This is a genomic window from Hydrogenophaga sp., assembly GCF_050182545.1.
In the GTDB taxonomy this organism is placed as follows: domain Bacteria; phylum Pseudomonadota; class Gammaproteobacteria; order Burkholderiales; family Burkholderiaceae_C; genus Hydrogenophaga.
The window spans coordinates 1-112,528 of the sequence record NZ_JBFXCD010000007.1; the positions used below are offsets into that span (position 1 = coordinate 1).

Genomic DNA, 112,528 nt, shown 5'->3' on the forward strand with positions numbered 1-112,528 from the left:
GCAGCTGGCCGCGCGCTTCGAATCGTGGCGCGCCTTCACCGGCAACACCCAAAGTCCGTCCTTAGGATTCTGAACACCGATACCTCTACCGACTTTGCACGCTATTTCCGCCAACGTGACAACGCCCGCGCGAGCGGTGCACGACGACTGAGCGCCTGCCGTGCGCTACAGGGTGCCGGCCTGAGCGCGGGCACGGCGTGCCACCGGCCAGTCCCACGGCTTGACGATTGGGGCAATCTCGGCCGCCACGGCTTCCAGGTGAGAGAGCTCGGCTTCAGTCAACGCCGCATTCAACGTCAGACGCACCAGCGCGCGGTTCTTGCTGGTGGCCGGTGCGCAGAAGATCGCCCCGAACACGCCCCGGGTTTCCAGTTCGTCGCGCAGGCGCATGGTGTCCGGCTCGGTGCCGGCTTCGAGGGCAATGATCTGCTCGGTGCCTTGATGAATGGTGTAACCGAGCGCGGTCAGGCTGTCGCGCACGCGGCGCGTGATGACCTTGAGGCGCGCGCGCTCGGCATCGGCCTTCTGCAACACGTCCACCGTGGCCTTGAGGCCGGCCACCTCGTGCGGCAAAAGGCATGAACTGAAGATGTTCGGAAAGCTCGAGCTCAGGATGTAGTAGCGCATGCTGGCGGGCGCCGTGAAAAAACCGGCTCGCCCCGCGAGCGACTTGGCCAGGCTGGCGGAGATGAAATGCACGCGGTCTGTCAGGCCCAGCTCGGCGCAAAGGCCCGCACCGCCCGGCCCATGAGTTCCCAGCGAATGGGACTCATCCACCAGGATCATGCTGCCGTGTTTCTCGACCACCTCGAGAATCTCCTCCAGCGGGCAGACCGAGCCGGTGGTGCTGTAGACCGAGTCGACCACCACCACACCGGGACCATTCTTGGTCATCGTCTTGTCCAGGTGCGCCGCGTCGTTGTGGCGGAAGGCATGGGCCGGCGCCCGGGCTGCGTGTGCGCCCTCCCACAGCGAGGCGTGCGCCTGAGTGTCCAGATATACCGGCGTATGGGGATCGGCGATGGACTGCAACAGGCCCACGTTGGCCGAATAGCCCGACTGGCAGACGAAGGCGTCCTCCTTGCCAACCCAGTTGGCCAGCGCCATCTCCAGTGCGCGCGTGGGGTGCTGCTGCAAGAGGAACACGCCGGACTGCACGACGAACTCGCTGCCCTTGGTCAGGGCCTCGACCTGCGCGGCCACGATGTCGGGGTGACCGGTGACGCTGAGGTAGTCGTTGCCATCGAGACGCACAGCGTTGGGACCCGGGGACGACCCGTGAAGCACAAATTTGCCGCCCCAGGTGCCATTCCATCGCGGTTTGAAGTCCCGATCGATGCGCTGGACCAGCGTCGCCGCGAGCGGCGGGTTCTTGAAAACGACGTCTTGAGGCCGTTCCAGCGTTTCCATGGAGTTCTCCTGTGCGGATGGAAAACCCCATTGAAAAAAGAAATCTGTGAAAAATCACACGAACCCTGTCAGGGTTGACAGGGGTTGTGAGGCTTTCTACTCAAGTTTGCTGTCTTTTCGCCGACAGGCGGCGTTGCATCTGCGCAACTTGCGCTTGCGCGTCGCTGCGTCAGTTCTGGCGCCAGGGCAGTCCGCGGTACCGCCAGCCACCTTTGTGGCCCCGGTGGGCCTCGGCATCCGGGTCGCCCTCGAAGCCTTCCAGGATGTTGTAGGCCTCAAGCCCCAACTCGGTCGCGCGCCTGGCCGCGGCCACGGAGCGCACGCCACTTCGGCACAGCAGCACGAGCTTTTTGCCCGCCGCAGCCTCGCGCACCTGTTGGTCGAACGCGGGGTTGATCGCCATACCGGGCCACTGCTTCCATGCCGCAGCCGCCGCGCCGGGCACGAAACCCACCCACTCCCGCTCGGCGTCGGTGCGCACGTCGACCAGCACCGCCTCACCCGACTGCACCCACTGCCAGGCCAGCTCCGGCGACACGTCGCCCGCGTACCCGCCCTGGTGGGCGCCCGATGTCGGCACCGGCTGCATCCGCTGCGCGCCGCCCGCGTCGTGACGCAGGCCCGAACTCAGGTTGGCAGGCACGGCTTCGTCGATGCGCCGTGGCCGCGGCAGATCCAGCGCCGCCATCAAGGCCACGAACTCGGCCTCGGTCTTGCCGGCCACGCGGGCGTTGGCCGTTTTTTCGTGCCCGATGGTCGAATAGCTGCGACCCTGGTAGTCGTGGCCAGGCCAGACCGTGGTGCTGTCCGGCAAGGCAAACAGCACCTGGGTGATGCTGCGGTACAGCGCCTCGGCGCTGCCAGACTGGAAATCCGTGCGACCGCAGCCATTGATCAGCAGCGTATCGCCCGTGAACACGTGGTCGCGCCAGACGAAGCTCATGCTGCCTGCGGTGTGGCCTGGCGTGTGCAGTGCCTGAAGCGTTTCGCCGCCGAAGCGCAAGGTGTCGCCATGCCGCAGTTGCACGCCGGCGGTGCCGATGCCGCAGCCCATCGGCGCTGCGGTCTTCGCGCCAGCCAGCTCGGCCAGCCGGCCCGCGCTGGTGATGTGGTCGGCGTGTGCATGGGTCTCGATGGTCCAGACCAGCTTCAGGCCGTGCTCGCCAAGGGTCGCGAGATCGCGTTCAATCTGCTCGTCGACCGGGTCGATGATGAGCGCCTCGCGGCTGGCCTCGTCGAACAGGACGTAGGTGTAGGTGCTGGATGCGGGATCGAAGAGTTGCAGAGGTTTCATGAGAAGTTCTCGTGGGGCGACCGCCAATTGGCCCACATTGGTCTGATCCATGAGATGGCGGTGAATTTCATGATGCCATTCAAAATATTTCATCAGGTCGCGCAGGGCTTCGACTGCGAGGCGTCAAACCGGCCACGTGCATCGACGCGGTTCCCACTGTTGGTGAAAACCCTGTCTTGGTAAGCATGCTTACGGAAGGATGATGAATCTTTCCCAACATATTCTGGAGACAAACGATGACCGTGAAAAAAGCCGTCACATCCCGCCGCGGGATGCTCAAGGGCGCCGCCATCGCCACGGGGGCCATGGCTGTCCCCATGGTCGCCACCGCGCAGACCACCAGCCTGCGCTTCCAGTCGACATGGCCGTCCAAGGACATCTTCCACGAGTACGCCAACGACTTCGCGACCAAGGTCAACAACATGGCCGGCGGCAGGCTCAAGATCGAGGTGCTGCCCGCGGGCGCCGTGGTGCCGGCCTTCCAGTTGCTCGAAGCCGTTGCCAAGGGCACGCTCGATGGCGGTCACGGCGTGGTGGCGTACCACTACGGCAAGAACTCGGCCCTGGCGCTCTGGGGGTCCGGCCCCTCGTTCGGCATGGACCCGAACATGCTGCTGGCCTGGCACAACTACGGCGGCGGCAAGGAACTGCTGACCGAGATCTACAAGAGCCTGAACCTCGACGTGGTGTCCTACCTGTACGGACCCATGCCCACCCAGCCCTTTGGCTGGTTCAAGAAGCCGATCGCCAAGGTGGCGGACGTCAAGGGCACCAAGTTCCGCACCGTGGGCCTGGCGGTGGACATGTACACCGACATGGGCGCGGCCGTGAACCCGCTGCCCGGTGGCGAGATCGTGCCGGCCCTGGACCGTGGCCTCATCGATGGCGCCGAATTCAACAACGCCTCGTCGGACCGCCTGCTGGGCTTCCCCGATGTCGTGAAGAACTGCATGCTGCAGAGCTTCCACCAGTCGGGCGAGCAGTTCGAGATCCTGTTCAACAAGGGCAAGCTCGACGCGCTGCCGGCCGAGCTCAAGGCCATCATCGACTACGGCGTGCAGGCCGCCAGCGCCGACATGAGCTGGAAGGCCGTGCAGCGCAACTCGCAGGACTACATCGAGCTGAAGAAGCAGGGCGTGAAGTTCTACAAGACGCCCGACGCCGTGCTGCGCGCGCAACTGGCCTCCTGGGACAAGATCATGGAGAAGAAGGGCGGTGAGAACCCCTTGTTCAAGAAGGTGCTTGACTCGCAGAGGGCGTTCGCCCAGCGCGCGGGCCAGTGGCAGAACGACTACACCGTCGACTTCAAGATGGCCTACAACCACTACTTCGGCAAGGGCGCCAAGAAGAGCTGATTCACAGCTTGCCCGCAAAGGGCGCCTTCGGGCGCCCTTTTCTGTTTCCCGGAACCGCCAATGCAAAAACTCCTGCTCGCGATCGACCGCTTCTCGACCTGGTTCGGCAAGACCTGCGCCTGGTCGGTGGTGGCGCTGACGCTGCTGATCAGCTGGGAGGTTTTCTCCCGCTACGTGCTGAACAACCCGCATGCCTGGGTGTTGGACGCCCAGATCATGTTGTATGGCCTGCTGTTCATGACGGCCGGCGCCTACACCCTGGCGAAGAACGGCCATGTGCGCGGCGACGTGCTCTACGGCTTCTTTCGGCCACGCACGCAGGCCACGATCGACCTGCTGCTCTACATCGCGTTCTTCCTGCCCGGCATCGTCGCACTGACCTGGGCCGGCTGGACCTTTGCCAACGAGTCGCTGGCGATGCGCGAGCAGACCTTCAACGCCGACCCGATCCCGGTCTACCCGTTCAAGTTCGTGGTGCCCGTTGCGGGCGCATTCCTGCTGCTGCAGGGCATCGTGGAAATCATCCGCTGCGTCATCTGCCTGCAGACCGGCGAATGGCCCAGGCGTGAGGAGGACGTCGAGGAGGTCGACGTCGACAAACTCAAGGAAATGGTCCACGTGAAGGACGCCGACATCGAGGCACTGGACAGCCTGGGCAACAAGAAGGGCGGCCAGTGATGACGATCCGCAAGGAACTCTGGTTCGGCTTCACGCTGATGGGCCTGATCATCGCTGGCGTGCTGGCGATGGTGCTCAGCGTCGACACCATGGCCAACGGCCACTATGGCCTGCTCATGCTCTCGCTGGTGGTGGTGGCCATCATGCTGGGCTTTCCCACAGCGTTCACGCTCATGGGCATGGGGATGATCTTCACCTTCTTTGCCTACCACTCGGGCAATCAGACCGCGACCGGCGCGATCCAGCAGACGCTGGATCTGATGGTGCAGCGCGCGTTTTCGGTGATGGCCAGCGACGTGCTGATCGCGATTCCGTTGTTCGTGTTCATGGGCTACCTGGTCGAACGCGCCAACCTGATCGAGAAGCTGTTCCGCAGCCTGCATCTGGCGCTCTCGCGCGTGCCGGGTTCGCTGGCCGTGGCCACGCTGGTCACCTGCGCGGTGTTCGCCACCGCCACCGGCATCGTGGGCGCGGTGGTCACGCTCATGGGCTTGCTGGCGCTGCCACAGATGCTCAAGGGTGGCTACGACACGCGTCTGGCAGCCGGCTCCATCACCGCTGGCGGCTGCTTGGGCATCCTCATTCCGCCGTCGGTGCTGTTGATCGTCTACGGCGCCACCGCCGGTGTCTCGGTGGTCAAGCTCTACGCGGGCGCGTTCTTCCCCGGTCTCATGCTGGCGGGTCTGTACATCGTGTACGTCGTCGTTCTGGCCAAGCTCAAGCCGGCCTGGGCACCACCGCTGTCGGCCGAGCAGCGCAACGTGCCGTTGCCCGAGCCCCTGCTGAAAATGGGCGCCAGCGCGGGCAAATCGGCCCTGCTCGGCCTGCTGTCGGCGCTCAAGGGCCGCAACAACCAGGGCGTGTCCACGGGCTACCTGCTGCGCCAGCTCGGCATCGTGCTGTTGCCTGCGCTGCTGTTCGTGGGGGTGGCCGTGCTGAGCTACCCGAGCACCCCGAGCGCGGACACCGAGACCGGCGTCGACATCGAAGTGATGCGCCTGGGCGCCGAGCCATCGCAGCGCGAGGCACGCACGGGCCTGAGCGAGCCGCCCGTCGAGCAAGGTGCCGATGACGGCCTGGCCGAGCCCCCCGCCGAGGGCGAAGGCAGTGGTGACGGTGGCCTGGCCGAGCCGCCCGACGACGAGAGGGAAGGCAGCGCAGACGGCTTGGCCGAGCCCCCGGCCGAAGCCGAGGCAGGCGCCCTGGCCGAACCCGACGGGGCGGCAGCGCAGATGCCCTCGCCAGGCGCCGGCCTGAGCGAGCCCGCTGCGGCCGATGGCGTGGCCGAGCCACCCGGTGCGGACGCGCAAGACAGCGCCGCCGCGCAGCCGGGCAGCGGCTACTGGATCGGTGTGGCCGTGGGCGCGCTCGCTCTGGCGGTGTTCTACGCGCTGTTCAGCTACGCCCGGGTCGAAATCTTCAAGATGCTGCTCACCAGCTTCTTCCCGCTGATGGTGCTCATCCTGGCGGTGCTGGGTTCCATCGTCTTCGGTCTGGCCACTCCCACCGAGGCGGCGGCCGTGGGCGCCCTGGGCGGCTTCCTGCTGGCCGCGCTCTACCGCCAGCTCACCCTCACCGTGGTCAGGGAAAGTGTGTTCCTCACCGCCAAGACCAGCGCCATGGTGTGCTGGCTGTTCGTGGGGTCGGCCATCTTCTCGGCGGCGTTCGCGCTGCTGGGCGGGCAGGAGTTGGTGGAGACATGGGTGCTGAGCATGAACCTGTCGAAGACCGAGTTCCTGATCCTGTCGCAGGTCATCATCTTCATCCTGGGTTGGCCCCTGGAATGGACCGAGATCATCGTGATCTTCATGCCCATCTTCATCCCGCTGCTGGACAACTTCGGCGTCGACCCGCTGTTCTTCGGCCTGCTGGTGGCACTGAACCTGCAGACAGCCTTCCTCAGCCCACCGGTGGCCATGAGTGCGTTCTACCTCAAGGGCGTGGCGCCCAAGCATGTGACGCTGAACCAGATCTTCGCGGGCATGCTCCCGTTCATGGGCATCCAGATCATCGCCATCGTGCTGCTGTACTGGTTCCCCGAGATCGGCCTGTGGCTGCCCTCGGTGCTCTACAACTGAGCACCACGGGTCCGGCAAGGGGCGCTTCGGCGCCCCTTTTTCCTGGTTTGCCGCTATCATTGACGTTTACGTAAACGTCAATCTCACCCGACCCGATCAGGGTAGGCTTGCACCACCACCGGAGACGCCATGCCACGCACCAGCGACATCCGCCTGCCTTTCGACGCGCAGGTGCTGCGCGCGCCCAAAGACAGCCCCTGGCGCGCCTGGCAGATCGACCCCGAGACCGCGCAGCTCGCCCCGGTCTCGCTCAAGGCGCTCGATCCGGACGACAAACCCTTTTCGGGTGGCGACAAGTCGGCCGACAAGGCCACGGTCGACCGGCTCGCCGACGACATCGACCGGCTGCAGAACGTGTTCCACCCGGACGGCCGCTACAAGCTGCTGCTGGTGTTGCAGGGCACCGACACCTCGGGCAAGGACGGCACGGTGCGCGGGGTGTTCTCGCGCACCAGTCCGCTGGGCGTGCGCACCGTGGGCTGGAAGGCGCCCACCGAAACCGAGCGCGCGCGCGACTTCCTCTGGCGCATCCACCAGGCCATGCCGGGCAACGGCGAAATCGTGGTCTTCAACCGCAGCCACTACGAGGACGTGCTGGTGCCCGTGGTCAACCGCTGGATCGACAAGGACCAGACGCAGCAGCGCTACGCCCACATCAACGACTTCGAGCGCCTGCTCGCCGAGACCGGCACCGTGATCCTCAAGTTCATGCTGCACATCGGCTTCGACGAGCAGCGCCAGCGCCTGCAGGACCGCATCGACGACCCCGACAAGCACTGGAAGTTCAGCCTCGGCGATCTCGAGGTGCGCAAGCAATGGCCGCAGTACCAGAAGGCCTACGAGGACCTGCTCGCGGCCACCAGCACGCCCTGGGCCCCGTGGACCGTGGTGCCCGCGAACAGCAAGACCCACCGCAACCTGATGGTCGCCACCATCGTGCGCGACACATTGCGCGCGCTCGGGCTGCGCTTCCCGCCCGAAGACCCCGCGCTGACGAAACTGCGCGTCGAATGAATCCACCCGCCACAGAGAGAGACGAACCATGACCCAGCTGAGCGCCGACTACCTGGCCCTGGCCAACTACCGCCCCACGCACAAGGTGCGCTTCGTCACCGCCGCCAGCCTGTTCGACGGGCACGACGCGGCCATCAACATCATGCGACGCATCCTGCAGGGCATGGGCGCCGAGGTGATCCACCTGGGCCACAACCGCTCGGTGGACGAAGTCGTCACCGCCGCGCTGCAGGAAGACGCGCAGGGCATCGCGATCAGTTCCTACCAGGGTGGCCACGTGGAGTACTTCAAGTACATGGTGGACCTGCTCAAGAGCCGCGGCGGCGAGCACATCCAGGTCTTCGGTGGCGGTGGCGGCGTGATCGTGCCGGCCGAGATCCGCGAACTGCAGGACTACGGGGTGACGCGCATCTACAGCCCGGAAGACGGGCAGAAAATGGGCCTGGCCGGCATGATCGGCGAGATGGTCATGCGCTGCGACCGCGACCTGAGCCCCTACGCCCCCAAGGCGCTGGCGGCCATCGAGGGCCAGGGTGAAATGAACTGGCGCGCGCTGGCGCAGCTCATCACGGTCCTGGAGAACGCCAGTGCCGATACGGCCATCGTCAGCGCGCTGCGCGAACAGGCCAGCACGAAGAAGGTGCCCGTGCTCGGCATCACCGGCACCGGTGGCGCGGGCAAGTCCTCGCTCACCGACGAGCTCATCCGCCGACTGCGCCTGGATCAGGGCGACCGCCTGCGCGTGGCGGTGATCAGCATCGACCCGTCGCGGCGCAAGAGCGGTGGCGCACTGCTCGGTGACCGCATCCGCATGAACGCGATCAACCCGTGGCAGCAAGGCCAGCGCGTCTACATGCGCAGCCTGGCCACGCGCGACTTCGGCAGCGAGATCAGCGCCGCCCTGCCCGACGTGATCGCCGCCTGCAAGTGCGCCGGGTTCGATCTGATCGTGGTCGAGACCTCCGGCATCGGCCAGGGCGATGCCGCCATCGTGCCGCACGTGGACGTGCCGATGTACGTGATGACGCCCGAGTTCGGTGCGGCCAGCCAGCTCGAGAAGATCGACATGCTCGACTTCGCTGCCTTCGTCGCCATCAACAAGTTCGACCGCAAGGGCGCGCTCGATGCGCTGCGCGACGTCGCCAAGCAGGTGCAGCGCAACCAGGAGGCCTGGAGCACACCGCCCGATCAGATGCCGGTGTTCGGCACCATGGCCGCGCGCTTCAACGACGACGGCGTGACCGCGCTCTACCAGGCGCTCAAGACGAAGCTGGGCACGCTCGGCCTGCCGCTGCAGGAAGGCCTCCTGCCCATCGTGAAGGTGCGTCACAGCACCAACCAGACGCCGATCGTGCCCCCGGCGCGCACGCGCTACCTGGCCGAGATCAGCGACACCGTGCGCGGCTACAAGCAAAAGGCCATCGAGCAAGCGCGCCTGGCGCGCGAGATCCAGCAGCTCACGGCCAGCGCGGCCATGCTGCGCGTGGAAAAGCCCGAGCGGTCACGTGCCGCCGAAGCGGTGATCGACCTGGCCCAGGTGCGCGAACTCGATCAGGACCCGGGCGCGCGCAAGCTGCTCGCCCAATGGCCCGACATGCAGAAGGCCTACGCGGGCGACGAGTACGTGGTGAAGATCCGGGACAAGGAGATCCGCACCGCGCTCACCACGAAGAGCCTCTCGGGCACGGTGATTCGCAAGGTCGCGCTGCCGAAGTACGAAGACCACGGCGAGATCCTCAAGTGGCTGATGCTGGACAACGTGCCCGGCAGCTTCCCCTACACCGCCGGCACCTTCGCCTTCAAGCGCGAAGGCGAGGACCCCACGCGCATGTTCGCAGGCGAGGGCGATGCGTTCCGCACCAACCGCCGCTTCAAGCTGCTCTCCGAAGGCATGGCGGCCAAGCGCCTGTCCACCGCCTTCGACTCGGTCACGCTCTACGGCAACGACCCCGACCCGCGCCCCGACATCTACGGCAAGGTCGGCAACTCGGGCGTGTCCATCGCCACGCTGGACGACATGAAGGTGCTCTACGGCGGATTCGATCTCTGCCACCCGGCCACCTCCGTCTCCATGACCATCAATGGCCCGGCGCCCAGCATCCTGGCCATGTTCATGAACACCGCGATCGACCAGAACCTGGAAAAGTTCGAGAAGGAAAACGGCCGACAGCCCACCGACACCGAAGCCGCCAAGATCCGCGAATGGGTGCTGGCCAACGTGCGCGGCACGGTGCAGGCGGACATCCTGAAGGAAGACCAGGGCCAGAACACCTGCATCTTCAGCACCGAGTTCTCGCTCAAGGTGATGGGCGACATCGCCGAGTATTTCGTGCACCACGATGTGCGCAACTTCTACTCGGTGTCGATCTCGGGGTATCACATTGCCGAAGCCGGCGCGAACCCCATCAGCCAGCTCGCCTTCACGCTGTCCAACGGCTTCACGTTTGTGGAAGCGTACCTCGCGCGCGGCATGCACATCGACGATTTCGCGCCCAACCTGTCGTTCTTCTTCAGCAACGGCATGGACCCGGAATACACCGTTCTGGGCCGCGTGGCGCGGCGCATCTGGGCGGTGGCGATGCGCGACCGCTATGGCGCGAACGAACGCAGCCAGAAGCTGAAGTACCACGTGCAGACCAGCGGCCGCTCGCTGCACGCGCAGGAGATCCAGTTCAACGACATCCGCACCACGCTGCAGGCGCTGATTGCCATCTACGACAACTGCAACAGCCTGCACACCAATGCCTTCGACGAGGCCATCACCACGCCCACCGAAGACTCGGTGCGCCGCGCCATGGCGATCCAGCTCATCATCAACCGCGAGTGGGGTCTGGCGAAAAACGAAAATCCGAACCAGGGCGCCTTCATCATCGATGAGCTCACCGAACTGGTCGAGGAAGCCGTGCTGCAGGAGTTCGAGAAGATCGCCGAGCGCGGTGGCGTGCTCGGCGCGATGGAAACCGGCTACCAGCGCGGCAAGATCCAGGACGAGTCCATGCACTACGAGATGCTCAAGCACACGGGCGAATACCCGATCGTGGGCGTGAACACCTTCCGCAACCCGCACGGCGACCTCACGCCCGAGACGCTGGAACTCGCGCGCTCGACCGACGACGAAAAGCAAAGCCAGCTCAAGCGCCTGGCCGACTTCCACACCCGCCATGCCGGCGAGTCACCCGCCATGCTCGAGCGACTGCGTCAGGCGGTGATTCAGAATGGCAACGTGTTCGAGGTGCTGATGGACGCGGTGCGCGTGTGTTCGCTCGGGCAGATCACCAGCGCGTTGTTCGAGGTGGGCGGGCAATACCGCCGGAACATGTGATCAACGAGCCTTGAGGCCCGTTGATCACACAGGGTTCGCCAGTGGCAGGTTCAGCAGCAGGTTCTGCGGTTTGAGCTTGAGCAGGCCGTCTGCACCCATCGCCAGCCCCAGATAGACCGGCTTGCCGCGCACGTCGGCGCGCATGTGCAAGGGGTCATCAAACGTCAGGCGAAACAGGCTGATCAGACGCCGCTGGCGCTCGGGCTCCACCTCGTGACCGAGGTACAGATCGTTGAGCAAGGCGGAGGCCTGCGCGTCCAGCCCCAGATGCCAGCGCCATGAGGGATCTTCGACACGCGCCTCGGGTTGAATCCTCACCTCCACGCCGTGGAAGTGCAGCACCCATTTCTCCAGCACGGCGGCCAGCCCCTTCAGGCCAGAACGCGCGCGGTTCATCGTGAGCGTGAGGCCGTGGGGCAGCTCGTTCTGCACCTCATGCGTGAGGTCAAGCACAAAGTTGAACCGGCCTGCTCCGGCGCGGCTGAGCAGATAGCGTTCGGCGTTGTCGTCGCCGAGCACTTCGACCTGTGTCTCGCGCAGACTGGCACCTCCCTGCACCAGCAAGCGGCCCACCTCACCCAGGCCTCCCGTTTCGTTCAGCATGTCCAGCACCTCGCTGTCGCCGCTGAGCACACGGCCTTCCTGCACGCTCACACGCTGCCGGCGAAACAGCATCTCGGCCGCGCGCCAGCGCCACGCATCGGTCTCGCCATTCAGCACCTGGCAGACCACGGCCTGCACCATCAGGTCCAGAAACAGCGGCGGCACCTGGATCGCGCCAGACTTGAAAAAACCGGCGTAGGCCGCTTCCAGAGAGCCGGCGGCAATCACCGCGTCGCGGAACCCGAGGAACAGGCGAAGGTTGGCGCGCGCGTCCTCGTCCTCGAACGCATCAATATCGCCCGACGCCACCGTGCGCGTGGGCGCCTGAACCAGCGAGGCATGCAGGGCGCGTTCGGCATCGCAGGATTCGTCAACCAGCGCGAGCTCCGGGCGTGCCAGCCAGAGCCGCCAGTAGTCATCGGTGGGAACCAGCCAGCCGCGTTCGTTGCAGGTGAGTCGGTCGTGGCCGCAGGTCGACCAGATGGTGCTTGAGGTGTCGGGCATGAAAAACCCGCGACACGCAGGCAGCGCGTCGCGGGTGGACTGAAGCTGTGGGTGAACGGATTGTCGTTCAACCTGGCGCTGAAGGCGGGGTGCCGTGGCAACCCCGGTCCGCGCGCCGTCAGCGAATGAGGTAAGGACCCTTCCAATCCAGCGGAAGCAAGGAATAGCTCGAAGGTTGATGGGTATAGCCGATGCTCAGGCTCTGGCCATCAGTCCTGACGTTGCCACGGGTGGTGAGTCGGCGTCCTACGAGCACCACGTCGGCATTGGTCCGGGAACCCCGGGCAAAGCGGTTGTTCTCAACGATGACGTCTTCGATGCCTTCGTTGCTGTCCGGACCATCGTTCTGCGGACGGACCGCAACCGTCCAGGCGTTGTTGTCGGCCGGATCGCCCATGAGGTTGTTGGCAATGACAATCTGGCTGGATGCCCAGTTGGAGCCCGAGAGGGCGTAGTTGTCGTTGTACGCGCCAACCCCACCCGAATGCAGCTTGAGCGAATGACGAAGACCGTCCGAGGACATGCCTCTGAGCGCGTTGTGCGCTATCACCGTCTTGTGAGCCCGGTAGAGGCGCACCGTGTGTTGGCTGGCGCGGCCGAAGTCGTTGCCCAGCAAGGCCATGCGGGAGGCGACCGCCTGCAGGTTGGCCAGCGGCACTTCGTCGTTCTCGGTGCTGCCGATCACGCGGTTCTCCACGATGAAGATCTCGCGCGGGTTGTAGAACGCACTCACCGGCGCAGTCCTGTACGGATCGAGTGGCGCCCAGTAGTCGATGGCACTTCCAATGATGATGCCGTTATTGACGCTGCTGCCGGGATCGTCGAGGTCGTTGCGCAGAATGAGCAGCTTGGAAGCCGACGCCGTCTGTTCAATGCCATTGGCGATATCGAGATCCATCACGGTGATGTCGTCGGGGAAGTCCCCGCTCCCTCCGCGACCTGTGCCGATCTGCACAGACTGAATCCGTGGTTTCGCGCCCGTGCCGTAGGCACCGACCTGAACGCCATCGTCTTCATTGCGCACCGAGATCGCGGCAAAACTCTCGCCCCTGCGCAACAGGACACGCTTGCCATCCAGGCTGGAAGGCAGCGTCGTCTGCTGCGCAGCCCCCGACGGGCAACCCGCATAGTTGGCCGAGGTCGACACACACACCGTTCGGGTGCCCGAATAGAACGCTGCCGCGTCCTGAACCGTCACCGAAACCGTTGCCTCGTGAGATTGCCCATTGGGAGCCGCAACGCGGACACGAACGGAATAGGTGCCAGGCAGCTCGAACACGTGCGCCGCCAGCGGGCCACCGCTCTGGGTGTTCTTTGAGACGCCCGAGAGGCCCCACGTTTGTCCGCTGTTGTCGCCAAAGTTGAATTCGTACGACAGATCGTGGAACGCATAGGTACCACTCGTTCCCAATGACGACCCTGTGGCATCGAACATGACGGCCAGGGGAGCAACGCCACTCAACCGGGTTGCCTGCAGAGCGGCGGTAGGAGCCCCGCCGGGTGCCGGTGCCGGTGCCGGTGCCGGTGCCGGTGCCGGTGCGGGTGCGGGTGCGGGTGCAGGTGCAGGTGCGGGTGCAGGTGCAGGTGCGGGTGCAGGTGCAGGTGCGGGTGCGGGTGCAGGTGCAGGTGCAGGTGCAGGTGCAGGTGCAGGTGCAGGTGCAGGTGCAGGTGCAGGTGCAGGTGCAGGTGCAGGTGCAGGTGCAGGTGCAGGTGCGGGTGCGGGTGCGGGTGCGGGTGCGGGTGCGGGTGCCGGTGCTGCGGCTGTTGCGGTCTGTATCTGACACGACTTGATCGTATTCGGAACCGGATCCTGGCCGAAATAGCTATTGGTGCACCAACCGCTGCTGTCCACGGTCTTGAACAGCCAGCGATCACCTGCACCATAACGAACGCTCTTCGTTCCCGAAAAGTTGAACGTCTCGTACTCGTTGGCAACCTTGGACCAGCCGTCAGGTGCAGGTGCAGGTGCAGGTGCGGGTGCAGGTGCAGGTGCAGGTGCGGGGCTCGGTGCAGATGCAACCTGGGTCTGGCATGACTTGATGACATTGGGAGCCGGGTCGGTACCGAAGTAGCCATTGGTGCACAACCCTCTGCTGCTCACGGTTTTGTACAGCCAGCGGTCTCCTGCACCGTAGCGAACGTTTTTCGTTCCAGACAACCTGAAGAACTGGTGTTCGTCGGCCACCTTGGACCAAGTGGAAGTGGTCGTCTGGGCGTTCACCGGGCTGGCAGCAACGGAAATCAACACCGCGCAGGCTGCCAGCAGGCTGCCCTGGGGCGCGAAGGAGAACTTGCAAGAAGGAGTCTGGAAGTGATTCATGAAACAAGAAAGAAGAGCAGGTGGCAATGTCAAGACGCCGATGAAAGAGCACTGCTGTGCAGCGCAATCCATAGGGCCGGAGCTGTGCGTTGCGGCATCACAAAGAGCACCTTGCTGCACGCCATGTCGGGCAAGCAAAAAGGGGTTTCTGGGTGAAAGATCACACTCCACACTTAAGAGAAGTTTCGGCCACCGGGGATGGCGTGATTACTCTCACACGGATGGACGGATGTGCGCGAAGCGTGGAAGGAGTATTGCCCGCCAAACGACGCTTGGCTGCGTACAGACGGTGTGGATTGGTAACTAAATTCCAATCAGAAAAGCCACCCCGCGACGTCGTGCGGCGGCCGTCGAAGGCATCGGCAAGGCGTCTGGTAACACCCCATACCTTTTGACACGGCATCGACGCCTGCCGATCCGTCGCAGCCCATCTCGCTCACAATACCGTCATGCCAAAAGACATCAGTCTCATCGGCGCGCCGACCGACATCGGCGCAGGCGCCCGGGGAGCCTCCATGGGGCCTGAGGCCCTGCGGGTGGCGGGGCTGGCCGCCGTGCTGGAGGGCCATGGGCTGCGGGTGATTGACCGGGGCAATCTCACAGGCCCCGCCAACCCCTGGCAACCACCGACCGACGGCTACCGCCACCTGCCGGAAGTCGTGGCCTGGAACCTGGCCCTGCATGAAGCGGTGCACGCCGAACTCACGCAGGGTCGCATGCCCATCGTGCTCGGTGGCGACCACTGCCTGGGACTTGGATCCATCAGCGCCGTGGCGCGCCACTGCCGGGAGACGGGCCGAAAGCTGCGCGTGCTCTGGCTGGACGCCCACGCCGACTTCAACACCGCCGCGCTCACTCCCAGCGGCAACATCCACGGCATGCCGGTGGCGCTGCTGTGCGGTATGGGGCCACCGGAACTCACGGGTATTGGAGGCACCACGCCCGCCATCAACGCCAGCGTGGTGCGGCAGATCGGCATTCGCAGCGTGGATGCGGGCGAGAAACGCCTGGTGCACCAGGCGGGCCTGGAGGTGTTCGACATGCGCTACATCGACGAAATGGGCATGCGCCACACGATGGATCAGGCGCTGCAGGGTCTGGACGACAGCACCCACCTGCACGTGAGCTTCGACGTTGATTTCCTCGATCCCGAGATCGCGCCCGGCGTGGGCACCACCGTGCCCGGTGGCCCAACCTACCGCGAGGCGCAGCTGTGCATGGAGATGATCGCCGACACCGGCCGGCTCGCTTCACTCGATGTGATGGAACTCAACCCTGCGCTGGATGTTCGCAACCGCACCGCCATGCTGGCGGTGGACCTGATCGAAAGCCTGTTTGGCAAGTCGACGCTGATGCGCAAGAACTAAGGTTGTAATCTTGTTACCACCTTAGTGCGACTTTGTCGGCGCAGAGACAGTCAGCTCTTGCCCACGAGTTCCAGGTGCTCCACCACCGGTGGCTGGGCGAAGAACGGGCCGACGATGGCGCGCCACTGCGCGAAGGCGTCGGAGCCCCTGAAACCCACGGTGTGGTCCTCCAGCGTGTCCCAATAGATCATCAGCAGGTAGCGACCCGGGCTTTCGATGCTGCGGTTCACCTTGAAGCCCTTGAAGCCCTTCGACTTCGCGACCACGGTGGTCACGCCGCGAAGGATGGCCTCTTCAAAGGCTGAGCTCTTCGCGGGGTCGATGCGGATGTCCGCGTGTTCGAGAATCATGGTGCTGCTCCTGGTTCGGCTGGTCTGTGGCAATGCGATCCTCGCGCATCATATCGACCGCCTTCTCCGCCATCATGATCACCGGCGCGTTGGTGTTGCCACCCACCACGCTGGGCATGACCGAGGCGTCGACCACCCGCAGACCGGCCACACCGTGCACGCGCAGCCGCGCATCCACCACGTCCATGGGGCCCCGCCCCATCCTGCAGGTACCCACCGGGTGATAGATCGTGTCCGCATGGTTGCGGATGAACTGCTCGATCTGCGCATCGCTCTGCGCCTGTGCCGACACCGCCGATTCGGTGCCTCCGTGGCGCGCCAGCGCCGGCTGCTGCAGCAGTTGCCGCATGGCCTTGAAGCCGCGCACGAGACGCGCCGTGTCGTCGGCATCCTGCAGAAAGGCGGGGTCGATCAGCGGCGCCACCTGCGGGTCGGCGCTGGCCAGGCGCAGCGTGCCCCGGCTCTTCGGTCGCAACAGGCAGACGTGGCACGAATACCCGTGACCGAACACCGTCTTGCGCCCGTGATCCACCAGCTTGCCGACCACGAAGTGCAGCTGCAGATCCGGGATCGCCTCGCCGGGCGCACTCCGGATGAAACCGCCGGCCTCGGCGAAGTTGGTCGTGAGCATGCCGCTGCGCTGTCGTCGCCACTCGAAGATGCCGCGCACGGCGCGCACCATGCCGGTGAGCGAGATCCCGAACAAGTCCTTGATTTTCGGCGCGTTGACGACGATCACCACGTCCACGTGGTCGTGCAGGTTCTCGCCCACGCCGGGCAGGTCGCGCACCACGCGCACGCCAAGCTCGTTCAGGTGCCCCGCCGGCCCGATGCCCGAGAGCATGAGCAGTTGCGGTGAACCGAAGGCGCCCGCGCTCGACACCACCTCGCCGCCTTCCCTCAACCGCAGGATCTGCAGCGGGCCGCGCCCGGCATTCGACCGGTATTCCACGGCCACGGCGCGCACCACGCCACCTTCCTCGGTGTCGGTGACGATGCGGGTGGTCAGCGCATTCGTGATCACCTGCAAGTTGGGTCGGTCCAGGTGCGGCGTGAGGTAGGCCTTGGCGGCGCTGCAGCGCTCACCGTTGCGGTGCGTGACCTGGTAGGTCCCCACACCTTCCTGCTCGGGGCCATTGAAATCGCGGTTGAGCGCGTGGCCAGCCTGCACGCCGGCTTCGATGAAGGCCGGCAGGAACGGGTTCGGGCTGCGCAGGTCCATCACGTTGAGAGGTCCGCCCTGGCCATGCAGCGCGTCCGCGCCGCGCTCGTTGTGCTCGGCGCGCTTGAAGTAAGGCAGCACGTCGGCGAAGGACCAGCCGGGGTTGCCCTGCGCGGCCCAGTTGTCGTAGTCGCTGGCGTGGCCGCGCGCGTAGATCATGGCGTTGATGGAGCTGGACCCACCCAGCACCTTGCCGCGGGGCTGGTAACCGCGCCGACCGTTAAGACCGGGCTGCGGCACGGTGCCATAGCCCCAGCCATTGAGCTCGAACTTCGCCATCGCCGCCAGACCCGCCGGGCAATGAATGAGCACGCTGCTGTCCGGCGGACCGGCCTCGATCAGAGCCACCCGCAGGGCGGGGTCTTCGCTGAGGCGGGACGCCAGCACGCAGCCGGCAGATCCACCGCCCACGATGATGTAGTCGTACATGTCTGTCTCCGTGGCGCCGCGCGCCGGAAAGGGTGCGCGACAATCACCGGGCAAGGTAGCACGCCCCCCTCTGCCGGATTAGGCAGAACCGCCTAGGAAAGACACGCCGGCGACGCCGGGTTTACACCGATTTTTTGAACAGGAGCAGCGCTTTCATGAACAGCATCAACACCGTCGGCATCATCGGCTCGGGCACCATGGGCAATGGCATCGCGCAGGCCTGCGCCACCCGCGGCATCCGCGTGGTCATGGTCGACATCGCGCAGGCCGCGGTGGACAAGGGCCTGGCCACAGTGGCCGGCAGCCTCGACCGCCTGATCAAGAAGGAAAAGATCACCGCCGCCGACAAGGACAAGGCGCTCGCGCTCATCCAGGGATCGACCCACTACGACGACCTCAAGAGTGCACAGCTGGTGATCGAGGCCGCCACCGAAAACGAGGGCCTGAAGGTGAAGATCCTGCAGCAGCTCGACAGCCTGCTCGCGCCCGGGGTCATCGTGGCCACCAACACCAGCTCGATCAGCATCACCAAGCTGGCCGCGGCCACGCAGCGGCCGGACCGCTTCATCGGCATGCACTTCTTCAACCCGGTGCCCATGATGGCGCTGGTGGAAATCATCCGAGGCCTGCAGACCAGCGATGCCACGCACGACGCGGTGAAAGCCCTGGCGGTGGCGCTGGGCAAGTCGCCAATCACGGTGAAGAACGCGCCCGGCTTCGTGGTCAACCGCATCCTGGTGCCCATGATCAACGAGGCCTTCTTTGTGCTGGCCGAAGGCCTGGCCACGCCCGAGGACATCGACGCCGGCATGAAGCTCGGCACCAACCAGCCCATCGGCCCGCTGGCGCTGGCGGACATGATCGGGCTGGACGTGTGCCTGGCGGTGATGAACGTCTACATGGCCGAGTTCAACGACAGCAAGTACCGCCCCGCCCCGCTGCTCAAGGAAATGGTGGCTGCGGGTTATCTCGGCCGCAAGACCGGGCGCGGCGTCTACACCTACTGACCGTCCTGGGCGCGCGGCCACGTTCCCGTGCCATCAAGATGCGGCGACCGCTCGGCCACACCCCAGCGCAGCGGCAAGACCCCCTGCACCCGTCGCGCATGCGTCACCCGCATGCGCAACAGGCGCAACGCGCCGTCGAAGGACGCGAGTTCGTCACCGTCCCACAGCACCTGTGCCTGCGCCGCGAGGTACAACAGGTCACCGCGCTCGAAGTCCATGAACAGCAGACCCGCTGCGGGGTGCACAGCGATGTTGCCCAGGGTGTTGAAGAAGTGATTGCCCATGAAGTCGGGCACGGTCAGCACATCACCTTCCAGCTTCACGAAACCCGGTGCGCCGCCCCGGTGCGACACGTCCACTCCATGGCGCGCTTCGCCGCCCGATGCCGCCTCGGGATGGGCAGTAGCGATGTAGAAGGTGTCGGCCGCGCGGACCAGCCGGCGTGAGGCTTCGTCGAGCACAGGCCCTTCATAAGCCAGCTGCCCGGCAGGCGCCTGGGGCATCCACACCGGTTCGCGCGCCTGAATGTACTTCGGGCAGTTGCCAAAGCTCTGGCCGACCTCGACCACGAAGCCACCGTCTTCAAGCCTCGCCGTGCCGTTCATGCGGTTGCGCCGGCGCGTGTGCGGCTGGATGCCGAGCAGGCCCAGTGGCGCACCGTCGTGCAGCGTGGCATTGAGGGGGTCGTGCGGCAAGGGTCGGGCGCGCACGTGCAAGTGCGTCGGATCGGGCGATGACATGAAACCGGGCGCTCCTGCCAGCACACCTGCCCAGGGCTGGCCCCGCGCGTCCAGGCTGCCCACCACCACGAAGGGCAGGAGTCCGAAGAACGTGCGGTGCTGCTCGGGCATGTGGTCGCGCAGCACTCGCGGTCCGATCTGCGCCATCTGCGCCTGCATGCCGGCACGCGCCTGCATCGCCTGCTCGCCCTCATGGAAGGCCGCTGGCGCGTTCATGCCGCCAGGCCCACAGGGGAACGGACCATGGGCACAAAGCCCGACAAGGCCTCGACGCGCGGCAGCCACTGGCCGGGTGCGTACCGGGCTTCGAGATAGACCAGGATGGCGTTCGAATCGCTCAGCGTCAGCTCATCGTCGCGCAGCACCGGCACCTGGCCCAGTGGGTTCATGGCGGGAAATTCGGGCGACTTGTGCTGCCGCTGCGCCAGGTCGACTTCGATGCGCTCGAACGGCAGGCCGAGCAGCGAAAGAAGCAGTTCGACGCGGTGGCAATGGCCGGAAATGGCGCTGCGGTGCAGCTGAATGGAAGGCTTCATGGGTGGCTCCGGGGTGGGAAAGATGCAATCTTCTTTGCTGCCAACACATTCACAAATACCCTTGCTCGCACATCACTACTCCGGAAATCGGTCTAATGCCACATGGACAAGTTCCGCGCCATGACCACTTTCGTGCAGATCGCCGACGCCGGCAGCCTGACCGCCGCAGCCCATGCATCGGGTGCCTCGCTGCCGGCGGTGGTGCGCACGCTGGCCGCCTACGAGGCCGATCTCGGCGTGCGACTGTTCAACCGAACCACGCGCCGCATATCGCTGACCGAAGAAGGGCGACGCTACCTGGAGAGTTGCCGCCAGTTGCTGGCAGCCGTCAACGACGCCGAAGCCGATCTGAAAAACGACGCGGCCGAACCCACCGGGCTGCTCACGGTCACCGCCCCGGTGTTGTTCGGCCAGATGCATGTGGCGCCCATCGTCACCCGCTTCGTGCAGCGGCATACCCACATGCACTGCCGCGTGGTGCTGCTGGATCGGGTGGTGAACCTGCTGGAAGAAGGCATAGACCTGGGCATCCGCATCGGCGTGCTGGAGGATTCCAGCCTGGTTGCGCAGCGCGTGGGCGAGATTCGCCGCGTGGTGGTCGCCAGTCCGGCCTTCCTGCGCGAGCACGGGCAGCCGTCGCACCCCAACGATCTGCTCAAGGCCAACTGCGTGCGCCTCATGGGCCAGTCCCCCACATGGGGACCGTTCCGCGAGGGTGGAAAGACCTTCAGGCTGGCGGTCAACGGCAACCTCGAGTTCAATCACATTGCGCCCGCCGTGCAGGCCTGTGCGGCCCACGCCGGCTTCGGTCAGTTTCTTTCCTACCAGGTGGCGCCGCTGCTTCAGGCCGGCGCATTGCAGATCGTGCTGGACCACTTCGAGGACGCGCCACGGCCGATCCACGTGGTGTATCCGCATGCCCGCCTGCTGCCCGCGCGCACGCGCGCCTTTATCGATTTCATCCGACAGGAACTCAAAGGCTTCGAGCCCAGGACATCCCACCCATGAGCAACACTTCCCACGACTTCGACCTCTTCGTCATCGGCGGTGGCAGCGGCGGCGTGCGCGCCGCGCGCATGGCAGCCCAGCGCGGCGCACGCGTGGCGCTGGCCGAGGTGCTGGGCACCGACGGCCTGGGCGGCACCTGCGTCAACGTGGGTTGCATCCCGAAGAAGCTATACAGCTACGCGGCGCACTACGGCGATGCGTTCGAAGAGTCCCACGGCTTTGGGTGGGAAAGCACGCCCCCGGTTTTCAACTGGGCCACGCTCAAGAAGAACCGCGCGCAGGAAATCAGCCGCCTCAACGGCGTCTACAGCAACCTGTTGCGTGGCTCGGGCGTGAGTGTGTTTGATGCCTTCGCACGCGTCACCGGCCCGCACGGGATCGCGCTGGCCACGCTCAACGCCGACGGTTCGCCCGGCCACCAGGAGTTCACCGCAAAACACATCCTGATCGCCACCGGCGGCACGCCGCATGTGCCGCACTTCGTCGGGCGCGAGCACGTGATCTCCTCCAACGACATCTTCGACCTGGAACCCTTCCCAAAACACCTGGTGGTGGTGGGCGGTGGCTACATCGCCTGCGAGTTCGCGTCCATCTTCAACGGCCTCGGGTCGAAGGTGGTGCAGCTCTACCGCGGCCAGCAGGTGCTGCGGGGTTTCGACGACGAGGTTCGTCATTTCGTGGCCGGCGAGATGGTCAAGGCTGGTGTGGACCTGCGCCTGAACGCCGACGTGGTCGATGTCCGCAAGACGGCGGACGGCCTGCGCGTGGAATGCGAGGGCGGCGCCGTGCTCGCGGCCGATGCGGTGCTGTACGCCACCGGTCGCGTGCCCAACGTGAAGGACATGGGCCTGGAGGCCGTGGGCGTGGCCCAGGGTGCGCAGGGCGAAGTGATCGTCAACGAGCGCTACCAGAGCAACGTGCCAAGCATCTATGCCATTGGCGACGTCACGAACCGGGTGCAGCTCACGCCGGTGGCGCTGGGCGAGGCCATGGTGGTGGTGGACCAGCTCTTCGGACCGGCCGCCGGCAAGGCACCGCGCAGCATGGGCTACGAGTTCATCCCCACGGCCGTGTTCACCCATCCGAGCATTGGCACCGTGGGCTACAGCGAAGCCGACGCGCGCGAGAAGTTTGGCGACGTGACCATCTTCCGCAGCGAATTCAAGGCGCTGAAACACACGCTCTCCGGCAGCGGCGAGCGCACGCTGATGAAGCTGGTGGTGGAAACGGCCAGCGACCGCGTGGTCGGCCTGCACATGGTCGGTGCCGAGGCCGGCGAGATCGTGCAGGGCTTCGCCGTGGCCATGAAAGCCGGCGCCACCAAGGCCGTGTTCGACAGCACCATCGGCATCCACCCAACGGCGGCCGAGGAGTTCGTGACCATGCGCGAGCCCCTCAGGGCCTGAGGAACCACAGCAGGACCACGCCCAGCAGGGTGTGTGCCCACAGCCCGGGCGCGAACCAGGCCAGGTAACGCGCACCACCGGCCACGCCCGCGGTGACGCTCTTGCTCAGCGCATGCACCGCCAGCGCCAGCATCACCGCCAGGCCGGCCGGGGCGGTGGGCTGCGACGCGGTGAACACCGCCGCGAGGGCCGCGTGCAGGTCTGCCAGCGCGCCGAGCAAGGTGCCGGTGTACAGCCCGGCCGTGCCCAGCCACAGCTCCAGCCCGTGCACCAGCGCCTGAACGCCGGCCAGCAGCACAGCCACCACCGCCGCGCCCTTGAGGCTGAACATGCGTTCGTCATCGCCACCTGGCCTACCTTGCGCGCGCGGCCCGGACACCTCGCCGGAGGTTGCACCGGTCGCCGCGCCGTGCACCAGCCAGTAGCCCCAGGCTGCGGCGAGTGCAGCCGCCGCCAGCGCCGGCAACCAGAGCACCGCCAGCCAGGCGGGCTTCACGGCAGAAGCCACCAGCAACAGTTGCAGCTGGGTCGACACGCAAGACAACAGCGCGCCCCCGGCCATCATCCGCGCGCCCGACGGGCTTTCCCGCACGGACAGTCCCAGGCTCGCAATCGTGGCGGTGCTGGACACGAAACCCGATGCCAGCGAGGACAGCGCCACCGCATGGCGCGCGCGCAGCAGCCGGCGCCCCAGGTGGGCCAGCGACTGCACAGCGAGCAACAGCGCGAGCAGCTGCATCACGACGTGCAGATTGAGCACCGGACCCCACAACGGGCGATCAGGCACCAGGGGCAAGGCCACCAACACCAGCGCGGCCAGCACGATGCCATCGCGCACCTCGGCCGGTGTCAGCCAGTGGCGCACGAAACGGTGCATGCGCTCGCGCCCGGCCAGCACCACCGTCAGGCCCGCGGCCAGCGCGGCGGCCAGTGGCAACTGCCAGGCGCACAGCACGCCGATCAGGTAGGTCAGCAGCAGGGCGACTTCGGTGGTCACGCCCGGGTCATCGGAGCGGTCGCGCCAGTACGCCACCACCGTGAGGGCGGCGACAAAGGCCGCGCCAGCCACCACGACGCCCGTGATCTGCGTGAGCGCCGCGGCCGCGCCGGTGACGCACACCAGCGCGAAGCTGCGCAGGCCGGCCAGCGCGCGACCCGGGCCCTCACCCTTGCGGCGCTCGCGCTCCACGCCGATCAGCAAGCCGCAGCCCAGCGCGGCCGCCAACGTGGCGGCGGCACCGGTCAGGGCAGGCGTGGCGGCATCGGGCATGCGGTTTCCTCGTCGGTGCTTGCGGTGCGGACACACCACCACGCCACAATAGCACCATGCAAAAAACGCCCGCCTTCACCGCCCCGCTCTTCTTCACGGACGCCGCCCTGGCCCTGGCTCAGGTGCAGCGCATCTACCAGGACAACGTGGAATTCCTGCGCCAGGCCATGCGCGACTTCGTGGCCGGCGAGGACTTCACCCTGACCCACGTGCGCGCTTGCTACCCCTACGTGCGGCTGCACACGCACAGCGTGCTGCGCCAGGGCGCCAAGCCCGACAGCCCGCCCGTCAAGCGCCTGAGCTACGGTTTCGTGGCGGGCCCGGGTCGCTTCGAGACCACCCTCACCCGCCCTGACCTCTACGGCGACTACTACCTGGAGCAGTTCAACTTGCTGCTGGCCAACCACGGCGGCGAGCTTGAGGTCGGCACCAGCACACAACCCATCCCGATCCATTTCTCGTTCGCCGAGCACGACCATGTGGAAGGCAGCATGGACCTGATGCGCCGCGCGCTCATGCGCGATGTATTCGACCTGCCCGACCTCACCGCCATGGACGACGGCATCGCCAATGGCACGCACGAACCCCGGCCCGGCGAGGCGCACCCGCTCTCGCTGTTCACCGCGCCGCGGGTGGACTACTCGCTGCAGCGCCTGCGCCACTACACCGGCACCGCGCCCGAGTGGTTCCAGAACTTCGTGCTGTTCACCAACTACCAGTTCTACATCGACGAGTTCATCAAACTCGGCCACGCCGAGATGGCCGACCCCGACAGCGAGTACGTCGCCTTTGTCGAACCCGGCAACGTGGTCATGCGCCGCGCCGGTCTGGCCGCGGAGCCCGGCGACGAGCTCGGTCACGCGCCACCGCGCCTGCCCCAGATGCCGGCCTACCACCTGATGCGCGGGGACCGCAGTGGCATCACCATGGTCAACATCGGCGTCGGCCCGGCCAACGCCAAGACCATCACCGACCACATTGCCGTGCTGCGCCCGCACGCCTGGCTCATGCTCGGCCACTGCGCCGGCCTGCGCACCAGCCAGCAGCTGGGCGACTACGTGCTGGCCCACGCCTACGTGCGCGAGGACCACGTGCTCGACGAGGAGCTGCCACTGTGGGTGCCGATCCCCGCGCTGGCCGAGATCCAGCTAGCCCTCGAGGCCGCCGTGGCAGACGTGACCGGCGTGCCACCGGCCGAGCTCAAGCGCATCATGCGCACCGGCACCGTGGCCAGCACCGACAACCGCAACTGGGAGCTGCTGCCCGACAACCGGCCGCAGCGCCGGTTCTCGCAATCGCGAGCGGTCGCGCTGGACATGGAAAGCGCCACCATCGCCGCCAACGGTTTCCGCTTCCGCGTGCCCTACGGCACCCTGCTGTGCGTGAGCGACAAGCCCTTGCACGGCGAGATCAAGCTGCCCGGCATGGCCAACCACTTCTACCGCGAGCGCGTGGACCAGCACCTGCGCATCGGCATCCGCGCCATCCAGCTGCTGCGCGAAGGCGGCACCGACCAGCTGCACAGCCGCAAGCTGCGCAGCTTTGCCGAAGTGGCGTTCCAGTAAGCCATGGGCACACCATCCCCATGAACGATCTCGCCGCGTTTCTCAACCGCTTCCTGCATACCGAGCTGTGGCTGGCCACCGCGCTCGCCATCGTGCTGCTGACCCTGCTGGCCAGCCTGATCGTGCGCGTGCTGCTCAGGCACGCCACCCGCCTGGCACAGCGCTCGTCCACCCATTGGGACGAGGCCCTGGTGAACGCCGCGCGCCTGCCGGTGCAAGCCGTCATCTGGCTGGTGAGCCTGGGCTGGATGGCGCGCCTGCTGCAGCCCCACTGGACCGAGGACGCCGAGGTGCTCGTCGCTGTCCGGCAGGTGCACGACGTCGGCATCGTTCTCTGCGTGGCCTGGTTCCTCTGGAAGTTCGTGGTGCAGGTGACGCACACCGCCGAATCGCGCAGCCGCGCCAGGGGCGAGCCCTTTGACGCCACCACCTTCGACGCGCTGAGCAAGCTCGCCCGCCTGCTGGTGTTCGTGGTCACCGTGATCACCATCGCCCAGACGCTGGGTTTCAAGATCGGCGGGTTGCTGGCGCTGGGCGGCGTGGGCGGCCTGGCCGTGGGCCTGGCCGCGAAAGACCTGCTGGCGAATTTCTTCGGCGGACTCACCATCTACCTGGACCGGCCCTTCAGCGTCGGCGACTGGATTCGCTCGCCCGACAAGAGCATCGAGGGCACGGTGGAATACATCAGCTGGCGCCACACCCGCATCCGCGCCTTCAACAAGAACCCCATCTACGTGCCCAACGCGGTGTTCACCAGCATCGTGGTGGAAAACCCGTCGCGCATGAGCCACCGCCGCCTGAAGGAAACGCTGGGCCTGCGCTACGACGATTTCGACCAGGTCGACCGCGTGGTGGCGGACATCAAGGCCATGCTGCTCGCACACGAAGGCATCGACACCAACGAGACATTGATTGTCAACTTCAACGCGTTCGGCGCCAGCTCGCTCGACATCATGATCTACGGCTTCACCAAGACGCGCGCCTGGGTCGAATACCACGAGGTCAAACAGGACGTGCTGCTGAAGATCGGCCGCATCGTTGCCGCGCATGGCGCGGAAGTGGCCTTTCCCACGCAGACGCTGCATGTGGCATCGACCCCGGAAACCGCGCTGTCAGAGCCCGCGCGAGGCCAGGTCTGAGCCCAGGCGAGCACCCAGCCTCAATGGGGTGATGGGGCCGCCCGACCATCCGGATGGCTACGCCTGAACCCGCGCGGCCACCGCGCGCACCGCCGCCAGGAAGTCGGCATACACCTCGCCCTGCAGCGAACTCGGGCGCTGCACGATGGAGATGGGCGCCGAGAAGGACGACATGGGCGTGCGCAGCACCCGCACCAGGCCATGCCGCTGGGCCAGGCGCGCGGCGTCCAGCGGCACCAGCGCAAGGGTTTCGAGCTCATGGGCCAGCGCGAGGCTGCTGGTGAACGATGACGATTCCATCAAGGGCCTGGGCGGTGTTACGCCACCACGGATGAACTCGGTGTTGAGCAACTGGCGCGTCACCAGTTCCGGGGGTGGCAGCACCCAGCGCGCATCGGCCAGCTCCCGCCAACCGATCTGCCGCCGCCGACGCGCCAGCGGCTGGCTCGCGCCGGCGACGATGGCAAGCGCTTCGTCGTAAAGCCGTTCGACGCGCAGCGTGCGCATGGGCTCGCTGGCCAGCAGCTCTCCAGAAAAGCGACCGACCACGCAATCCACCTCGCCCGCATCGAGCGCGAGCAGCAGATCGTGGATGGAGCCCTCGCGGAACCGCACCACCATGCCGGGGCGGCGCTCCAGAAATCGGCCCATCGCGCGTGGCAACAGGGACAGCAACAAGACCGGCGTGGCGCCCACGCGCAGCATGCCGGCCTCGCCATTTTCAATGGCCTGCAACTCGTCGCGCAGGATGCCCCACTCGTTGAGCATCACCTCGGCGCGGTGCAGAAACGCGATGCCGCTCTGCGTGGGCCGCGTGCCGAGGCGGCCGCGCTCGAACAGACGCACACCGAGCGAGGCCTCCAGGTCCTGCAGCATTTTGGTCACAGCGGGCTGCGTGCGGTGCAGCATGCGCGCGGCTTCGTGCACGGTGCCGGACGCCGCCAACGCGCGGCACAACTGCAGGTGCGACAGGCGCACGCCGGTAACGGGCGAGGAAAAGGGTGTTTGCTTCATGGGGTCCTCAATTGATTCGATTATGGAATCGAATGATCAAAACAACTCACTATTTAAGAATGTTTATCTGAACCACACTGTGCCCATGAATGCCGTTGTCCAGACACCTGTCCTCGAAGATGCGCCCGCTGTCGTCACACGGCGAACGGGCGGCGTCGCCCTGCTGGAAATCCACCAACCGCCGGTGAACGCGATGAACCGTCGTGTGCGCCGGGCGCTGTTCGATGCGCTGCTCGCGGTCCGCGATGAGCCGAAAACGCAGGCCGTGGTGATCGCCAGCGAAGGTCGCATGTTCTCCGGCGGCGGTGATCTGCGTGAGGTCGGCCGACCCGATCCGCCCGGCAGCACCACGCTCAGCGAACTGGCCGAGCTGGTGGAAGCCTTTCCCAAGCCTGTTGTGGTGGCGTTGCAAGGCAAGGCCATTGGCGGCGGCGTGCTGCTCGGAATGGCTTGCCATGCGCGCATCGGTTCGCACGACGCCTTGCTCGCACTCCCCGAGGTGAATCTCGGCTTTGTGCCGGGTGCCGGTGGCACGCAGCGCCTGCCGCGCCTGGTGGGTGTGGAAGCAGCGTTGCGCATGGTGGTGCTTTCCCAGCCGATGGACGCAGCCAGCGCACAAGCCGCCGGCTTGCTCGACGCGGTCGTGCCCGAAGGCGGCAACCTGCGCGAGGCCGCGAGCACGCACGCCCTGGCCATCGTCGGGGGCCAGTTGTCCTGGCGGCGCACGGCCGAATCCCCGGTGCCGGACGGTGCTGCGCCTCCGGCGCTCATCGCGCGCTACCGCGCCCTCGCCACCGAACGCTGGGGCGACCGGGAGGCGGCGCAAGAAGCCATCACCCTCATAGCCAGCGCGGCCGAACAACCCTTTTCCGAGGGCGCGCAACACGAACGCTCGGCCTATCTGCGCCTGGCCTCTTCCACACAAACCCAGAGCCTCGTCGCCGCGTTCTTCGCGGCCCGCCATCCCGCCGCGCAGAAAGGCGCCACGCCATGACCGACCTGAGCGACGACCCAGGCTTGCAGGCCCTGGCGAAGCCGCGCTCGCTCGATGCGTTGTTGAACCCGCGTTCGGTGGCCATCCTGGGCGCCTCGTCGGACGCCACCAAGATCGGCGGACGGCCCGTGAAGTTCTTGCGCACGCACGGCTTCAACGGACCGATCTATCCCGTGAATGCACGCGCCACCGAGGTGCAGGGTCTGCGCGCCTACGCCGACCTTGACCAAATCCCCTCGCCCGTGGACCACGCCATCATCGCGCTTCCCGGCAGCGCGGTCCTGTCCGCCGTTCGGGCCTGCGCCGAGCGCGGTGTGCGCGCGGTGACGGTGTTCAGCTCAGGCTTTGCGGAGGTTGGCGAAGTGGGTCGCGCCGCACAGGCCGAACTGGGCATGATCGCCCGCGACAGCGGCATGCGCATCCTCGGGCCGAACTGCATGGGCTTCATGAACCTGCGCAGCGGCTTCCTCGGCACCTTCGCCTTCATGGTCGACCTCGGCCTGCCCCCGCTCGGGCGCGTGGCGCTGGTCAGCCAGAGCGGCGCGTTCGGAGGACAGGCGCTGGTGATGGCGCGCGAGCAAGGCCTGCCGCTGGGTGCCTGGGTCACCACCGGCAACGAGTGCGACGTCGAGCTGGCGGACTGCATCGCGCACTTCTCGCAGGACCCGGACATCGACGTAATCATGGGCTACATGGAAGGCTGCAAGTCGCCCGAGCGCCTGATCGAGGCGCTGGCGCTGGCGCAGATGGCGGGCAAGCCGGTGATCATGGTGAAGGCTGGCCGCTCCGACGTGGGGCGCGCGGCCGTGCAGTCGCACACCGGCGCGCTCGCGGGTGACGACCGCGTGTTCGACGCGCTGTTCCACGAATATGGCGTGCACCGCGCGCATTCGGTGGAAGACTTCTTCGACGTGGCCCGCGCCTGCGCCAGCGGCGTGATGCCGCGCGAGGGCCGCGTTGGCGTGTTCACCGTGTCGGGTGGCATCGGCGTGCTCACGGCGGACGCGGCCGAACAGAACGGACTGGACCTCACCCCGATGCCGGCGCTCGCGCAAGAGCGCCTGCGGGCGCTGCTGCCGCACGCCTCGGTGCGCAACCCGGTGGATGGCACGGCGCAGATCTGGGCCGACATGCAGGTCTTCGAAACCTTCTTGCGCACCATGCTGCAGGAAGGCAACTACGAGTGCGTATTGCTGTTCCTCACCGCGATGCCGCATGCGCCGCACCTGCAGGCGCCATTGGCCGACATCCTCACGCGCCTGCGGCAGGAGTTTCCGCAGGTGTTGCTGGTGCTGTCCATGCTCGCGCCGCCCGCGCTCTCGCAGCAGATGCAGGCGGCGGGCTACCTGCTGTTCGAGGACACCACGCGCGCCATGCGCGCCGTGGCCGCACTCAGATCGCTCGCCGCGGCCCGGCAACGCCACCGCTGCGCGGGCCCTCGCCTGGCGTCCAGCCTGCTGCCCGACCTCAGCGCCCAGACCCTGGCCGAGGCGCGCACCGAGCACGCGGTCAAGCAGGTGCTGACCGCTTGCGGCATCCCCGCGCCCATCGAAATGGTGGCGACCACCGAAGACGAAGCGATCAACGCTGCCCGGCGGACCGGCTACCCCGTCGTGCTCAAGGTGCTGTCGCCCGACATCGTGCACAAGACCGAAGTGGGGGGCGTGGCCCTGAACCTGCGCGACGACCGCGCCCTGGCCAGCGCCTGGCGCGAGATGATGGCGCGCGTGCGCCGTGAAGCCCCGAACGCACAGGTTGATGGCGCCTTGGTGGCGCCCATGGTCGGCCCGGGCCTGGAGTTCATCGTCGGCGTGCAGCGCGATCCGATCTTCGGGCCGGTCGTCGTGGCCGGCCTGGGAGGCGTCTTCGTCGAGCTGTTCAACGACGTGGCCTTGCGCATCGCACCGGTCTCGCGCGAACAGGCGCACGAGATGCTGCGCGAACTCCGCGCCCACGCGCTTCTGCGGGGTCATCGCGGCGCACCCGCGGCCGACATCGACGCATTGGCCGATGTGATCGTTCGGCTGTCACAACTGGCGGTGCGCCATGCGGACACGCTGGAGTCGATCGAGATCAACCCGCTGCGCGTGTTCGCCGCCGGCCAGGGTGTGCTTGCGCTCGACGCCGTGGTGCTGGCGCGCGGCGATGCGCCTTCACAGGACACCGCTGCATGAGCGGAAAGACCGTCACCTTCTTCTTCTCGGTGCTCTCGCCCTGGGTTTACTTTGGCGGGCCGCGCTTTCACGCGATCGCGCGTGCAACCGGCGCCACCGTAGCCTACCGCCCGATCGACCTGCTGCGCGTCTTCCGGGAAACCGGTGGCACACCGCTGGCCGCCATGTCGCCCGCGCGCCAGGCGTTTCGCGCGCGCGAACGTGAGCGCTGGTCGGCCTGGCTGGCCATGCCGGTGAATGCCAGGCCGGCCCATCACCCAGTGGACGAATCGCTCGCCGCGCAGTTGCTGATGGCGGCCGAAGATGCGCGCGGCAGCGAGGTCGTCTGGCCGCTGGCGCAGCGCATGCTGGCCGGCGTCTGGGTCCACGACCTCGACATCTCCAGAGAAGCGACGCTTGCGCAGATCGCGCGCGAACAAGGCCTGGATGCGGACAGGCTGCTGGCCGATGCCGCCACGCTGTCCATGCGCGCGCGCTTCGACGCGAACACCACCGAAGCCATGGCCGCGGGCGTGTTCGGCGTGCCCAGTTTCGTCGTCGATGGCGACCTGCACTTCGGGCAGGACCGCCTCGACTTTGTGGAACGCGCCTTGCGCGCCGACTGATGCCCTCTGTTGTTCAAGCGAAAGGAACCACGACCATGAAAAAGTTCTTGACCCGCCTCCTGCTGGCGCTGTGCGCCGTGGCCACCACCGGCCTTGCCGCCGCGCAGTCCTACCCCAACAAGCCCATCCGCTGGATATCGCCCTGGGCGCCCGCGGGCGGCAACGACGTGCTCTCTCGCGCCATCGGCGTCGAAATCTCCAAGACCCTGGGCCAGCCCGTGGTGGTGGACAACAAGCCCGGCGCGTCCGGCACCATCGGGACCGACATGGTGGCCAAGGCAGCACCCGACGGCCACACCATCACCCTGGGCAGCCCCGGCACACACGCCACCGCCTTGAGCATGGTGCCCGGCCTGCCCTACGACCCGGTGAAGTCGTTCACACCCATCGTGCTCGTTGGCACGGTGCCCAACGTGCTGGTCGTGCCCGCGTCGGTGCCGGCCAACTCGGTACAGGAATTGATCGCGCACCTCAAGGCCAAGCCCAACAGCTACAACTTTGCCTCGGTCGGCAATGGTTCCATGCAGCACCTCGCGGGCGAACTGTTCAAACGCATGGCCGGCGTGGAGATCACCCACGTGGCCTACAAGGGCAGCGCACCGGCCTTGCAGGACCTGGTCGGCGGTCGCGTGGAAATGGCGTTCGAAAGCATGCCGACGGTGTTGCCGCTGGTGCGCAGCGGCAAGCTCAAGGCACTGGCGGTGACGACGCCCAAGCGCTCGTCGCTGATGCCGGACGTGCCCACCGTCGCCGAGTCCGGCCTGGCGGGCTTCGACGTCACGGTCTGGTATGGCGTGTTCGGGCCGGCCGGCATGCCCGCGGACGTCACGACGAAACTCAACCAGGCGATCAATGCCGCGCTGCGCACCCCGGAACTCGGTCTACGCCTGCGCGACCTGGGCGCCGATGTGGCCGGCGGCACGGCGCAGGAGCTGGCGCGCTACCAGGCAGCGGAAAGCACGAAGTGGAACGGATTCATCAAGGAAGCAGGCATCGCGCCCTGACGCGCTCCCTTGCGCGCCCTGGGGCGCTGAGTTCAATTCAGCCCGACGCCATGCCGTTGGGCGCCATCCACTCCACCATGGAGTGCGGTGCACCGTGTCGCGCGGGTGTGACAGGGGCTGGTTGGGTTCTGATGCGAATGCAAAGGCGTCAGTTGCGGCCCGCGCGGACCAGTTCCAGGGTTTCATTGACCCGCGTGCTGCCACTCGCGCTGCCGCTGTTGCGAAATTCGGCATTGAAGCGAATCACCCGATTCAGGGCGGGTGCATACCAGACCGTGGCGCGGTAGGGAACGTTGATATGGAAGAGCCCGAAGACCCGGCCGTGCCAGCCCTGCAGGTCGATGCGCACCGCGCTGTATTCGACCTCGCCCACCCGAAGCAGTTGTTCGGGTGAGGCCGCAGCCGTCAGGTCGTAGCTGGCGGGCTGGTTCTGCCAACTGGCGGACACCTTGAGCTGACGCACGCCTTTCATCACTTGTCCCCCGGGCGCCCACCCACCGGAAGGCGTCACCATGTCGAGTTCGACCAGTGCGTGCGCCTGGGAACCCTTCGCCTTGCCGTCCATCCCCTCCACACGCGAACCGCCGTTGAAGACCACAGTGTCGGCCGTCACGCGATCCACGCGCAGATTCACGCTCTGCGTCAGCTGCGTGTAGTGGTCGGTGATCTCGTACTCGAACCAGTCGCCAGGCTGCCGCTGGGCGGTCAGTTCGGTGGGCCCTGAAGGTGCGGCGATGGCGGGGCTGGACACTCGGGGTGCATTGCGCTGCTCCAGCAGCCGGCGGGACCGCTCCGCCACTTCAGCAACGCGGTAGGCCGGCACGGCAAAGTTGATGTTCTGAGACTCGCGCCGGGTGAACGTCGTGATCCCGATCAGGCGGCCTTCCACGTCGAACAAGCCGCCACCACTGGAACCCGGCGAAATGGGCGTGGTCGTCTGCACAAACATCAGTTGCCCCGTGCCGTCGCGGCGCAGCCCCGACAACAGCCCGTCGCTCAGCGTCGTCTCCAGCCCCTGCGGCGTGCCGATGGCATACACCCGCGCACCCACGCGCAGCGTGTCCATGTCGGCCATTTCCACCGCGGGCGCATGGAAGTTGTCGACACGGATCTGACAGAGGTCGTTCTCGGGGTCGGGAAACTCCAGCTTGCCGCCGTAGCTCACGTTGTCCTTCGTCACCTGGAAGTGGCTCATCCTGGCCAGCACGTGGCAGTTGGTCACCAGGCGGCCAGGCCCGATCACCACCGCACTGCCCTGCGACGTGTGACGGCCCTGGGCATCGCTGGCCCGCACCGTCCACACGCTGGGCACCACCTTGGCGAACAGCGCGTCCGGCTCCAGCGACCAGGCGGACGCGCTGGCCAGCAGGCCGGCCATGGCGATCCAGCAACGCCCGCTCATCGCGCACCTCCTTGGGCCGTTGGAGGCAGCAAGGCTTCCAGGTCGTCCATCGTGACGCGACCGCGAGGCAACTCACGCGCCACAACAGGTGGCGAGGCCGGCTGGGCCACGAGCACCTCCGTCCCGGTATAGCGCAGCGAGGACAGGTCCGCCAAGGCCGTGCCTTCCGGCTTCAGGTTCAGCTGCACCCGCCCGACCAGCAGGCCAAAGCCGATGCTGGACTCCACATACAGCGTCTGGCCCGCTTCGATGTCGAACTCCAGCCGCGCCTCCACCTCGGTCTGCGAACTGGCCAGATGCCGGCCCGGCACTGTGTCGACGTAGAAAAATCCCCCGGGCTGCGACCGGCCCACCACCTGAAGGTCCAGGCGGATTTCAGGCTGCAGCGCGGCGCCCACGATGGAGCCGCTGCGGTAGAAGAAGACGCGGCATCCGTTCTCCTTCAGGGGCGGAAGGGAGCCGGACACCGACGCATAGTTCAAGCCGGTGGCCGCACAGCCGGAGAGGAACAGCACGCACACACCCGCCCACACCAGCACCCACCACCGGGCTGAACCCATTTCCGCCTCCAAGCCTTGTTTCCGTGATTGGCGCTCAATGTAACAAAACGCAAACCCGGGTTTCCACGCATGCGGTCCCTCAAGCGCCATTCGGGTTTAAGCTGCGCCGACGTCCCACCAGAAGCACGCCATGGCCTCCACCCGACGCAAGTTCATCCTCGGCACCCTGGCCGCCACCGGCGCATTGGTGATCGGCTGGGGGGTGCTGCCGCCGCGCCAGCGGCTCACCGCCTCGCAACCGCTGCCCGCCGGCGAGGGCGAGATCGCCTTCAACGGCTGGGTCCGGATCGCGCGCGACGGCACGGTCACGGTGATGCTGGCCAAGAGCGAGATGGGACAGGGCGTGGTCACGTCGCTGTGCATGCTGCTGGCCGAGGAGCTGGACGCCGACTGGTCGCGCGTGACCTGGCAGGCCTCGCCGATCGATGACATCTACAACAACATCGCCTCGGTGGTCGACGGCCTTCCGGTGCATCCGGACACCGACAGCGTGGTGCTCGACGCCGTGAAGTGGCTCACCGCCAAGACCATGCGCGAGGTCGGCGTGATGATGACCGGCGGCTCGTCCAGCGTGAAGGACCTGTGGCTGCCCATGCGCCAGGCGGGCGCTTCCGCGCGCGCGATGCTGGTGGCCGCAGCGGCCGCCCAGTGGGGCATTGCGCCGCAGGACTGCAGCGCCGAGCGCGGCGAGGTGATCGCGCCCGACGGCCGCCGCCTGGGCTATGGCGCGCTGGCCGCCGCTGCGGCGCAACAGGCATTGCCACGCAAGCCGGTGCTCAAGACACCGGAGCGATTTCGCCTGATCGGCCAGGCCACGCGTCGCATCGACACGCCCGGCAAGATCGATGGCAGCGCGCGCTTCGGCATCGACGCGCTGCCCGATGGGCTGCTGTACGCCAGCGTGAAGATGTGCCCCACGCTGAGCGGGAAGGCACTGCGCTTCGACGATGCCGCTGCGCGCGCGGTACCGGGTGTGAAGGCCGTGGTCGAAGTGGCGCCCCTGCGCGGTGGCACCGGTGGTGTGGCCGTGATCGCCGACCACCCCTGGCGCGCGCGCAAAGCCGCGCAGGCGATCGACGCGCAGTGGGACCACGGCGAACTCGCCAGCTTCAGCAGCAAGGAGGTGATGGAGCAGCTCGCGCGCACCGCGCGGGCCGAAGAGGGCTATGCGTTCTTCGAGCTCGGCGAGACCGACGCGGCGCTGGCCGGCGCCGCCCAGCGCATCGAGGCCGAGTACCGCGCGCCCTACCTCGCGCACATGGCGCTCGAACCGATCAACTGCACTGTTCTGTTCGAAGGCAACAAGGCCACGGTCTGGGTGTCGACGCAGGTCCCCGGGCTGGCGCGCGCGGCCGCCGCCGAGGCGCTGGGCCTGCCTGACGAGGCTGTCACGGTGCACGTGCTGCTGCTCGGTGGTGGATTCGGCCGGCGGCTGGAAGTGGACTTCATCGCGCAGGCCGCGGCCATCGCACGGGCCATGCCGGGCCAGCCGGTGCAGACGATCTGGAGCCGCGAGCAGGACACGCGGCACGACTTGTTTCGCCCGGCCTGCGCGGCGCGCTTCGAGGCGGGGCTCGACGCCCAGGGTGCCCTGGTGGCGTGGAAGAACATCAGCGCCGGCCAGGCCATCGTGCCGCAGGTGCTGCGGCGCACCTTCGGCCTGCCCGGTGGCGGCCCGGACAAGACCGCCAGCGAAGGCGCGTTCGACCAGGCCTACGAATGGCCGGCCGCGCGCATCGCGCACGTCAACGTCGACCTGCCGCTGCAGGTGGGCTTCTGGCGCTCGGTGGGGCACTCGCACCAGGCCTTCTTCAAGGAAGGCTTTCTCGACGAATGCGCGCATGCCGCCAAAAAGGACCCCCTGGCTTTTCGCGAGACCCTGCTGCGCAACCACCCCAAACAGCTCGCGGTGCTGCAAGCCGCTGCCCGGGCCGCAGGCTGGGGCGCGGCCTCAAAGCCCGCGCCCGATGGCGCGAAGACCGCGCGCGGCATCGCGCTGCACGATTCGTTTGGCTCAACGGTGGCGCAGGTGGCTGAGGTGTCCATCAGCGCCGACAAGGCCATCCGCGTGCACCGCGTCTGGTGCGCGATCGACTGCGGCCTGGCGGTCAACCCCGCCGGCGTGCGCCAGCAGCTGGAAGGGGCGGTGATTTTCGGCCTGTCGGCCGCCTTGCACGGCGGGGTGGACATCGTCGACGGGCAGGTGCAGCAGGGCAACTTCCATGACCAGCCCGTCCTGCGCCTGAACGAGGCACCCACCGTCGAATGCCTGATCCTGCCGGGCACCGGCCACCCCGAGGGCGTGGGCGAACCGGGTGTGCCACCGATCGCGCCCGCCGTGGCCAACGCGCTGTTCGCGCTCACCGGCCAGCGCCTGCGCAGCCTGCCCCTGAAACTGGCCTGAGGAAACCGCGACATGACCACCACGCTCACCGTCAACGGTCAGTCCGTCACCGTCGAGGTTGAACCCGATACGCCGCTGCTGTGGGTGCTGCGCGCCGACCTGCGGCTCATCGGCACCAAGTTCGGCTGCGGCATGGCGATGTGCGGCGCCTGCACCGTGCATGCCAATGGCAGCGCCATTCGCTCCTGCGTCACACCGGTCTCTGCGGTCGCGGGCCAGGACATCACCACCATCGAAGGCCTGCAAGGCCCGCAGGCCGAGGCGCTGCGCGCGGCATGGACCGAGGTGGATGTGGTGCAGTGCGGTTACTGCCAGGGCGGGCAGCTCATGAGCGCCTGCGCGCTGCTTCAGGCCAATCCCCGGCCCGACGACGCGGCGATCGACGCGGCCATGGGCGGCAACCTCTGCCGCTGCGGCACCTACCCACGCATCCGCGTGGCGATCCACCAGGCGGCCAAGGCCCTGCCAGACACCTGAACGGTCAGATGAGCTTGACCGAACGCCCGATGTAGAGGATGGGGCCGGTCGGGCGGCCGGTGGGCGAGCCGTTGTAGGGCTCCAGCGTGATCTCGAACAACTGGTTGGGCACCAGCGGTGGCAGCTGATCGATCGTCACTTCCAGCGGCCGGCCGGGCTGCACCAGGCCCAGCGACACCGGTGCGCTCCAGGTGTCGGCCTTGGTCCAGAACTGCAGCGAACGCTGTTCCGGCACCGTGGTCGTGCCCAGTGGCACCAGTTGCAGTCGGTCCTTGCCCTGGGTCTTCACGATCCAGCCTGGCTGCGTGCCATCGGGCGCAACCAGCACAACCATGTACTGCGGCGCGGCGGGCGCGAACAGGCTGGTGACCGGCAGCAGCGCCGCCACCGAAGCCGCCACGAAACCGGTGGCGGCCACCGCGCGCCAGAAGCCCAGGCTGCCCCACCAGCGCTGCCAGGCGCTGGCGCGCGTGGACGGGCGCTGGCGCACCGGCACCGCAGCGGCGGGCGCGGGCTGATCGGCGATGGCGCTTTCGATGCGCGACCACAGGGCCGGCGAAGGCTGCACCGGCTCGGCCAGCGCGCTCAGCGGCAGCAGGCGTTGTTCCCAGCGGTCCACGGCGGCGCGAAGCGCGGCATCGTCCGTTGCCAGGCGCTGCTGCACCTCGCGCCGGCGCGCGGCCGGGAGCGTGCCCAGCACGTAGCCCGAGGCCAGTTCGTCGACGGGATCGTGGTCCGGCGTGTTCATGCGAGGCACTCCCGCAACGAGTTGAGGCCGCGGCGAATCCAGGCCTTGACCGAACCCAGTGGCGCCCCCAGGCGCTCGGCGATCTCGGTGTGCGTGCAGCCGTCCAGGTAGGCGTAGAGCACGCAGTTGCGCTTGGCGGTGTCCAGCCGCGCCAGGCAGACGTCAAGCCGCCCGAGGTCGGCGCGCGTGGCGAAGGCCTCGGCCATGTCGGGCGCGGCGTCCTCGTCGTCGCGCAGGGCGTCCATCGTCTCCTCGTCGGCCGAGACGGTGCGTGCGCCGGCGCGCACGGCGTCCAGGGCGCGGTGGCGCACGATGCCGACCATCCAGCCCCGCCCGGCACCGCGGCGGGCGTCGAAGGTCGCGGCCTTGGTCCAGAAGTTCATGAATGCGTCGTGCAACACGTCTTCGGCGGCGGCGCGGTCGCGCACGATGCGCAGCGCCACACCCAGCAAGAAACCCGCTTCGCGTTCGTACAGCCGGCGCAGGGCCGCACGGTCGCCCCGCGCGCAGGCGGCCAGGGCGGCATCGTGGTCGAAGGTGTCGGGGTCGGGAAGGCGCAAGGGTCGGTGCGGCGGCAGGGCGTGGGTACCGCGAACCGGTGCGCGAAGGCACCGGGCCTCGGGGCTGCCGGCCATACTAGCCGATCGGGGCGGGGTGGCGGGGCCGACACGTGGCCCGCTGCCGCCACCGCTGCATCAGGAAGCCTTGTAGAAGATGTAGTCGGCCTGGTACTGCACGATCTGCCGGGCGCCCATGTTGGACGCGCCACAGGGCAGCGCCGGTGCCACGCCGCCCTGGGTGGCCGCGCGCTGCACATAGGTCACGCCGGTCATGGCGCCGCTGCCCATGGCCGGGTTGGACTTGACCAGCTGGAACGGGATGTTGCCCGCACCGCCGGGTGCGACGGCGAGCTGCGTGCCGGTGAATTTCGAACCGTCCATGGCTTCCCAGGTCGCGGGCGGGCCGTAGTACTTGCCCACCTGCTTGCCGCTGCGGTCAAGCAGCCGGGCATCGGGGCCGGCAAACACCCATTCGAACTGGCCGGCCATGTCCTTCTTCGCACGGCATTCGTAGGTGATCTGGCCCACGCCCACGGTTTCCATGGCCACCTTGTTGCCGGCGGGAACCTTCACGGCGTCGGGCAGCTTGTCCTGGGAAAACATCATGGCGGGTGCGCCCATGCCGGACGCGCAGGCGGACAGGGCGAGGGCCGCGGTGGCGGCCAGGGTGGTCTTGATGATCATCGGAAAACTCCTCGGTGGTGGGTTGTGGACAGTGGCGCGAGACAGCGCCACTGCTTCCACTACGCCCCAGCACGGATTCCGGATGCAGCCCGATGCAAAAAAGTTTCAGGCCCGGCGTGGCCGGACCTTCGAGGCCGCCAGCTTCGCCTGCTCGCGGGCCGTGTCCACGTCGGCATCAAACGCCAGCGCCACGCCCATGCGGCGCTTCGTGAAGCTCTCGGGCTTGCCGAACAGGCGCAGCTCGGTCTGCGGCACGCGCAGGGCGTCGTCCACGCCGTCGAACGCAATGCCGGTCGCGTCCACGCCACCGTAGATGACGGCGCTGGCGCCCGGGCTGCGCAATTCGGTGGACACCGGCAGACCCAGGATGGCGCGCGCATGCAGTTCGAATTCGTTCTGCCATTGCGTGATCATGGTCACCATGCCGGTGTCGTGCGGGCGCGGGCTGACCTCGCTGAACCAGACCTGATCGCCCTTGACGAAGAGCTCGACGCCGTACAGGCCCTGGCCGCCGAGGTCATCCGTCACGGCCCGGGCAATGCGGCGCGACTCGGCGAGCGCGGCCGGCGTCATGGGGTGGGGCTGCCAGCTCTCCACGTAGTCGCCGCTGACCTGCACATGGCCGATCGGGTCGCAGAAGTGGGTTGCAACCTGGCCGTCGGCCCCGAGGGCACGCACGGTGAGCTGGGTGATCTCGTAGTCGAAGTCGATGAAGCCCTCGACGATGACGCGGCCCGGGCCGACCCGGCCGCCCGACATGGCGCAGTCCCAGGCCTTCTGCACGTCGGCCGGTCCGTCGATCCTGCTTTGCCCCTTGCCGCTGCTGCTCATCACCGGCTTGACGATGCAGGGGTAGCCGATGCCGGCGTCGATGGCGGCCTGCAGTTCCTGCAGCGAGTCGCAGAACCTGTAGGGGCTGGTCGGCAGCCCCAGTGTCTCGGCGGCCAGGCGGCGGATGCCTTCGCGGTCCATGGTCAGGCGCGCGGCGCGTGCGGTGGGGATCACGCGCACCACGCCGGCAGCCTCAAGCTCCTGCAGCACCGGTGTGGCAATGGCCTCGATCTCGGGCACCACCAGGTGCGGGCGCTCGGCCTCAATCAGCGCTTTCAGCTGATCGGGGTCGCTCATGGTGATGGTGCGCGCATGGTGCGCCACCTGCTGGCCGGGCGCGTTGTCGTAGCGATCCACCGCGGTGGTTTCCACGCCCAGGCGCTGCAGCGCGATCAGCACTTCCTTGCCGAGTTCGCCTGAGCCCAGCAGCATGACCCGGGTGGCCGAGGGAGACAGAGGGGTGCCAAGCGTGGTCATGGAAACTCCAGGATGAATGGAAAGCAAGTTCAGAGGGCGTCGCCCATGGCTTCGCCCAGGCGCACCATGTTGCCGGGCGCCCAGTCGGGGTTGAAGGCGATGGTGTCGCGCGGCCAGAGCAGCACCACGGTGGAGCCAAGCAGGAAGCGGCCCATCTCCTCACCGCGTTGCAGGTGCACCGGGCTGTCGTCATACGTCCATTCGCGCACCGTGCCTGGGCGCGGCGGGTTCACCACGCCGTGCCAGGTGGTGGCCATGCTGCCAACAATGGTCGCGCCCACCAGCACCTGCACAAAAGGCACGGTGGTCTCACCCACCTGCAGGTCGAACACGCAGACCACGCGCTCGTTGCGCGCGAACAGCCCCGGCACACCCTGCGCCGTGGCAGGGTTGACCGAAAACAGGTCGCCGGGCACATGGATCATGCGCCGCAGCGTGGCCGCCGCCGGCATGTGGATGCGGTGGTAGTCCTTGGGGCTCAGGTAAATGGTGGCGAAGGCGCCGTCGTCGAACAACGCTGCCAGCGCGGCGTCGCCGCCCACCAGCGCTCGCGTGCTGTAGGTGTGGCCCTTGGCCTGGTAGATCTGGTCGCGGGCGATCGCGCCGAACTGGCTGATGGCGCCGTCCACGGGACAGACAAAGGGGGCGTCGGCCAGCGGGCGCGCGCCATCGCGCAGCGCGCGCGTGAAGAACTCGTTGAAGCTGGCGTAGGCCGTCGGCGCCGGGTTCGCGGCTTCGGCCATGTTCACGCCGTACTTGCGAATGAAGCGGCGGATGATCCACTGGGTGATGGCACCCCATCGGCCATTGGCCACCCAACGGGCAAACTCGGTCAGCGCGCGCTTCGGGAACACGTACTGCAGGGAAACGGCGAAAGACATGGGCAGGCAATCCGGTGCGACAAGACCCTCTCGGGCAGCCACGGATTGTAGGGCGCTCCTCCGTGGCGCTTCGGGTGTGCAGGCACAATGCCGGCGCATGACAGACACGCTGTTCGAATGCCGCCACCTCGTCAAACGCTACGGCAACAGCACCGTGGTGAACGACCTGGGTTTTGCTATCCACCCGGGTGAATGCCTGGGTGTCATCGGGCCCAACGGCGCGGGCAAGACCACCACCATCCGCATGTGCCTGGGCCTGACCGCGCCGGACGCGGGCAGCATCACCGCCTTCGGCCTGGACATGCCGCGCGATGCGCTGGCCATCAAGGCACAGCTGGGCGTGGTAAGCCAGATGGACACGCTGGATCCCGATTTCTCGTGCGCCGAGAACCTGCTGGTGTACGGCCGCTACTTCGGCCTTGCGGCCGCCACCGTGCGTGAACGCACCCCCCAACTGCTCGATTTCGCTGCGCTGGCGCACAAGGCCGATGCCAGGCCCGGCGAACTCTCGGGCGGCATGAAGCGGCGCCTGTCGCTGGCGCGCGCGCTGGTGAACGACCCCAAGCTGCTGATGCTCGACGAGCCCACCACCGGGCTCGACCCGCAGGCGCGCCACCTCATGTGGGAACGTCTGCAGATGCTGCTGCAACAGGGCAAGAGCATTCTGCTGACCACGCACTTCATGGACGAGGCCGAGCGGCTGTGTTCGCGCCTGCTGGTGCTGGACCATGGCCGCAAGATCGCCGAGGGCCGCCCGCGCGAACTGATCGCCCAGCACCTGGAGCCCGACGTGGTGGAGGTCTACGGCCAGGGTGCACTGGCGCTGGCGCAGGCCGAAGAACACGCCGCGCTGCGCGCCCTGGCCGCGCGCGTCGAGGTGAGCGGCGAGACCGTGTTCTTCTACACCGCGCGGGCCATGCCACTGCTCGCGGCGCTGGGTGCGCACCACCACCTGCGCACGCTGCATCGGCCGGCGAATCTGGAGGACCTGTTCCTGAAACTCACCGGCCGGCAGATACGGGAAGACGGCTGAAGTTAAAGCCCGCTTGCGATTCTGCCGATCACACTTTGAATACGGGGTCCCTGCATTGAAACTCTCCCTCATTCGATACCGCGCCCTGCTCAACATGGCGTTGAGCGTTGTCGGCTTCGAGCCGTCCTGGTCGGACGCGGCGGTGGATGTCGAAGTGATTCAGGAGCAGGAAGAGGAAGAGGTGCCGCGTTTGTACTGCCTGCCCGGGCAACTGGAACGGGCCACCAGCGGCGTTCCGGGACACAGCACCCTGGCCAGGGAACTGGCGTTTTTCTCCCGACCTTCAGCGCCCCATGCTCCGGTGGTGCGGTACACGTTCCGGGACTGCCTTGTTCATCCACATGGCGTCGAGTTCGCCGGCGGCCACATCCGCAAAAGCAGCGCCCGCCTCCAGAGGATTCCGCGCGGTCCCATCAAGGAAATCCCGCAAGCCGCCTACTGCATGTCAGCGGTCTCGCGCCAGTACTTTGGCCACTGGCTTCAGGATGCATGCGCAACCGCCCTTCTGGCGCGCCCTGAGGAAGCCCTGCTGCTGGACGTGCGCAAAGACTGGCCCCATGCGCGTGAATATGTCAATGCGTTCGAACTGCGGCCCGATACAGCGGCCAACGCATGGGTGCGCGAACTGTCCGTGTTTCAGGATTTCTCGCAAGGCTCATCCAAACGACAGCGCTACGCCACCTTGCGCGCTCGCGCCGCCCGGCACTTTGGACCTCCCGCGCCCATCGCACGCCCTCTCTATCTGAGACGGGGCAGCATGGGTGTTGCCCGCGTTGTGTTGAACGAGGAAGAGGTGATTCAACGACTGGAGCGCGAAGGCTTTCAGGTGCTCGACATCGACAACCTGCGAGGCGCGGAGATCTACCGAATGGCTTGCGCTGCACCGCGGGTGGTGAGCATGGACGGAAGCCATCTGAATCATCTGTATTTCTCGATGCGCCCGGGAACCAGTCTGCTCACGTTCATTCAATCGGATCGGCTCACCGCCACCAATTTTGGCTACGCGATCGCCGCCGGGATCCATTTCGGGGTGCAGGTCGTCGATCGGCGCGGTGACGGGTATGTCGTGGACATCGATGCCATGATGCGCACGCTGGAACTGTTCCCTGCCTGACCGGCGCCACACCATGCACACCCCGCCCTTGATCCCGCCGTCCTCTCAATCACCCACGCGTCTCCGCGCGCCCTCTGTCTGGTCGCGCCCGCGCCTGTCCATGCGCTGGTGGCCTGTGTTCCTGCGCAACCTGCTGGTCTGGAAGAAGCTGGCCATTCCCAGCCTGGTGGGCAACATCGCCGAGCCGCTGATGTGGCTGGTGGCGTTTGGCTACGGCATGGGTGCGCTGGTCGGGCAGGTGAACATGAGCACGCCGCAAGGCAGCGTGGCCGTGCCCTACATCCTGTTCCTCGCCAGCGGCAGCATCTGCATGAGCGCGATGAACGCCGCCAGCTTCGAGGCCCTGTACTCGGCCTTCTCGCGCATGCACGTGCAGAAAACCTGGGACGGCATCATGAACGCGCCGGTGCGGCTCGACGATGTGGTGCTGGCGGAGATGCTCTGGGCGGGCTTCAAGGCCCTGTTCTCGGTGACGGCCATCATGGGCGTGATGCTCGCGCTGGGCATCAGCCATTCCCCCAAGCTGCTGCTGGCCTGGCCGGTGCTGCTGGGCGTGGGCATCACGTTCTCGTGCATTGCCCTGGTGTTCAACGCCCTGGCGCAGGGCTACGACTTCTTCACCTACTACTTCACGCTGTTCCTCACCCCCATGATGTTCCTCTCGGGGGTGTTTTTTCCCCGGGAACAGCTGCCGGATGCGGTGCGGCTGGTGTCGGACTGGTTGCCGCTGACCAATGCGATCGAGCTGGTGCGACCGCTCTTCATGGACCAGTGGCCTGCGCAGCCGTGGCTGCATGCACTGGTGTTGCTGGCCTATACCGTGGCCGCTTTCTGGCTGGCCCTGGCGCTCACGCGCCGACGCTTCGCCAGGTAACCCAGCGTGGGGCCGGCGTTCAGTGCACGTGGTGCAGCGCGGGCTGGGCTTCGCAGTACAGCTCGCTGCCGGAATCCATGAAGTCTTCGGCTTCGATCACGGCGTCGTATTCGCGCGCGGCGGCGTCGTAGATCTTCGGGATCAGGGGCTTGTCCAGCGGGCGGCAGATGCGGCTGCGGATGCCGCGCAGGTTGGCGCTGCTTTCCATGGCGCTGATCACGGCTTCCGGATCGAGCATCAGGACGAAGGGATTGAGGCGGGTGGCGGTGGTGGACATGGCGGCTTCCTAACGGTGTTGGGGGGTGTCACAAACGGGCTGTCGATGAAACAAACTGTATCGATCGCCCCCCGGACCGTTAAGTCGGTGCGCACCCATTCGCGTTGTAGGAACTTGCCTGACACGGGGTGTGATGCGCCTACGCCCCGTGCGTGACATCCGTCACGGCCCGCGGCGCAGGGCCTCCACGCTGGCGCGCACCACCGACTGCACGCTGCCCGTCTCCTGGAACTGGTTGCGCAGGAAGGTGGCGTGGTTGCCCGAACGGCCCACCGTGCGCTCGATCTCGTCGAGCGCGGCCAGCGAGTTCAGGGCCACACCGTGCGGCGCGAGGTGCCGCAGCGTGGCCAGTATGTCTTCGCGGATGCTGATCTGCTCGCGGGTGCGCGGGTTGACCATCATGCCGTCCAGCCCGAAGCGGCAGGCCTGGAAACGGTTGTAGGTGTAGACCAGGTAGTCGTCTTCCTCGGGCGGCGGTTCGTTGCGTTCGAGCAGGTGGCGGCACAGTGCCTGCAGGTAGCAGGCCAGGCCGGCGGCACGCTCCACCGTCAGCGGCGTGTCGCACACGCGCAGCTCGATCGTGCCGTACTCGGGCTTGGGCCGGATGTCCCAGTAGAAGTCCTTCATGGACTTGACCACGCCGGTGCTCTCCATCTTGGTGAAGTAGACGTTGGCGAATTCCTCCCAGCTCAGCATGAAGGGCGCGCGGCCACTGAGCGGGAATGCGAACACCGAGTTGAGGCGCGCCGAATCGAACAGCGTGTCCACGCCCTGCGAAAACGGCGACGAGGCCGACAGCGCAATGAAATGCGGCACGTAGCGGTTGAGCGAGTGCAGCAGGAACAGCGCCTCGTCGGCGTTCGAGCAGCCAATGTGCACATGCTGGCCGAACACGGTGAACTGCTTGGCCAGGTAGCCATACAGGCCGGAGAGCTGCTGGAAGCGCGGCTTGGAGAAGATGCGTTGCTCGAACCAGCGCTGGAACGGGTGCGTGCCGCCACCGGCGATCTCGATGTTGAGCCGGTCGCCCGCCACCACCAGCGTGTTCCGGATCTGCTGCAGTTGCGCCAGCAACGGGCCGTGCTCGCGCTGCACGTCGGTGGCGATCTCGATCATGCTCTGCGTCATCTCGGGCGTGACCACGCCCGGGAAGGGTTTGCGCCGCAGCAGTTCGAGCAGGTCGTTGGCGCTGCTGGAAAGGTCGAAGTCGTAGGAGTTGACGAGCTGCAGCTCCAGCTCCACACCCATGGTGAGCGAGTCTGAGGACTTGAATTCTTCCAATGGCATGGCTACTCCTTGGTCACGTGGGTTTCGTGCGCCACCATCAGCGTGCGCTGCGTCACCACCGGACCCAGCAGTTCCTGCAGCAGCATCATGCCGGCCATGATCGAGAGCACCTGTACCGCTGGCGCAAAGCCGTAGAGTCGGGTCTGCTCCAGCAGCAGGATCGCGAACGCCGACATGGGTGTGAGCGCCAGGCCGGTCAGAAGCCCCTTGCGTTCGGTGATGCCGGACAGTCGCGCCGCCAGCAGGTTGCAACCCACCTTGGAGGCGGTGCGCACCAGGATCAGCCATGTGCCCAGCAGCATGCCCGTGCCGACATCGGCCCAGTCGAGCAGCGAGGCGATGTACACGAACAGGAACACCGAGAGCAGATCACCACCGGTGCCGAAATCCCGCTGCGCGTTGGTCAGGTGCACGCGCCGCTCGCGCGCCACGATGCCGAAGGTGAGCGCGGCCAGCAGGGGCGAGAGCTTGAGGCCATAGGCCGCGGTGGTGAGCAGCAGCACCGACAGGGCAAACACCACCGTGACACCCCGCTCGTGCGTGCTGCGCCGGCGCAGCAGCCAGGGCACGGTCACGCCCAGCAGGCCCCCGACCGCGAGCGAAATCGCCACCACATACATGCTGCCAAAGGACGCCAGCACCAGATCGCCCGAGGTGCTGAGGTACCAGTAGCCCACCACCACCTTGAGCGCGATCACGGACATCAGGCAGTTGATGGCGCACAGGTGCAGCACGCGCTCAGTCACCTGCCCAGCGCTGCGCAGCTCGTTGGCCACGCGCACGATGCCGGCCGGCGAGGCGGAGATGGACAACGCCGCAATGATCAGGCGCAGGTCCACCGTCAGATCGAACCAGGCGCTGGCCCAGTAAATGGCCGCGAACGTCGCGGCCGACTCCACCACGCCGAGCAGCAGCACCCAGGGGTTGTGCCGGAACCAGCGCAGATTGATGCGGTAGCCCAGTTCGAACAGCACCAGCGAGAGCGCCACATTGGCCAGGAACGGCAGACCCGGCACGTCGTTGGTCAGGCCGGGCAGGTTGATCAGTCCACCCAGCAAGCCCACGGCGACATAGCTCGTCACCCGCGGCAGGTGCCAGGTTTCATAGACGCGTTCGCCGACAAACCAGGCCAGCAGCAGCACCACGGGCCACGCGATCGACTGCAGCAGGAAGTTGTAATCAGTGGCCATGGATGGGACTCCTGGTTGGTGGCCTGGGGCGGTGCGTGGCGCAACGGCGACGCTGCAGGCAACCCGGCGTCAGCGAAACGCTGCATCGAAAACCGGGACTCGAATCGGAAACTGCGGCCAGACGTGCCGGCCACGAGGGATGTCAGACCGCGAAGCGCTGCGCGAGTTCTCGCAGGTGCAGCTCGTCGAGCACCTGCTCCAGGCGAAGCCGGGCCCTTTCACGGGCACCTGGGCGGTCCGGGTGCATTCTACGGGCGAGGATCAGTTCGTTCTTCATGGAGTGTTCCCACCCCACCAGCTCGGTCACCGTGACCGTGTAACCATGGGCTTCGAGCTGCAGGCAGCGCAGCACGTTGGTGATCTGGCTGCCGAATTCGCGCGTGTGCAGCGGGTGGCGCCACAGTTCGGCCAACGGCGTGCGCGACAGGCTCAGCGCCTTGTGCCTGCGCATCACGCCCGCCACCTCCGCCTGGCAGCACGGCACCAGCACCATGTGGCTGGCCTGTTTCGCCAGCCCGAAGCGGATGGCGTCGTCGGTGGCCGTGTCGCAGGCGTGCAGCGCCGTCACGACGTCGATGGTGGCGGGCAGCGCGGGGTCGGTGAGCGCCCGCTGCACCGTGGTGGCCAGAAAATCCATGCGGTGGAAGCCGAGCTGGCCTGCCAGGGCTTTCGATTTCTCGACCAGTTCCGCGCGCGTTTCCACGCCGGTCACGCGCCCGGTGGTCTTGTCCTTGAAGAACAGGTCGTACAGGATGAAGCCCAGGTACGATTTGCCCGCACCGTGGTCGGCCAGCGTCACGTCGCCGCGCGCGGCCAGGACCTCGGCCAACAACGGTTCGATGAACTGCACCAGGTGGTAAACCTGCTTGAGCTTGCGCCGCGTGTCTTGGTTGAGCTTGCCTTCGCGCGTGAGAATGTGCAGCTCCTGCAGCAGCGCGATGGACTGGCCCGGCCGCAGCTCGGGCAGTTGCTCTTGCAGGGTAGGCGCGGGGCGCGCGGAGGCCTTGTATTTCGACATGCGCCGATCATAGAGAGGTGCACCGCCCCAGCGGCGACAATCGCGCATGACCTCCCCGCACGACAGCCACCACCCTTACAGCGCTCTCACACCCGACGTGGTGCAGGACGCGCTGGCCCACATCGGCCTGTGGGGCGACGGGCGCATGAGCGCACTCAACAGCTTCGAGAACCGGGTCTACCAGATCCACCTGGAGTCGCCGGTGGATGGAGTGGCCGATGTGGTGGCGAAGTTCTACCGGCCCGGGCGCTGGAGCGATGCGCAGATCGCGGAAGAGCACGCCTTCGCGGAAGAACTCGTGGCGGCAGAAATCCCCGCCGTGCCACCGCTGCGCGTGCAGGGCGAGACGCTGCACCACTTCAATGGCTTTGCCTTCTCGGTCAGCCCGCGCCGTGGTGGCCGCCGACCCGAGCTGGAAGACTTCGAGGTGCTCGAATGGACGGGGCGTTTCCTCGCCCGCATCCACAGCGTGGGTGCGGCGCGGCCGTTTGTCGAGCGGCCCGCGCTGGATGCCGCGAGTTTCGCGCACGAGCCGCGCGACTGGTTGATGGACCACGGCGCGATCGCCAAAGAGGTGCGCACGGCCTGGGCCAGCGCACTGGATGAAGCCCTTGCGCTGATCGAGGCGCACGCGGTGCTCAAGCCCGGTACGACGGTGAATGCCGAAGATGACATTCGACGCATCCGCCTGCATGGTGACTGCCACCCGGGCAACATCCTGTGGACGCCCGAGGGCCAGCCCGGCGCCGGCCCGCACTTCGTGGACCTCGACGACGCGCGCACCGGCCCCGCCGTGCAGGACCTGTGGATGCTGCTCAGCGGCGACCGCCGCCAGCAGACGCAGAAACTCGGCGCGCTGATCGATGGCTACGAGCAGTTCCGCCCGTTCGACCGGCGCGAACTCGCGCTGATCGAGCCGCTGCGCACGCTGCGCCTGATCCACTACAGCGCCTGGATCGCGCGCCGCTGGGACGACCCCGCCTTCCCGATCAATTTCCCCTGGTTCGGCAGCCGCGACTACTGGCAAGGCCAGGTGGACATGCTGGTCGAGCAGATCGAGGAGATGCAGGGCGAGCCGCTGATGGCCTGAGCTGTCGGCTCAGACCGCGTCCATCACCGCCCGAAGGAATTGCCGCGTGCGCTCGCTTTGCGGGTTCTCGAAGAAGGCCTGCGCCGGGCCCTGCTCGACGATGCGGCCCTGATCGAAGAAGCAGACGCGGTCGGCGAATTCGCGCGCAAAGCCCATCTGGTGGGTGACCATCAGCATGGTCAGGTCATGCGCCTGACCCAGTTCCCGGATCACGTTGAGCACCTCGCCGCACAGCTCGGGGTCCAGCGCGGACGTGACTTCGTCGAACAGCATCACCCTGGGCCGCATGGCCAGCGCGCGCGCGATCGCCACGCGCTGCTGCTGCCCGCCAGAGAGCTGCGCCGGGTAGTGGTCGATCTTGTCGCCCAGACCCACCATGCGCAGCAACTCGCCCGCGCGCTCGCGGGCTTCGTCCGCCCCCAGGCCGAGCACAGTCATGGGGGCCTGCATGCAGTTCTTCAGCGCCGACATGTGTGGAAACAGGTTGAACTGCTGGAACACCATGCCGACCTGGGCGCGCATGCGCCGCAGGTGGGCTGCGTCAGCGGGCGCGAGCGTCTGACCGCGCCGCATGTGTGTCAGCGGTTCGCCACCGACCCAGATCACGCCACCGTCGATGGTCTCCAGCGTCATGAGCATGCGCAGCACCGTGGTCTTGCCCGAACCCGAGGGGCCGATGATGGCGACCTTCTCATTCGGGGCGATGTCCAGGTCGAGCCGGTCGAGCACGGTCAGTTCGCCATAGCGCTTGGTGACTTCGGCGAAGCGCACCATGGGCGCGCCATCGGCGGGTCCCGGGCCAGGGGCTGGTTGGTTGTTCATGTGCGCGTCGTCCTGCGTCGGTTGAGGTGCTGTTCGAGCTGCCGGATCAGTGCGGCGGAGACCAGGCTGAAGACCAGGAAGAACAGGCCCACCAGGGTGATGGGCTCGGTGTACTGGAAACTCTCGGAGCCCAGGATCTTGGCGGTCTGCATGAGTTCGAGCACGGCGATGACGGACAACAACGGCGTTTCCTTGAACAGCGCCACCAGGTAGTTGCCCAGTGCGGGCACCACGGGAGGAATCGCCTGCGGCAGGATGACGTCCTTGAAGGTGGTCCAGGGCGACAGGTTCAGCGCGATCGAAGCCTCCCACTGACCCTTGGGCACGTTCTCCAGACCAGCGCGATAGACCTCGGAGCAATACGCGCCATAGTGCAGGCCCAGGGCCAGCACGCCGGTGAGCATGGCGTCCATCGCCAGGCCGAATTCCGGCATGACGTAGTACAGGAAGAAGATCTGGATCAGCAGGGGCGTCGAGCGGATGAATTCGACCACGCCACCCACCGCCAGCCGCGACCACCCTGGCCCCGCCATGCGCCCGATGGCCAGCACGAGGCCCACCACCAGGGCCAGACCGAAACCCATCACGGTGGCCTTGATGGTGACCAGCGACGCCTCGGCCAGAATGGGCAGCACCTCCCAGGCGTAGCCCCAGTCCCAGATCGTTCCCATCAGGCCACCCTTCCGCGCCGCAGGCCGCGCGTGGCGCGCTTCTCGAGACCGCGCACGCCCAGCGTGATCAGCACGGAAAGCACCAGGTACATCAGCAACACGAGCGAGAACACCTCAAAAGTGCGCAGGGTGTTCTGGTTGATCTGCTGCGCCTTGAAGGTCAGGTCCGACAGGGTGATGAGCGAGACCAACGACGTGGCCTTGAGCAGCTCGATCAGCAGGTTGCCCCATGGCGGGATCATGGCCACGAAGGCCTGGGGCAGGATGACGTGCCGCAGCGCCTCGGTGCGGCTGAAGTTCAGCGCGGTGCAGGCTTCCCACTGGCCCCGCGGCATGGCCTGGATGGCGCCGCGCACCACCTCGGCCCCGTACGCGCCGACATTGAGACCCAGGGCGACGATGCCCACCGTCATCGGTCCCAGCGTGATGCCGAAGTGCGGCAGCACGAAGAACAGCCAGAACAGCTGAACCAGCGCGGAGGTGCCGCGAAAGGTCTCGATGTACGCCTTGGCGAGCCAGCGCAATGGACGGGGTCCATACAGCTTCGCCAGGCCGGCGAGCACGGCCATCGCGGTGGCCAGCAGCGCGCCGCCCAGCGCCACCGTCACGGTGACCTGGGCGCCACGCAGCAGCTCCGGCAGGAACTCGCGGAAACCCGCGAAGCTCGCGACCACCAGGCCCGCCACGAAGCTGACGAGCACGGTGGCCACCCACACCGGGGAGGCGCGCGGAGCGGACGTCACGGCGCGACCTCGTCGGGCGCGCTCATTCAGTCACCCGCGCAATGCTGGGCTGCGGTTTTCTCGGGCAGGTTCGACTTGTCGAAGCCGAACTTCGCGACCATGGCCAGGTGCTGCTCGGTGCCGATGAACTTGGCCAGCTCGGCGTTGACCGCGTCGCGCAGGCTGGTGTCTTCGGGGCGGAAGCCAAAAGAGCCCTCGCCCTTGTAGATCTTTCCGTCATGGGTGAAGGTGAAGGGCTGTGCGCGCTCCAGGCCGTCATCCTTGCCGGCCAGGTCCTTCGCCGTGAGCGACGTAAAAGCGGCAGCCGACGCACGGCCCGCCTTGACGGCAGCCACGGCGGCCGCGAAATCGGGCACCACCATCTGCTGCTCGCGTTTCATGCCGGCGAGCTTGCCGTGCTCGATCTCGGCCGTTCCGGCCACGAAGGCAATGCTCTTGCCTTTGGAGACCGCGTCGGCGTACGTGCTCACGCCATCCGGATTGCCGGTCTTGACCACCAGCGCCTCGCCCACACCGTACGTAGGCTCGGCGAAGATGATCTGCTCGCAGCGCTTGGGCGTGATGTACATGGACGCCACGATGGCGTCGAAGCGCCCGGCCTTCAGCCCCGGAATCAGCGCACCCCATTCGGTCAGCACGCCATCGACTTCCTTCACACCCAGCTTCTGCATGACGTGCTTGAACACGGTGGGCGACTCGCCCGTGAGCTGGCCCGAGGCGTTGGCGTACGAGTACGGGGCCTCGTTGGCGAAGCCGACGCGAATGAAACCCTGCTCGCGGAGCTTCTCCAGCGTGGTCTGCGCGCTGGCCAGCCCGCAGGTGGCCAGGGCGGCGGCGCCCAGCAGGCCCAGAACGGTGCGGCGGATGGGGGTCGGTGCTTTCATGATGCGTTCTCCTTGATCAAGACTCAGCGTTCGCCAACAGGCGTGAAGTCCCGCCGTTCCGCGATGAAGTTGGGGCGCGGCGCCAGGCCGCAGAAGGGATCGACCGGCGTGTTGTGCACGCTGTTGTAGACCACGAACACGTTGCTGCGTGGCAGTGGCGTGATGTTGGAACTTGATCCATGCATCACGTTGCAGTCGAAGAAGGTGACCGATCCGGCCAGGCCGGTGGGCGCGGTGATGCCGAAATCCTGCACCAGACGCGTGAGGCAACCGTCGTCGGGCACGCCCACCTCCTGCTGCTTGAGCGAATGCTTGTAATGGTCCTCGGGTGTGGCGCCCACGCAGGTCACATAGCGCTGGTGCGAACCGGGCACGATCATCAGCGGCCCGTTGTATGGCGTGTTCGCTGTCAGTGCGATGGAGCAGCTCAGCAAACGCATGGCGGGCACGCCGTCCTCCACGTGCCAGGTCTCGAAGTCCGAATGCCAGTAGAACTCCTTGCCGCGAAAGCCCCCCTTGTAGTTGATGCGAGACTGGTGGATGTAGACATCGCTGCCCAGCAACTGCCGGGCAATGGCCACCAGCTTGGGGTGCTCGCACAAGGCCTTCAACACGTCGCTGCTGCGATGCACCGCGAACAGCGAGCGCAGTTCGCGGCTGCCCGGTTCGACCACCGCTTCGCTGGTCTTCTTGATCGCCTCGTCACCGCGCAGCCGCTGCAATTCGGCCAGGCAGGCCTGCACTTCGTCGGGCGCGAGCAACTGGTCGAAGTTCAGATAGCCGTTGTCCTCGTAAAACAGCAACTGGCTGTTGCTCAGCGAGCCCTGCTCGGGCGTGCCCCACACGACCGGGTCCAAGCGGTCCTTCATCTGGCCCTGCGCACCGAAGCGCGAGGGGTAGCGGTCGTCGGCGCGCGGCTTCGCCAGAACCGGTTTCGCCGCACCCATGGCGGTCATGCTCATCATGTGGTTTCCCCCTGTCAGTCTGCCAGCGCGTACGCGCCGGTGGCGTCGTGCACTTCGCGGCCCGTCAGCGGCGGGTTGAACACGCACACCATGCGCATGTGCGTGCCCTTGTTGGCGCGCAGGACGTGGTGGTCGTGCTTGTTGAGCGCGTAGAGCGTGCCCACGCGAATCGGGTGTGTCTCGCCCGTGGCCAGGTCGGTGATCTCGCCCGCGCCTTCGATGCAGTACACGGTCTCCAGGTGGTTCCGGTATTGCATTTCGAGTTCGGCGCCGGGCTTGATGATGGTGTCGTTCACCGAGTAGCCCATGCCCGCGTCCTTGTAGATCAGACGGCGGCTGGTCCAGCCCTCGGTGTCTACGTCGGCGGCGGTGTTGAGGACGTCATCGAGGTGTTTCACGATCATGGAAAAGGCTCCTTGTTTTCTGTAAGCGAATGGTTGGGTGTCCGGATAAGTGGCGCGCTGATCAGGCGGCCTCGGCCAGGGCGTTCGCCTCCGCACTCGTTGCGCCATCGGTCCCGTTGAGAACGGCCGACAGGCTGTCCTCGATCACATCAAGGCCGTGCTGCAGTTCGTCCTCGCTGATGGTCAGGCTCGGCAGGATCTTCAGCACCTGGTCGTCAATGCCTGCGGTCTCGATGATCAGACCGCGCTCGAAGCAGGCTTTCGAGACGCGCGAGGCCAGCGCGGTGTCGCTGAATTCGATGCCCCAGATGAGGCCGCGTCCGCGCACCCGGGCGTCGGGAGCGAGCTTCTTCGCCATCCGCTCCAGTCGGCGCTGCACTGTCTGACCTTTCCTTGCCACCGCCTGCTGCAAGCGCCCGTCTTCCCAGAAGGTCAGCGCCGCGGTCGCCGTCACGAACGCCGGGCAATGGCCACGGAAGGTGCCGTTGTGTTCCCCCGGCGCCCATTGATCGAGTTCGGGTCTGATCAGCACCAGCGCCAGCGGCAGGCCATAACCCGAGAGCGACTTGGACAGGGTGACGATGTCCGGCACGATGCCGGCTTCCTCAAAGCTGAAGAACGAGCCGGTGCGGCCGCAGCCGACCTGGATGTCGTCGACGATCAGCACGATGTCGTGCTCGGCCGTGATCTGGCGCAGGCGCTGCAGCCATTCCACACTCGCCACGTTGACGCCGCCCTCGGCCTGCACCGTCTCCACAATCACAGCGGCCGGCTTGTCCATGCCGCTGCCGCTGTCGTGCAGCATGGCCTCGAAGTAGTTCAGCGTGTCGACGTCCTGACCGAGGTAACCGTCGAACGGAACCGAGGCCGTGTGGCCCAGCGGCACGCCGGCGCCGGCACGCTTGAAGCTGTTGCCCGTCACCGCCAGCGCGCCCAGCGTCATGCCGTGGAATGCGTTGGTGAAGCCCACCACCTGTTCGCGGCCCGTCACCTTGCGCGCCAGTTTCAGCGCCGCCTCCACCGCGTTGGTGCCGGTGGGGCCGGGGAACTGGAACTTGTAGTGCAGGCCACGCGGCTGAAGAATCACCTCGTTGAAGCGCTCGATGAAACGCTGCTTGGCCTGGCTGTACATGTCCAGCGTGTGGGTGATGCCGTCGCGCATCAGGTAGCCCAGCAAGGCCTGCTTGATCTTGTCCGGGTTGTGGCCGTAGTTGAGCACGCCGGCACCGGCAAAAAAGTCCAGGTAGCGCTCCCCCGCGGTGTCGGTCATCCAGGCGCCTTTGGCGCTGCTGAAGACAGTCGGGAAACTGCGGCAATAGCCTCGCACTTCGGACTCGAATTCTTCAAACGTGTTCATCTGTCTTCCTTCTGGGGTTGGTCTGCGCGGGTGTGACCAAGGGCCTCCCTTTGACAAACGCAGAAAAGAACGCCGGCTGGCGCTCGGGTTCAGGCGCGCGGCGAAGCGCCGCGCTGGATGGGACCGATCCGAAACAACGGCTCGGGCGGGTGCTCATGGGGGAACATGTCGGCCGTGAATCGAGGTGTCTCTTCACAGGCCACGTTGAACGCGCGCGCCAGCCGCCGGAACAGCGCCTGCGACGCGGGGTTGTCGTCCGCCACGGTTGCGGTCACGAACGAACAACCGGACAGCGCCGGCAACGCCAGCCAGCGTTGCAGGAGTTGCAGACCCAGACCTTTGCCCTGGTACTCAGGCAACAGACCGACCTGCCAGACAAAGGCAGCCTGTGGTTCGTTCGGCGGGCGGTAACCAACGACCATGCCAACGACACGGTCCTGGTGCTCCGCCACCAGACACGTGCCCGCGAAATCGGAAGCGAACAGCAGGTAGAAGTACGCCGAATTGACTTCGAGCGTGCCGCTGGCTTGCGCCACACGCCACAGGTCAGCGCCATCGTGGGGTTGGGCAGCGCGAAAGGAAAGGGAAATGGCGGGTGCGGTCGGATGCTCGACGGTGGTACTGGTCATGCCATGGGTTGTCTTGGTGACACGCTCCGTGCGCCCTTCGCACCCGAACGTGCCACACCGCGTCAACGCCACATGGGCGGGCACCGCGGCTGGCCGGCCTGCACTCGCAGGCCTACAAAAAAACTCAAGCGACCAACTGGCCGTTGAACGATCATCGGCCTCACTGCGGGGACACGGCGCGTGCGCCGCATCGGGAAGCCAAAGGAACAAGGGCTGTGCGCCTCGTCCTTTTTTAGGTTAACCCGATATGCCGTTCAATGCAACCCGATGTTTCAAAGACCAGAACGGATGTGCCCTGGTCCACGCAGAACTGCACCTCGAGCACTCCGCATTGGCACCATCGGCATGCGCCGCATCGGCATGCCCTTGCCCCCTTTGGTCAGCGAGCTCTGGGCCCAATGCGCCGGTATCACCATGACCATGGCGGCAACGCCACCACCGGGCGGCAGTTTCAGGTGGCGTAGGGAATCCGGGGCAAGTTGGCTACTTCGGATGGAGCCACGCCCGGAGCGATTTCGATGCGCGCAAGCTCCACACTGTTGATCGGAAACGGGCACTCGTCCGCCCACAACTCGGGGTGTTGCCCCAGATCGGGCACGCAGCTGTGAAACATCAGACCCTCGCTAGAACCGCGAAGAACGCCATAGATCATGTAGGTGAACATGCACAACTCCCCACCGTCGATTCAGCCCGACGCCGCATCCCCATTGCACGCGAGACCGGGTGTCTCGCACCGGCACCAAGGCTTGACGAAGCGTTCAGCCCGGGCCTGCAAACCATGCTGCCACAGGCGTTTGACAGGCGGAATGCAACAGCGTGACGGCATCGGGCGCGGCGTGAAATTCTTCTCGGTGAAAACGCACCGGTCGGCGGTTCCAACACCCGACCCCGTCAACGCGGCGTCATCCCTTTGACGCACGGTTGTCAAGCCAGCCCTGCAAGCTGCGCAGGTGGCCCGCGCCGAGGCATCGGCCCCCCGCGGCCGCAACATGACCCTTGGCACAACCGAAAGCACATCCACATGAACCTGCGCACATCCACCCTGTTCGCCCTGGCGGCAGCCTGCCTGAGTCACGCCGCACAGGCCCAAACCCAACCCGCCCATTCGGCCACGCTCGCCGGTCACGCCCTGCTGCCCGCACGAACCTTCATCGCCGCCCCCAAGGACGCACCCGTCGACCTGAAGGTCAGTGGCAAGTTCACCACCGGCAGCCGAGTCGAAGCCGTGGGCAGTGTGGAAGGCCTGTCCGCCGGCCGGCCCACCGGCACATCGCTGCCCTTCAAGGGCCAGCCCGTCCAGGGCCATTCGGGCATCAAGCGCATGGCCGACGGCAGCTACTGGTTGCTGACCGACAACGGCGCGGGGTCCAAGGCCAATTCGCCGGACTTCATGCTGTTCCTCAACCGCTACAAGGTCGATTTCAGGAGCGGAAAGTTCGAGCGGCTGAACACCGTGTTCCTGCACGACCCTGACAAGAAGGTGCCCTTTCGCATCGTGCACGAGGGCACCCGGCAACGCTACCTGACGGGTTCCGACTTCGACACCGAAGGCTTCCAGATCGCCAACGGGCACTTCTGGATGGGCGATGAGTTCGGCCCCTACCTGATCAAGGCCGACATGAAAGGCCGCGTGAAGGCGGTGTACGAAACGCGCGTCGATGACAAGACGGTGGTGTCGCCCGACCACCCTTCGGTGCGGGCACCGGCCGCGCCGGGTGGCGAAGTCAAGTTCCAATCGCGCCGCTCCAAAGGCTATGAGGGTCTGGCCGCATCGCCCGACGGCAGCAAGCTCTATGCCCTGCTCGAAGGCGCGCTGTGGGACGACGCCACCAAGGCCCCCGAAGCGCTGGATGGCAAGCAGTTCCTGCGCGCGCTGGAGTTCGACGTAACCACGGAACAGTGGACTGGCCGCCACTGGAAGTACGTGCTCGAGGCCAACCACCACGCGATCGGAGACTTCAACATGATCAACGCGACAGAGGGCCTGATCATCGAGCGCGACAACGGCGAAGGCACTGTCGACAAGGCCTGCCCCGAGGCCGTCAAGCGCCCCGACTGCTTCCACGACCTCGCCCGCTTCAAGCGCGTCTACAAGGTGGAACTGAGCGAAGCCAACGTGGGCGGCCCGGTGCGCAAGATCGCCCACATCGACCTGATGAACATCGCCGACCCGAACCGACTGGCGCGCAAGCCGCTGACCAACGGCGTGCTCGCCTTCCCGTTCTTCACCATCGAGAACGTCGACATCGTCGATGCGCGCCACATCGTGGTGGGCAACGACAACAACCTGCCCTTCTCCAGCAGCCGCGACCCCAACCAGGCCGACGACAACGAGCTCGTGCTGCTGGAGGTGGCGGACTTCCTGTCGGCTCGCTGAGAGGGGGCGCCAGGCGCCGATTGGTGCCAGGCCCGGTCACCGTGACCGGGCCGTTGGACGAAATCAACTTGTGGTCCAGAAACAGAACGTGAATTGACTGACCTACAGAACGCGAAACCGAGGGCTGAATCCTATAGCTAACCTACTGTCAGAAAACACTTTTTGCAGCCACCGCGGGTGCTGACCACGCCTTCCGGATTGGTCTCAGCACCCCCCTGAACTTCGCTCCATTCGCCTGCGGAAACCACTGGGAAAGCTCACATCTCAACCCGTCAGCACGGCTAGCTGCCAGCCCGTACCTCGCACTCATCTGAGCCGATAGCCTGTAAGTCATCGAGCGGTCTTCTGGTTCGTGCCCCGCGGTTCCAAGCTCAGGGTGGACGCGCTGCACCGTCTGGTGGTCGCTCATTTCTTCTGGCTCCCGCTCGGGTCGATAGGACCGTTCTGAAGCCTCGCACGCCAGATGTCGGCGGACCGGACGCGCCCCCCGCCTGAAGGCGCGGGAGGTGGAGCGGGGGAGACACGGGGAGGCGCAGACTCGCGCGGCGGCTGTTGACTAGGAGCTGCCGCTGGCGGCGCTGGCCGAGCGCCCTTGGCGGCGTTCACATACGGCGCAGCGGGCTGGCTTACCTTGCGTTGCTGCGCGAGGTGAGGAGCGTGAATTTCTTCCTTGTCGTACGGGCGTTGGTCGCGCTGCAGCGTCAGAGCAATCTTGCGATTCCCGTCAATGTCATCGGTGGCCTTCGTCCGCTGACGTTTCGGTAGCGCAGAGGCCATCTTCAAGAGCGTCTGGTGTTGGTCGACGGTGACAAGGCCCTTGCTTCTTGCGGTGGACTCGCGCTCTTTCTGACGCGCAATCTGTCTTGAGGCCCGGTCGCGCATATGCCACAGCTCGATTTCGGTCACCGACATGACCCCATACTGGCGTTTACCGCGCTTCTCACGCTCCAGAATGTCCAACTCGCCAGTCGGAGCAATCCAGTACGCCTCTTCAGGGCGGCTGGGGTGATAGAGCACCGTGATGGAGAGCTTGCCTGATATCGACTGGCGGTAATCCCTTAGTCGCCGGGAGTTGTACTTTGATTTGTTGAGCGTCACGCCGGCCCTGAGTACTTCGACGTTCGGCTTGCGTCGCAGCAGGTTCAGGTAGATGTCGGCTTCCGTACTGCGTCGCGATTGCACGCCTCCCAGCTTCCGGATAGACCACCTCACAATGTCCCGGGACGTGGGCTGCACCCCGTCCTTCTTCATCTCGATGGTCAGGAGGTGCTGCTTGTTCCTGGCCGTGCGTTCAGCGATGAGGTGCAGCACCAGCTTGCGCTCAATCTCCCAGTGGTTCTCAGCCGCGAATTCCTTCGCATGCCGCCTAGCTTCGCGGTCCCGGTCTCGCGTGGTACGGCGCAATCCCCCAGGGTCACGCGACTGCGCGTTCTGCGCGCGGCCTAGCATTGCCTCCTTTCCTCCCTTTTGCTGCGGGTTGTTGCGGCCCGTTGGCCGGACGCGGATGTCCTGGCGTTCGAAAGCTGCTCTGGCTTCATTGCCCACGCCAGGGCCGTTATCGACGACGACTGCTAGTGGCTCAATGTTCTCGTCGTCTGACCAGGCACCCGGGTCGTCAATTTTCAGGTACGCCAAGTGCCGCTTCTTGGACGTTAGCGCGCAGAGCATTGCAAGGCGATAGCCTTCGTCCCAGCTCTCCGCCCCGGTGTAGAGGTGCCACCCTCTTGGGTCGCCTGACTTACGGTCTCGAATCACGACTGCCGTTTCACGTCCAACGTTCTTCGTCTCACCATCGGTTTCGATTTCCAGCACGCCTTCCTTGTTGAAACCAGTGGCGTCGATGCAGAAGATGTCGCCGAAGTTCTCGACGATGTCGTCGTCGTATCCTCTGTGCTCCTGGAGCTCTTTGCTGTCCTTAGGTCCTGCCTTCTGAACATCGAACTTGAGCATCCGAATGAGCGCCGGCACGCGCTTCTCAAACGCCTCAAAGGTAGGAATCTTGTGAGTGCTTATTGGCCAAACAACCTCCTTTCCGTTTGGCGTCTTGGTCTTCTGCACATACAAGAACTTGACCATGAGGTCGTACGTCTTGTGAAGCGAGTGGTCCATCCTCACGTACCAGCACTGGAGCGCGTCGATGAACTTGCGCAGGTCGCTCTCGGTGATGTTGCGACCGGCGTACCTCTCGCTGGCGCCAAGGCTCACCAGAGCGTTAGGTCTGCCTGTCTTGGTGCTGTACGTTCGAACCAGTACGTCCATGTGCCCGCGCTGGTGCGTCATCGCGAGCAGCGCGTTCTCGCCCTTCCCGTACCACGCGTAGTGGTGCAGAAGCCGTCGGACGACCTGCTCCATGAGGCGGTCTGGTTCAGTGACGCCTAAAAGACGCTTAACGTGCTCTCGAATGACAAGCAGACTCGTCAAGGGGGAGTACGCCGCAAACATTGCATCTGGCGTGACAAGCTCCTTGACCTTCAGCATGTCGTCATCACGCTTCGCAACCCATGCCCGATTGCGGTCGATGTTGACCCCCCGCCGCGAACTCTCGAACTTGAACGTGAGTTCCTCGTCAGACCACGCCATGAAATCCGGCCGGACCTGCTCAGGAGCGTCCTGAAGGCGGCCTTTGCGGCGCAGCTCCAAGGTCGGCTCGCGCTGCCACTGCAGGACCGGTGTAGGCACCTGGCTCCATTTCTGCGCCACCTCTTTGAAGAGAAGCTCTTCGCCCTGCTGCGCGATGAACCGGAGCAGCTTCTTGCCGCGGGTGTCATGCACGTAAAGGGCGCCAACGCGCAGAAGGATGCCGTTCGACTGGGATTCACTCATGACACGGCTCCTTCAGAACACCGACCTAAGCTTCCGTCATTGGTCCCGATGGAGCAACTGGGAACGCCTAAAGTAGCTCGGGGCTCGCTGCTTCACGCTTTCTCATGGGAAATGAGAATCCTCAATGGCGATGAGAAGGCTTGAAACAGCAAACCGCCTGCGGTCACCCTCAACGAACACTGGCCCCCTCGTGTTGGAACACGAGGCACGGCAGTCGTCAGGCGTACTTCCTACGCGTTCAGCCGGGTCATCGCTCCGAGACGAGTGCAGGCCGGCACTGGAAAAGCGTTCGTGGTACTGGAAAAGCATTCGTTTGCGAGCCGTTGTCTTTGACGGAGACCTGCCCACCCGGGTTGCACGTCAGCTCTGACGCTCCTACCGGCGCCAAGGTCGCGAAGCCCTGTTACGGTTTTGTTACGAAGATTTGAAGGACTCAGACGGGGGTAGCCAAGTCCGTTCTACAAGGATGCGGGTGTCAAAGAACTCGGCTCTTACAGAGGAAGAACGCCCCTCCGTTTCGCGAACGGTAGGGGGCTGATTTCAGTTTCTGTTTCCGGACCGCAAACTGCCGCCGCCCCGCGCGCCCTCACTCCACCGTGACGCTCTTGGCCAAGTTGCGTGGCTTGTCGACATCGGTGCCTTTGGCCAGCGCGGTGTGGTACGCGAGCATCTGCAGTGGTACCACATGCAGCAGCGGGCTGAGCACTCCGTAGTGCTCGGGCATGCGGATGACGTGGATGCCTTCGCTGTTGGTGATGCGCGTGTCCGCGTCGGCGAGCACGTAGAGCACGCCACCGCGTGCGCGCACTTCCTGCATGTTGCTCTTGAGCTTTTCCAGCAACGTGTCATTGGGCGCCACGGTCACCACCGGCATCGCGGCCGTCACCAGTGCCAGCGGACCGTGTTTGAGTTCGCCGGCCGGATAAGCCTCGGCGTGGATGTAGCTGATTTCCTTGAGCTTGAGCGCGCCTTCGAGCGCGATCGGATAGTGCAGGCCTCGGCCAAGGAAGAGCGCGTTGTCCATGCGCGCGAAGTCCTCCGCCCAACTGATCACCTGCGGCTCCAGCGCCAGCACGGCCTGAAGGGCGACCGGCAGGTGGCGCATGGCCTTGAGGTGGGCCTCCTCGGCTTCATCAGTGAGGTGGCCACGCACCTGGGCAAGCGCCAGCGTGAGCAGGAACAGCCCCGCCAGTTGCGTCGTGAAGGCCTTGGTGGAGGCCACGCCGATCTCGACGCCGGCGCGGGTGACGTAGGCGAACTCGCATTCGCGCACCATGGCCGAGGTGGCCACGTTGCACACCGTGAGGGTGTGCTTCATGCCCAGGCCCTGCGCGTGGCGCAGAGCGGCCAGGGTGTCGGCGGTCTCGCCGCTCTGGGTGATGGTCACCACCAGGGTGCGCGGATTGGGCACGCTGGTGCGGTAGCGGTATTCGCTCGCCACTTCGACCTGCGTGGGAATCTTGGCGATGCTCTCGAGCCAGTACTTGGCGGTGCAGCCGCTGTAGTAGCTGGTGCCGCAGGCGAGGACGAGGACGCTGTCGATGCCCTTGAACACGCTATAGGCGCCGTCACCAAACAGCTCGGGCGTGATGCCGTTGACACCTTCGAGCGTGTCGCCAATGGCGCGCGGCTGCTCGAAGATTTCCTTTTGCATGTAGTGGCGGTAGGGGCCGAGTTCGGCCGCGCCGCTGTGGGCCAGCACGGTGCGCACGGGACGCTGTTCGACACCGAGCGCGCGGCCGCTCGCGTCCAGCACCCAGTAACGCCCGAGCTGCAGATCGACCAGGTCGCCCTCCTCCAGGTACACGATCTGGTCGGTGACCCCCGCCAGCGCCATGGCATCGCTGGCCAGGAAGTGCTCGGCCGCCCCCTCGCCCACACCCAGGACCAGCGGCGAGCCCGCGCGTGCGCCAACCACGCGGTGTGGCTCGTCCTTGTGGAACACCGCCAGCGCGAAGGCACCATGCAACTGCGCCACGGCCGCCTGCAGCGCGGCAAACACGTCGCCCTCGTACAGGGAGTCGACCAGGTGCGCGATGACTTCGGTGTCGGTCTGGCTTTCGAACACGTAGCCCCTGGTCTGCAAGACGGCGCGCAACTCGTCGTGGTTCTCGATGATGCCGTTGTGCACCAAGGCAACGCGGCCGGCCGTGCCGCTCATCGCGCCTGGACCATGGCTGAAATGGGGATGGGCGTTGTGCACCACGGGTGCTCCATGCGTGGCCCAGCGCGTGTGCGCGATGCCCGTGCCACTGGCAATGGATTCCTGCTGCACCTGTTGCACCAGCTCGGCCACCCGGGCCGTGCTGCGCGCCCGCTTGAGACCATCGCTGTGCACCGCCACACCACAAGAATCGTAGCCACGGTACTCCAGCCGCTGCAGGCCTTGCACCAGCACGGGCACGATGTCACGCCCGGAAACTCCTGCCACGATGCCGCACATACCTAACTCCTGAATGTTTGAGATGGCGCGATGCTAAACAGAGCAGGCGGAAATTATTGATCAAACTGGCAAGATATTTGACAGATAATTCTTCATCATCCTTTTCATGGATGAAAAATTCAAAAATATAAAGTCAATGGAACAAATGGACATAGATGAAGCCGACTTGCGCCTGCTGGAGCTGCTGCAAACCGACGCCTCGCGCAGCAACCAGACACTGGCGGCGCTGGCCCACCTCTCTCCACCCACCAGCCTGCGGCGCGTCAAGCGGTTGCGCCAGTCAGGACTGATCGAGCGCGAGGTGGCTCTGCTCAGCGCGGACCGGCTGGCACCGCTGCTGGGCCATGGCCTGACGGCGCTGGTTGAAGTGACCCTGGATCGCCAGGGCGCGGAGCACCTGGACGCTTTCGAGGCGCGCGTGGTGCTCGCGGCTGAAGTGCAGCAGTGCTACCGGGTGAGCCCGGGGCCGGATTTCATGCTGGTGGTGCACTGCACCGACATGCCGGCCTACCTGGCGCTCGCACAGCAACTGTTCACCAGCGACGCCAACGTGCGCAACATCAAGGCATTTTTCAGCCTCAAGCGAGCCAAGTTCGACCCCCGCCTGCCATTGGGTCAGCCTCGTGCCATCGCCCAAAAATGAATACCTTTGCGTGCACGAGCGGACAGGTATTGATGCAAACCACACAAAAGGCGCCCTTGCGTCGGTCCCGAACGGTTGACGGGTCTTCCCTCTTGTAACACGCTCCTAAAATGCTCTCAGACAACCGCATCTGTCTGGTTCAAGGAGGTTGTATGGATGTTTTGACGATCACCCTGGCCACCGCCGTCGCCCTGGTGGTGCTGGCGCTCGGCGTCTGGGTGGTTCGGCGTCTGGCCAGGCGGGCTTCATCGGGTCGGGACGACCGGTACTCGCCGCACCGGATTCTCACGCCCGAGCAGGCACACATGCTGGACTATCTGCAGGACACCTTCCCCGGGCAGGTGGTCTTGCCCAACATGCCGCTCAAGGACATGCTGACCGTCCGCCGTGCCGCTGACCGCAAGCGCGCCGAACAGCGGCTCAGCGAACAGCAGGTGGACTTCGTGGTGTGCGGCCCGGATGGCAGGCCCAGTTTCGCGTTCGACATCGAGCAGCACCACTTGAGTGACGCCAAGGCCAAGGCACACAAGGTCAAGATGAAGAACCGGATCCTCAAGACAGCGGGCGTGCGCTTCGTCTTTCTGAAAGACGGTATCCACCGCATGCCTTCGCCGGCCGATTTCCGGGCCCAGTTGAACCTGGCCGAGTTGCCCAAGCCCAAACCCCGGGAGGAAGGGCGCGAGAGCGCGATGCAACAGCTGGAGAGCCAGTTCTCCGGCTTTGATCAGCAGCACAGCAGCCACAACACCGGTTTTCGCGAGTCGGAGGTCATGGGCATGAGCGGCCTGATGGACCTCAATGGCCATGGTCGCCGCAATGGCCGGCTCAACGGCGATAGCAGCTTCGGCAACAGCCGCGCCCCGGGGGACAGCCGCTTCGATGGCAGTTCGCTCGACGTGCGCGGCGGGTAGCGGGGAGGCACCCCGCCGAAGCCGGTTCTGCGGGTGCTCTGGATGAGAGAGCTCGCGCCGGAAACGCTTTCTCAGGTCTTCTTTTTCGTGGGACGCTGCCAGTTGTCCAGCGCCACCTGCTTGCCGCGAGCCACCGACAGGGCGCCGGGCGCCGCATCCTTGGTGATGGTCGAGCCCGCGCCCACCGTGCCGCCGGCGCCGATGGTCACGGGCGCCACCAGCACGCAGTTGCTGCCCACGTGCACGTCGGCCTCGATCACGGTGCGGTGCTTGTTCGCGCCATCGTAGTTGGCGGTGATGCTGCCCGCGCCGTAGTTCACCCGCTCGCCCACGGTCGCATCGCCCAGATAGGCCAGGTGGTTGGCCTTGGCACCCGCGGCCAGGGTGCTGTTCTTCACTTCGACAAAGTTGCCGATGTGCACGTCGGCACCGAGTTGTGCCCCCGGGCGCAGCCGGGCAAAAGGGCCGATCAGCGCACCACGGCCGACCGACACCCCCAGTGCCTCGCCATCGATATGGGTGAATGGATGGATTCGCGCGCCGTCGTCGATGGCCGCATTGGCGATGACGCAGTTCGCGCCGATGCGCACGCCGTCACCAAGCTTCACGCGGCCCTCGAACACGCAGTTCACGTCGATCTCCACGTCCTGGCCGCAGATCAGTTCACCGCGCACGTCCAGCCGCGCCGGATCGGCCAGGCGCACGCCCTGCTCCATCAACACGTCCGCCAGACGCCGCTGGTGCGCGCGCTCCAGTTCGGCCAGCTGCAAGGGGCTGTTCACGCCCGCAACTTCAACGGCATCGTGCGTGCTGATGGCACGAACCACCAGCCCCTGCGCCACCGCGTGCCTGACCACGTCCGTCAGGTAGTACTCGCGCTGGCTGTTGTCGTTGGTCAAGCCCTTGAGCAAGGGCTTGAGCAAGGATGCCGGTGCCGCCATGACGCCGCTGTACCACTCGGTGATGCGGCGCTGCGCTTCATTGGCGTCCTTGTGTTCCACGATGGCGTGGACCGATCGATCAGCGTCCATCGAACGCACGATCCGGCCATAGCCGGTGGCGTCCCCGCCGGTGTCGACGCTCAGCACCACAAGGTGCTGCCCATCGCAGGCTTGCAGCAGGGCTTCCAGCGTGGATTGGCCGATCAGGGGCACGTCCCCGTTGAGAATCAGCACGACGCCATCGTCTGCCAGCACCGGCACCGCCTGCTGCACGGCGTGGCCGGTGCCCAGTTGTGGCACCTGGCGCACGAAGCGCAGTTGCGGGGCCGCGTTGTCGCCCGCCGCCACAGGTGCACTCAAGCCGGCCTCGACCTGCTCGGCGCCATGCCCTGTAATCACCACCACCGAGCGCGCAGATAACCGCGCCGCGCGGTCGATGACGTGCTGGGCCAGTGCGCGACCGCCCAATCGGTGCAACACTTTGGGCCGTTGGCTCTTCATGCGCGTGCCTTTGCCGGCCGCCATCACCACCACATCCACAGGGAACGACATGAACACCTCTTTCGGAGACGGGTTGCGCAGCGTTCTTGCCGGCAAGCCCCAGCGGCGGATTATCGCGCCACGGGTGCGGCGCACGGGCGCGGTGCTGGTGCTGGCCCTCGTGCTCGCGGCCTGCACGGCCACGCGCCTGGCCTACAACCAGGCGCCCACGCTGGGCTACTGGTGGATCGATCGCCACGTGGACCTGAACGACGCGCAGTCGGTGCAGACACGCCAGGATCTGGACAATTTCTTCCAGTGGCACCGCAGCCAGGAGCTGCCCGCCTATGCCGGCCTGCTGCGCCAGTGGCAGTTCATGGCAGCCGACCGGATCACGCCGGCCCAGGTCTGTGCCGCGTTCGAGCAGGTCCGGGTGCGGCTGGACCATGCTGCCGCCGAGGCCGTCGAACCGCTGGCCCGCCTGGCCTTGCAGCTCAGTCCAGCGCAGCTCGACCACCTCCAGCAACGGCAGGCAAAGACCAACGAGGAATTTGAAAAGGACTTTCTGCGCGGAAGCCCCGAGCAACGCCTGGAACGGCGGCTGGAGAAGGCGGTGGATCGCAGCGAATCGTTCTACGGTCCCCTGAGCCCCGAGCAGCGCGCGCTGTTGCGCGCGCAGTTGCAGGCCTCCCCCTTCGACCCGCAACGCACACAGGCCGAACGGCTGCGGCGCCAGGCCGACCTGCTGCAGACCGTGCGCGACGCGCAGGCCGAGCCGCACAAGGCCGAGCAACGGGTGCGCGAGCACATCGCGCGCATTCGCCAGTCGCCCACACCGGGCTACGACGCCTACAGCCAGGCGCTGGTGCAGCAGGGTTGCATCCAGATTGCAGCCCTGCACAACAGCAGCACGGGCGAACAGCGCGCCAGCGCGGTGGCCACACTCCAGGGCTACGAGAGCGACCTGCGCACGCTGAGCGCCCAGCGCTGAGTCGCGCCGGCCCGGCGGCGGGCACCACAACCGGACGCGCGCCGCGGCACACGCCGCGATTTGGTGCGAGCGAGGATCCCGCACACCCACTGCGCACGAGCCCGGTGCATCTGTCTTGCATACAAGGCTTGTATGGCCATGGCACGGAATTCGCATGAAGGACCGTCAAAGGTCATTCATGGTCAGTTCCACCGACATCGCCCGACGCATCATCGAAGCCGTCCTGGCCCAGCGCCTCGCCCCGGGCACGCGCCTGGGCGAGCAAAGCCTGTCGATGCTGTTCGACTGCAGCCGCACGCTGGTGCGCGAGGCGCTGGTGCGCCTGGCCGCGCGCGGCATCGTCACCGTGAGCTCGCGCCGGGGCTGGTACGTGGTGCAGCCTTCGCATGCCGAGGCGCTCGAGGCTTTCGAGGCGCGGCGCGTGATCGAAACCGGCCTCATCCGCGGCACACCCCACATCGACAAGTCGGCCATCAAGCGCCTGCGCCAGCACCTGCGGCAGGAGCAGGCCGCACTCAAGGGTGACGACGTCGGCCAGCGCAGCTACCTGCTGGGCGACTTCCACGTCTGCCTGGCCGAGTGCCTGGGCAACCAGCTGCTGGCCGACACCTTGCGCGACTTCACCGCGCGCACCACGCTCATTGCCATGCTGTACCAGAGCAACCACGACGCGGTGCAGTCCTGCCAGGACCACGCCGACATCGTCGCCGCCCTGGAGCAGGGCGACACCACCACCGCCGAGCGGCTGATGGAAGCGCACATCGGCCAGGTGCAGGCCGCCTTGCGCCTGGGCACACCCAGCGACCCGCTGGCCGACCTGCGCGAGGCGCTGGCGCCGGTGCGCGAAGCTGGCGACCCCTCCACCGCTGCCGCGTCCACCCGAAAGCGCGGCGGCAAGAAACCCCCATCCACCCCCACCCCCGAGACCTACCTAGGAGCCCTGCTATGAACCCCTCGAAACGCGCCCTGCTTGCCACCTCCATTGCCCTGGCCACCGCCCTGGGCCTGGGGCACGCCCACGCCCAGACGGCGCTGGAGAACGTGATGAAGAACAAGCTGATCAAGATCGCCGTGCCCACCGACTTTCCACCCTACGGCTTCGTCGGCATCGACCTCAAGCCCCAGGGCCTGGACGTGGACGCGGCCAACTACATCGCCGGCAAGCTCGGCGTGAAGGTCGAGCTGGTGGCCGTGACCAGCGCCAACCGCATTCCCTACCTGCAGACGAAGAAGGCCGATCTGGTGATCTCCACGCTGGGCAAGAACGCCGAGCGCGAGAAGGTTATCGACTTCACCGCGGCCTACTCGCCCTTCTTCCAGGCCGTGTACGGGCCCAAGGGCACCGCGCTGGCCGACTTCAGCGGACTGGGCGGCAAGTCGGTGGCGGTCACACGCGGCGCCATCGAGGACCAGGAGCTCACCAAGGTGGCCCCGGCCAGCACCGACATCAAGCGTTTCGAGGACAACAACGCCACCGTCTCAGCCTTCGTCTCCGGGCAGACCCAGTTCATCGCCACCGGCGTCTCGGTGGCCGACAACATGATCAAGCGCAACCCCGCACTGGGCGCCGAGTACAAGTTGCTGCTCAAGGACAGCCCGAACTTCATCGGCGTGGCCAAGGGCGAGGACGCGCTGCGCCTGAAGGTCAACGAGATCATCGCGGCGGCCAAGAAGTCGGGCGATATCGATGCCATGGCAAAAAAATGGCTGGGCCGTCCGGCTGGCAACCTGCCTGAATAAGCCTGGGCGGAAGCACCGGGGCCACCGATGGGCATCGAACTCGACTTCCTGGCCGTGCTCGCGCAATGGCCTCTGCTGGCCCGGGGCGTCCTCTGGACGCTGGGCCTGACCGCCATCTCGGCGGTGATCGGCCTGCTGGTGGGGGTGGCCTGCGCCTGGGCGCGCAGCCATGGCCCGCTGGCCTTGCGCTGGCTCGCGGCCAGCTACGTGGAGCTGATCCGCAACACGCCCTTCATCGTGCAGCTGTTCTTCGTGTTCTTCGGCCTGCCGGCGGCGGGCGTGAAAGTCACGCCGGAAATCGCGTCCGTCATCGCGATGGTGATCAACCTGGGTGCGTATGCGGCCGAGATCATTCGCGCCGGCATCGAGGCCACGCCCAGGGGCCAGATCGAGGCCGCGGCCAGCCTGGCGCTCTCGCGCATGCAGACCTTCCTGCACGTGGTGCTGCCGCCCGCGCTCAAGAAGGTGTGGCCCGCGCTGACCAGCCAGATCATCATCGTCATGCTCGGCTCGGCGGTGTGCGGCCAGATTTCCACGCAGGAACTGAGCTACGCGGCCAACCTGATCCAGAGCCGCAACTTCCGCGCCTTCGAGGCCTTCATCGTCGCCACCGGCATCTACCTGCTGCTGTCCATCGGCGTGCGCGGTGTGTTGAACTGGCTCGGCCCGCGCTACCTGTTCGGAGGCCGCCGTGGTTGACTTCACTCTCTGGGACATCGTGCGCAACCTGTTGCTGGCCGCGCGCTGGACGGTCGCGCTGTCGCTGATCGCCTTCGTTGGCGGCGGCATCGTGGGCCTGGCGCTGCTGGTCGCGCGCACCGCGCGCTGGCCCGGCGCCGAGACCTTCGTGGCCGGCTACGTGCAGCTCTTCCAGGGCACGCCGCTGCTGATGCAACTCTTCCTGGCCTACTTCGGCCTGGCGCTGTTCGGCTTCGAGACCTCGGCCTGGACGGCCGCCTCGGTGGCGCTCACGCTCTACACCAGCGCCTTCCTGGTCGAGATCTGGCGCGGCTGCGTGGCCGCCGTGCCCAAGGGCCAGTGGGAAGCCGCGCAAAGCCTGGCGTTGAACTTCGGCGAGCAGCTGCGCTACGTGGTGCTGCCGCAGGCCACGCGCATCGCCATCGCACCGACCGTGGGCTTTCTGGTGCAGGTGGTCAAGGGCACGGCGCTGGCTTCGGTGATCGGCTTCGTCGAACTCACCAAGGCCGGCACCATGATCACCAATGCCACCTTCGCTCCCTTCCTGGTCTACAGCTGCGTGGCCCTGATGTATTTCGCGCTGTGCTTCCCCGTGAGCCTGTACGCGCGCTCCCTGGAAAGGAAACTCAATGGAAACCGCTGAAGACCCCGTGGCCAGCCAGGCCGCCACCGCCGTGCGCACCATCGTCGACATCCGCGCGCTGCGCAAGTCCTATGGCAGCAACGAAGTGCTCAAGGGCATCGACCTGCAGGTGAAGGCCGGCGAGGTGATCGCCATCATCGGCAAGAGCGGTTCGGGCAAGAGCACGCTGCTGCGTTGCATCAACGGGCTGGAGGAATTCCAGGCCGGCGCGCTCACCGTGGACGACAAGCCGCTGCTGCACAAGGACGCCGCCGCCATGCGCGAACTGCGCCAGCACGTGGGCATGATCTTCCAGAACTTCAACCTTTTTCCGCACCTGAGTGTGGGCCGCAATGTGATGCTCGCGCCCGGCCTGGTGAAGAAGACCGCCAGCGCCGAAGGCATGGAGCGCGCGCGGCAGCTGCTCCAGCGCGTGGGCCTGGGCGAAAAGTTCGACGCCTTCCCCGACCAGCTCTCGGGTGGCCAGCAGCAGCGCGTGGCCATTGCCCGCGCGCTGGCCATGCAGCCCAGCGTGCTGCTGTGCGACGAGATCACTTCCGCGCTCGACCCCGAGCTCGTGGGCGAAGTGCTGCGCGTGGTGGAGTCACTGGCCGACGAAGGCATGACGCTGCTGATGGTCACGCACGAGATGGGTTTTGCGCGCAAGGTCAGCGACCGCGTGATCTTCATGCACCAGGGCCGCGTGCATGAGATGGGACCGCCGGAACAGCTCTTCGGTGCGCCTCAGACGCCGGAACTGCAGCAGTTCCTCTCCTCGATCCACTGAGCGTCACGCCACGAAGCGCATCCAGCCCCAGACGACGGCGAGCGACAACAGCGTCACCGGTATGCCGGTGATCGCATGCCGCTTCCAGTCAATCTCGATGCCCTGCCGGCGCGCCAGGTCGGCCACGATCAGGTTGGCGATCGAGCCCACCAGCAGCAAGTTGCCGGCAAAGGTGGTGGCCAGCGCGAGCATCACGCCGGCCTGCTCGCCGCTGCCCGACAGGTGCGGCAGCAGCAACATGACAGCCGGCACGTTGGACACCAGGTTGGACAGCACGGCGCCCGCCACCAGCAGTGGGCCCGGGTCGGTGAGCAGCACGCCCTGCGTGCCCAGCCAGGTGACGGCCTGCGCGGCCAGCCCGGTGGTTTCGAACGCATGGTTCACCACGAACAGGCCCATGAACAGGATCAGCAGCGGCCAGTCCACCAGGCCCATGACATGCGCCGAGTGCAGGCGGCGGCTGAGCAACAGGAGGCCCGCGCCCACCAGCGCGGCCACGTCGCGTGGCCAGTCGGTGAAGAGAAAGATCAGCATCAGCGCGCTGGCGACCACCAGGCCCTTGGTGGTCTGCCAGGTATCAAACCTGGGCTCTGCATTCACCTCCTCTCTCTCCGGGAGACGGCTGGTGTGAATGTGCTGCGCCCCCGCGACCGACCCCGGCCCGAACGCCAGCCAGGCCCACAACAACACCAGCCCGATCAACACCGGCGGCAAGGCCTGCCGCGCGTAACCACCGAACGGCAGTTGCAGCACCGAGCCGATCAGCATGTTCTGCGGATTGCCGATCAGCGTCGCGGCCGAACCGATGTTGGCCGCGCAAGCCAGGCCGATCAGGAACGGCAGGGGGTTCATGCCGCGTTGCAGGCACAGCCGCGCCACCACCGGCGTCATGGCCAGGCAGACGATGTCGTTGGAGAACACCGCCGAGAGCGCGCCGGCCACGACGATCAGCACGGCCAGCAGCGCATGGCGCGACAGCGGCAGCGCACCCACGCGGCGTGTCACCGCGGCGTAGAAACCGCCCAGCCGCATCTGCGCCGACACCACCATGAACGCAAACAGCAGCACGATGGTGGGCAGGTCGATCGATCGCGCGGCGTCTTCCACCGGGAGACCGGCCAGTGCGATCACCGCAATGGCGCCCAGCAGCGCCACGCCCGATCGGTCCAGTTTCAGGCGCGGCAGGCCGCCGAGGAACATGCCCAGGTAAACAACGGCAAACACGGCAACGATGCCCCAGTCCGTGGCGGTGTGGTGCAAGGTGGCGGCGGCGGTGGGCATGTTGGGCGCGATCGTAGCGCGCCCATGAAAAAGCCGCCCGAAGGCGGCTGGTCGGAGCGGCGGCGTTCAGCCCTGCAGGGCCGCCCACATCTCCTTGTCGCGCTCGGCGGTCCAGATGCGCGGGTTCTTGATGCCCTTGGCCTCGTCGTAGGCGCGGCTCACGTCGAACGGCAGGCAGTGCTCGTAGATGAACACGTGGCCGAACACCGGGTCCATGCTCTTGCGGGTGTGGGCCATGGCCGCCTTGAGGTCCATGCCGGCGGCGGCGGCTTCCTTGCCGGCCTGAAAAAGCGTGGTGACCCAGCGCTTCGTGTAGTCCAGCGCCTTGTTCACGTCGGCATTGCCCTTCATGGCTTCGCCGCGGCCGGGCACGATGTACTCGGCCTTGAGGGCGCGCAGGGCTTCCAGCGTGGCGGGCCATTCCTCCAGTTGCGCGTCGCCGGTGTAGACGCCGGCTTCGTATTCGACCAGGTCGCCACTGAACAGCACTTTTTCTTCCTCCACCCAGGCGATGGTGTCGCCGCGGGTGTGGCCCGGGCCCGGGTGCCAGATCTGCACCTTCACGCCACCCAGGTCGACTTCCAGGCTGCCCTGGCGACCGGGCTTGCCGTCGCCAATGACCATGGTGGGCCAGGTCAGGCCGGGCACCGTGTCGGCGCCGCGGAACAGGCGCGGGAAGCGCTCCATCTCGCTCTGCATGTCCTGCGCGCCGCGCTCGACGATGAGTTCGTAGGTGCCGCGGCTGGCGATCACCTCGGTGGCGCCCTCGGCCTGGTAGGCGGCGGCGCCCAGCACGCGCACCGCGTGGTAATGGGTCAGCAGCACGTATTTGATGGGCTTGTCGGAGACGGTGCGGATCTGCTTGATCAGGTCCTGCGCCATGGCGGGCGTGGCCGTGGCGTCGCTCACCATGATGAACTTCTCGCCAATGATCACACCCGAGTTCGGGTCGCCTTCGGCGGTGTAGGCCCAGCAGTGGGGGCTCAGCTGTTCAAAGGTGGTTTTCTTGTCGGCCAGGTCGGCCTGGGAGGCGAAGGCTTTGCTCATGGGGTCGGTCTCCGTGTGGGGGAGTGCGAATTTTACCTAAACGAAATCGATTTCACATCAGTAAACTTGAATTCCTGCTGAGATGTCGGGACATCGTGGGCCGGCATCACCCGGAAAGACCGCGTTCGAGCATCGCCACCACCTCGTCGGCGAAGGCGCCGTAGCTCATCGGGCCGCCCGGGCGCAGCCAGGTGAAGGTCCAGTTGATCATGCCGAACAGCATCATGGTGAGCGCCGTCTGGTTGGCCGGCGTCACGCGCTCGGGGTAGGCACGCTTGATGAAACGGGTGAAGGCAGCCACCACGTCGCGCTGGCGGTTGACGATCAGTTCGCGCTGCGTCTCGCCGAGGAATTTGGTGTCCGACACCAGCGCCACGTGGCGCGTGGCCGAGGTCTCGTATTCGGCGAGGAACGCGCGCACCAGCTCGCTCAGGGCGTCGCGCTCGCTCAGGTTCTTGCGCTGCGCGCGCGCCTCGGCCTCGCCGATCAAAGCCAGCAGACGCTGGGTGTAGCGGTCCAGCAGATCGAAGAGGATGGCTTCCTTGCTCTCGTAGTAGTGGTACAGCCGCGCCTTGCTGGTGCCGCAGGCGGTGGCGATGTCGTTCATGCTCGCGGCAGGAAAGCTCTGCGCGGCGAAGCAGCGTGCCGCCACGTCGAGGATTTCATCGCGCTTGAGATCGTGCGAGGCGGATTTGGGTCTGGCCATGGGTGGATTGTCACCCGTGCCGCCCTTACCATGGCGCCATGGTCAAACCCGTCGATCCCTTTGCACTGCATGCCTGCGAGCTGCTCTCGGGCGTGGGGCCCTGCGTGCCCAAACGCATGTTCGGCGGCTGGGGCATTTCCACCGACGGGATGAACATCGCCATCATTGCCTGGGACACGCTCTTCCTGAAGACGAATGCCGAGACCGAGCCCCGCTGGCTGGCCGCCGGTGCCCGGCCCTTCATCTACGAGGCCAAGGGCAAATCCATGAAGCTGCACTACCACACGCCCCCGGACGAAGCGCTGGAATCGCCGGCCCTCATGCTGCCCTGGGCGCGGCTGGCGCTGGAGGCCGCCGTGGCCGCGCGCCAGCCCAGGAAGCGGGCCGCGCGCGGGTAAGCCGATTCAGGGGGGATTCGACTCGAAGCGTGTGAGCACCCTGCCGCGCCCGGCCACCAGGTATTCGCTGTAGCCGAGCACACCGCGCAGCAAGCGGGCAAAGGCCCAACCCGCCTGACCCAGCGCCACCGCAAGCTCGCGCGAGGGCGTCACCACCTCTCGCCCAAAGCGCCCCGGTCGTTCAACGGGCTGCGCCTCGGCTTCAGCAGCCCAGTCGAAGCGCACCGCAGCGGCACCCGCGCCAGCCAGCGGCCAGGGCTCCATCACCAGGCGCGCGCCCGCGGGCACGGACAGGCTCTCGCCGGCTTGCAGGACATGGTCGCCCGACTCGTTGCCGGCGCCCTCGTGAGGCAGTCCCAGGGTCACCCACGCGCTGCCCTGGGTGATCTGCAGGCGGCTGGGCACATGCGGGCGCAGGGTCATCGCCCGGCGCGCATCCAGACGCCAGCCGCACGCCACTGCCTTGCTGGCGACGCGGTCGGAAGACACAAAAGGAAGAGAGGCGGAACGGGTGCTCATGGGTAACTCCTTGAAGAGGACGATGGCTCATCCTGGGCATCAATGTTCGCGTCACAGCCCCTTGTCGTCCAATGAATTGGCGGTAAGCTATTGATTCGATTCCCGCATCAATGCCCGGAGCCTCCATGCAGCTCACCAGCAGCCACCCCCGCACCCGACCGATCGCCGCCGGACACCTGCGCGCGTTCGAAGCCGTCGCGCGGCACCTCAACTTCCGCGCAGCCGCCGAGGAGCTCTCCCTCACGCAAAGCGCGGTGAGCCGCCAGATCCAGGCACTGGAGGACGAGGTCGGCACCGCCCTGTTCCTGCGCCACACACGCGCGGTCGAACTCACGAGCGCGGGCTCTCAACTGCTGCGTGCGGCCAGCATGGCGCTCGAGCGCGTGGACGCTGCCGTGCGGCAGATCCGCCAGAGCGCGGGCCGCAAGAGCGTGGCCATCACCACCTGGGCCTCGTTCGCCTCCATGTGGCTGATCCCGCGCCTGGAGGCCTTCCAGCGCGACCACCCCGACATCGACATCCGCATCGACGCGAGCGACAACGCGGTGGACCTGGCCACCTCCGACGTGGACCTGGCCTTGCGCTACGCCGTGCCGCAGGTGGTGCCGGCCGGCGCGCAGCGCCTGTTCGGCGAACAGCTCACGCCCGTGGCCAGCCCGTGGCTGCTGCAGTCCCACCCGATCCAGCGCGTCGAGGACCTCGCGCGCTGCGCATTGATCGAAGCGGGCGATGCGCACCGCACCCGCCACCTGGAATGGCTGACCTGGCAGCGCTGGCTCGACACCTATGGCGCGCCGCCGGCCTCGCCCGCGGGCAAACGCTCGCGGGCCGCCGCACACACCAGACTCTCGACACAGCGCTGGATGTACTTCAACTACGCCAACCAGATCGTGCAGGCCGCACTCACCGGGCAGGGCGTGGCGCTGGCGCGCCTGCCACTGGTGGCCGAGAGCCTGGCCAGCGGCGCACTGGTCGAGCCCTTGCCGCACGCGCGGCTGGACTCGCCCCTGGCCTACTGGCTGATGGTGGCGCCGCGCAGCCTGCAAAGGCCAGAGGTGAAAGCCTTCTGCGACTGGTTGCTGCAGCAGGCCGCGGCCACGCGCGAGGCCATCGGCGACGTGCCCGACCCGGACACGGTCGACAACATTGACTGACCGCGCCACCCTCGAATGACGGCCACCCCATGAGACTCCTTCCGCCACCCAGCGGCAACCTTCGCAGCATCGTCTGCATGCTCGCGGCGGTGGGCTTCTTCGCGCTCATGGACGCCGTGCTCAAGGCGCTGTCGGCGCGCTACCCGGTGCTGCAGATCGCGGCCCTGCGCGGGCTCACCGCCCTGCCCCTGGTGCTGCTCTACATCGCCTGGCGCGGTGCGTGGCACAGCGTGTGGCGGGTGCGCTGGCCGCTGCACCTGCTGCGAGGCGTGCTCGGCATCCTGATGCTCTCGCTGTTCACCCTGGGCGTGCGCGAGCTGCCGCTGTCGGCCGCCTACACGCTGTTTTTCGTCGCGCCCCTGCTGATCACCGCGCTGTCGGTGCCCGTGCTCAAGGAGCGCGTGCCCGCCGCGCACTGGTGGGCCATTGCGGCGGGCTTCGCGGGCGTGCTCATCGCGCTGCGCCCCAGCGGCGATGCGCTGCAGGCGGGCTTCGTCACGCTCGGCGGCCTGGCCACGCTGGCCGCGGCGCTGTGTTACGCCGTCGCGGCCATTGCAGGGCGGCTGGCGAGCCGCACCGACAGCAGCGAGAGCCTGGTGCTGTGGATGATGGTGCTGCTCTCACTCGGCGCGGGCGCGCTGGCCTTGCCGGACTGGGTGGCCATCCAGCGCACGGATGCGCCCCTGCTGCTGGCTTTGGCCCTCACCGGCTTCGGCGGCCAACTGGCCATCACCGAAGCCTTCCGCCATGGCCAGGCCTCGGCCGTGGCACCGTTCGAGTACAGCGCACTGGCCTGGGGCGTCGGCCTGGATTGGTTGATCTGGCAGTCGCTGCCGTCCGCGCACACCTGGTTCGGTGCCGCCATCGTCATCGGCAGCGGGCTGTACCTGGTGCGGCGCGAGAAACGCATCACCGAAGTGCACGCCAGCGCCGAACACCCCTGAAACACCACGACCCCGCGCAGCGGCGGAGCGTGGGGGCCCTACTTCATCGGCCACATCACGCCGGTATCGGAGAGGATCGCATCCAGCGGCACGTCGTGTGGCTCGGGCGCCAGGTCGGGCAGGTAGCCGAAGTCGTAGCCCAGGCCCACGGTGAAGGGCTTGGGGCTCAGGCTGGCGAGCGTGCGGTCGTAGAAGCCACCGCCGTAACCCAGCCGGAAGCCACCGGGGCCGTAGCCCACGCAGGGCACGAAGATCAGCGTGGGCTCGATGATCTCGGTGTCCTTGGGCTTGGGAATGCCGTAGGCGTCCTCTTCCATCGGGCAGCCCGGGTACCAGGTGTAGAAAGTCAGCGTCTTGTCGACCTTGTTCACCACCGGCAGGCCGATGCGGCGGTGCCGCTGCTGCCCCTGCACGTCCTCTTCCAGCCCGGCCTCCTGCCAGCGGAACAGCGCCGGCAGCGGGTCGAATTCGCCCTTGATGGGCCAGTAGGCGCCGATCACGGCGTCGGGCCGGTGGATCAGCCACACGCGCATGACCCGCTGCAGCAGGTCGTTGCGCCACGCCCGGTCCGCCAGCGCCTGGCGCTTTTCGATCAGCGACTTGCGCCAGCCGGCCTTGAGCGCCGCCGCCGATCCTTCAGGGTGCGTGACAGGGGCTTTGCGGGAACTCTGGCCGTCTTTGTTGTCCATAATCGATACATGAAAACGGTGGGTGCAAAACAGGGGCTTTCGCAGTGGATCGGCCAGCGCATGCAGGGCTTGCGCGCGCTGCTGGGCATGCGGCTGATTATGGCGGTGCTGGCGCTGCCAGCCCCGCTCTGGGCACAGACCGCACCCGGCGACACCGCGCTGCTGGACATGCGCGAAGCCTTCCGGCGCAACAGCACGACACAGCTCGCTGCCCTGCTGCCCGCCGTGCGCGGCCATGTGCTGGAACCGCTGGCGGTGTACTGGGACACCCGGGCGCGCCTCGAACTGGCCAGCCCGGCGGAGATTCGCGCGGCGCTCGCCCGCATGCCCGGCACCTACTGGGAAGACCGGCTGCGCAACGACTGGCTGTTGCTGCTGGGCAAGTCGCGCGACTGGGCCAATTTCGACACCGAGTTGCCGCTCTTTCGCATGAAGGACGACCGCCAGGTCCGCTGCTACGCGCTGCTGCGCGACATGGCCACCGGGCGCATGCCGCCCGAAGCGATCGCAGCCCAGGTGCAGGCCAACTGGCTGGCACAGCGCGATGCCGACGACGGCTGTGCGAGTGCTGCGCAGACGCTGCTCGATGCGGGCCACCTCAAACCCCAGGTGGTGTGGCAGCGCGCGCGGCTGGCCATGGACGCCAACCGCCCGCGCGTGGCCGCGCAGGCCGTGGCCATGATCGACCCGGAGCTTGCCACCCAGGTCGACGGCATCGCCAGCGACCCGGCCAAGTACCTCGACGAGCGCATCACCGCCCTGCGCGTGCGCACCCGGGAAATGGTGACACTGGCCATCATCCGCCTGGCGTTCAGCGACCCCGCTGCGGCAGCGCTCGAGATGGAACGCACGCGCTGGAAGGCGCAGCTCACGCAGGAAGAGCGCGGCTGGGCCTGGGGCGTGATCGGCAAACGCTCGGCCCAGAAACTCCAGGAGGAGGCACTGAACTGGTTTGCCCGGGGCGAGGACCGCTACATGGACGACGACCACCTTGCGTGGAAGGCGCGCGCCGGCATGCGCGCGGGCGCCTGGGGCGCGGTGCGCGATGCGGTCAATGCCATGAGCACGGCACAGCAGCGCGAACCCGCCTGGGTGTACTGGAAGGCGCGCGCCCTGCAGGCGCTCCAGCAGCCCGATCCGGTCGCCGCGGCGGCCGAAGCGCGGGCCCTGTTCGAGTCGATCGCCTCCAGCCGCGACTTCTACGAACAGCTGGCGCTCGAGGCGTTGGGGCGCACCATCGACGTGCCTGAGGTGCCCGCCCCGCTCACCGCAGCGGAAACCGCCGCCGCGCAGGACAACCCGGGCCTGCGCCGCGCCCTTGCCGCGATCCGCCTGGGCCTGCGCGGCGAGGGCGTGCGCGAGTGGCACTACACCGTGGCCCTGCACGACGCCGGTGGCATGGCCGAGCGCGAGCTCCTCGCGGCGGCCGACCTGGCCTGCCGCAACGAGTTGTGGGACCGCTGCATCAACACCAGCCTGCGCACACCCGTGGCCCAGGACCACGCCCAGCGCTTTCCGACGCCGCACCGCGCCCAGGTCACCGAACGCGCCCGCGAGATCGGCCTGGATCCGGCCTATGTGTACGGCCTGATCCGGCAGGAAAGTCGCTTCGTCACCGAGGCACGCTCGGGCGTCGGCGCCTCCGGCCTGATGCAGGTGATGCCGGCCACCGCGCGCTGGACCGCGCGCAAGATTGGTCTGAGCAACTTCAGGCCCGGCCAGATCAACGAGCGGGACACGAACATCCAGATCGGCACCGCCTACCTCAAGCTCGCGCTGGACGATTTCGAAGGCTCGCTGCCCCTGGCCGCCGCGGCCTACAACGCCGGGCCCAGCCGCTCGCGCCAGTGGCGCAACGGGCCGGTGCTGGCCGGCGAGGTGTGGACCGAGAACATTCCATTCGAGGAAACGCGCGACTACGTCAAGCGCGTGCTCGCCAACACCACCAACTACGCGGCGCTGATGACCGGACAACCGCAATCCCTGCGCGCGCGCCTGGGGGTGGTGGGTCCCCGCCCCGCCACGGCGCAAGCCATCAACAGCGAACTGCCATGAAGAACATCCTCGTCCTCGGCGGCACGGGCTTCATCGGCCGCCATGTCTGCGAGAAGCTGCACCGCGAGGGCTGGCGCATCACCGTCCCCACGCGACGGGCCGTCAACGCCGCTGCCGTGCAACACCTGCCCCGCGTGACCGTGCTCGAGGCCGACGTGCACGACCCGGCGCAGTTGCTGGACCTGCTCTGCGGTCACGATGCCGTGGTCAACCTCGTCGCCATCCTGCATGGCAGCGAGGACGATTTCGAACGCGTGCACGTCGAGCTGCCGCTGTCTCTGGCGGAAACCTGCGCTGCCGACGGCGTGCGCCGCGTGGTGCACATCAGCGCGCTGGGCGTGAGCCTGGACGGACCGTCCCGCTACCAGCGCAGCAAGGCCCGCGGCGAGGAGGTGCTGCGCGGCGCGGGCCTGGACCTGACCATCCTGCGCCCAAGCGTGGTGTTCGGCGCGGGCGACCGCTTCCTCAACCTGTTCGCGCGCATGCAGGCGCTGCTGCCCGTGGTGCCACTGGCCAGCGCGGGCGCGCGTTTCCAGCCCGTATGGGTTGAAGACGTGGCGCGGGCCGTGGTGGCCGCCCTGCGCGACCATGGCCTGCCCATGAGCAGCGTGGGACAGACCTTCGAGTGCGCCGGGCCGGATGTGCTGACCCTGGCCGAGCTGGTGCGACTGGCCGGGCGCCACGGCAGCCGGGAGCGCCCGGTCTGGCCGCTGCCCGGCTTCCTGGCCCGCCTGCAGGCCCGGGTCATGGAGCTCGCGCCTGGCGAGCCGCTAATGAGCCGCGACAACCTGGCCGCCATGTCGGTCGACAACGTGGCCACACACCAGTGGCCTGACCTGGCCGCGCTGGGCATCACCCCGGCCAGCGTGCACAGCGTGGCGCCGACCTACCTGGGCCAGCGCGGCGTGCGCACCCAGTTGCTGAGCTACCGGCACGGCGCGGGCCGCTGAACCTCGCGCAAACCTTCTGACGGATGGGCGGCTACGGGGGTATTTTTTTGGCACACTCGGCGTGTCTCAAAAATGAGTACCTTTAACCGACAGGAGTGCCCATGGCCAGCCCGCCCGAAAGAAGCCCGAATCGCAAAGCGCCCGTCGCGCACAGGGTTTCGTCCAGCCGCCCAGAACACCACCGTGATGTGGTCAATCGCCTCAAGCGCATCGAGGGCCAGGTGCGTGGCCTGATCGACATGGTCGAGAGTGGGCGCGGCTGTGAGGACGTGGCCCAGCAGATGGCGGCCGCGCGCAAGGCCATGGACAAGGCCTTCTACCGCATGATGGCCTGCTCGGTGATGGAAGCGGTGTCGGTATCGGACTCGGAAATGACCACATTTCGCGAAGTCGAGCGTTCCACACGAATTCTCGAAAAATACGCCTAAAGCATTCATTCGACAACGCCGCGAACGCCCCAGCGCGATGGGTGGCGGCGGGAATCAATCGCAGGCCACTTTGGCATCAATGGCGCGGCCGCAACGCCCTACCATGGAGCACGATTTTTCAGGAGATTCGTCCCATGGCTTTGCAGCTTTACGTCGGCAACAAGAACTATTCGTCCTGGTCCATGCGCCCCTGGGTGCTCATGAAGCAGGCGGGCATCCCGTTCGAGGAGGTCATGGTCCGCTTCGACTCCTTCGACCCCGACTCGGCCTTCAAGAGGCGCCTGCGCGAAGTCAACCCCCTGGGCAAGGTGCCGGTGCTGGTCGACGATGGCTTCGTCATCTGGGACACGCTGGCGATTGCCGAGTACCTGGCCGAACGCTTCCCCGAAAAGCAGCTGTGGCCGGCCGATGTGAAGGCCCGGGCGCGGGCGCGCAGTGTCTGCGCCGAGATGCACAGCGGCTTCAGTGCCCTGCGCAACCACTGCCCGATGAACATCGAAGCCTCCCTGCACGACACCGGCCGCCTGATCTGGCGCGACCAGGCCGGTGTGCGCGCCGATGTCGCGCGCCTGTGCGGGTTGTGGAGCGAGCTGCTCACGGCGCAGCCGGCCGGTGGCCTGCTGTTCGGCGACTTCAGCATCGCCGACGCCTATTTCGCGCCGGTGTGCATGCGCATCCGGACCTACGGCCTGCCCGTTCCCGCCGACCTTGAGGCCTATGTGGCGCGGGTGAGTGCGCTCCCGGGCGTCAAGGCCTGGGTGGATGAGGCGCTGGCCGAGCACGACTTCATCGCTTTCGACGAACCCTACCGGCTGGGCCGCTGACGCGGGCTCGGCCCCGGTTGCGGCGCTCTACACTCGCCGCATGAAGACCTATCTCGTGGGCGGTGCGGTGCGCGACGCGCTGATGGCACGCGCCACCGACACGCCCGCCACCTCGCATGTGGACCGCGACTGGGTCGTCGTGGGCACCACGCCCGAGGCCATGGCGGCGCGGGGCTTTCTGCCGGTGGGGCGCGACTTTCCGGTCTTCCTCCACCCCGAAACGCGCGAGGAGTACGCGCTCGCACGCACCGAGCGCAAGACCGCACCGGGCTACCACGGTTTCGCCTTCCACACCGCAGCCGACGTCACACTGGAAGAAGACCTCGCGCGGCGCGACCTCACCATCAACGCCATGGCGGTGGCCGAGGACGAGGCCGACCACCCGGACATCGCCACGGTGATCGACCCGCACGGCGGCCAGCGGGATCTGCGCGCGCGCGTGCTGCGCCACGTCACCGGCGCATTCGCCGAGGATCCGGTGCGCATCCTGCGGCTGGCACGCTTTGCCGCACGCTTTCCCGACTTCACGGTGGCGCCCGAAACGCTCGCGCTGATGCGCCGCATGGTGGCCGACGGAGAGGTCGATCACCTCGTGGCCGAACGGGTCTGGCAGGAGCTCTCGCGCGGACTCATGGAACAGCGCCCCAGCCGCCTGTTCGAGGTGCTGCGCGACTGCGGCGCGCTCGCGCGGCTGCTGCCCGAGGTGGATCGACTCTGGGGCGTGCCCCAACGGGAGGAACACCACCCCGAGGTCGACACCGGCGTGCACCTGATGATGGTGCTCGACATGAGCGCGCGCCTGGCCGCGCCACTCACCGTGCGCTTTGCCTGCCTGTGCCACGACCTGGGCAAGGGCACGACACCGGCGGACGTGCTGCCTCGCCACATCGGTCACGAAGAACGCAGTGCGCGCCTGCTCAAGGGCGTTTGCGAGCGCCTGCGCGTGCCGACGGAGTGCCGCGAGATCGCCGATGTGGTGGCGCGCGAGCACGGCAACATCCACCGCAGCGAATCGCTCAAGGCCGAGGCCCTGGTGCGGCTGCTGGAGCGCTGCGATGCGCTGCGCAAACCGGCGCGTTTTCTCGACGTGTTGCTGGCCTGCGAATGCGACGCACGCGGCCGTCTGGGTCTGCACGACCAGCCCTACCCGCAGCGCGAGCGCCTGACCCGCGTGCTGAGCTGGGCACAGTCCATCGACAGCGCCAGCGTCGCCGCCCGCGCCCAGGCGGAGGGTCTGTCGGGTCCGCGCGTGGGCGAGCGGATCCAGCGCGCGCGCGGCGCCGCCGTGGCACAAGGGCTGGACCACACCGCTCCCCGCGACAAAGGCGCAGCCGATTGAGCGCCTGCCGCGTGCGTCAAGCGCGGCGCGAGTCCCGCACCCGGGCGGTGGGTCAAATCGGCGCAAGACCCTGAGCACCTCAGGGTCTGTTACGGTACGGCGCTGATGAGCACCTTACCAAGACTGCTGGCCGACCGGTCGGCACTGTTTCTGGACTTCGACGGAACGCTCGCCGAGCTGGCCCACCGGCCGGATGCGGTGCGCGTGCCCCCGGCCCTGGTGGACCTGCTGCACAAGCTGCATCAGCGGCTGGATGGCGCGCTCGCCCTGGTCACCGGCCGGGCACTCGACGACCTCGGGCCCATGCTCGCCACCCCCTGGCCGTGGGCGGCGGCGTTCGAGCACGGCGCCGTGCGCCTCTCGCTCCAGGGCGGCGTGGCCGGCACCTCGCGGCCCGCAGGACTGTCGCGGGCCATCGCGGCGGCGGAACAACTCGTGAGCCGCCACGACGGCCTGCTGCTGGAGCGCAAGCAGACCTCGATGGCCCTGCACTACCGGCTCGCGCCCTCGCTCGCCGTGCTGTGCGAGGACACGCTGGCGCGCGCCATCGCCGACGAGCCCGGGCTGCAGCTGATGCGTGGCAAGGCGGTGGTCGAGGTCAAGGCAGCCGCGGTGAACAAGGGCGTCGCCATCGATGCCTTCATGCGCGAGGCGCCGTTCGCGGGCCGTGTGCCGGTCTTTGCCGGCGACGACGTGACCGACGAAGCCGGCTTCGACGTGGTGCAGCGCCTCGGCGGCATCGGCATCAAGGTGGGCGACGGCCCGACGCGCGCGCGCCACCGCTGCGCGCACCCCGAGGCCCTGCGCGCCTGGCTGGCAGACAGTTTGCTTGCATCCAGCACCACGCCATGAACCCCACCCCCGGATTCGCCCCCCCCGCGCCACCCTCCCTCTCGCTGGGCGTGGTGGGCAACTGCGCCATCAGCGCGCTGATCGATCCTCACGGTCGCGTCGTCTGGAGTTGCCTGCCCCGCTTTGACGGCGACCCGGTGTTCAACGCCCTGCTCGGTGGCGAGGGCGCGGAGCAAGGCTCGTTCGCGATAGAAATCGAGCACCTGGCCGAAGCGCGCCAGCATTACGAGCCCAACACAGCGGTGCTGACCACCGAGCTGTGGGACCGCGAGGGCAACGGCATCGCGATCACCGATTTCGCGCCGCGCTTCCTCGCGCGCGGGCGCTATTTCCGGCCCATGCAACTGGTGCGCCGGGTGCGCCCGCTCAAGGGCGCGCCGCGCATCCGCGTGCACCTCGCGCCGCGCTTCGACTGGGGACGGCAGACGCCCACCATCACCTCGGGCAGCAACCACATCCGCTTTGTCGGCGACAACCTCACGCTGCGCCTGCACACCGACGCCTCGGTCAGCCACGTGCTCGCGCGCACGCCCTTCCTGCTCACGCGCGAGCACAACTTCCTGCTCGGCCCGGACGAGACCATGGCCGACGGCATTGGCGACACCGCGCGCCACTTCGAGCAGGAGACGCTGGCCTATTGGCGCGGCTGGAGCCAGCGCCTGGCGCTGCCACTGGAGTGGCAGGACGCGGTGATCCGGGCGGCCATCACGCTCAAGCTCTCGCTGTTCGAGGACACCGGCGCCATCGTCGCCGCCATGACCACCAGCATTCCCGAGGCACCGGGCACCCAGCGCAACTGGGACTACCGCTACTGCTGGCTGCGCGACGCCTTCTTCGTCGTGCGCGCACTCAACAGCCTGGCCGAGGTCGGCACCATGGAGGACTACCTGCGCTGGCTGGCCAACGTGGTGGTGGGCGCGGGCGGCGGCCATGTGCAGCCGCTGCACGGCATCGGGCTGGAACGCGAGCTGCCCGAGAGCATCTGCGAAACGCTGCCCGGCTACCGCGGCATGGGGCCGGTGCGCGTGGGCAACCAGGCGCAGGAACATTTCCAGCACGACGTGTACGGCAACATCGTGCTGGCGGCGGCACAGTCCTTCCACGACAGGCGCCTGCTGCGCCCGGCCGGGCTGGCGGAGTTCGAGCGGCTCGAAGGCGTGGGGGAGCAGGCGCTGCGCGTGCACGACCAGCCCGACGCCGGCATGTGGGAGCTGCGCACCCGCGCGCGCGTGCACACCAGTTCCGTGCTGATGTGCTGGGCCGCCTGCGACCGCCTGGCCAAGATCGCGCGCACACTGGAGCTGCCCGGCCGCGCCACCTACTGGGCGAACCGGGCCGATGCCATGCGCGAGCGCATCCTGCGCGAGTCCTGGAGCGAGGAGCGCCAGGCCTTTGCCGAGAGCTTTGGCGGGCGCGATCTCGACGCCAGCGTGCTGCTGATGGCCGAGGTCGGCCTGATCGATCCGATGGACCCGCGCTTCGTCTCCACCGTCGAGGCGCTGGAGGCACATCTCAGCGACGGCCCGTTCATGCGGCGCTACGAGGCCGCCGACGACTTCGGCAAGCCCGAGACCGCGTTCAACATCTGCACCTTCTGGCGCATCGACGCGCTGGTGCGCATCGGACGGGTCGACGAGGCGCGCGCCATCTTCGAGACCATGCTCGCGGCGCGCAACCCGCTGGGCATGCTCTCGGAAGACACCCACGCCGCCACCCGCGAGATGTGGGGCAACTACCCACAGACCTATTCCATGGTGGGCATCATCAACGCCGCCGTGAGGCTCTCCGCCCCCTGGGATTCGGTGATCTAGATGGGCCGCCTCGTCGTCATCTCCAACCGCATCGCCGACCCGCGAAAACCGGCCTCGGGCGGGCTGGCCGTGGCGGTGGGCCAGGCCCTGGAGGCCTCGGGCGGGCTGTGGTTCGGCTGGAGCGGCAAGATCGTGGAGGACGGCACCCCGGGCGAAGGCGAGCTGCACCTGCAGACGGCGGGCAACGTGCAACTGGCCACGGTGGATCTCAGCCGTGAGGACCACGACAGCTACTACCTCGGCTACAGCAACGGCGTGCTGTGGCCGGTGTTCCATTACCGGCTGGACCTGGCCGACTTCGACGCCGGCTACATCGGTGGCTACCGCCGGGTGAACCACATGTTCGCGCGCAAGCTGGCCAACCTGCTGCGGCCCGACGACGTGGTCTGGGTGCACGACTACCACCTGATGCCCCTGGCCGCCGAGCTGCGCGCCATGGGCTGCCGCCAGCGCATGGGCTTCTTCCTGCACATTCCGCTGCCACCGCCCCTGATCCTGGCGGCCGTGCCCGAGCACGACTGGCTCATGCGCACGCTCTTCGCCTACGACCTCGTGGGCCTGCAAAGCGAGGCCGACGTGGCCCACTTCTCGCGCTACGTCGGCACGGAAACCCCGGCCGACATCCTGGGCGAACACGAGTTCCGCGCCTACGGCAAGACCCTGCAGGTGCAGGCTTTCCCCATCGGCATCGACGTGGACGAATTCCAGGCGCTGGGCCAGGGCCGCGAATCGCAGGACATGTACGCGCAGATGAAGGGCGAGTACTCGCGCCGCCGCCTGCTGCTGGGCGTGGAGCGCCTGGACTACTCCAAGGGCCTGCCGCAGCGGCTCAAGACCTTTCGCCAGTTGCTCCAGACCTACCCCGAGAACGTGGGCAGTGCCACGCTGATCCAGATCGCCTCGCCCAGCCGCGAGTCGGTCGACGCCTACGCCGCGCTGCGCCAGGAGCTGGAGAGCCTGTGCGGCGCCATCAACGGCAACTTTGGCGAGCTCGACTGGATGCCCGTGCGCTACATCCACCGCAACGTCGCGCGCAAGCGCCTGCCAGGCCTGTACCGCGCGGCCAGCGTGGCGCTGGTGACGCCGCTGCGCGACGGCATGAACCTGGTGGCGAAGGAATTCGTGGTGGCGCAGGACCCGGACGACCCCGGCGTGCTGGTGCTCTCGCGCTTTGCGGGCGCGGCCGAACAGCTGGCCGAAGCCCTGATGGTCAACCCCTACGACGTGGCGCGCACGGCCGAAACCATCCAGCGCGCGCTGCAGATGCCGCTGGACGAGCGCCAGCGCCGCCACCAGTCGCTGCTCACGCGCGTGCGCGAGCAGGACGTGCACTGGTGGCGCGAGCGCTTCCTCAACGCGCTCGCCAACGTCCCCGCTCCCTGAACCCCTCGCCGCGGGCGCTGGCCGTGAGGCCGGCGCCCGCTTTGCCTTTTCGCCATTTTCGAGAGGACCTTTCCATGAACGAACAATTCATCGACATCGCCACCCGCTGGTGGGCCAGCTTCGGCGGGTTGGCCACGGTGGCCATCCGCATCACCGTCATCCTCGTGGCCGCCTGGCTGCTCACCCTGGTGCTGCAGCGTGCGGTGCGCACCCTGCGCGAGCGCATCGCCAGCCGCCTGGACGACCGCGAGGCCTACAAACGCGCCGAAACCCTGGGGCGTGTGGTCCGCTACCTGGTGGCGGTGGTCGTCAGCCTGATCGCCGGCATGCTGGTGCTCGCCGAACTCGGCGTCTCGGTGGCGCCCATCCTCGGCGCCGCCGGCGTGGTCGGTCTGGCCATCGGTTTTGGCGCGCAAAGCCTGGTGAAGGACTACTTCACCGGCTTCTTCCTGCTGCTGGAGAACCAGATCCGCCAGGGCGACGTGGTGCAGGTCGGCGACCACTCGGGCGTGGTCGAGGTCGTCACCCTGCGCTACGTGCAGCTGCGCGACTACGATGGCAACGTGCACTACGTGCCCAACGGCACCATCAGCACGGTGATCAACATGACGCGCGGCTTCAGCAACGCGGTGATGGACATCGGCGTGGCCTACCGCGAGAACGTGGACGACGTGATGGCCGTGATGAGCGACGTGGCCGCGCAGATGCGCTCGGACCCGGCCTGGAGCCAGAAGATCGAAGCCGACCTGGAGATCGCCGGCGTCAACAGCCTGGCCGACTCGGCGGTGGTGATCCGCTGCCGCTTCCGCTGTCAGCCGCTGGAGCAGTGGGGCGTGCGGCGCGAATACCTGCGCCGCGTCAAGTCGGCGTTCGATGCCAAGGGCATCGAGATCCCCTACCCGCATCTCACCGTGTACGCGGGCCAGGACCGCGAGGGCCAGGCGCCCGCCTTCCACCTGCAGCAACCCGCGGCCACGCACTGATTCCCAGCGCCGCGCTGGGCCATCGCACGCCGCACTGGCGCGGCGGGGGCGGCTGTGCCACGATGTGCGGCACAGCATCCCCACCGCCATGGCCACGCCCAACCCCCTCAACCGCACGCTGGCGGACGGCATCCGGCAGGTGGGCTTTCGCAAGTGGTATGAGCGCGAACTGCTCTCCAGCCACGCCCACATGGCGCTGGCGCTGTTCGCCGTTGTGGCCCTCATCGCCAGCTTCGAGGCCTTTCAGGGCGCCAGCGCCAACGACAAGCTGATCAACACGGTCTTCGTCGTGGTGTGCGCCACCGTGTCGCTGTGGGCACTGCGGCGCTACCTCTACCTGCTCATGCACGCCGAGGAAATGGCCAACCAGGCCAACTGCGCACAGTGCCAGGCCTACGGCATGCTGCAGTTGCAGGACGCCGCGCCACGGCAGACCACCGCGCCCCCGAAACTGCTGCCGGTGTGCTGCAAACGCTGCGGCTTCCGCTGGAACCTGGAAGACAACTGAGCGCGACAGCGCAACGACCCGCGCAGCGGCGGAGCGTGGGGGCACCCGGTTTCACCGCCGGGCCGCCCCAAGGTGAAACAGCCCCCTCGGGGGGCAGCGACCCGCGCAGCGGTGGAGCGTGGGGGCACCCGATAATCAGCCGCATGGCACACCTGCTGATCGTGGAAGACGATGAACTCCTGCTCGACGGGCTGAGCGCCCAGCTCATGCAGGCGGGTCACCGCATCACCACCGCCCAGGACGGCCAGATCGCACTGGATCGGCTGCAGGCGGGGGCCTTCGACGGCGTGGTGCTTGACCTGGGACTGCCCCGGGTCGATGGCCTGACGGTGCTGCGCAGCCTGCGCCAGCGCCTGCCGGCACTGCCGGTGCTGGTGCTGACCGCGCGCGACGGGGTGGAAGACCGCGTGGCCGGGCTCAACGCCGGCGCCGACGACTACCTCACCAAACCCTTCAACCTCGACGAGCTGCAAGCCCGCCTGCAGGCCTTGCTGCGCCGCGCCAGCCTGCCCGCCTTCGGCGCCAGCGCGGCCCCCGCCGCCACGCCCGCACCCAGTGCGCTGCGCCTGGAGCCCCACCCGCCGCGCGCCTGGCTGGGCGGCGAAGCCATCGACCTCACCCAGCGCGAATGGACCCTGCTGGACCTGCTGCTGCGACACGCGGGTCAGGTGGTCAGCCGTGAGGACGTGTTCGCCGCCTGGCAAGCCGAGCCCGGCGAGTCCGGCGGCCTGGCATCCAACGCGCTGGAGGTCTACGTGCACCGGCTGAGGCGCAAGTTCGCCGGTTCGGCGCTGAACATCCGCAACATCCGCGGCCTGGGCTACCTGCTGGAGACAGGCGGTGCCTGAGGCTCCGCAATGAGCCCGCTGCAACCGTCGCGCCTGTCGCTGCGCCGCCAGCTGCTGCTGTGGCTGCTGCTGCCACAGCTGGTGCTGTGGGCCGGCGGCGGCCTGCTGACCTACCGCATCGCCCTGAGCTACGCCGAGAAAGCCATCGACCAGTCGCTCACGCAGTCGGTGCGCGCGCTCGCGCGCCAGGTCAAGCCCATCGGTTCGGGGCTGCTGATCGATTTCCCGCGCGCCGCGCAGGACGTGCTCGCGCAGGACCCGGAGGACCCCCTGAGCTACCTCGTGAGCTCACCCCCCGGCAAGTTCCTGCTCGGCAACCCGCGCCTGCCCGAGCCACCAGCGCCACTGGCGACGGTGGGCGAACCCATGCTCTATGGCGCCACGCTGGACGGGCGCCCGATGCGCATCGTCGCGCTGGACGTGAGCTACGGCGAAACCGACGCGCCGCAGACGCTGAGGGTGCAGGTGGCCAGGGGCACGGCGACGCAGCAGCGCATTGCGCGCGAACTGGTGGCCGACCTGCTCGCACCGCTGCTGGCCATCGGCGTGCTGCTCAGCCTGCTGGTGTATGGCGGCATCCGGCGCGGCCTGGCACCGCTCAAGCGCCTGACCGGCCAGCTGGAGAACCGCTCGGTGAATGCCCTCTCCCCCATCGGCATGACGCAGGCGCCCAGCGAGGTGCACGCGCTGGTGCAGGCGATCAACGGCCTGCTGGGCGAGGTCGAGCGCAGCGTGCACCAGGAGAAGCGCTTCATCAACGACGCCGCCCACCAGCTGCGCACGCCACTGGCCGGGCTGATCAGCCAGGTGGAACTGGCGCAGCGCGAAACCACCGACCCGGTGATCACCGCGCGCCTGGGCAAGGTGCTGACGGGCGCCGAGCGCAGCGCCCACCTGGTGCACCAGTTGCTCACGCTCGCGCGCACCGAGAGCACGGCGCGGCGCGAGCCGCTGGACCTGGCGGCGCTGGCGCGCGAGGTGGCGCGCGAATGGACACCGCGCGCCGTGGCCGCCGGCGTGGATCTGGGCTACGAGGGCGAGGAGCACGCGAACCTGCAGGGCGACGCGCTGCAACTGCGCGAGGCCATGGCCAACCTGATCGACAACGCCCTGCGCTACACGCCGCGCGGCAGCACCGTCACGCTGCGCGTGCGCGCGCTGGAGAACGGCGCCACGCTGGCGGTGGAGGACAACGGGCCCGGCCTGAGCGACGCGGACATGGCGCATGTGTTCCAGCGCTTCTGGCGCGCCAGCGAGCTGCCCGGTGGCTGCGGCCTGGGCCTGGCCATCGTGCGCGAGATCGCGCGCCGCCATGGCGGGGATGCGCGGGTGGAACGGGTGAACCCCCGGGGGCTGCGGGTGGAACTGCGGCTGGGCTGAAGCTACCGCCGCGTGCCAGCGCTCACCCCAGCCGCTGCCCCGTGGCCGGGTCGAACCAGTTCAGGTGCAGCGGCTGCACCTCCAGCCCGACCCGTTCGCCCGGCGCCACACGCAGCTGCGGCGCGGTGCGCACCGTCACATCGCCGGCGGCGGTCTTCACGACCACGTAGGTGTCGGCGCCCGTGGGTTCGACCACGCTGACCTCGCCGCGCCAGGGTGCGCCGTCGGCCAGCGTGATGTGTTCAGGCCGCACGCCCATGAGCGCCTTTGCGCGCGGCGCGCCGGGGCAGGCCAGCGGCAGGTCGGCGCCGGCGACGCAGAAGCCGCGCCCGGCCGCGGCCACGGCTTCGCCTTCGATCAGGTTCATGGTCGGTGAACCGATGAAGGTGGCGACGTAGGTGTTGGCCGGGCGGTTGTAGATCTCGTCGGGCGTGCCGAGCTGCTGCAGCACACCGCCCTTCATGACCGCGATGCGGCTGCCCAGCGTCATGGCCTCGATCTGGTCGTGCGTCACGTACACACTGGTGATGCCGCTGGCCTGGTGCAGTCGCTTGATCTCGGCGCGCATCTCCACGCGCAGCTTGGCGTCCAGGTTGGACAGCGGCTCGTCGAACAGGAACAGCTGCGGCTGGCGCGCCAGCGCGCGCCCCATGGCCACGCGCTGGCGCTGCCCGCCCGAGAGCTGGCTGGGCCGGCGGTCGAGCAGGTGCTCGATCTGCAGCATGGCCGCCACCTCGCCGATGCGGCGCTGGCGCTCGGCCTTCGGCACCTTGCGCATCTCCAGCGCAAAGCCGATGTTGTCGGCCACGCTCATCGTCGGGTACAGCGCGTAGCTCTGGAACACCATGGCAATGTCGCGCTGCGCGGGCGGCACGCCCACGACGTTGCGCGCGCCGATGCGGATCGCCCCGTCGGTGGGCTCTTCCAGGCCGGCGATGATGTTGAGCAGCGTGGACTTGCCGCAGCCCGAGGGGCCGACGAGGATCAGGAATTCGCCCGGCGCCACGGCGATGTCGATCTGCTTCAACACCTCCACCGCCTTCTCGCCCTTGCCGAAACACTTGCGCACGCCCTGGATGTCGAGTGCCGATGCCATGGAAATCCGTCCTTAACCTTTGACCGCGCCGGCCGTGAGACCGCGCACGAAATAACGCCCCGCGAGCACGTACACCGCCACCGTCGGCAGCGCCGCGATGAGTGCGCCGGCCATGTCCACGTTGTAGGCCTTGACGCTGCTGGTGGTGTTGGCCAGGTTGTTCAGGCCCACCGTGACGGGTTTGGAGTCGGCGCCGCTGAAGGCCACGCCGAAGAGGAAGTCGTTCCATATCTGGGTGAACTGCCAGATCAGCGTGACCATGACGATGGGCGTGGACATCGGCAGGATGATGCGCAGGAAGATCTGCCAGAAGCCCGCACCGTCGAGTCGCGCGGCCTGCAACAGCTCGCCGGGCACCTGGGCGTAGTAGTTGCGGAAGAACAGCGTGGTGCTGGGCAGGCCCGCCAGGCAGTGCACCAGCACCAGCCCGGCGATGCTGCTGGACAGCCCCAGCCAGCCCAGCACCTGGCTCATGGGCAGCAGCACCACCTGGAAGGGCATGAACACGCCGAACAGCAACAGGCCGAAGAAGACTTCGCTGCCGCGGAATTTCCACAGGCTGAGCACATAGCCGTTGAGCGCGCCCCAGGCGGTGGAGATCAGCACGGCGGGAATCGCCATCCAGACCGAGTTCCAGAAGAAGGGCTGCAGGCCACGGCAGTCGGCGCCGGTGCAGGCACTGGACCAGGCCGTGGCCCAGGCCGAGAAGTTCAGGCCGCCGGGGGGGCTCAGCAGGTTGCCGTTGCGGATTTCGTCCGCGTCCTTGAGCGAGGTGGCGAGCATCACGTACAGCGGCGCGAGAAAGAAAGCCGCGCCCACCAGCAGCGTGGCCATCAGCAGTGCGCGGCCCCAGTTGAAGCGCCGGGTGATGCGCCTATCGGTCATGGGGTTTGCTCCGCAGTTCGCTGTAGAGATACGGCACGACGATGGCCGCGACCGTGGCCAGCATGATGGTGGCGCTGGCCGCGCCCAGGCCGATCTGGCCGCGCGTGAAGCTCATCGCGAACATGAAGGTGGCGGGCACGTCGGTGGCGTAGCCGGGGCCGCCGGCGGTCAGCGCCATCACCAGGTCGAAGCTTTTGATCGCCAGGTGCGCGAGCACCATCAGCGTGCTGAAGAACACCGGGCGCAGCGCGGGCAGCACGATGCGCCAGTAGATGCGCGGCAGCGAGGCGCCATCGATCTGCGCGGCCTTGATGATGCTGTCGTCGATGCCGCGCAGCCCGGCCAGGAACAGCGCCATGGTGAAACCGGCCGACTGCCAGACGCCGGCGATCACCACGCAGTAGATGGCCATGTCGGACTGCACCAGCCAGTCGAAGGTGAAGCTGGTCCAGCCCAGGTCCTGCACCAGCTTCTGCAGGCCGTCGCTGGGGTTGAGGATCCACTTCCAGGCCGTGCCGGTGACCACGAAGGACAGCGCCATCGGGTACAGGTAGATGGTGCGGATGACGCCCTCGCCGCGCACCTTCTGGTCCAGCAGGATGGCCAGGAAGATGCCCAGCGCCATCGCGATGCCGACATACAGAAAACCAAAGATCGCCAGGTTCTTCAACGCCACCCACCAGCGGTCCATCTCCCACAGGCGCGCGTACTGCGCCAGCCCCACCAGCTCGTAATTGGGCAGCATGCGCGAGGCCGTCACGGAGAGCAGGCCGTTCCAGGCCATGAAGCCGTAGATGAAGGCCAGCCCCAGCACGAAGGCCGGGGCCAGCACCAGGCGCGGCAACACGGTGTCGAACGAGCGCGCGCTCACGGTCGGGGCCCGGGTCCGGTCGGGGTCAGTTGTTCTTCGCCGCCGAAGCGATGCGCTTCATGGCCTCGGGCACGGCCATCTTGTCGTCGTTCCAGAACTGGCTCACCACGTCCTTGATCGCGCCCTCGGCCGCCGGGCTGATGGCCATGCCGTGCGCCACCGAGGGCACGAGGCCACCGGTCCTGGCGGTGTCGACGAAGTCCTTGCTGGAGAGCCGGGCGCAGTCGTCGAACTTGTCCATCTTCATGTTCAGGCGCACGGGGATGGAGCCCTTGTTGAGGTTGAACACCTCCTGGAAAGCCGGGCTCATGATGGCCGCGGCCAGGTCGGCCTGCGCCTTCTGCGCGCCCGCGTCCTTGAGCTTGTACATGGCGAAGCTGTCGACGTTGAAGGTGAAGGCGTTGGCCGTGCCCGGCGCGGCGGCGCACAGAAAATCCTTGCCCGGCACCTTGCCCGCCGCCATGAACTCGCCCTTGGCCCAGTCGCCCATGAACTGGAAGCCCGCCTTGCCCTGCATCACCATCGCGGTGGCCAGGTTCCAGTCGCGCCCGGGCGCGGCCGGGTCGGTGTAGCCCTTGATCTTGCGGAACGTCTCGAGCGACTTGGCCATGGTGTCGCTGGTGAGCGCCTTGGGGTCGAGCTTGACGAAGGCGTCCTGGTAGAACTTCGGCCCACCCACGCCCAGCACCACGGACTCGAAGGTGGTGAAGTCCTGCCAGTTCTGGCCGCCGTGCGCCACCGCGACCAGGCCGGTGGCCTTGATCTTGTCGGCCGCCGCAAAGAATTCGTCCAGCGTTTTGGGCATGGCCGCGACGCCGGCCTTCTTCAGCACCTCGGGGTTGGCCCAGACCCAGTTCACCCGGTGCACATTGACCGGCGCGGCCACGTAGCTGCCCTTGTATTTCATGACATTGGCCACCACGCCGGGCAGGTTGGCGTCCCACTGCTCGGCTTTGGCGACCGCGTCGAGGTTGGCCAGCACCCCTTCGGCCGCCCATTCCTGGATCGCTGGGCCCTTGATCTGCGCCGCCGCCGGTGGGTTGCCCGAGACCACGCGGCTCTTGAGCACGGTCATGGCGTTGTCGCCGCCGCCACCGGCCACGGCGAAATCCTTCCAGGTGTGGCCCTTGCCCTGCATCATCTTGCGCAGCTCGGCGGCCGACTTGGCCTCGCCGCCGGACGTCCAGTAGTGCAGCACCTCCACTTCGCCGGCCACGGCGCTGGAGAGGGCGGCAGCGGCCAGGGCCGCGCTCAGCAATTGGTTGAGTTTCATGGGTGTCTCCGTGCAGGCCCTCGGCCCGTTGGTGTGTGAATCGGCCCTGGCGGGTGGCGCCAAGGTCATTCATTTTTCATTAATTAATGAAACGTGGCATCCGGAGAAACCCGACATGGGGCGCCCGCGAGGCGCCGCTCGGGCTCAGCGCGCCCCGTCCAGCGCCCGTGCCGCCCCCAGCAGCGCCGGCGACTGCTTCGAGGTGATCACCCAGACCGGGATGCCATCCAGGTAGGGTTTGAAGCGGCCCTTGGTCTCGAAGCGCTCGCGAAACGGCGAGCGGTCGAACCAGGTGCCCAGCCGCGGCACGATGCCGCCGCCCACGTAGACCCCACCGCGCGCCCCGAGCGTGAGCGCCAGATTGCCCGCGACCGAACCGAGCATGGCGCAGAGGATGCCCAGGGCTTCGAGCGCCTGCGGCTGGCCCGCGTTGAGCGCGGCATCGCTCACCTCGGCCGCGGTGTCGATCTCGCCCACGGCCACGCCGTCGGCCTCGCAGAGCAGCGCAAAGGTGTCGAGCAGCCCCTGGCCGCTGCACACGCGCTCGGCCGAGGCGTGCCCGTAGCGGCGCACCAGGCCGTCCATCACCACGCGCTCGCGCGGCGTGGCCGCCGGCAGTGTGACGTGACCCCCCTCGCCTTCGAGCGGTACCCAGCCCCCGGCGCCATCGGGCAGCAGGCCCGAGACGCCCAGGCCGGTGCCCGCGCCCACCAGCGCGCGGGGCGCGTCGGCCCGTCCCGCGCCACCACCAACCTGGCGCAACTCGTCGGCCGGCAGGTCGGGCAAGGCGAGCGCGAGCGCGGTGAAGTCGTTGAGCAAGCGCAGCGTGCGCAGGCCGAACTCAGCCTTCATCGCTGCTTGCGAAAACGACCAGTGGTGGTTGGTCATGCTGACCTGGTCACCGGTGATGGGGTTGGCGATGGCGATGGCCACCGCGCCTGGCTTGCCCCGGCCCAGGCCGTCGAGGTAGGCGCGCAGTGCGGCCTGCAGCGTGGGGAAGTCGGCGCCCGGCAGCACGCGCACGTCGGTCAGTGGCGCACCCGGGCCAGCCTGCCAGGCAAAGCGCGCGTTGGTGCCGCCCACGTCGGCCACCACGCGGTGGGGGTTGTGCGCGGCAGGGGAATCGGGGTTCACGGCAGGCCTCCTGTGCAGGGGCGGCCCCGGTCCGGCGGACAGGGCCTCGGGAAAGCGCGGGATGATAGCCCAGGCCCGCGCCGCCGGGGCTCAGGCCGACCGCTGCGCGCGCGCCCAGCGCGCGATGTCGGCCGCGCCCATGGCACCGGCCTGGCGCGCCACCTCGCGCCCGCCCACGAACAGCGCCAGCGTCGGGATGCTGCGGATCTGCAGCCGCGCGGCAAGCGCCTGTGCTTCCTCGGTGTTCACCTTGGCCAGCCGCATGCCCGGTTCGAGCTCGCGCGCGGCCTGCTCGAAGGCCGGCGCCATGGCGCGGCAGGGTCCGCACCAGGGGGCCCAGAAATCCACGAGCACCGGCAGTTGCGAGCGCGCCACGTGTTTCTGGAAGCCGGCTTCGTCCAGCGCCACCGGGTGGCCGTTGAACAGCGCTTGATGGCATTTGCCGCAGTCCGGCGCCCGGCCCAGCGCCTCGCGCGCGACACGGTTGGTGGTGTGGCAATGGGGACAGACAACGTGCGGGGTTTCGGTGGTCATGCGGGGCTCCGGGACAGCAATGGCTTGCAGATGGCCACCGACGCGGCCATTTCAAGGCACCGGCGCCTCCTGCCGCGAGGGGCTCAGATCAGGTAGCCGATCAGGCCGGCCAGCATGCTCAGCACAATGGTGGTGGCAAACGGCAGGTTCCAGTCGCGGCCAAAGGCCTTGAAGCGCACATCGCCCGGCAGCCGGCCGAAACCCAGCCGCTGCAGCAGCGGCGTGAACCAGCTGATGAGCAACAAGGCCAGGAAGATGACGATCATCCAGCGAATCAAGAGCCGTTCCCCTTCACAGCCTGTGCGTGCGGTCACCCGCGCTGAAACCGATGGGTACCCAGCCCGCGCTGCTGGCCGACGGGGCCAGCGCGATCACCTTGAACAGCTCGCCCATTTCGTGCTCGTTCACCAGCCGCTGCATCAGGGCGTTGTGCTTCGCGTCGGCGTCGCGCGCCTGATCGATCAGCCCGCAGTTGAGCAGGAAGCGGCCCTGGCTGGTGTAGCCGATCACGTCCAGGCCGGCGTGCTGCGCGGCCAGGGCGATGCCCGTGAAGTTCACGTGGGCGGTGATGTCCTTTTCACCCACATCGCGCAGGGGATCGTCGTCGCTGCGGTGCGCGCGGTGGCAGATCAGCGTGCCCGCGCTGCGCTGCGGGTGGTAGTACTCGGCCTCGGGAAAGCCGTAGTCGATCAGGAAGGCTGCGCCGCGCCACAGGCGGTCGGCCAGGGTGCGCACGAAGGCCTCGGCCTGGGGGTGGATCTCGGTAACGTAGTCGTGCTCCCCAGGCACCTCCAGCGGCGGGCGCAGCGCGGTGGCGCGGTCCACCCAGGTGAGGACACCGGCCGCGTCCTGCGCGACGCCGCGCTCATGCCAGACGCCGTTCACGCGCGCGAGCAGTTGCACCGGCATGGCGTCGAGCACCTCGTTGCCCAGCACCACGCCTTCCATGCGGTCGGGCAAGGCATCGACCCAGTGCACAACGTCCGCGTGCGCGGCCAGCGTGGCGCGCTGGCGCTCGCGCAGGCTGCCCGACAGGTCCACGATGGTGTAGCGCCGCAGCGGCTGGCCCAGCGCGGCCAGCGCCTCGATCACCTGCCGCGCCAGCGCGCCGGTGCCGGCGCCGAACTCCCACACGGCGTCGGTGCCGGTGGCGGCCAGGGCCTGCGCCACCTGGCGCGCCAGCGTCTGCCCAAAGAGCGGCGTGAGCTCGGGTGCGGTGACGAAGTCGCTGCCGCTGCCGGGCAGGTGGCCGAACTTGGGCGTGGCGTTGGCGTAATAGCCGAGGCCGGGCTCGTACAGGGCGATCGCCATGAAGCGGTCGAACGGCAGCCAGCCACCGGCCTGGGCGATGGCCGCGCCCACCCGTGCCTGCAGGGGGCTGGTCGTTAAACTCTCGGGTTCTGTTGCCATGGGGGTTTGCACCCCCGGATTGTCCTTCATGCCCAGCGACGCCCCCGCCTTTCCGGCCGCCCCCGCGCGCACCGTGCTCGTCACCGGCGCGGGCCGGCGCCTGGGCCGCGAGATCGCGCTCACGCTGGCGCAGGCTGGCTGGAACGTGGCGGTGCATTACCGGCTGTCCGCGAGCGAAGCCCAACAGACCGCCGCGGACTGCACGCTGCGCAGCGGTCGCGATGGCAGCGCGCAGGCGTTCTTCGCGGACCTCGGCGACGAATCCAGCGTGCGCGCCCTGCTGCCCGCCGTGGTGGCGCACTTCGGCGCCGTGGATGCCGTCGTCAACAGCGCCTCGACCTTTGAGCACGACAGCGCCAGGACCTTCAGCTTTGCCGCGCTGGAACAGCACCTGCGCGCCAACACCGGCGCGGCCGTGCTGCTGGCGCAGGCCCTGCACGAGCACAGCGAATCCCGCAACGCCGAGGACGCTGCGGTGGTCAACCTGCTGGACCAGAAGCTGTGGAACATGAACCCGGACTTCTTCAGCTACACGCTGTCCAAGGCGGCGCTGGAAGCCGCCAACACCATGCTGGCGCTGGCGCTGGCCCCACGGGTGCGCGTGGTCGGCGTGGCACCCGGCCTCACCCTCACCAGCCACCTGCTGAGCGACGAGAAGTTCGCCGAACTGCACCGCCAGTCGCCGCTGGGGCGTTCGTCCACGCCGCAGGACGTGGCCGACACCGTGGCTTTCGCACTGTCCAACCGTTCCATCACCGGCACCACGCTGCTGGTGGACGGCGGCCAGCACCTGATGCGCTTCGAGCGCGACTTCTCGCTGATGTAACCCGGTGCCCCATCCATGAACGCCAACGCCGCCGCCGGCACCCAGATCCTCACGCTCACCGGCCTGCGCTTCAACGCCAACCTGGGCATCCTCGACCACGAGAAGTCCACGCCGCAGCCGATTCAGGTGGACGCCGAGCTCAACCAGGGCACGCAGCCGCTGCTGCCGCACGACGACGACATCACCCACGTGCTCGACTACCGCAAGGTGCGCCAGATCATCATCGACGAGTGCACCGCCGAGCACGTCAACCTGCTGGAGAGCCTGATCGGCAAGCTCACGCGCCGGCTGATGCAGTTGCCCGGCGTGATCGGCGTGCGGGTGAAGATCGCCAAGCTGGAAATCTTCGCGGATTGTGAAGTGGCGATCCGGATGGAGAGCGGGCAGTGGTGAGGCGCGCTGCACCCGTTCAGGTGTGCACCGGCCCTTCGGGCGAGAACCGGTAGCCCACACCGGTTTCGGTGAGCAGCCAGCGCGGTCGCGAGGGGTCGGCTTCGATCTTCTTGCGCAGATTGCCCATGTGCACGCGCACGTAGTGCGCGTTGTCCGCGTGGACCGGTCCCCAGAGTTCCTGCAGCAGCTGGCGGTGGGTAATGACACGGTCCGGGTGCGACGTCAGCCGCAGCAGCAGGCCGTATTCGATCGGTGTGAGGTGCACCTGTTCACCGTCGCGCGTGACGCGCCGCCGCGCGCGGTCGATGGCGATGTTGCCAAAGCTCAGCAGGGCTTCGTCGGCGCCCGCGTGGCGGTTGCGCCGGCGCAGGTGGGCGCGGGTTCGCGCCAGCAGTTCGGCCGAACCAAAGGGTTTGACGAGGTAGTCGTCGGCACCCACGTCCAGGGCGCGCACCTTGTCGTTCTCGGTTGAGCGCGCCGACAGCACGAGCACGGGTGAAGAGGACCAGCTCCGGAAGGCGCGGATGAAGTCCACGCCGTCGCCGTCGGGCAGCCCCAGGTCCAGCACCACCAGGTCCGGGCGGCGCACGCCGGCTTCGATGAGCCCGCGCTCCAGCGTGGCGGCTTCGGTGACTTCGTGGCCCTCGGATTCGAGCGCCAGGCGCACGAAGTGGCGGATGTCGGCTTCGTCCTCGATCACCAGGACCCGGGCGCCCGGCGTGGCTTGGGGGGATGGCACGGTCAGGGGCTCCTTGAAAGCAGGGTCGCTTCGGCCGGCATCTCGGGGGGCGTGGCACGCGGGAAGACGATGACGAACCGGGCACCACCGCCCTCGCCGGCTTCGGCCCGGATGCGGCCGCCGTGGGCTTCAACGACAGCGCGGCACAGCGCCAGACCCAGCCCCACGCCAGGCGTGTTGCTTTCGCGGTCGCCGCGCTCGAACTTGCGGAACAGGTCCTGCGGCCGGTGGGTGCCGAAGCCCGGGCCGTCGTCGCTGACGCTGAGCCAGAGCTCGTCGGGGTGGCAGGCCGCGGCGATGGTGATCGTCGAGCCAGCGGGGGTGTACCGGGCTGCGTTTTCCAGCAGGTTGACCAGCACGCGCTCCATCAGCACGGCGTCGAACCGACACAGGGGCATGTCGTCCGGCACCCGGATGTCCAGGTGGTGGTCGGCCAGGGACGGCTCGCAGGCCGCCACCGCCGTCCCGATCACCTCCTCCACCGGCAGCCATTCCAGGCGCAGCCGCACCGCGCCCGACTCCACGCGGGCCATGTCGAGCAGGTTGTTGACCATGGCGCTCATGCGCCGCGCCGAGCCCGCAATGGATTGCGCGATGCCCGCCTGCTGCGGCGTCGGCAGGGGTCGCGTCAGCGCGAGCGATTCGGCCAGCCCCACCAGCGAAGCCAGCGGGGTGCGCAGGTCGTGCGAGATCGCCGACAGCAGCACGTTGCGCAAGCGCTCACCTTCAACATCCACGGCGCTCGCGCGGGCCACTTCCACGTAATGGATGCGTTCGAGCGCGCTGCCGATGAGCGCGGCGCAGGCGTCGATCAGGCGCCGCTCGCCCTCGCTCCAGGGGAGTGCCCCCGGGCGCTGCAGCACCATGGCACCGCGGACGGCCATGGGTCCCCGCAGCGCGACCACCATCGCCCCTTCGACCGGCCATCCGGATGGGTCCTGGCGCGCGCCGGCCATCGCCTGCATCGCCCGCGCCTCCAGCGCGGCCGGCACCGCGGCAGGCGATACCTGCGCCGCGTCGGGGTTGCGCACCCACAGGCTGGCCTGGGCCCCCAGCTGCACCAGCAGGAAGTGCCGGGCGACCTCGTCGACCTGCTGCACCGTCAGCGCCGTGCCGAGTTCGCGCGAGATGTCGTAGAGATGGCGCACGAGCGCTTCGCCATCGGCGGCGGCGCGCGCCTGCGCCCGCAACGAGGCGGTGAGGTGGCCCACGATGAGGCCCACCAGCAGCATCACCACCAGCGTGAAGACCAGGCGCTCGTCGGCCACCGCCAGCGAGAAGCGCGGTGCCACAAACACCACGTTGAAGAACAGCACCGACAGGCAGGCCGCGAGCACCGCCGGGCCGCGGCCGAAACGAGCGCCCGACAGCACCACCGCCAGGATGAACAGGAGCACCAGGCTGGCGGTGTCCAGCGTGTCCGCCAGCGGCAGGCCGATCAGGGTCGCGGCGGTGCAAATGGCCGCCGCGCCGAACCAGGCGCTCCAGCCCACCGCACCGGGCCTGCCGGCGGGCGCTGCGGGGGCGTGTGTGGAAGCGGTGCTCATCACCCGTCGACTGTAGGCCAAGGAGGAGGTCACACGGCGTGGGGAGCGGCCAACACCGCATCAAGGAAGCGACAAGACTGGGGCTCCCGGCATCAAGAACGCATCAAGACGCGCCGGCCCCTGCTCCAGCGGCGTGGGGCGGGCCAAGAATCGCGGTCCAGTCGATTCCTCGCCGCCCATGCCCCGTCACCTGCCCCACCCCAGCCGGGCCGTCGCCCTGCTGTTCCTGCTGCTGATCGCCGTGGGCACGGTGCTGCTCATGCTGCCGCTGTCGCACGCGGGCGGCGGGTCCGCGCCGCTGCTCACCGCCTTGTTCACCGCGGTCTCCGCCGTGTGCGTGACCGGCCTGGTGGTGGTGGACACCGGCAGCTACTGGTCGCCGTTCGGGCAGGTGGTCGTCATGGCGCTGTTCCAGCTGGGCGGCTTCGGCCTGATGACCGCGGCCGCCCTGCTGGGGCTGATGGTCAACCGGTCCCTGCGGCTGCGCACCCGCCTGCTGACCCAGGCCGAAACCCATTCGATCGGACTGGGCGAGGTGACCGGCGTGGCCCGGGTGGTGCTGATCGTCACGGTGGTGTGCGAGCTGTCGCTGGCCGCGCTGCTGTCGGGGCGCTTCGCGCTCACGCACGCGATGCCCTGGAATGAGGCGCTCTGGAGCGGCCTGTTCCACGCGGTCTCGGCGTTCAACAACGCCGGTTTTTCGCTCTACGGCGACAGCCTGATGCGCTTCCAGCAGGACGCCTGGGTGCTGCTGCCGGTGATGTGCGGCATCGTCATCGGTGGCATCGGATTCCCCGTGCTGCAGGACATCCGCGGGCGCTGGCGCGACCCGCGCCACTGGTCGCTGCACACCAAGCTCACGCTGTCCGGCAGCGCCTTGCTGCTGCTGGGCGGCACGCTGGTCCTGCTGGTCTTTGAATGGTCCAACACCCGCACGCTGGGAGCCATGGGGCTGGGGGACAAGCTGCTCAACGCCGCGTTCGCATCGACGTCGGCCCGGACCGCCGGCTTCAACGCGGTCGACATCGGCGCGCTCGCGCACGAGAGCTGGGCGCTGCACTACCTGCTGATGTTCATCGGCGGCGGCAGCGCGGGCACGGCCGGCGGCGTGAAAGTGACCACCGCCGCCATCCTGCTGTTGCTGGTGGTCGCCGAAATCCGCGGCCGCCCGGACAGCGAGGCGTTCGGGCGGCGCGTGTGCCTGCCGGCGCAGCGCCAGGCCATCACCGTGCTGGTGCTGGGCAGCGCCATGGTGGTGCTGGGTTCGCTGGTGATCCTGCGCGCGACGGACCTGCCCACCGACAAGGTCATCTTCGAGGTCATCTCGGCCTTTGGCACGGTGGGCCTGTCCACCGGCATCACCGCCGAACTGCCGCCCTCGGGTCAGCTCATGCTGATCCTGCTGATGTACGTGGGGCGCGTCGGCACCATCACGCTGGCCACGTCGCTCGCCCTGGGCGAGCGGCGCATGCCCTGGCGTCTACCTGAGGAGCATCCCATTGTTGGCTAAGTTGTTCACCGAGCAGTTCTCGTTTTCCGCCGGCGATTCGGTGGTGGTCGTCGGCCTCGGGCGCTTTGGCGGCGCGGTGGCGCAGTCGCTCGTCAGCATGGGCCACGACGTCATGGGCATCGACCGCGACGCCGAGCCCGTGCAGGCCTGGGCCGACCGGCTCACGCACGCGGTGCAGGCCGACGCCACCAACGTGATGGTCATGCGCCAGCTTGGCGTGGCCGACTTCCGCCACGCCATCGTCGGCATCGGCGACAACCTGGCGGCCAGCCTGATGACCCTGATGGCGCTGAGCGAGCTGGGCATCCCCGACATCTGGGTCAAGGCGCTGACCGATGACCACGGCCGCATCGCCCAGCGCATCGGCGCGCACCACGTGGTCTTCCCCGAAGCCGACATGGGCGAGCGCGTGGCGCACCTGATCTCGGGCCGGATGATGGACTACATCGAATTCGACGACGGCTTCGCCATCGCCAAGATCCACGCGCCGGCGTCCACGCACGGCAGGACGCTGGCCGAGTCGACGGTGCGCGAGCGCCACGGCGTGACCGTGGTCGGGGTCAAGCGGGCCAAGGAAGACTTCCGGCACGCCACGCCCGACACCCGGGTGCTGGCGGGCGACCTGCTGATCGTCTCCGGCCCGACGCGCAAGGTCGAGCAGTTCGCGGGGCAGAAGACGAAGCCCAAGGGCTGAGGCGCGCCGGCCTCCGCTGGGTTCACCGGTCGGCATCAACTAAACTTTGAAAAGTTATCAAAATTTGATAACTAGACGAATTTCAGTAGAATCACGCCCCATGAACCCCATCCGCAACCCCTTCGCGCCTGGCGCGGGTACGCCCCCACCCGAACTGGCGGGCCGCGATGCGCTGCGCGAATCCCTGCGTGTGGCGCTGGAGCGCGCGCGCATCGGGCGACCGGCCAAGAGCGCCATGCTGGTGGGCCTCCGCGGGGTCGGCAAGACGGTGCTGCTCGACCGCGTGCGCGACGACGCGGAAACGGTGGGCATCCACACGGTCCGCCTGGAAGCCCCGGAGGGCCGGTCGCTGCCGGCGCTGCTCGCGCCCCAGTTGCGGCAAGCCCTGCTGCGGCTGAGTCAGTTCGAGGCGGCCCGGGACTTCGCGGTGCGCGGCCTGCGCGCGCTGGCGGGCTTCGCGAGCAAGCTCAAGCTGAGCTACAAGGACATCGAGGTCGGGATCGACTACGACGCCGAACCGGGCCTGGCGGACAACGGCGACCTGGAGCACGACCTGCAGGCGCTGATGGAGCAGGTGGGCCTGGCCGCCAAGGCGGCCAACACCGCGCTGGCCATCTTCATCGACGAACTGCAGTACGTGGAGGAAGCGCAGCTGGCCGCACTCATCACCGCGCTGCACCGCACGGCGCAGCGGCAGTTGCCGGTGGTGCTGGTGGGTGCGGGGCTGCCGCAGCTGCGCGGCCAGATGGGCAACGCCAAGTCCTATGCCGAGCGCCTGTTCGACTTCCCCGAGATCGGCGCGCTGCCCAACGACGCGGCCACGCAGGCGATCGAGAAACCGCTGCACGACGAGGGCGTGACCATCACCCCAGCGGCGCTGCGCGAGGTGCTGCGCCTGAGCCAGGGCTATGCCTATTTCCTGCAGACCTGGGGCAGCCACACCTGGCTGGCCGCCGACGCCAGCCCGATCGGCATCGACGACGTGCGCAAGGCCAGCGTCACCGCCGTCGCCGCGCTCGACGAAGGCTTCTTCCGCGTGCGCTTCGACCGCTGCACGCCCAAGGAGAAAAAGTACCTGCGGGCCATGGCCGAACTGGGTGAAGGCCCGCACCGCTCGGGCGACATCGCGGCCTGCCTGAACGAGAAGGTATCCTCGCTGGCCCCCACACGCAGCTCGCTGATCAGCAAGGGCATGGTCTGGAGCCCCACGCACGGCGACACGGCATTCACCGTCCCCATGTTCGCCGCCTTCATGCAACGCATCATGCCGGGGAACGCCTGGCACGAGCACGAGTCACTCACACGAAGAGAACCGCGATGAACCCCGAACTCGAAAACCACAAACTCGAAAAGCGCCTGTGCCGCGAAGTCGGCCGCGCCATCGTGGACTACAACATGATCGAGGAAGGCGACCGCGTGATGGTCTGCCTCTCGGGCGGCAAGGACAGCTACGGCATGCTCGACATCCTGCAGAAGCTGCAGGCGCGGGCGCCGATCCGCTTCGAGCTGATCGTGGTCAACCTCGACCAGAAACAGCCCGGCTTTCCAGAAGAAGTGCTGCCGGCCTATCTCACCAAGCTGGGCGTGAAGTTCCACATCGAGAACCAGGACACGTATTCCATCGTCAAGCGCGTGATCCCCGAGGGCAAAACCCTGTGCAGCCTGTGCAGCCGGCTGCGCCGCGGCATCCTGTACCGCGTGGCGGGTGAGCTGGGCGCGACCAAGATCGCGCTCGGCCACCACCGGGACGACATCCTGCAGACGCTGCTGCTCAACATGTTTTTCGGCGCCAAGCTCAAGGGCATGCCGCCCAAGCTGGTGAGCGACGACGGCCAGCACGTCGTCATCCGCCCCATGGCCTATGTGGCCGAGAAGGACCTCGCCCGCTGGGCCGAGCTGCGCGAATTCCCCATCATTCCCTGCACGCTGTGCGGCAGCCAGGAGAACCTGCAGCGCAAGCAGGTCGGGCAGATGCTCAAGGACTGGGAAAAGCGCTTCCCCGGGCGCATCGAAAACATGTTCTCGGCGCTGCAGAACGCGGTGCCCAGTCACCTGATGGACCGCCAACTGTTTCCGTTTGAAACGCTTCGTGCCACCGGCGTGGCCAGCGAAGACGGCGACAAGGCCTTCGACGAGGAGCCCCTGCCCTCGCCGGCAGACACCGCGGATGTGAAAGGCACTGCAGCCATGGGGAACGCATCGGGCGCGGCCACGGTCATACCGATTGCCGCCGCGCACTGAACAGCCCTTCAGCGGGCTTCATCCGCGCGCCGTTCCCCCAGGAGGCTTCATGACCATCACCGCCAACCGGATCTGCCGATCACTCAGGACCCTGGGCCTGCTCACCGCCTTGGTGACCCTGAGTGGCTGCGCCAGCGTGTATCTGGTGGACAACCAGGTGCAGAGCTACGCGCGCTGGGCCGACCGCGCCAGCGCGCCCGGCGTGCCCGTGGTGATTCCGCAGCCGCCGCAGGTCTTCCGCTTCGAGCGCCTGCCGTCGCAGCGCGCAGGCCAGTCGGCCAGCGGCGGGCAGGACGAACTGGAGAAACTGACCACGCTGGCCCTGGGTAAGGTCGGCTGGACACCCGCCGCCGCAGGCACAGCGGCCCCCTGGCTTGTGCAGGTGAGCGCCAGCTCCCTGCGCCTGCCGCGCGCACCCTGGGAGAGCCCCTACGACGCCTACTGGGGCGGCGGCTTCGGCCCGGGCTTCGGCTTTCCGGGGCAGGGTTATTTCGTGACCGGCACCGGCCAGGTGATCTGGGCGCCCATGTTTCCGCGCTTCGAGACGCCGTACTACCAGCGCGAGGTTTCCCTGGTGATTCGCCACGCCGCCAGCGGCCAGGTGGTGTACGAAACACGCGCCGCGCACGACGGCCGCTGGAACAGCACCAACAGCCTGTGGTCGGCCATGCTGGACGCCGCGCTGCGCGACTTCCCGGCGCCGCCCGAAGGCCTGCGCCAGGTCAACATCGAAGTGCCTCGCTGACGGCGACCCGCGAAGCAGCTCAAACCAGGGACACCGAGGGTCCGGCTCCGCCGGCCCCAGGTGTCGCCCCCCTCCCGCCGAAGGCGAAAGAGAGGGGGGAGCGCCGAAGGCGCGCGGGGGGAGCCCCTCCCTATCCCGTGCGCTCGAGCAGCTCGCGGATCGCCGCGCCCAGCGCATCCATGCTGTCCTGCTTGCCCATCACGTCGCTCACGCCCGCCTCGCCGGCTTCGGCCAGCAGCTTGTCGTTCACGTGCCCCGAGACAATCGCCACCCGCAGCCCAGGGCGCAGCGCGAGCATCTCGCGCGCGACTTCCACGCCCGACATGCCCGGCATGTTCTGGTCGCTCACCACCAGATCGACCGGCTCCCCGGGGTGCTCGCGCAGCCAGGCCAGCGCGGCCTCGCCCGATTCGAAGGTGCTGACGCGGTAGCCCTGCTTGCGCAGCAACCGCCCGACGAGAAACACCAGCGCCTCGTAATCATCGATGTAGATCACGTGCTTGCCGGGCACCGCCGGGGTGGCCGAGGTCGTATTCGAAACGGTGGAGGGTTCGACCTGCACAGCCGCGTCGGCCTGCGCGCCCTCGGTCAGTGGCAGGTAGACATCAAACCGCGTGCCTTCCCCGACGCGGCTGTGCAGGTCGATGGCACCCCGGTGGGCCTTGACGATGCCATGCACCACGGCCAGCCCCAGGCCGGTGCCCGCGCCCGGCGCCTTGGTGGTGAAGAAGGGTTCGAAGATGCGGCGCTGGGTGTCTTCGTCCATGCCCGGCCCGTTGTCGGCCACGCTCAGGCAGGCGTAGGCACCACCCGAAAGACCGCCCAGCTGCAAACCCTGCGAAGCGTCCAGCCAGGTCTCGCGCAGCGCCACGGTGATCTCGCCCGCCCGGCCTTCCATGGCCTGCCAGGCGTTGGTGCACAGGTTCATCAGCACCTGCTGCATCTGCGTGGCATCGGCCAGCACCGGCAGGCCGGCGGCCGGCAGGCGCGACACCAGCTTGACCCCGGCGGGCAGCAGCGAGCGCATGAGACCCAGCGCCTCCTCCACCAGCGGCGTGAGCGGCTGGCGCAGCATCTCCTGCGTCTGGCGGCGGCTGAAGGTGAGGATCTGCTGCACCAGCTGGCGCGCCCGGATGGCCGCGCGGTTGATCTCCGTCAGACTCTCCTGCGCGGGGTGGTGCTCGCCCACGTCCTCGCGCGCCAGAACCAGGTTGCCCAGGATGGCGGCGAGCAGGTTGTTGAAATCGTGCGCGACGCCGCCGGCGAGCGTGCCGATGGCCTCCATCTTCTGCGACTCGCGCAACTGCGCCTCCAGGGCGCGGTGCAGGGCCTCGGCCTGCTTGTGCTCGGTGATGTCGGTGTGGGTGCCAACCATGCGCAGGGGCGCACCGTTCTCGTCGCGCTTGATCACGGTGCCGCGTGTGAGCACCCATTTCCAGCTGCCGTCCTTGCAGCGCACGCGGTGCTCGTTGCGGTACGTGGGCGTGCGCATCTCGAAATGCGCCTGGCGGTCGGCCTGCATCTGGGCGATGTCGTCGGGGTGCGTGCGCGCATCCAGCTCGGAAGCGAAGTGGGCGATGTCGTCCTCGTCGTAGCCGAACATGGCCTTGATGCTGCGCGAGAAGAACTCCTCCCCGGTGCTCAGGTCCCAGTCCCACACGCCGTCGCCCGCGCCTTCCAGCGCCAGCCGCCACAGGGCCTCGTTCGCGTGCAGGGCCGCTTCGGCCTCCTTGCGCGCGGTGATGTCGAGCAGCACGCCCACGCGCAGCGTGCCCTCCTCGTCGGCGGACACGGCGTAGGAGCGGCGATAAACCCACTTCACGCTGCCGTCGGGCAGCACGATGCGGAACTCACCCCCCAGGTTCACCGGGCCCTTGCGAATGTCCTCGAGGTCCTTTTCCAGCAGGTCCAGGTCGTCCGGGTGGCGGTAACGCGCGACCAGCATGGGCTCCCGGATCAGGTCCTCGGGCTCCAGCCCATAGATGTCGCGCACACCGGGGCTCACGTAGCGGTACTCGCGCTGACCGTCCCTGCGCACGAACACCGAGAACACCATGCCCGGCACCTGCGAGGTGATCCGGCGCAGCTGTTCCTCGCTCTCGCGCAGGGCCTTCTGGTCGTTGACGCGGTCGGTGATGTCCTCCACCGTGCCTTCGTAGTAAAGCAGCGTGCCAGAGCCGTCGCGCACCGCGTGCGCGTTCTCGCTGATCCACACCCGCTCGCGCGTCTTGTAGCGGTGGATCTCGGAGATGAAGCCACGCACGTAGCCGTCGCGTTCGAGTTGTTGCTGGAACTGCGCGCGCCGGTTGGGCTCCACATACCACTCGCGCGCCACGTCCTTCACCCCTTCGAGCATTTCGGCCTCGGACGCATAGCCGTTGAGCCGCACCAGCGCATGGTTGGCGCGCAGCATCTGCCCCTCGGGCGATGCGCGATAGGCCCCGATGGGTAGAAAATTGAAAAGGCTGGAAAAATCCCCGTCGAGCGGCGATGGCGTCATGCGGTGGATTGTGTCGCAATCCCCCCGGTTTTCGGACCACGTACACCCCGGCAGGGTATCGGCACCGCTACAGTTGCAGTCTTACTCACGCTTTCTGGGAATTTCCTTGCAAGTCACCCGCATCCTGGCCGTGCGCCATGGCGAAACCGCCTGGAACCGCGACACCCGCATCCAGGGCCACACCGACATCGCGCTGAACGAGCACGGCCGCTGGCAGGCCGCGCAGCTGGCGCAGGCGCTGCGCGACGAACCCATCGCGGCGGTCTACGCCAGCGACCTAGGCCGCGCCTTCGAGACCGCGCTGGCGGTGGCGCGCGTCAAGCACCTGCACGTCACGCCGCACAAGGGTTTGCGCGAACGCCACTTCGGCCGTTTCGAAGGCCGGACCTGGGCCGAGCTCGAACAGCGCTGGCCCACCGAGGCGCTGGCCTGGCGCAAGCGCATGCCCGACTTCGCGCCGGCGGGCGGCGAATCGCTGGAGCAGTTGCAACGGCGTGTGATTCCGACCGTGCTGGAACTGGCCGCGCGCCACCCGGGCGAACAGGTGCTGATGGTGGCGCATGGCGGCGTGCTCGACATCCTCTACCGCGCCGCGACCCGGCTGGAGCTGCAGGCGCCGCGCAGTTGGGAGTTGCCCAATACCGCGATCAACCGCCTGCTGTGGTCGCCCGAGGGCCTGAGCCTGGTGGGCTGGGCGGACACCGCACACCTGCAAACCGGAGCGCCGCTCGATGAACGCAGCGTATGAACCCCTGACGCCGCCCACGCGCTGGCACCGCGCGCAGAGCCTGCTCGGCCAGGGTGTGGCCGCGATCGACACGCCCGCGCTGGTGGTGGACCTGGACGCGATGGAGCGCAACCTGGCCCACATGGCGGCCTATGCCCGTGCGCATGGCCTGCGCCTGCGGCCACACGCCAAGATGCACAAGAGCGCCGAGCTCGCGCGCCTGCAGATGCAGCATGGCGCGGTGGGTGTGTGCGTGCAGAAGACCGACGAGGCCCTGGCACTGGCCCATGGCGGCGTGACCGACATCACCATCACCAACGAAGTGATCGCCGTCCCGAAGCTGCAGCGGCTGGCGCAGGCGGTGCGCGACCTGCCCACGCGCTTTGGCCTGGCGGTGGACAGCGCCGCCGGCGTGCTGCGGCTCGCCGAGGCGTTGCGGGGGGCGCAGGTGGGTGGCGAGGGCCGCATCGACGTCTTCGTGGAGATCGATGTGGGCCACGGCCGTTGCGGTGTGCCTCCCGGCGAGCCGGCGGTGGACCTGGCGCGGCTGATCGCGCAGCACCCGGTGCTGCGTTTCGCCGGGCTCCAGGCCTACCACGGCGGCGCCCAACACCGGCGCGACCCAGCCGAGCGCGCGCAGGCGATTGCCGAAGCGGCTTGGGCCGCCGCGCTCACGCGCGAACGGCTGCAGGCGGCCGGCTTCCCCGTGCCGCTGATCACCGGCGCGGGCACCGGCACCTTCGTGCTGGAGACATCCAGCCACGTCTGGGGCGAGCTGCAGGTGGGCTCCTACCTGTTCATGGACGCGGACTACGCGCGCAACGAGGCCGCGCCGCTGGCGCCCGTGTTCGAGCACGCGCTGTTCGTCAAGAGCCAGGTCGTCAGCCGCAGCGCGCGACAGGCCGTGTGCGACGCCGGCCACAAGAGCCACGCCATCGACAGTGGCCCGCCCGGCGTGTGGAGCCCCCCGGGCCTGGTGTTCGCCAACGGTGGCGACGAGCACGGCCTGCTGCGCGCGGCCCATGCCGGCCATCCCCTGCCCGCGCTGGGCGACACGGTCTGGCTGGTGCCGGGCCACTGCGACCCCACGGTCAACCTGTACGACGTGATGGTGGGCGTGCGCGGCGGCCTGGTGAATGGCAAGGTCGAGCGGCTGATCCGCGTGGACGCGCGCGGCGCGCTGGGCTGAACCTTTACGGGCGGAACACCACCGCATCCAGGCCCATCGCGCGGATGCGCGCCGCCGCCTCGTCGGCCTGCGCGCGGCTGGCGAACGGCCCGACGCGCACGCGGGTGAGCGGGCCCTTGGGGTGGTCGACGTTCTGCAAGATGGCCGGGAACCCCGCCTCGATCAGGCGCGCCTGCGCCCGTTCGGCGTTGGCGCGGTCAGCGAACAGGCCGACGTTGATGCCATGGGCCTGCGGGGTGGGGTCGACGGATCGCTTGACTGCGCGCGGCGCGAGCAAAGGCGCCGGCGGCGCGGGCGGCGGTGGCGGTTCGACCTCCGCTGGCACAGGCACCGGCATGGGAGGCGTTTCGGGCGGCGCCGCCTGTGGCGCCACCGGTTCGGTTTCCGGCAAGGACACGGTCACTGGCGCGGCTGCCGGCAGGGGCTCCGCGATCACCTCCGCAGCCCCCGCCGGTTCGGGAGACTGCGCGCTGGCCGCCGGCGTCGTTGCGGCGGTGGCTTCAGCAGGGGCCGTCACAGCGGGCTCAGCGCCCGCCGCGCCAGTGGCACGGGATCGCCAGCCGTCGTCCATCGCCGCATAGCCCATCAAGGCCACCAGCAACACGTTGATCGCCACCAGCATCCACAGGCGCTTGCGGGAACTCGCCTGCTGCTCCAGCGTGGCGCAGGCCTCGCGCACGGTGCGGGCTTCGGCCACCGCACGCGTCATGCGGCGGCGGATGTCGGTGTGCAGGACGGCGTTGCCGTAGGCGCCCGGGATTGCGATGCCCAGCAGCACCAGGGCGCCGAGCACGCCCCATTCCACCGCCTGCGGCCACTGCAACAGGTGCCGCCCAAGGCCCACCACAAGCACGGCCAGACCCCAGGC

General features: G+C 67.5%; 105 protein-coding genes and 1 pseudogene (1 of these 106 cut by a window edge). 55 read left to right on the forward strand and 51 right to left on the reverse strand.

Features of this window, described 5'->3' with window-relative positions; all coding sequences use genetic code 11:
- Positions 1-165: 165 nt before the first annotated feature.
- From cqsA to AB7P10_RS09330, 3 genes and pseudogenes are all read right to left on the reverse strand, one after another.
- Positions 166-1,410: an alpha-hydroxyketone-type quorum-sensing autoinducer synthase gene (cqsA, locus tag AB7P10_RS09320; RefSeq protein WP_428293566.1), complete on the reverse strand. Its 1,245-nt coding sequence runs from the start codon at positions 1,408-1,410 to the stop codon at positions 166-168.
- Between the two features lie 169 nt (positions 1,411-1,579).
- The gene (locus tag AB7P10_RS09325) at positions 1,580-1,999 is read right to left on the reverse strand and encodes a rhodanese-like domain-containing protein (protein ID WP_428293741.1); all 420 of its coding nucleotides are present in this window, start codon (positions 1,997-1,999) and stop codon (positions 1,580-1,582) included.
- Between the two features lie 204 nt (positions 2,000-2,203).
- A pseudogene (locus AB7P10_RS09330) lies at positions 2,204-2,797 on the reverse strand (MBL fold metallo-hydrolase); the annotation flags it as partial.
- Positions 2,798-2,940: 143 nt separating this feature from the next.
- Between AB7P10_RS09330 and AB7P10_RS09335 the strand changes: the two are divergent.
- From AB7P10_RS09335 to icmF, 5 genes are all read left to right on the forward strand, one after another.
- Complete coding sequence (locus AB7P10_RS09335) at positions 2,941-4,059, forward strand: TRAP transporter substrate-binding protein (protein WP_428293567.1); 1,119 nt, start codon at positions 2,941-2,943, stop codon at positions 4,057-4,059.
- Between the two features lie 60 nt (positions 4,060-4,119).
- Complete coding sequence (locus tag AB7P10_RS09340; RefSeq protein ID WP_428293568.1) at positions 4,120-4,737, forward strand: TRAP transporter small permease subunit; 618 nt, start codon at positions 4,120-4,122, stop codon at positions 4,735-4,737.
- On the forward strand, positions 4,737-6,815 hold the full coding sequence (locus tag AB7P10_RS09345; RefSeq protein ID WP_428293569.1) for a TRAP transporter large permease subunit: 2,079 nt from the start codon (positions 4,737-4,739) through the stop codon (positions 6,813-6,815). The genes AB7P10_RS09340 and AB7P10_RS09345 overlap by 1 nt, the downstream gene beginning before the upstream one ends.
- 129 nt (positions 6,816-6,944) lie before the next feature.
- The gene (locus tag AB7P10_RS09350; protein ID WP_428293570.1) at positions 6,945-7,829 is read left to right on the forward strand and encodes a PPK2 family polyphosphate kinase; all 885 of its coding nucleotides are present in this window, start codon (positions 6,945-6,947) and stop codon (positions 7,827-7,829) included.
- Positions 7,830-7,857: 28 nt separating this feature from the next.
- A complete protein-coding gene (gene icmF, locus AB7P10_RS09355) occupies positions 7,858-11,151 on the forward strand; it encodes a fused isobutyryl-CoA mutase/GTPase IcmF (RefSeq protein WP_428293571.1) in 3,294 nt (1,097 codons plus the stop codon).
- A 24-nt stretch (positions 11,152-11,175) separates the two neighbouring features.
- Here the strand turns inward: icmF and AB7P10_RS09360 are convergent, their stop codons facing one another.
- Together AB7P10_RS09360 and AB7P10_RS09365 are read right to left on the reverse strand one after the other, a co-directional pair.
- Positions 11,176-12,258, reverse strand: a complete 1,083-nt coding sequence (locus AB7P10_RS09360; RefSeq protein ID WP_428293572.1) for a DUF6352 family protein — start codon at positions 12,256-12,258, stop codon at positions 11,176-11,178.
- A 118-nt stretch (positions 12,259-12,376) separates the two neighbouring features.
- On the reverse strand, positions 12,377-13,693 hold the full coding sequence (locus AB7P10_RS09365) for a PKD domain-containing protein (protein WP_428293573.1): 1,317 nt from the start codon (positions 13,691-13,693) through the stop codon (positions 12,377-12,379).
- Between the two features lie 65 nt (positions 13,694-13,758).
- Here AB7P10_RS09365 and AB7P10_RS09370 point away from each other — a divergent pair, with 65 nt between their 5' ends.
- Together AB7P10_RS09370 and rocF are read left to right on the forward strand one after the other, a co-directional pair.
- On the forward strand, positions 13,759-14,049 hold the full coding sequence (locus AB7P10_RS09370; protein ID WP_428293574.1) for a hypothetical protein: 291 nt from the start codon (positions 13,759-13,761) through the stop codon (positions 14,047-14,049).
- A 978-nt stretch (positions 14,050-15,027) separates the two neighbouring features.
- Positions 15,028-15,945, forward strand: coding sequence for an arginase (gene rocF, locus AB7P10_RS09375; RefSeq protein ID WP_428293575.1), 918 nt, complete (start codon positions 15,028-15,030; stop codon positions 15,943-15,945).
- Positions 15,946-15,995: 50 nt separating this feature from the next.
- Here rocF and AB7P10_RS09380 read toward each other — a convergent pair whose 3' ends face one another.
- Positions 15,996-16,295 carry an antibiotic biosynthesis monooxygenase family protein gene (locus AB7P10_RS09380; RefSeq protein ID WP_428293576.1) on the reverse strand — a complete coding sequence of 100 codons (300 nt, stop codon included), beginning with the start codon at positions 16,293-16,295 and terminating at the stop codon, positions 15,996-15,998.
- On the reverse strand, positions 16,240-17,946 hold the full coding sequence (locus AB7P10_RS09385; protein ID WP_428293577.1) for a GMC family oxidoreductase: 1,707 nt from the start codon (positions 17,944-17,946) through the stop codon (positions 16,240-16,242). Before AB7P10_RS09385 ends, AB7P10_RS09380 begins: the two co-directional genes overlap by 56 nt.
- Positions 17,947-18,101: 155 nt before the next feature.
- On the opposite strand from AB7P10_RS09385, the gene AB7P10_RS09390 reads away from it, so the two are divergent.
- Positions 18,102-18,953, forward strand: coding sequence for a 3-hydroxybutyryl-CoA dehydrogenase (locus AB7P10_RS09390; protein WP_428293578.1), 852 nt, complete (start codon positions 18,102-18,104; stop codon positions 18,951-18,953).
- On the opposite strand, the gene AB7P10_RS09395 is transcribed toward AB7P10_RS09390, so the two are convergent.
- Positions 18,947-19,909: a pyridoxamine 5'-phosphate oxidase family protein gene (locus AB7P10_RS09395; RefSeq protein ID WP_428293579.1), complete on the reverse strand. Its 963-nt coding sequence runs from the start codon at positions 19,907-19,909 to the stop codon at positions 18,947-18,949. The genes AB7P10_RS09390 and AB7P10_RS09395 overlap by 7 nt on opposite strands.
- The gene (locus AB7P10_RS09400; protein ID WP_428293580.1) at positions 19,906-20,229 is read right to left on the reverse strand and encodes a glutathione S-transferase N-terminal domain-containing protein; all 324 of its coding nucleotides are present in this window, start codon (positions 20,227-20,229) and stop codon (positions 19,906-19,908) included. The genes AB7P10_RS09395 and AB7P10_RS09400 overlap by 4 nt, the downstream gene beginning before the upstream one ends.
- 102 nt (positions 20,230-20,331) lie before the next feature.
- On the opposite strand from AB7P10_RS09400, the gene AB7P10_RS09405 reads away from it, so the two are divergent.
- Together AB7P10_RS09405 and gorA are read left to right on the forward strand one after the other, a co-directional pair.
- Positions 20,332-21,237, forward strand: coding sequence for a LysR family transcriptional regulator (locus AB7P10_RS09405; protein ID WP_428293581.1), 906 nt, complete (start codon positions 20,332-20,334; stop codon positions 21,235-21,237).
- On the forward strand, positions 21,234-22,643 hold the full coding sequence (gene gorA / locus AB7P10_RS09410; RefSeq protein WP_428293582.1) for a glutathione-disulfide reductase: 1,410 nt from the start codon (positions 21,234-21,236) through the stop codon (positions 22,641-22,643). Before AB7P10_RS09405 ends, gorA begins: the two co-directional genes overlap by 4 nt.
- Here the strand turns inward: gorA and AB7P10_RS09415 are convergent.
- Positions 22,633-23,913, reverse strand: a complete 1,281-nt coding sequence (locus tag AB7P10_RS09415) for an MgtC/SapB family protein (RefSeq protein ID WP_428293583.1) — start codon at positions 23,911-23,913, stop codon at positions 22,633-22,635. The two genes, gorA and AB7P10_RS09415, sit on opposite strands and share 11 nt — an antisense overlap.
- Positions 23,914-23,969: 56 nt before the next feature.
- On the opposite strand from AB7P10_RS09415, the gene AB7P10_RS09420 reads away from it, so the two are divergent.
- Positions 23,970-25,478, forward strand: coding sequence for an AMP nucleosidase (locus AB7P10_RS09420; RefSeq protein WP_428293584.1), 1,509 nt, complete (start codon positions 23,970-23,972; stop codon positions 25,476-25,478).
- Between the two features lie 20 nt (positions 25,479-25,498).
- Positions 25,499-26,617, forward strand: coding sequence for a mechanosensitive ion channel family protein (locus tag AB7P10_RS09425; RefSeq protein WP_428293585.1), 1,119 nt, complete (start codon positions 25,499-25,501; stop codon positions 26,615-26,617).
- Positions 26,618-26,674: 57 nt separating this feature from the next.
- On the opposite strand, the gene AB7P10_RS09430 is transcribed toward AB7P10_RS09425, so the two are convergent.
- The gene (locus tag AB7P10_RS09430; RefSeq protein ID WP_428293586.1) at positions 26,675-27,631 is read right to left on the reverse strand and encodes a LysR substrate-binding domain-containing protein; all 957 of its coding nucleotides are present in this window, start codon (positions 27,629-27,631) and stop codon (positions 26,675-26,677) included.
- An 85-nt stretch (positions 27,632-27,716) separates the two neighbouring features.
- Here AB7P10_RS09430 and AB7P10_RS09435 point away from each other — a divergent pair, with 85 nt between their 5' ends.
- Genes AB7P10_RS09435 through AB7P10_RS09450 form a run of 4 tightly spaced genes read left to right on the forward strand, consistent with a single transcriptional unit; the run spans position 27,717 to position 32,408 of the window.
- Complete coding sequence (locus AB7P10_RS09435; RefSeq protein ID WP_428293587.1) at positions 27,717-28,625, forward strand: enoyl-CoA hydratase/isomerase family protein; 909 nt, start codon at positions 27,717-27,719, stop codon at positions 28,623-28,625.
- Positions 28,622-30,799, forward strand: a complete 2,178-nt coding sequence (locus AB7P10_RS09440) for an acetate--CoA ligase family protein (RefSeq protein ID WP_428293588.1) — start codon at positions 28,622-28,624, stop codon at positions 30,797-30,799. The genes AB7P10_RS09435 and AB7P10_RS09440 overlap by 4 nt, the downstream gene beginning before the upstream one ends.
- Entirely contained in the window at positions 30,796-31,404 is a 609-nt protein-coding gene (locus AB7P10_RS09445; RefSeq protein ID WP_428293589.1) for a 2-hydroxychromene-2-carboxylate isomerase, read from the forward strand. Before AB7P10_RS09440 ends, AB7P10_RS09445 begins: the two co-directional genes overlap by 4 nt.
- A gap of 35 nt (positions 31,405-31,439) precedes the next feature.
- Positions 31,440-32,408: a Bug family tripartite tricarboxylate transporter substrate binding protein gene (locus AB7P10_RS09450; RefSeq protein WP_428293590.1), complete on the forward strand. Its 969-nt coding sequence runs from the start codon at positions 31,440-31,442 to the stop codon at positions 32,406-32,408.
- A gap of 148 nt (positions 32,409-32,556) precedes the next feature.
- Here AB7P10_RS09450 and AB7P10_RS09455 read toward each other — a convergent pair whose 3' ends face one another.
- Positions 32,557-33,810, reverse strand: coding sequence for a S1C family serine protease (locus AB7P10_RS09455; protein ID WP_428293591.1), 1,254 nt, complete (start codon positions 33,808-33,810; stop codon positions 32,557-32,559).
- On the reverse strand, positions 33,807-34,370 hold the full coding sequence (locus AB7P10_RS09460; protein ID WP_428293592.1) for a DUF2846 domain-containing protein: 564 nt from the start codon (positions 34,368-34,370) through the stop codon (positions 33,807-33,809). The genes AB7P10_RS09455 and AB7P10_RS09460 overlap by 4 nt, the downstream gene beginning before the upstream one ends.
- Positions 34,371-34,500: 130 nt before the next feature.
- Between AB7P10_RS09460 and AB7P10_RS09465 the strand changes: the two genes are divergently transcribed.
- Positions 34,501-36,774 carry a molybdopterin cofactor-binding domain-containing protein gene (locus tag AB7P10_RS09465; protein ID WP_428293593.1) on the forward strand — a complete coding sequence of 758 codons (2,274 nt, stop codon included), beginning with the start codon at positions 34,501-34,503 and terminating at the stop codon, positions 36,772-36,774.
- A 12-nt stretch (positions 36,775-36,786) separates the two neighbouring features.
- The gene (locus AB7P10_RS09470; RefSeq protein WP_428293594.1) at positions 36,787-37,251 is read left to right on the forward strand and encodes a (2Fe-2S)-binding protein; all 465 of its coding nucleotides are present in this window, start codon (positions 36,787-36,789) and stop codon (positions 37,249-37,251) included.
- 4 nt (positions 37,252-37,255) lie between these two features.
- Here the strand turns inward: AB7P10_RS09470 and AB7P10_RS09475 are convergent, their stop codons facing one another.
- The 5 genes from AB7P10_RS09475 to asd form a co-directional block, all read right to left on the reverse strand.
- Positions 37,256-37,999 (reverse strand): anti-sigma factor, encoded by a 744-nt coding sequence (locus AB7P10_RS09475; RefSeq protein WP_428293595.1) that lies wholly within the window; start codon positions 37,997-37,999, stop codon positions 37,256-37,258.
- Positions 37,996-38,577 (reverse strand): sigma-70 family RNA polymerase sigma factor, encoded by a 582-nt coding sequence (locus AB7P10_RS09480; RefSeq protein WP_428293742.1) that lies wholly within the window; start codon positions 38,575-38,577, stop codon positions 37,996-37,998. The genes AB7P10_RS09475 and AB7P10_RS09480 overlap by 4 nt, the downstream gene beginning before the upstream one ends.
- Positions 38,578-38,694: 117 nt before the next feature.
- Positions 38,695-39,243, reverse strand: coding sequence for a DUF3455 domain-containing protein (locus tag AB7P10_RS09485; protein WP_428293596.1), 549 nt, complete (start codon positions 39,241-39,243; stop codon positions 38,695-38,697).
- Between the two features lie 105 nt (positions 39,244-39,348).
- Positions 39,349-40,551 carry a formate-dependent phosphoribosylglycinamide formyltransferase gene (purT, locus tag AB7P10_RS09490; protein WP_428293597.1) on the reverse strand — a complete coding sequence of 401 codons (1,203 nt, stop codon included), beginning with the start codon at positions 40,549-40,551 and terminating at the stop codon, positions 39,349-39,351.
- Positions 40,552-40,580: 29 nt separating this feature from the next.
- A complete protein-coding gene (gene asd, locus AB7P10_RS09495) occupies positions 40,581-41,432 on the reverse strand; it encodes an archaetidylserine decarboxylase (protein ID WP_428293598.1) in 852 nt (283 codons plus the stop codon).
- A gap of 97 nt (positions 41,433-41,529) precedes the next feature.
- On the opposite strand from asd, the gene AB7P10_RS09500 reads away from it, so the two are divergent.
- The 3 genes from AB7P10_RS09500 (at position 41,530) to AB7P10_RS09510 (ending at position 44,453) form a co-directional block, all read left to right on the forward strand.
- On the forward strand, positions 41,530-42,465 hold the full coding sequence (locus tag AB7P10_RS09500) for an ATP-binding cassette domain-containing protein (RefSeq protein WP_428293599.1): 936 nt from the start codon (positions 41,530-41,532) through the stop codon (positions 42,463-42,465).
- A 55-nt stretch (positions 42,466-42,520) separates the two neighbouring features.
- Complete coding sequence (locus tag AB7P10_RS09505) at positions 42,521-43,579, forward strand: glycosyltransferase 61 family protein (protein WP_428293600.1); 1,059 nt, start codon at positions 42,521-42,523, stop codon at positions 43,577-43,579.
- Between the two features lie 100 nt (positions 43,580-43,679).
- The gene (locus AB7P10_RS09510; RefSeq protein ID WP_428293601.1) at positions 43,680-44,453 is read left to right on the forward strand and encodes an ABC transporter permease; all 774 of its coding nucleotides are present in this window, start codon (positions 43,680-43,682) and stop codon (positions 44,451-44,453) included.
- Between the two features lie 19 nt (positions 44,454-44,472).
- On the opposite strand, the gene AB7P10_RS09515 is transcribed toward AB7P10_RS09510, so the two are convergent.
- The 4 genes from AB7P10_RS09515 to AB7P10_RS09530 form a co-directional block, all read right to left on the reverse strand.
- Positions 44,473-44,730 carry a hypothetical protein gene (locus AB7P10_RS09515; RefSeq protein ID WP_428293602.1) on the reverse strand — a complete coding sequence of 86 codons (258 nt, stop codon included), beginning with the start codon at positions 44,728-44,730 and terminating at the stop codon, positions 44,473-44,475.
- 162 nt (positions 44,731-44,892) lie between these two features.
- On the reverse strand, positions 44,893-46,017 hold the full coding sequence (locus tag AB7P10_RS09520) for a YbdK family carboxylate-amine ligase (RefSeq protein ID WP_428293603.1): 1,125 nt from the start codon (positions 46,015-46,017) through the stop codon (positions 44,893-44,895).
- Between the two features lie 2 nt (positions 46,018-46,019).
- Positions 46,020-47,207 carry a cation:proton antiporter gene (locus AB7P10_RS09525; protein WP_428293604.1) on the reverse strand — a complete coding sequence of 396 codons (1,188 nt, stop codon included), beginning with the start codon at positions 47,205-47,207 and terminating at the stop codon, positions 46,020-46,022.
- 142 nt (positions 47,208-47,349) lie between these two features.
- A complete protein-coding gene (locus AB7P10_RS09530; RefSeq protein ID WP_428293605.1) occupies positions 47,350-48,225 on the reverse strand; it encodes a class I SAM-dependent methyltransferase in 876 nt (291 codons plus the stop codon).
- A 46-nt stretch (positions 48,226-48,271) separates the two neighbouring features.
- On the opposite strand from AB7P10_RS09530, the gene AB7P10_RS09535 reads away from it, so the two are divergent.
- Positions 48,272-49,315, forward strand: a complete 1,044-nt coding sequence (locus AB7P10_RS09535; protein WP_428293606.1) for a serine/threonine protein kinase — start codon at positions 48,272-48,274, stop codon at positions 49,313-49,315.
- A 9-nt stretch (positions 49,316-49,324) separates the two neighbouring features.
- On the opposite strand, the gene ehuA is transcribed toward AB7P10_RS09535, so the two are convergent.
- The 9 genes from ehuA to AB7P10_RS09580 all read right to left on the reverse strand — a co-directional run bounded on the left by ehuA (position 49,325) and on the right by AB7P10_RS09580 (position 56,454).
- Complete coding sequence (gene ehuA, locus AB7P10_RS09540) at positions 49,325-50,137, reverse strand: ectoine/hydroxyectoine ABC transporter ATP-binding protein EhuA (RefSeq protein WP_428293607.1); 813 nt, start codon at positions 50,135-50,137, stop codon at positions 49,325-49,327.
- The gene (gene ehuD / locus AB7P10_RS09545) at positions 50,134-50,808 is read right to left on the reverse strand and encodes an ectoine/hydroxyectoine ABC transporter permease subunit EhuD (RefSeq protein ID WP_428293608.1); all 675 of its coding nucleotides are present in this window, start codon (positions 50,806-50,808) and stop codon (positions 50,134-50,136) included. Before ehuD ends, ehuA begins: the two co-directional genes overlap by 4 nt.
- On the reverse strand, positions 50,808-51,482 hold the full coding sequence (gene ehuC / locus AB7P10_RS09550; protein WP_428293743.1) for an ectoine/hydroxyectoine ABC transporter permease subunit EhuC: 675 nt from the start codon (positions 51,480-51,482) through the stop codon (positions 50,808-50,810). Before ehuC ends, ehuD begins: the two co-directional genes overlap by 1 nt.
- Before the next feature lie 95 nt (positions 51,483-51,577).
- Positions 51,578-52,435 (reverse strand): ectoine/hydroxyectoine ABC transporter substrate-binding protein EhuB, encoded by an 858-nt coding sequence (gene ehuB, locus AB7P10_RS09555; RefSeq protein WP_428293609.1) that lies wholly within the window; start codon positions 52,433-52,435, stop codon positions 51,578-51,580.
- Positions 52,436-52,458: 23 nt separating this feature from the next.
- Entirely contained in the window at positions 52,459-53,400 is a 942-nt protein-coding gene (thpD, locus tag AB7P10_RS09560) for an ectoine hydroxylase (protein WP_428293610.1), read from the reverse strand.
- Positions 53,401-53,414: 14 nt separating this feature from the next.
- The gene (locus tag AB7P10_RS09565; RefSeq protein WP_428293611.1) at positions 53,415-53,804 is read right to left on the reverse strand and encodes an ectoine synthase; all 390 of its coding nucleotides are present in this window, start codon (positions 53,802-53,804) and stop codon (positions 53,415-53,417) included.
- A gap of 61 nt (positions 53,805-53,865) precedes the next feature.
- Positions 53,866-55,161, reverse strand: a complete 1,296-nt coding sequence (ectB, locus tag AB7P10_RS09570) for a diaminobutyrate--2-oxoglutarate transaminase (protein ID WP_428293612.1) — start codon at positions 55,159-55,161, stop codon at positions 53,866-53,868.
- 89 nt (positions 55,162-55,250) lie between these two features.
- The gene (ectA, locus tag AB7P10_RS09575; protein ID WP_428293613.1) at positions 55,251-55,790 is read right to left on the reverse strand and encodes a diaminobutyrate acetyltransferase; all 540 of its coding nucleotides are present in this window, start codon (positions 55,788-55,790) and stop codon (positions 55,251-55,253) included.
- Positions 55,791-56,241: 451 nt separating this feature from the next.
- Entirely contained in the window at positions 56,242-56,454 is a 213-nt protein-coding gene (locus tag AB7P10_RS09580; RefSeq protein ID WP_428293614.1) for a hypothetical protein, read from the reverse strand.
- A gap of 357 nt (positions 56,455-56,811) precedes the next feature.
- Between AB7P10_RS09580 and AB7P10_RS09585 the strand changes: the two genes are divergently transcribed.
- Positions 56,812-58,167, forward strand: coding sequence for an esterase-like activity of phytase family protein (locus AB7P10_RS09585; RefSeq protein WP_428293615.1), 1,356 nt, complete (start codon positions 56,812-56,814; stop codon positions 58,165-58,167).
- Positions 58,168-58,572: 405 nt separating this feature from the next.
- Here the strand turns inward: AB7P10_RS09585 and AB7P10_RS09590 are convergent, their stop codons facing one another.
- Positions 58,573-60,990 carry a hypothetical protein gene (locus AB7P10_RS09590; protein ID WP_428293616.1) on the reverse strand — a complete coding sequence of 806 codons (2,418 nt, stop codon included), beginning with the start codon at positions 60,988-60,990 and terminating at the stop codon, positions 58,573-58,575.
- Between the two features lie 586 nt (positions 60,991-61,576).
- Positions 61,577-63,433, reverse strand: a complete 1,857-nt coding sequence (gene glmS, locus AB7P10_RS09595) for a glutamine--fructose-6-phosphate transaminase (isomerizing) (RefSeq protein ID WP_428293617.1) — start codon at positions 63,431-63,433, stop codon at positions 61,577-61,579.
- A 136-nt stretch (positions 63,434-63,569) separates the two neighbouring features.
- On the opposite strand from glmS, the gene AB7P10_RS09600 reads away from it, so the two are divergent.
- Together AB7P10_RS09600 and AB7P10_RS09605 are read left to right on the forward strand one after the other, a co-directional pair.
- A complete protein-coding gene (locus AB7P10_RS09600; protein WP_428293618.1) occupies positions 63,570-64,076 on the forward strand; it encodes an Lrp/AsnC family transcriptional regulator in 507 nt (168 codons plus the stop codon).
- A 152-nt stretch (positions 64,077-64,228) separates the two neighbouring features.
- Positions 64,229-64,987, forward strand: coding sequence for a DUF2726 domain-containing protein (locus AB7P10_RS09605; RefSeq protein ID WP_428293619.1), 759 nt, complete (start codon positions 64,229-64,231; stop codon positions 64,985-64,987).
- Positions 64,988-65,058: 71 nt separating this feature from the next.
- On the opposite strand, the gene glmU is transcribed toward AB7P10_RS09605, so the two are convergent.
- Positions 65,059-66,480, reverse strand: a complete 1,422-nt coding sequence (gene glmU, locus AB7P10_RS09610) for a bifunctional UDP-N-acetylglucosamine diphosphorylase/glucosamine-1-phosphate N-acetyltransferase GlmU (RefSeq protein WP_428293620.1) — start codon at positions 66,478-66,480, stop codon at positions 65,059-65,061.
- On the opposite strand from glmU, the gene AB7P10_RS09615 reads away from it, so the two are divergent.
- The 6 genes from AB7P10_RS09615 to AB7P10_RS09640 all read left to right on the forward strand — a co-directional run bounded on the left by AB7P10_RS09615 (position 66,479) and on the right by AB7P10_RS09640 (position 71,247).
- Positions 66,479-67,399: a DUF6279 family lipoprotein gene (locus AB7P10_RS09615; protein WP_428293621.1), complete on the forward strand. Its 921-nt coding sequence runs from the start codon at positions 66,479-66,481 to the stop codon at positions 67,397-67,399. The genes glmU and AB7P10_RS09615 overlap by 2 nt on opposite strands.
- 178 nt (positions 67,400-67,577) lie before the next feature.
- Positions 67,578-68,348, forward strand: coding sequence for a GntR family transcriptional regulator (locus tag AB7P10_RS09620; RefSeq protein WP_428293622.1), 771 nt, complete (start codon positions 67,578-67,580; stop codon positions 68,346-68,348).
- On the forward strand, positions 68,345-69,139 hold the full coding sequence (locus AB7P10_RS09625; protein WP_428293623.1) for a transporter substrate-binding domain-containing protein: 795 nt from the start codon (positions 68,345-68,347) through the stop codon (positions 69,137-69,139). Before AB7P10_RS09620 ends, AB7P10_RS09625 begins: the two co-directional genes overlap by 4 nt.
- Before the next feature lie 27 nt (positions 69,140-69,166).
- Positions 69,167-69,838 carry an amino acid ABC transporter permease gene (locus AB7P10_RS09630; protein WP_428293624.1) on the forward strand — a complete coding sequence of 224 codons (672 nt, stop codon included), beginning with the start codon at positions 69,167-69,169 and terminating at the stop codon, positions 69,836-69,838.
- Positions 69,831-70,481, forward strand: a complete 651-nt coding sequence (locus tag AB7P10_RS09635) for an amino acid ABC transporter permease (protein ID WP_428293625.1) — start codon at positions 69,831-69,833, stop codon at positions 70,479-70,481. The genes AB7P10_RS09630 and AB7P10_RS09635 overlap by 8 nt, the downstream gene beginning before the upstream one ends.
- A complete protein-coding gene (locus AB7P10_RS09640) occupies positions 70,468-71,247 on the forward strand; it encodes an amino acid ABC transporter ATP-binding protein (protein WP_428293626.1) in 780 nt (259 codons plus the stop codon). The genes AB7P10_RS09635 and AB7P10_RS09640 overlap by 14 nt, the downstream gene beginning before the upstream one ends.
- Before the next feature lie 3 nt (positions 71,248-71,250).
- Here AB7P10_RS09640 and AB7P10_RS09645 read toward each other — a convergent pair whose 3' ends face one another.
- The 3 genes from AB7P10_RS09645 to AB7P10_RS09655 form a co-directional block, all read right to left on the reverse strand.
- Complete coding sequence (locus AB7P10_RS09645; RefSeq protein ID WP_428293627.1) at positions 71,251-72,528, reverse strand: anion transporter; 1,278 nt, start codon at positions 72,526-72,528, stop codon at positions 71,251-71,253.
- A gap of 66 nt (positions 72,529-72,594) precedes the next feature.
- Complete coding sequence (locus AB7P10_RS09650; protein ID WP_428293628.1) at positions 72,595-73,575, reverse strand: MBL fold metallo-hydrolase; 981 nt, start codon at positions 73,573-73,575, stop codon at positions 72,595-72,597.
- Between the two features lie 106 nt (positions 73,576-73,681).
- Positions 73,682-74,281: a TetR/AcrR family transcriptional regulator gene (locus AB7P10_RS09655; protein ID WP_428293629.1), complete on the reverse strand. Its 600-nt coding sequence runs from the start codon at positions 74,279-74,281 to the stop codon at positions 73,682-73,684.
- A 38-nt stretch (positions 74,282-74,319) separates the two neighbouring features.
- Between AB7P10_RS09655 and AB7P10_RS09660 the strand changes: the two genes are divergently transcribed.
- Positions 74,320-74,679, forward strand: a complete 360-nt coding sequence (locus tag AB7P10_RS09660) for a TfoX/Sxy family protein (RefSeq protein ID WP_428293630.1) — start codon at positions 74,320-74,322, stop codon at positions 74,677-74,679.
- A gap of 6 nt (positions 74,680-74,685) precedes the next feature.
- Here the strand turns inward: AB7P10_RS09660 and AB7P10_RS09665 are convergent, their stop codons facing one another.
- Positions 74,686-75,198, reverse strand: coding sequence for a DUF2917 domain-containing protein (locus tag AB7P10_RS09665; RefSeq protein ID WP_428293631.1), 513 nt, complete (start codon positions 75,196-75,198; stop codon positions 74,686-74,688).
- A 125-nt stretch (positions 75,199-75,323) separates the two neighbouring features.
- On the opposite strand from AB7P10_RS09665, the gene AB7P10_RS09670 reads away from it, so the two are divergent.
- Complete coding sequence (locus AB7P10_RS09670; RefSeq protein WP_428293632.1) at positions 75,324-76,352, forward strand: LysR substrate-binding domain-containing protein; 1,029 nt, start codon at positions 75,324-75,326, stop codon at positions 76,350-76,352.
- A gap of 29 nt (positions 76,353-76,381) precedes the next feature.
- Entirely contained in the window at positions 76,382-77,296 is a 915-nt protein-coding gene (locus tag AB7P10_RS09675) for a DMT family transporter (RefSeq protein ID WP_428293633.1), read from the forward strand.
- Between the two features lie 38 nt (positions 77,297-77,334).
- On the opposite strand, the gene AB7P10_RS09680 is transcribed toward AB7P10_RS09675, so the two are convergent.
- Positions 77,335-77,985 carry a 5-formyltetrahydrofolate cyclo-ligase gene (locus AB7P10_RS09680; protein ID WP_428293634.1) on the reverse strand — a complete coding sequence of 217 codons (651 nt, stop codon included), beginning with the start codon at positions 77,983-77,985 and terminating at the stop codon, positions 77,335-77,337.
- Positions 77,986-78,045: 60 nt separating this feature from the next.
- Between AB7P10_RS09680 and AB7P10_RS09685 the strand changes: the two genes are divergently transcribed.
- From AB7P10_RS09685 to AB7P10_RS09740, 12 genes are all read left to right on the forward strand, one after another.
- Complete coding sequence (locus AB7P10_RS09685; protein WP_428293744.1) at positions 78,046-80,040, forward strand: transglycosylase SLT domain-containing protein; 1,995 nt, start codon at positions 78,046-78,048, stop codon at positions 80,038-80,040.
- Positions 80,037-80,990 carry a complex I NDUFA9 subunit family protein gene (locus AB7P10_RS09690; RefSeq protein WP_428293635.1) on the forward strand — a complete coding sequence of 318 codons (954 nt, stop codon included), beginning with the start codon at positions 80,037-80,039 and terminating at the stop codon, positions 80,988-80,990. The genes AB7P10_RS09685 and AB7P10_RS09690 overlap by 4 nt, the downstream gene beginning before the upstream one ends.
- Positions 80,991-81,178: 188 nt before the next feature.
- Positions 81,179-81,418 carry a metal-sensitive transcriptional regulator gene (locus AB7P10_RS09695; protein ID WP_428293636.1) on the forward strand — a complete coding sequence of 80 codons (240 nt, stop codon included), beginning with the start codon at positions 81,179-81,181 and terminating at the stop codon, positions 81,416-81,418.
- Positions 81,419-81,552: 134 nt separating this feature from the next.
- Positions 81,553-82,242 carry a glutathione S-transferase family protein gene (locus AB7P10_RS09700; RefSeq protein ID WP_428293637.1) on the forward strand — a complete coding sequence of 230 codons (690 nt, stop codon included), beginning with the start codon at positions 81,553-81,555 and terminating at the stop codon, positions 82,240-82,242.
- A gap of 40 nt (positions 82,243-82,282) precedes the next feature.
- Entirely contained in the window at positions 82,283-83,581 is a 1,299-nt protein-coding gene (locus tag AB7P10_RS09705) for a multifunctional CCA addition/repair protein (RefSeq protein ID WP_428293638.1), read from the forward strand.
- 105 nt (positions 83,582-83,686) lie between these two features.
- On the forward strand, positions 83,687-84,433 hold the full coding sequence (gene otsB, locus AB7P10_RS09710) for a trehalose-phosphatase (protein ID WP_428293639.1): 747 nt from the start codon (positions 83,687-83,689) through the stop codon (positions 84,431-84,433).
- Positions 84,430-86,244: a glycoside hydrolase family 15 protein gene (locus AB7P10_RS09715; protein ID WP_428293640.1), complete on the forward strand. Its 1,815-nt coding sequence runs from the start codon at positions 84,430-84,432 to the stop codon at positions 86,242-86,244. Before otsB ends, AB7P10_RS09715 begins: the two co-directional genes overlap by 4 nt.
- Positions 86,245-87,627, forward strand: a complete 1,383-nt coding sequence (gene otsA / locus AB7P10_RS09720; RefSeq protein WP_428293641.1) for an alpha,alpha-trehalose-phosphate synthase (UDP-forming) — start codon at positions 86,245-86,247, stop codon at positions 87,625-87,627.
- 74 nt (positions 87,628-87,701) lie between these two features.
- Positions 87,702-88,610, forward strand: a complete 909-nt coding sequence (locus AB7P10_RS09725; protein WP_428293642.1) for a mechanosensitive ion channel family protein — start codon at positions 87,702-87,704, stop codon at positions 88,608-88,610.
- A gap of 88 nt (positions 88,611-88,698) precedes the next feature.
- Positions 88,699-89,118 (forward strand): hypothetical protein, encoded by a 420-nt coding sequence (locus AB7P10_RS09730; protein WP_428293643.1) that lies wholly within the window; start codon positions 88,699-88,701, stop codon positions 89,116-89,118.
- A 143-nt stretch (positions 89,119-89,261) separates the two neighbouring features.
- Entirely contained in the window at positions 89,262-89,966 is a 705-nt protein-coding gene (locus AB7P10_RS09735) for a response regulator transcription factor (protein ID WP_428293644.1), read from the forward strand.
- Positions 89,967-89,975: 9 nt separating this feature from the next.
- A complete protein-coding gene (locus tag AB7P10_RS09740; RefSeq protein WP_428293645.1) occupies positions 89,976-91,346 on the forward strand; it encodes a sensor histidine kinase in 1,371 nt (456 codons plus the stop codon).
- A gap of 22 nt (positions 91,347-91,368) precedes the next feature.
- On the opposite strand, the gene AB7P10_RS09745 is transcribed toward AB7P10_RS09740, so the two are convergent.
- The 8 genes from AB7P10_RS09745 to AB7P10_RS09780 form a co-directional block, all read right to left on the reverse strand.
- Positions 91,369-92,442: an ABC transporter ATP-binding protein gene (locus AB7P10_RS09745; protein ID WP_428293646.1), complete on the reverse strand. Its 1,074-nt coding sequence runs from the start codon at positions 92,440-92,442 to the stop codon at positions 91,369-91,371.
- Positions 92,443-92,454: 12 nt separating this feature from the next.
- Complete coding sequence (locus AB7P10_RS09750; RefSeq protein WP_428293745.1) at positions 92,455-93,276, reverse strand: carbohydrate ABC transporter permease; 822 nt, start codon at positions 93,274-93,276, stop codon at positions 92,455-92,457.
- Between the two features lie 40 nt (positions 93,277-93,316).
- Positions 93,317-94,198 carry a carbohydrate ABC transporter permease gene (locus tag AB7P10_RS09755; RefSeq protein ID WP_428293647.1) on the reverse strand — a complete coding sequence of 294 codons (882 nt, stop codon included), beginning with the start codon at positions 94,196-94,198 and terminating at the stop codon, positions 93,317-93,319.
- A 25-nt stretch (positions 94,199-94,223) separates the two neighbouring features.
- Positions 94,224-95,471 (reverse strand): ABC transporter substrate-binding protein, encoded by a 1,248-nt coding sequence (locus AB7P10_RS09760; RefSeq protein WP_428293648.1) that lies wholly within the window; start codon positions 95,469-95,471, stop codon positions 94,224-94,226.
- A gap of 144 nt (positions 95,472-95,615) precedes the next feature.
- Positions 95,616-96,605 (reverse strand): glucokinase, encoded by a 990-nt coding sequence (gene glk, locus AB7P10_RS09765; protein WP_428293649.1) that lies wholly within the window; start codon positions 96,603-96,605, stop codon positions 95,616-95,618.
- Between the two features lie 90 nt (positions 96,606-96,695).
- The gene (gene trxC, locus AB7P10_RS09770) at positions 96,696-97,139 is read right to left on the reverse strand and encodes a thioredoxin TrxC (protein WP_428293650.1); all 444 of its coding nucleotides are present in this window, start codon (positions 97,137-97,139) and stop codon (positions 96,696-96,698) included.
- 83 nt (positions 97,140-97,222) lie between these two features.
- The gene (locus AB7P10_RS09775) at positions 97,223-97,417 is read right to left on the reverse strand and encodes a DUF2905 domain-containing protein (protein ID WP_428293651.1); all 195 of its coding nucleotides are present in this window, start codon (positions 97,415-97,417) and stop codon (positions 97,223-97,225) included.
- A gap of 13 nt (positions 97,418-97,430) precedes the next feature.
- Entirely contained in the window at positions 97,431-98,549 is a 1,119-nt protein-coding gene (locus tag AB7P10_RS09780; protein WP_428293652.1) for a class I SAM-dependent methyltransferase, read from the reverse strand.
- A 28-nt stretch (positions 98,550-98,577) separates the two neighbouring features.
- Here AB7P10_RS09780 and AB7P10_RS09785 point away from each other — a divergent pair, with 28 nt between their 5' ends.
- Positions 98,578-99,375: an SDR family oxidoreductase gene (locus tag AB7P10_RS09785; protein ID WP_428293653.1), complete on the forward strand. Its 798-nt coding sequence runs from the start codon at positions 98,578-98,580 to the stop codon at positions 99,373-99,375.
- Between the two features lie 15 nt (positions 99,376-99,390).
- Complete coding sequence (locus AB7P10_RS09790) at positions 99,391-99,768, forward strand: dihydroneopterin aldolase (protein WP_428293654.1); 378 nt, start codon at positions 99,391-99,393, stop codon at positions 99,766-99,768.
- A 16-nt stretch (positions 99,769-99,784) separates the two neighbouring features.
- Here the strand turns inward: AB7P10_RS09790 and AB7P10_RS09795 are convergent, their stop codons facing one another.
- Together AB7P10_RS09795 and AB7P10_RS09800 are read right to left on the reverse strand one after the other, a co-directional pair.
- Entirely contained in the window at positions 99,785-100,507 is a 723-nt protein-coding gene (locus tag AB7P10_RS09795) for a response regulator (RefSeq protein WP_428293655.1), read from the reverse strand.
- Positions 100,508-100,509: 2 nt separating this feature from the next.
- On the reverse strand, positions 100,510-102,054 hold the full coding sequence (locus AB7P10_RS09800) for a DUF4118 domain-containing protein (RefSeq protein ID WP_428293656.1): 1,545 nt from the start codon (positions 102,052-102,054) through the stop codon (positions 100,510-100,512).
- A 178-nt stretch (positions 102,055-102,232) separates the two neighbouring features.
- On the opposite strand from AB7P10_RS09800, the gene AB7P10_RS09805 reads away from it, so the two are divergent.
- From AB7P10_RS09805 to AB7P10_RS09825, 5 genes are all read left to right on the forward strand, one after another.
- On the forward strand, positions 102,233-103,564 hold the full coding sequence (locus AB7P10_RS09805; protein WP_428293657.1) for a TrkH family potassium uptake protein: 1,332 nt from the start codon (positions 102,233-102,235) through the stop codon (positions 103,562-103,564).
- On the forward strand, positions 103,557-104,258 hold the full coding sequence (locus AB7P10_RS09810; RefSeq protein ID WP_428293658.1) for a potassium channel family protein: 702 nt from the start codon (positions 103,557-103,559) through the stop codon (positions 104,256-104,258). The genes AB7P10_RS09805 and AB7P10_RS09810 overlap by 8 nt, the downstream gene beginning before the upstream one ends.
- A 100-nt stretch (positions 104,259-104,358) precedes the next feature.
- A complete protein-coding gene (locus AB7P10_RS09815) occupies positions 104,359-105,579 on the forward strand; it encodes an ATP-binding protein (protein ID WP_428293659.1) in 1,221 nt (406 codons plus the stop codon).
- A complete protein-coding gene (ttcA, locus tag AB7P10_RS09820; RefSeq protein ID WP_428293660.1) occupies positions 105,576-106,499 on the forward strand; it encodes a tRNA 2-thiocytidine(32) synthetase TtcA in 924 nt (307 codons plus the stop codon). The genes AB7P10_RS09815 and ttcA overlap by 4 nt, the downstream gene beginning before the upstream one ends.
- A 49-nt stretch (positions 106,500-106,548) precedes the next feature.
- Positions 106,549-107,244, forward strand: coding sequence for a DUF4136 domain-containing protein (locus AB7P10_RS09825; RefSeq protein ID WP_428293661.1), 696 nt, complete (start codon positions 106,549-106,551; stop codon positions 107,242-107,244).
- 130 nt (positions 107,245-107,374) lie between these two features.
- On the opposite strand, the gene AB7P10_RS09830 is transcribed toward AB7P10_RS09825, so the two are convergent.
- Positions 107,375-109,744 carry a hybrid sensor histidine kinase/response regulator gene (locus AB7P10_RS09830; RefSeq protein WP_428293662.1) on the reverse strand — a complete coding sequence of 790 codons (2,370 nt, stop codon included), beginning with the start codon at positions 109,742-109,744 and terminating at the stop codon, positions 107,375-107,377.
- Positions 109,745-109,850: 106 nt separating this feature from the next.
- On the opposite strand from AB7P10_RS09830, the gene AB7P10_RS09835 reads away from it, so the two are divergent.
- Positions 109,851-110,492 (forward strand): histidine phosphatase family protein, encoded by a 642-nt coding sequence (locus AB7P10_RS09835; protein ID WP_428293663.1) that lies wholly within the window; start codon positions 109,851-109,853, stop codon positions 110,490-110,492.
- Entirely contained in the window at positions 110,476-111,660 is a 1,185-nt protein-coding gene (locus AB7P10_RS09840; RefSeq protein WP_428293664.1) for a DSD1 family PLP-dependent enzyme, read from the forward strand. The genes AB7P10_RS09835 and AB7P10_RS09840 overlap by 17 nt, the downstream gene beginning before the upstream one ends.
- 4 nt (positions 111,661-111,664) lie before the next feature.
- Here AB7P10_RS09840 and AB7P10_RS09845 read toward each other — a convergent pair whose 3' ends face one another.
- Positions 111,665-112,528, reverse strand: partial view of an SPOR domain-containing protein gene (locus AB7P10_RS09845; RefSeq protein WP_428293665.1) — the 3' portion only. Its footprint extends 231 nt past the window's final position; only the last 864 of its 1,095 coding nucleotides appear in the window; its start codon lies off the right edge, out of view; its stop codon occupies positions 111,665-111,667.

Coding starts and splice junctions, on each gene's coding strand:
- thpD (WP_428293610.1), bottom strand. CDS start 53,400: ATGATGAGCATGACCGCCATGGGTGCGGCGAAACCGGTTCTGGCGAAG.
- AB7P10_RS09630 (WP_428293624.1), top strand. CDS start 69,167: ATGGGCATCGAACTCGACTTCCTGGCCGTGCTCGCGCAATGGCCTCTG.
- AB7P10_RS09430 (WP_428293586.1), bottom strand. CDS start 27,631: ATGAAGCAAACACCCTTTTCCTCGCCCGTTACCGGCGTGCGCCTGTCG.
- AB7P10_RS09790 (WP_428293654.1), top strand. CDS start 99,391: ATGAACGCCAACGCCGCCGCCGGCACCCAGATCCTCACGCTCACCGGC.
- AB7P10_RS09760 (WP_428293648.1), bottom strand. CDS start 95,471: ATGAAACTCAACCAATTGCTGAGCGCGGCCCTGGCCGCTGCCGCCCTC.
- AB7P10_RS09325 (WP_428293741.1), bottom strand. CDS start 1,999: ATGCAGCCGGTGCCGACATCGGGCGCCCACCAGGGCGGGTACGCGGGC.
- AB7P10_RS09735 (WP_428293644.1), top strand. CDS start 89,262: ATGGCACACCTGCTGATCGTGGAAGACGATGAACTCCTGCTCGACGGG.
- AB7P10_RS09805 (WP_428293657.1), top strand. CDS start 102,233: ATGCCCCGTCACCTGCCCCACCCCAGCCGGGCCGTCGCCCTGCTGTTC.
- AB7P10_RS09655 (WP_428293629.1), bottom strand. CDS start 74,281: ATGGCCAGACCCAAATCCGCCTCGCACGATCTCAAGCGCGATGAAATC.
- AB7P10_RS09825 (WP_428293661.1), top strand. CDS start 106,549: ATGACCATCACCGCCAACCGGATCTGCCGATCACTCAGGACCCTGGGC.
- ectA (WP_428293613.1), bottom strand. CDS start 55,790: ATGACCAGTACCACCGTCGAGCATCCGACCGCACCCGCCATTTCCCTT.
- AB7P10_RS09780 (WP_428293652.1), bottom strand. CDS start 98,549: ATGGCAACAGAACCCGAGAGTTTAACGACCAGCCCCCTGCAGGCACGG.
- AB7P10_RS09785 (WP_428293653.1), top strand. CDS start 98,578: ATGCCCAGCGACGCCCCCGCCTTTCCGGCCGCCCCCGCGCGCACCGTG.
- AB7P10_RS09625 (WP_428293623.1), top strand. CDS start 68,345: ATGAACCCCTCGAAACGCGCCCTGCTTGCCACCTCCATTGCCCTGGCC.
- AB7P10_RS09335 (WP_428293567.1), top strand. CDS start 2,941: ATGACCGTGAAAAAAGCCGTCACATCCCGCCGCGGGATGCTCAAGGGC.
- AB7P10_RS09360 (WP_428293572.1), bottom strand. CDS start 12,258: ATGCCCGACACCTCAAGCACCATCTGGTCGACCTGCGGCCACGACCGA.
- AB7P10_RS09415 (WP_428293583.1), bottom strand. CDS start 23,913: ATGCCCGATGCCGCCACGCCTGCCCTGACCGGTGCCGCCGCCACGTTG.
- otsB (WP_428293639.1), top strand. CDS start 83,687: ATGAGCACCTTACCAAGACTGCTGGCCGACCGGTCGGCACTGTTTCTG.
- AB7P10_RS09435 (WP_428293587.1), top strand. CDS start 27,717: ATGAATGCCGTTGTCCAGACACCTGTCCTCGAAGATGCGCCCGCTGTC.
- glmU (WP_428293620.1), bottom strand. CDS start 66,480: ATGTCGTTCCCTGTGGATGTGGTGGTGATGGCGGCCGGCAAAGGCACG.
- asd (WP_428293598.1), bottom strand. CDS start 41,432: ATGTCTTTCGCCGTTTCCCTGCAGTACGTGTTCCCGAAGCGCGCGCTG.
- AB7P10_RS09470 (WP_428293594.1), top strand. CDS start 36,787: ATGACCACCACGCTCACCGTCAACGGTCAGTCCGTCACCGTCGAGGTT.
- otsA (WP_428293641.1), top strand. CDS start 86,245: ATGGGCCGCCTCGTCGTCATCTCCAACCGCATCGCCGACCCGCGAAAA.
- AB7P10_RS09395 (WP_428293579.1), bottom strand. CDS start 19,909: ATGAACGCGCCAGCGGCCTTCCATGAGGGCGAGCAGGCGATGCAGGCG.
- AB7P10_RS09645 (WP_428293627.1), bottom strand. CDS start 72,528: ATGCCCACCGCCGCCGCCACCTTGCACCACACCGCCACGGACTGGGGC.
- AB7P10_RS09525 (WP_428293604.1), bottom strand. CDS start 47,207: ATGGCCACTGATTACAACTTCCTGCTGCAGTCGATCGCGTGGCCCGTG.
- AB7P10_RS09670 (WP_428293632.1), top strand. CDS start 75,324: ATGCAGCTCACCAGCAGCCACCCCCGCACCCGACCGATCGCCGCCGGA.
- AB7P10_RS09690 (WP_428293635.1), top strand. CDS start 80,037: ATGAAGAACATCCTCGTCCTCGGCGGCACGGGCTTCATCGGCCGCCAT.
- AB7P10_RS09350 (WP_428293570.1), top strand. CDS start 6,945: ATGCCACGCACCAGCGACATCCGCCTGCCTTTCGACGCGCAGGTGCTG.
- AB7P10_RS09800 (WP_428293656.1), bottom strand. CDS start 102,054: ATGAGCACCGCTTCCACACACGCCCCCGCAGCGCCCGCCGGCAGGCCC.
- AB7P10_RS09465 (WP_428293593.1), top strand. CDS start 34,501: ATGGCCTCCACCCGACGCAAGTTCATCCTCGGCACCCTGGCCGCCACC.
- AB7P10_RS09365 (WP_428293573.1), bottom strand. CDS start 13,693: ATGTTCGATGCCACAGGGTCGTCATTGGGAACGAGTGGTACCTATGCG.
- AB7P10_RS09380 (WP_428293576.1), bottom strand. CDS start 16,295: ATGATTCTCGAACACGCGGACATCCGCATCGACCCCGCGAAGAGCTCA.
- gorA (WP_428293582.1), top strand. CDS start 21,234: ATGAGCAACACTTCCCACGACTTCGACCTCTTCGTCATCGGCGGTGGC.
- AB7P10_RS09565 (WP_428293611.1), bottom strand. CDS start 53,804: ATGATCGTGAAACACCTCGATGACGTCCTCAACACCGCCGCCGACGTA.
- AB7P10_RS09420 (WP_428293584.1), top strand. CDS start 23,970: ATGCAAAAAACGCCCGCCTTCACCGCCCCGCTCTTCTTCACGGACGCC.
- ehuD (WP_428293608.1), bottom strand. CDS start 50,808: ATGGGAACGATCTGGGACTGGGGCTACGCCTGGGAGGTGCTGCCCATT.
- AB7P10_RS09685 (WP_428293744.1), top strand. CDS start 78,046: ATGCAGGGCTTGCGCGCGCTGCTGGGCATGCGGCTGATTATGGCGGTG.
- AB7P10_RS09585 (WP_428293615.1), top strand. CDS start 56,812: ATGAACCTGCGCACATCCACCCTGTTCGCCCTGGCGGCAGCCTGCCTG.
- AB7P10_RS09745 (WP_428293646.1), bottom strand. CDS start 92,442: ATGGCATCGGCACTCGACATCCAGGGCGTGCGCAAGTGTTTCGGCAAG.
- AB7P10_RS09740 (WP_428293645.1), top strand. CDS start 89,976: ATGAGCCCGCTGCAACCGTCGCGCCTGTCGCTGCGCCGCCAGCTGCTG.
- AB7P10_RS09450 (WP_428293590.1), top strand. CDS start 31,440: ATGAAAAAGTTCTTGACCCGCCTCCTGCTGGCGCTGTGCGCCGTGGCC.
- AB7P10_RS09475 (WP_428293595.1), bottom strand. CDS start 37,999: ATGAACACGCCGGACCACGATCCCGTCGACGAACTGGCCTCGGGCTAC.
- AB7P10_RS09750 (WP_428293745.1), bottom strand. CDS start 93,276: ATGGCCACGCTGCTGGTGGGCGCGGCTTTCTTTCTCGCGCCGCTGTAC.
- AB7P10_RS09675 (WP_428293633.1), top strand. CDS start 76,382: ATGAGACTCCTTCCGCCACCCAGCGGCAACCTTCGCAGCATCGTCTGC.
- AB7P10_RS09840 (WP_428293664.1), top strand. CDS start 110,476: ATGAACGCAGCGTATGAACCCCTGACGCCGCCCACGCGCTGGCACCGC.
- AB7P10_RS09520 (WP_428293603.1), bottom strand. CDS start 46,017: ATGCCATTGGAAGAATTCAAGTCCTCAGACTCGCTCACCATGGGTGTG.
- AB7P10_RS09660 (WP_428293630.1), top strand. CDS start 74,320: ATGGTCAAACCCGTCGATCCCTTTGCACTGCATGCCTGCGAGCTGCTC.
- AB7P10_RS09640 (WP_428293626.1), top strand. CDS start 70,468: ATGGAAACCGCTGAAGACCCCGTGGCCAGCCAGGCCGCCACCGCCGTG.
- AB7P10_RS09705 (WP_428293638.1), top strand. CDS start 82,283: ATGAAGACCTATCTCGTGGGCGGTGCGGTGCGCGACGCGCTGATGGCA.
- AB7P10_RS09730 (WP_428293643.1), top strand. CDS start 88,699: ATGGCCACGCCCAACCCCCTCAACCGCACGCTGGCGGACGGCATCCGG.
- cqsA (WP_428293566.1), bottom strand. CDS start 1,410: ATGGAAACGCTGGAACGGCCTCAAGACGTCGTTTTCAAGAACCCGCCG.
- trxC (WP_428293650.1), bottom strand. CDS start 97,139: ATGACCACCGAAACCCCGCACGTTGTCTGTCCCCATTGCCACACCACC.
- AB7P10_RS09345 (WP_428293569.1), top strand. CDS start 4,737: ATGACGATCCGCAAGGAACTCTGGTTCGGCTTCACGCTGATGGGCCTG.
- AB7P10_RS09460 (WP_428293592.1), bottom strand. CDS start 34,370: ATGGGTTCAGCCCGGTGGTGGGTGCTGGTGTGGGCGGGTGTGTGCGTG.
- AB7P10_RS09680 (WP_428293634.1), bottom strand. CDS start 77,985: ATGGACAACAAAGACGGCCAGAGTTCCCGCAAAGCCCCTGTCACGCAC.
- AB7P10_RS09385 (WP_428293577.1), bottom strand. CDS start 17,946: ATGTACGACTACATCATCGTGGGCGGTGGATCTGCCGGCTGCGTGCTG.
- AB7P10_RS09615 (WP_428293621.1), top strand. CDS start 66,479: ATGAACACCTCTTTCGGAGACGGGTTGCGCAGCGTTCTTGCCGGCAAG.
- rocF (WP_428293575.1), top strand. CDS start 15,028: ATGCCAAAAGACATCAGTCTCATCGGCGCGCCGACCGACATCGGCGCA.
- AB7P10_RS09440 (WP_428293588.1), top strand. CDS start 28,622: ATGACCGACCTGAGCGACGACCCAGGCTTGCAGGCCCTGGCGAAGCCG.
- icmF (WP_428293571.1), top strand. CDS start 7,858: ATGACCCAGCTGAGCGCCGACTACCTGGCCCTGGCCAACTACCGCCCC.
- ehuA (WP_428293607.1), bottom strand. CDS start 50,137: ATGAACAACCAACCAGCCCCTGGCCCGGGACCCGCCGATGGCGCGCCC.
- AB7P10_RS09620 (WP_428293622.1), top strand. CDS start 67,578: ATGGTCAGTTCCACCGACATCGCCCGACGCATCATCGAAGCCGTCCTG.
- ectB (WP_428293612.1), bottom strand. CDS start 55,161: ATGAACACGTTTGAAGAATTCGAGTCCGAAGTGCGAGGCTATTGCCGC.
- AB7P10_RS09830 (WP_428293662.1), bottom strand. CDS start 109,744: ATGACGCCATCGCCGCTCGACGGGGATTTTTCCAGCCTTTTCAATTTT.
- AB7P10_RS09715 (WP_428293640.1), top strand. CDS start 84,430: ATGAACCCCACCCCCGGATTCGCCCCCCCCGCGCCACCCTCCCTCTCG.
- ehuB (WP_428293609.1), bottom strand. CDS start 52,435: ATGAAAGCACCGACCCCCATCCGCCGCACCGTTCTGGGCCTGCTGGGC.
- AB7P10_RS09815 (WP_428293659.1), top strand. CDS start 104,359: ATGAACCCCATCCGCAACCCCTTCGCGCCTGGCGCGGGTACGCCCCCA.
- AB7P10_RS09400 (WP_428293580.1), bottom strand. CDS start 20,229: ATGAAGCCTTCCATTCAGCTGCACCGCAGCGCCATTTCCGGCCATTGC.
- AB7P10_RS09500 (WP_428293599.1), top strand. CDS start 41,530: ATGACAGACACGCTGTTCGAATGCCGCCACCTCGTCAAACGCTACGGC.
- purT (WP_428293597.1), bottom strand. CDS start 40,551: ATGACCACGCTTGGCACCCCTCTGTCTCCCTCGGCCACCCGGGTCATG.
- AB7P10_RS09590 (WP_428293616.1), bottom strand. CDS start 60,990: ATGAGTGAATCCCAGTCGAACGGCATCCTTCTGCGCGTTGGCGCCCTT.
- glmS (WP_428293617.1), bottom strand. CDS start 63,433: ATGTGCGGCATCGTGGCAGGAGTTTCCGGGCGTGACATCGTGCCCGTG.
- AB7P10_RS09580 (WP_428293614.1), bottom strand. CDS start 56,454: ATGTTCACCTACATGATCTATGGCGTTCTTCGCGGTTCTAGCGAGGGT.
- AB7P10_RS09485 (WP_428293596.1), bottom strand. CDS start 39,243: ATGATCATCAAGACCACCCTGGCCGCCACCGCGGCCCTCGCCCTGTCC.
- AB7P10_RS09390 (WP_428293578.1), top strand. CDS start 18,102: ATGAACAGCATCAACACCGTCGGCATCATCGGCTCGGGCACCATGGGC.
- AB7P10_RS09510 (WP_428293601.1), top strand. CDS start 43,680: ATGCGCTGGTGGCCTGTGTTCCTGCGCAACCTGCTGGTCTGGAAGAAG.
- AB7P10_RS09530 (WP_428293605.1), bottom strand. CDS start 48,225: ATGTCGAAATACAAGGCCTCCGCGCGCCCCGCGCCTACCCTGCAAGAG.
- AB7P10_RS09405 (WP_428293581.1), top strand. CDS start 20,332: ATGGACAAGTTCCGCGCCATGACCACTTTCGTGCAGATCGCCGACGCC.
- ttcA (WP_428293660.1), top strand. CDS start 105,576: ATGAACCCCGAACTCGAAAACCACAAACTCGAAAAGCGCCTGTGCCGC.
- AB7P10_RS09535 (WP_428293606.1), top strand. CDS start 48,272: ATGACCTCCCCGCACGACAGCCACCACCCTTACAGCGCTCTCACACCC.
- AB7P10_RS09650 (WP_428293628.1), bottom strand. CDS start 73,575: ATGAGCAAAGCCTTCGCCTCCCAGGCCGACCTGGCCGACAAGAAAACC.
- AB7P10_RS09340 (WP_428293568.1), top strand. CDS start 4,120: ATGCAAAAACTCCTGCTCGCGATCGACCGCTTCTCGACCTGGTTCGGC.
- AB7P10_RS09665 (WP_428293631.1), bottom strand. CDS start 75,198: ATGAGCACCCGTTCCGCCTCTCTTCCTTTTGTGTCTTCCGACCGCGTC.
- AB7P10_RS09425 (WP_428293585.1), top strand. CDS start 25,499: ATGAACGATCTCGCCGCGTTTCTCAACCGCTTCCTGCATACCGAGCTG.
- AB7P10_RS09605 (WP_428293619.1), top strand. CDS start 64,229: ATGGATGTTTTGACGATCACCCTGGCCACCGCCGTCGCCCTGGTGGTG.
- AB7P10_RS09455 (WP_428293591.1), bottom strand. CDS start 33,810: ATGAGCGGGCGTTGCTGGATCGCCATGGCCGGCCTGCTGGCCAGCGCG.
- AB7P10_RS09725 (WP_428293642.1), top strand. CDS start 87,702: ATGAACGAACAATTCATCGACATCGCCACCCGCTGGTGGGCCAGCTTC.
- AB7P10_RS09600 (WP_428293618.1), top strand. CDS start 63,570: ATGGAACAAATGGACATAGATGAAGCCGACTTGCGCCTGCTGGAGCTG.
- AB7P10_RS09700 (WP_428293637.1), top strand. CDS start 81,553: ATGGCTTTGCAGCTTTACGTCGGCAACAAGAACTATTCGTCCTGGTCC.
- AB7P10_RS09515 (WP_428293602.1), bottom strand. CDS start 44,730: ATGTCCACCACCGCCACCCGCCTCAATCCCTTCGTCCTGATGCTCGAT.
- AB7P10_RS09445 (WP_428293589.1), top strand. CDS start 30,796: ATGAGCGGAAAGACCGTCACCTTCTTCTTCTCGGTGCTCTCGCCCTGG.